Genomic DNA, 114,027 nt, shown 5'->3' on the forward strand with positions numbered 1-114,027 from the left:
GGTGATTCCAAAATGGCGGTTCATGGATGCGTGAAGTTGTGTCTCACCATGCTGCCATTGGATATCTAAACGAGCCAGTTGGTCACCATCCATTTGATGTGTAATGTAAGCGTCTTTCAGATCTGCTCTGGCCGTGATGTTCACGCTATCAAGAGGGTGGATAAAATCATCAAAAATGAAGGTACGGATATCTCCGGGTAGCTGATGACGGTTCTTCTCCCAACGCAGAGATTTCAAACCTGAAAGTTCGCCTTCCTGGACGCTCGGCATATGTTGATTGTAGAGCGGAATATGACGGCGATTGAAACCAACATACAGAGGCTGATTCACGCGTTCTGCTAGTTCGTATAGCTTTTCCACCTCAGCAGCGCTGTCTGCCAAAGGTTTGTCAACAAATGTCGGAATGCCTTGTTCTAAAAAGAAAGATGCGATTTGAGGGTGAATGCTCGTCGCTGCATGAATCATTACTGCATCCACACCCATGCCAACCAACTGTTGGTAGTCCTGGCAGGTTTCTGCGATTCGATACTGTTGAGCGAGCGCGTTGAGTGCGTTTGCATTGCGGGTACAAAATACCAACTCAACATTTGGAAGCTGAGTGATAACAGGAAGGTAAGCTTTTTTAGCAATGTCGCCCAAGCCAATGATGCCAATTTTCATTTGGTTCTACTTTGTTTGTTAGCAAGACCAATATTATAACTGGAACAAGAACGATTTTTGGGAGCGAAATGCTATAAAAAAGCCTGACTCACGTTAATGTGTCAGGCTTTTAGGTATTTGTTTTCGACTAAGACGTTCTGCAAGTCTTAAAGATATCTAGAGCGCCGTCGTAGGCATTGGTTTCCACATCCATAATGCCCAACAATGAGTGGAAGACATTATCGTGTGAGTGCGTTGCGGTTTGCTGCGCTTCTTGTGCCAAGCAATCGGTGTTGACGTGTTTTGCTTGTTTAAAGCCTGGTGACATCCAAAGCATCATAGGAACACGCTTTTGGAAATCCGGTGCTAAACCATAAGGCATGCCATGTAAGAACAACCCGTTTTCGCCCAGAGACTCGCCGTGGTCAGAGACGTAGATCATCGCCGTGTTGTATTTATCTTCCAACGTTTTCAGTTTCGCAATGGTTTGATCCAAGACGAAGTCTGTATAGCGGATCGTGTTGTCATAAGTATTGACGATTTGTTCAACACTACAGTTTTCGATGTCTGCACGAGGGCAGTCTGGTTGGAAGAAGGCTTTGTCTTTTGGATAGCGTTGGAAATACGTTGGACCATGACTACCAATGAGATGCAGCGCAACAAGGCGGTTACCTTTCATGCTTGCGATTTGATCATCTAGGTTATTTAGCAATGCGATGTCATAGCAAGTGCTGCCGTTGCACTGTTCATTTTTCTGGCTGCGGTCCACATCCATCTTATTGATCTTATGCGCGACGCCTTTATCTCCGCCGTCATTGTCTTTCCACATCAAATCAATGCCAGCACGTTGCATTATATCCAAAGCATTGTCTTGGTTATCTGCTGTACCACGATCGAAGTCGCTACGAGGCAGTTGCGAAAACATACAAGGAACGGAAACCGCTGTTGCTGTACCGCAAGAGGAAACGTCTTGGAACGAGATGACGTCTAACTTGCTGGTGTATGGGTTGGTCTGTCGTTCATAGCCGTTGATTTGATAATTCTGAGTTCGTGCCGTTTCACCTAATACAAAGACAAGCAGCGTCGGCTTCTCTTTTGCTTGCTCTAGTGCAAGGTGGGATTGTTTCGCATCCGTACCAATCTCACGATAGGGCTCTGGCGTCGTTAAGTAGTTTTCTTTTACATAGCTAGAGATCGCGTACACGTATTGAGTCGGGATGATGACTTTTTTTAGGTAACTATTGTTGCGACCAACCGACGCATAGTCTTGATAATAAAGCCCTGCGATGATTGCGATAACAACCAGCGATGCCAGCATAGATACTATTTTGGTTAGCGCAAAGCGAAGCCATTGATCTTTGAGTGGTTTGAACTTCAGTTTGAAAACAAGTAAAGCGGGGATGACACCCATGATGACAGTCCAAATGACCGAATAGGTACTCAGGTAAGAGCTGGCTTCACTGGTGTCTGTCTCTACGATATTGGTGATCATGTCTGTGTCAAACAGGGTGCCGTAGTTGTAGCTTGCGTAACTCACCATGCCCGACGTGATAAGCAGGAAAATGAAGAATGGCTTGCCGATCCAGGGCCAACTGAACAGGTTAAATAAGAAGTTCAGCGCAGCAAAGAAGAAGATAGGAATCGTTATGATGAAACCTATTTTAACTTGGTCCAATCCTGAAAAAATATGAACGAGCTCTTTGTAGATAGGAATATTCACTACGAGAGCGAAATACAATGCAAGCAAAAGCGTGAAGGTAATATAAGAGATACCTTTAGCTGGGGATTCAATTGTCTTCATAAGTGACATTCTTCGGTTGGTCTAAAGTAAAATCGACGCCCAAACAAAAAGGGCGAGAAAAAGCGCAACAAAAACTGCTGCGGAGCCAATGTCTTTGGCTCTTCCACTGAGTTCATGCCAGTCATCGCTGACACGATCGACAACCGCTTCGATGGCGGAATTAATCAATTCAACAATCACGACCAACAGAAGGCTGCTGATCATCATGATGCGTTCTAAGGTGGTGACAGGAAGCAAGAATGCGCAGATAGAAAGTACGAGAGTGAGTACTAGTTCCTGTCTGAAAGCGGCTTCATGAGTCCATGCTGCTTTCAATCCTTGAAGTGAATAGCCGGTTGCGTCCAATATTCGGCGAATGCCTGTTTTACCTGGTTTCAAAATGAGGGCCTTATACGACTAAGCCAAAAAAAGAGAGGGCAATGAGGGATCAAGCCCCTTAAAGAAAAGGCATCTAATTACGGTTGGAGAGTAGAATAGTGATCGTGAAACATTTGTGAAATTCACAGCTATAAACTCAATTATTTATGCAATTGATGAGAATTTATACTTTATGATTCAAGGTCGTATACTGTGTAGCCTTTGTTCGCTAGGCATTTACGAAGAACCAATGCTTGAGTTTTGGTTGAATCACTAGCACCACCAACAGCACCGGCGCCTGCTCCGACAGCTGTGCCCGCAACCGCACCCACAGCAGCCCCGCCAATGCCATCTTCTAATGCGCCAGCAACGGCACCGACCAATGCTCCAGTAACGGCTCCATTTTGTGCTTCCGTTTTAGCGGCTTCACCTTTATCTACTTTTTCTGCGTAACCTTGGCAGTAAGTAAAATCTTGTTCGTATTGGGCTTGGTCAACATTGGTCATATCGACAACAGGTTCTTGGTTGTAAGCACAAGCAGCAAGTGTGGAAGAAAGGGTGACGAGAAGAAGAGGTTTATACATTGCGTTGATCCATTATTGCTGTGAATTTATGGATTAAATGTACACTGTTTTATTGTGGTGCTCTGTCGGCCAATTGTATTGAAGTGTCGCCTTTTGTAATGGCGTTTACGGGAGTATTGATAAGTTTATGAATTTACTTGGGAAAGCAGATTGTAAAACACGCACCGCCGTACGGGCTGTGTGAGACATAGACTTCGCCGTTCTGCAATTCAACGATCTGTTTGACGATGGCAAGCCCCAAACCGAAGCCACTGGTGCTCTTGTTACGTGATTTGTCAGCACTATAAAACGCGTCAAACAAATGAGGCCAGTCTTTCTCTTCGACACCACAGCCGTCGTCGTGTATGCGAATACAAGACTTCTCAGGCGTCTCTACAATCTCTAGCACGATTTGGTTTTGTGCATAACGCATTGCATTGCGAAGTAGGTTATCTAAGGCACGTTTAAGCAGTTTCGGGTCAGCATCAATGACCGTCTGTTGAGAACTTGTGTCGTCAATCGAGATTGAAAGTTGGGTGTCACGTTGCCACTTGGGTAAAAACGATTTAGCAAAGCTTGATAAGGTGACAGAGGAAGTTTGAATCTCGGCATTTGGTCGCTCCATTTTTGCATAGTAGAGCAGCTCTTCGACCATATTTTCCATTTCATCAATGTCTTCTACGATGCTCTTTATGTATTTCTCTTGTTGTTTGTTAAGTGTCGAGTCAGCTAAGAGATCCGCTTGCCATTGTAGCCGAAAAATCGGTGTACGTAGTTCATGCGCGACAGCATTGGTAAGCATCTTGTTGGTCGTGATCAGGCGAGACACTTTCTCTGCCATATGGTTAAAGCTTTTGTTCAGAGTACCCACGGATTTGGCACTAGACGTATCAGCTCGAGCATTAAAATCACCAGAGGCAAAATCTACAGTGACCTTCTCAAGTGCTCGAACACGGCGGCTTAGGAACCAAATCAATAAGACACAGTAAAGCGCGAAACCAGCTAGAAAGAAAAGCCAAACAATGTTGTCATCAAAGTTAATGGCTTGAATGATAGGGCTGTTGGGGTTTTCGCTCAGTTTAAAAATTGGGGATCCAGGTTCAAAGCGAAACCATAAATCTCTCTCATTATCGAAGGCCGTATTAACGAAAGGATCTTCATCAAAAACTTTCTCAACTTCAGGAGGGAGGCTCGTCATCTCTTGCGCTATCAGCAACATGTGGCTTGATGTCGCAAACTTCTCTAGCTGCTGAATAGTGTAATCTTCTCCTTTATCTTGGTAAATAGGGTAGATCAATTCATGGAAAGCTTGTGCCTCGTGTTCTTCAAGTAAGTAGTCATAGTCCGTATTTAATTGATAAACAATGACTTCATATCCAACCAAACTGGCGACGAAAAGAATGATCAGACCTAAAAAACTTTCCAGATAAATTCGTTTCATTACGCGTTCCAAGCATCAGGCATAAAGAGGTAGCCTTTACCACGGACAGTAATGATTTTTTGTGGGGGAGTTGTGCTATCGCTAAGCTTTTTCCTTAACGTTACAATTCGGTTGTCAATCGTACGGTCAGTGCCATCGTATTCGATTCCACGCAACGTTTTGGTAAGCCACTCGCGAGAAAGGGTTTGTTCAGGATGGCTAGCGAGTACCCAAAGTAAATCGAATTCACCATCGGTGAGTGCAATCGGCTCATGATTTAGATTACAAGCTTTGCGTAATCGGTTTAGGCATAACACACCGATTTCAAGGCAGGTATCGGAGTCTGAAGCTGTGGTTTCCTTGCGGCGTAACAACATACGAATACGAGCAAGCAGGACACGCGGTTTAATCGGCTTAGTTACGAAATCATCGGCACCAATTTCAAGCGCAGCAACATGGTCAAAATCATCATCACTTGCGGTAAGCATCAGCACTTTGCCTTTGTAGCATTCGCGGATCTGGCGGCAAACACTCAATCCATCTTGCCCAGGTAACATCAAATCTAAAAGAACGAGATCTGGCTGGCTTTCAAGAATTGCCTCGGGTGCGTCGGTCCCATTGTCGAAACAACTGACTTCAAAGCCCTGCTCTGCAAAGTATTCGCTCAGCATAGCCTGCAATTTAGGGTCATCTTCCACGATAATAAGGGATTGCTTAGTGTCTAGTACGTTCATAGCAGTGATGCATCTTGTAGGAATTATCCCTGAAACTTAAACAAATTTGTCAGGGATTTCAATAAACGCATTTGCATTGATGACTTGTTATCCTAAAAGTTTTTTACCTTGTTAGTATGGTGACTTCTACGTTTAAGGCTAAACACATTCTTAAAAACGTATCTAGCCTAGGAACAACTCTAAGGTTTTCGATCTTGCTGATATGGCTCGCTGATGTATCACAAAATGACGCTAAGTCTTCTTGGCTCATATTAATTCTATTTCTTTTACTTCTTAGTTCGTTGATCAATTGGCAAGTTGAGCTTGATGTAAGATCACTTGAAGAGGGAAGCGCATTTACGTTATTAGGCTGCATGGGATTGTGATCAGAAAGTATTTAATGCAATTAGTAGAAATGGTACTGAGATTTTCGTCCATTTATATGTAATTTATGACAAGCTATTGTGTGAATGAATGACATAAAATTAAAAATAATTAGCTCTCTTATCAAATAGTATAAGAAGAATTATGAGGTGGGAACTTTTAAATTATAAAATAATGATGAATATTTCCTATTTCCATTGGTTATATGAGATTTAGTAAATGCATTTATTATTTAGAGAAAAATTCAAACATAAGTATAGTGTCCCAGTTTTATTCTTAGCTTCTTTTTTACCACTGAAAAGTAATGCATCAGTTGAAAAAATTGAAATACCGACTTTGCATCAAAGTGGAGTTGTTAACGTTGGGCAAAGTATTACGGGAAGCGTTAATGGAAGCATGGGATTGAACCTTTATTCTGCAACGGGGGAGAGGAACAATTACTATTGGATTGACGCTACAAGTAACGAACGATTGATGGATGGTATCTTGTATACACCGAAACAAGTTGATGCTGGGAGAAGCATTTCTCTATGTTTAGACTCGTTGTGTTCTGCTTCCGTTTATGTGAACTCTCCTGATCGGTTAAGAACTGCTAATGATTTTATTGATTATCGAGACTGGTGGTCTGTGAGTCAAACAGTTCAAGATAATGTTGTACTGAGTGCAGATAGCGATATCGGCATTACAGTGGATTTTTCATATATCGGACCTACTGGGGATGACGAAGAAGGTTCAAAAGTTGGTATTGGCTTATGGTTGAGTCTGATACAAGATAAAGTTGATAAAAAAGTTATAGCAACTCAGGTAAGTGAGGGCACCAATACTCCGGATCTAAGTGGGAAAAAGGTAGACGTTCAAGCATATTACGAATTGAAGAGCCTTAATTTGGCTCCAGTAAATGTGGTAGAGATATGTGAGGATGTTTACTTTGATGTAGGTAGCACAACTTGGAATGCGTGTACTACTAGGATTGTTGCTGAATCTGATTGTGATCCGTACTGCCGTCCACCTACTAAACAACAGTTTGATGTTCTTTTCCCTTCGACATCGTTCAAACATGAAGAGGATGTTTGGAATGCAGATAAAACTGCGAAAAAAACTTACACAGCAGCCCCGTCTTTTGAAGGAGATGAGCATCTTCTAAATTCATATTGTAAAGCACTAGGTGGCAAGATAAGTGCACTTTCTGCGGCCGATATGCAAACCCTTGTCAATGAAGATATGGATGAGATTGATGCGACTTGGCCTGGAGAAACAGGGTACTGGTCAAGCAATCACATCGAATCCGGTTTCGCTGTCACTGGTGGGTGGGGAGAAGTCACTATGCTAAGTGATGATCTTTCCGTTCAAAAAGCACCTCGCTCTTTCTATAAAGGATATTATATCTGTAAGAAAAATACGGATTAATATTTATTGTTAGCACTATTGCTTTATTTTTACAAGAAATGCTAGCAATAGTTTGTTCTATTTAATAAGTGTTGGTTAGCGAGATGTTTTACTTTTTAAATTCTTGCTAACCAATTTTAATCTGTTTCATTTAACATAGGAAACTGAGCTTCTTAATTATAACTCATCAGAAGATTTAAAAACCTATTAATTAATGAAATAAGGTAACGAACAAACGGAAAGGTATTATTAAAAAGTTTTCATTTATTTTGTTTTATATATTAGTGGGTTCAATACCCCAGAAAGCACTATCCGGAACGTCAGCATCAGCGCTAGACAATTTAGGTAATCTAGAAATAGTCTCCGAAAGCTTCTCTATAACGCGACAAAGCATGGGTACATCTGGGCAGTATGTACTTTTTTCCTATGTTGATGGTGAGTTGGCGACGAACTTTGATAAACAAGGGAACTCTCAAGATATCTACTGGCAAGCTGAGAATGGTGTCAAACTGAGTAGCAAAGTTTACTTAACCAGTAACACTATTGAAACCAATAAAGTACGATTTTGTATTGATAACAACTTGAAGGTTCAGTGTTCTGAGTATGTGAGCAGTCCTGTAAGTACTAGACAGATCATTGAGAATACAGGCGGTATTGAAATCGATTTTGTTGACAGTGATAACCTTATGGTGGGTGTACAACCAGAGTCCTACTCTCAGTCTATTGATGGGGCGGGAGTGTTTTCGTTCATTTACCAAGAGCACTTGGATCAAAATGAACGCGTACTAGACAATACGATTAGTTATTTTGTCGATGAACAAACATTGATAGGCAAAGCTGTTACTAACGAAACAAGCTCTATTAAAGCTTGTGCTGTGGGTGGTTTTTCAATTGGTAATCCGACTCTTGTAAGTGATTGTTCTCCTTCGTATCAAGTTGATGATGGGGTAGGTGAGACAGCCTTGTGTCTTTACGAGCATGCACACTATAAAGGGCGAAGTCTTTGCTACTCCACCAAAGATATAAACAAACCTTTGAAACTTCCTGCTGACTTTAACGACATCACGTCATCTTTCACTATTCGTAATGGGTATCGTGCGACTTTAGTTTCTGACTATGAATTTGGTCGAAAAACTAAATATAGGACTTATTACAAGGATGAAAGAATCGTTAAGCATCTGAATGATAAGACATCTCTGATATTGATTGAACCTGATGATAGTCTTGCCTGTTTTTACGAAAATGATGGCTTTACAGGTAAGCGTTTATGCGTTGCACCAAAGAAAGCGGTATACGACTTGAGTGATAATTACATCTACACGTTTTCCGCGATGACAATATCTCCACGTCTAACTCGTGGCTACAAAATCAAGTTGGGTAAAAAACGCGGTAAACACCATTACTATGGTTGTTACCGATGGACACGAATCTGGCATTCTTCAAGTCACTACAATGATAAAGCTGCAAGGATCTGGGTGAAGTAGTTGTAATTCGTCACACAATGTGAAGACACATTTCAGGACGGGTCAGTCAAAACAAAAAAGCTCCGAGATTACTCGGAGCTTTTTTAATTGCCTAAAGGTGACTAACTAGCCTGTGGAGCAGGTTGCTGGTTGGTAACCTCGGTTTGTTCTTGTTGTACTTCCTTGGCAAGGATTTCATCTTGTTTGCGTTGATGCTCCATAATTTGTTCGTAGTTTTGCTTAAGGTATTGGAGTGTTTTAACCGCCGCGATGAAGAACACTGGCACGATCAATACGATGATCAGTACAGGGAACGCTTTAAGGATATTCAAGTCAGCATTAATCAGTAAGAAGATGATTGGTAGTGCTGTTAGCAATAAGCACCAGAACAGACGAAACATTGGGTTTACGTTTGCTTCTTCATCTAGCTGTTTAGTTGCGATGCCTGCTAGTGAATACGAGGTGCCATCTAGTGTTGTTACTGTAAACAGAATCATCGTGACTAGGTAGATAGCAGTTAGCAACATTGGAATAGATGTTGAGTCAAATACTTGCTTCACCAACTCAGGTGGCTGACCTTCTCCAATCAGTTTGACACCATCAACGACGCCGTTGTTTACAAGATCCATTGAGAAGGTGCCACATACACCGAAGATAACAGCAGAGCCCATTGTGCCGCCAATCACTAGGATTAGAACCACGTCTTTTAGCTTCTGACCTTGGATGATCTTAGTGATGAAGACACCTACACCCGGTGAGTAAGAAATCCAGTTCGCTAGGAAAAATACCGTCCAGTATTGAGGGAACAACGTTGTGCCATATGGATCTGTGTTGGTGCTCATGCGGATGTATTCAGTCAACATGATACCAATGCCATTGGTTAAGTTGTTCATGATCAGAGCTGATGGCCCGATGATGAAGATGATACCAACAAACGCTGCACAGATATAAATGGTTGCACTAGATAGGCGGGCCATGCCTTTCTCAATGCCGATGTAAGAGCTGAGAGAGAAGATCACTGACAATCCAAGGATAACGCCAATACCCAACATTAAATTGTCTGGAATGCCTGTTAAGCTCGCTAGGTTAGAGGAAATCATCGGGATGCCCAAACCTAATGTTAATGCGGTTGCGGCAAGCGTTGTGATGATGAACAGTAGGTCAATAAACTTCTGAGCCCAAACTGGAAGGCGATCATTAAAAAGTGAGTTGATAACACCACTTAGGCTCATGCGTCGGCTTTTCTTTAGGTAGAATACGACGGCGAATGGGACGGCTACAATTAGGTAGATAAACCAGCCTGCAGCGCCCCAGTGGAACATGTTGTAAGCCGTAGCGTATTCCATTGCCATGGCTTTATCTGTAATACCGAACTGAGGGTCCATGAAGTAGTATACCGCTTCAATAAAGCCCCAGTACATGGTGCTTGCGCCCATGCCCGCAGACAATGCCATTGCGAACAGTTGGAATTTCGTAAACTTAGGTTTGGTGTCGCCCATACGAATATCGCCATATTTAGAAAAGGCGAGGAACAATAGGGCACCTGTTGCGAAAAGTGTGTACCAAAGGAAACCAGAACCGAAGTTAATGACGGTAAAATCTAGCATGCCGCTCATGGTGCTTTTTACGGCTTCTGGGTATACCACTGCAAGAATACCTAGAAGCAGTACAAATCCAAAACTGCCAAAAGTAAGTTTCCAGTCGATTTCTGAAGTATTCAATTTCATTGTGACTTTCCAATATTGTCTATTAATGAGAATACTCGGACGGCCTTGTTTATTGTCACTGACACTCAGGGCGTCTGCCTTTCTCCCGTTCCCATACGAGTAATTAGAAAGGCAGACAGTGTAGGGTTAGAGGGATGTCAGTCTTTTGCTGTCTCTGTATTAATTGTTTTTGTCTTGAAGCTGCGGTTTATTCGAACACGTACGATGCCACAGACATTTCTTTCACTTTGTCCCAATCCATTTCAACACCTAAGCCGTTGCCTTCAGGAGCACGGACATAACCTTCTTTGTCGGTGCGGATAACGGTTTTCGACGCTAGCTCAAAGTCTTCGTAAGGGTAGAATTGTTCAAAGAATTTACAGTTGTTATGCGCAAGAGCGACGTGCAGGTTTGCGGCTTGCGTTAGCGTGTAACCCATTGATTGGATCTCTAGGTTCTTAGAGAAGCCCTCTGCAATGTGGAAGCATTTGTTTAGAGGCGTAATACCACCACAAACCGTCGCGTCTTGGCGAATGTCAGACCACATCTCTTGTGATAAGGCATAGGTCACTTCTTGCAGTGTTAACAAGCAGTTACCATGGCTAGAAATCTCAAGGTCGGTATTTTTAACTAGGCGTTTATAAGTGTTGTAGTCGTAATCAGAAACCGGTGCTTCTAACCACTCCCAGTGGTAGCTTTCTAGACGTTTTGCCATTGCCATTGCTTGTTCTGGCGTGTAGAAGGTTGCCGTATCAAGCATGAATCGAATGCCAGTTTTCCCGTAACGAGCCTGAACTGCGTCAACAAGGGCAACGTCCTTTTCGTACACGCAGTAGCAGTGAAGCTTGATTGCTTTAAAGCCGTGTGCAATACAGTCGTCTAGGTACGGGAAGTACTCTTCTACGGTGTCGAACATTGGCGTCGATGCATAAGACAACATTTTGTTTCGAGCGCCACCTAAAAGCATGTAAAGAGGCATGCCCGCTTTTTTGCCTTTGATGTCCCATGCTGCGATATCAATTGGCGCTTTAGCTGGCAGACCACCCCAAGTACAACGCGCCATTAACCAGTTGTAGAGCTCTTGAGTTGCCAATGGATTTTTACCCAGTAAACCTGGAACTATGGTGCGTTGAGATTCGATAATGCAACGGTCAAAATCATTCTCTGTATAGCTGATTGTTGCGCCTAACCCCTCTGTACCATCGTTACAAATTAGACGGACGATGTTATTGGTGTATAACAAAGGTTCTTGGTTATCTGCCCATTGTACAGGTGCTGCATCGCGGTCTGCTACAGCGTAAAGTTCTACACGTTCAATTTTTAGATCGGTCATTTTTCAGTCCTTACAGGCGTGAGCCATTTTTAATCATGGTGGCGCGAATCTCCGCGACATTTAGGTCACGAATCGCCGTATTTGTATCAATCGCTTGTGCAGCAGCAATGCCCGCTGCATGACCAAGCTCAAAGCATTGCGCGGTGACGCGAGCAGAAGCAAGGGCTTCGTGTTCGGCGCTCAAGCATCGACCAGCAACAATGATATTTTCACCAACCACTGGCACTAGCGTGTGGAATGGGATGTCGTAGTAATCGTTAATTAGCCAGTGCAGTTTTGGTTTGTCGCCGGAGTGCAATTCGATAGGCCAAGGGGTACGGCAAATACCGTCTTCACGCTTGCGACAGTTAACAACGTCTTCATTAGTTAGCGTTTCGATACCAACAATAGAACGCGTTTGACGAATGCCAACTTCTACACCGGTGTCGACAACGAATGCCTGTTCACAACCAGGAACAAAGTTGTTCAAGAAACGGGCGTATTCACGAACTTGGCGACGACCAAACACTTCAGCTTCTGTGAAATCTTCAGGGTCAATAACGTTCAGCATGCGTCCATCTTGACCTGCAAGTCGTGTCGCATTGACCATCAGTTCATTCGCTCGTGTGGTCGGAAAAATCCAAATCTTATGACGTGGCAACTGGTATTCGCCGCTTTCGTTGGCTGCGAGAATGTTTTCGGTGACTTTCGGAGGGCAGATCGTGTCGTTGCCGTAGTAGTCAAGGTAAGTGTCCATATCGACACCGCCAAAACGGAAGAACATGGTTGGGTTTTGAATACGACCATTGTCGCCAAAGTAATAATCCATACCCGCACGAGCTACCACAGCAGCATCACCAGAAGCATCGATGATCTGTTGACTTAAGATGATACTTTGACCTGCGTTTGATTCGATGACCACGCCTTTAAATGCATCGCCTTCCATGATCACGCCAGTGACTGACGTATGGAATAGAGTTTTGACATTTGCTTGCTCTAGGAAATCATCAGCAACTTCACGCCACATCAAAGGATCGTGCGTCACTGTGTACGTTTTACCGTAGCGCTGTGGAGCAGTGACACCACCTTTGTTTTCTAATGCTTGACGAAAACGTTCTGTAAAACCGAATACTACTTGTTCTGGTTGTGCATTTTCATCGTCCGATGCCATGTACATACCGCAAATAGTGCCAGATAAGCCCGCGACGGCAGCACCACCGCAAAAACCGTATTTCTCAATTAGCCAAGTGTTCTTACCTAGACGACCAGCCGTTTCAGCTGCGGCAACACCAGCAGGACCTCCGCCAATGACTAACACTTCTACTTCAGCCAAAACAGGTAGGTCAGGAGTGTGTTCATAACGACGGATAATGTTCCAAGATTTCATTCTTACCTCACTAATAGATGACTGATGTTCATCTGATATATCAGTTGTGTGTTTTTAATATATTCGGATTTCTTTTTTTGGTACAATGGCAAAACTTCTTATCGTGAGATTGCTCACTAAAAGATTGATCAATGGAATAGGAACGAGAATGACCGTAAATTCAGTCAATAAGACAGAAGTTGCATACAGCAAACTTGAAAAAATGATCATCTTCCGCGAATTAGAACCAGGGAGTATGGTCAGTGAAAAACAGTTGGCAGAAGAATTAGAACTTGGGCGAACGCCAGTTCGAGAAGCGTTACAAAGATTGGCTTATGAATGTATGGTTGAGATCCACCCGCGACGTGGAATTCAAATCCCAGCAATCTCTGTCGAGAGCCAACTAAAGATCTTAGAAGTCCGTCGCGACATTGAAGCCTTATGTGTCAACTACGCTGCCTCGCGAGCAAGTGTTGAAGAGAAACAGCAGATGTTAATGTTGGCTGAGCAGTTAGAAGCTTGTGCAGAAAACAAAGATGATCTGCTTTACGCGTCTTTACTTAAAGAAATCCATACCTTGCTCGTCAAAGCTGCATGTAATGAGTATCTACAGCTAGCAATGGCACCACTACAAGGCTTATCCCGCCGCTTTTGGTTTGCATTTAAAAACCAAGACTCAGATTTGGTTGAAGCATCTTCTCTTCATGCTGCAGTTTTACGTGCTGTCAGCCATACTGATGGCGAGGAAGCGGTCGCGGCATCACATCGTCTCAATGACTACCTAACTGATGTGGCTTATCGAACGATTAAACCGAGGAAATAATGCCGTTTTGGGTCCGTTTGATTACAGCAACAAAAAAAGCGGCATTGAGCCGCTTTTTGAATTTCTTTGTCTTAGAATCGCAGAGATTAAGGTTGTTGCTTAGTTGGTGCTAGTGCAATTTCACGGATACAAACGTTTTGTGGTTGCTGATAAGCAAATACAACTGCACGTGCGATGTCATCAGCAGCTAGCACGCCGCCCATATCTTCTTTCCACGCACCGTAACCATCTTTGATTTCTTGCGATGTAGTGTGAGAAAGCAGTTCAGTTTCTACTGCGCCTGGTGCGATTGTTGTTACGCGAACGTTTGATGCTGCTACTTCTTCACGAACGTTTTCAGAAATTGCGTGAACCGCGAATTTAGTACCACAGTAAGCCGCATGGTCTGGGAACGTCTTTTTACCTGCGATTGAGCTGATGTTGATGATAGTACCGCTGTTACGCGCTTTCATTGGTGCTAGCACAGACTGCATGCCGTTTAGCAAACCAAGTACGTTCACGTCGAACATACGTTTCCACTCTGATGCATCTTGTGTGTCAATTTGACCTAGTAGCATCACGCCTGCGTTGTTTACTAGTGCATCAGCAGGGCCAAATTTCTCTTCTGCTTTAGCAATTGCCGCTTCAAACGAAGCTTTTTCAGTAACGTCTACTTTTTCACATAGCGTGTTTGGCAGGTTTAGTGCTTCTAAGCGCTCTACACGACGAGCAAGAAGAAGAAGTGGGTGACCTTCATCGCTTAGACGGCGTGCGATAGCTTCACCAATACCAGAACTTGCACCTGTGATTACAATCAGTTTTTTCATCTTTTGTTTCCTTCATCTCTTCTTTTGAGAATAGTTTTTGTATGAGAGCAGCTTTTAATCAAGAACACCTGTTTCGCTGCAATGTGGGTATATTAAGGAAATGGTGTTTGTTGATATATATCGCTTTAGGTAAAACACTGTTGCCATATAACAACAATTGGTGGTAACTTTATGAAAATTAGGCAATAAAAAAGGCGCACTAGTGCACCTTAGTTTGTGTATTTAGTGATTAAGTTGGTTGCTCTTGGGTACAAACGACGCTATTGTCGCTACCAAAGCCATTAGGCACGTATGCGTCTGCTTGCGGATCGTTTTCCCATTCAGCTTCGTCAAATAGATAACGGAACTGGATATTTTGTTCCTTCGGCAAGCGCGTTTTAAATTTAAATTGGCCACTTTTCTTCACGAGCTTCATTGGTTCTGGTTGCCAGTTGTTGAAATCGCCTGCAATTTGAATCGACTCCCACTGATTTTTGTCTAGCTCGAACGTGACTTCGACTTCATCTTTTGTTTTAAAGAATCTCTTTTTAAGCATTAATCTTTCCTTGTTTGTACAAAAACTGATCTAACTATTACTCAGGTTTCATAGTGATTTCAAGTTTTATTGGAATCGTAGTCGGTAACGAAAGTAAGAATCTTCTGGTTTATGAGGGTGTTACTCATCGGATAACTTGTATGAAAGAGTGGATTCTGTATGATGAGTATTCACCATATTTTAAAGAAGTTGTATGTTGAGTTTTAATCGTACATTAATGATGACAATGCTTTGCTTGTTGGCCATGCTGCTAACTGGTTTTGCGTCAAGTGTACGTGCGGCTACGGCACCGATTGAACATCATACGTTACAAACGGCTTCTGATGACTTTCATCATCCATTAGGTACTGAACGAACGGATTGTGTTGAGTCTCATCAAGATGTGCATGTCTTAGAGAAAGGACAGCAACCACATACCAGTTGTACCTCTTCATGCCTCGTTAAAATTCCCACGAACCTTTTGCAAGATGAACAGATACAACTCCCTCATCGTCTTGCTTTGATCGACAAAGCGCTCACACCGAAAGCGGTGCTCGTTATTTATAAGCCTTACCGTCCTCCAATTGTTTGATTCCCGCCTCAATCATTGACCAGCCCAACTGGCGTTTTATTTATTAATGAGAATGGCACAGGTGTGCCTAAAGGAATCAAACATGAAAAAGCTACTCGCGCTATGCAGCACCCTTTTATTGGCATTTACTGCCCACGCAGCACAATTTGAAGAAGGTAAGCACTACAAGGTCTTAGATGTAGACAAGGCCAGCAAACCGACAGTAACGGAATTCTTCTCTTTTTATTGCCCCCATTGTTACAAGTTTGAAGCAGTGATTGACAACATGAAGCCAGCATTACCGAAAGATGCAAGTTTTGAGAAAGTTCATGTTGCTTTTATGGGCAGCGATATGGCCGTTCCAATGGCTAAGTCATACGCAACAATGGTGTCTTTGGGCGTAGAGAAGACGATGGTACCGGCGATGTTTGCTCAAATTCATCAAAAGCGCCAAGCGCCAAAAGATGAAGGTGAACTCAAGCAGATTTTCGTTGATAACGGCGTCGATGCGAAGAAGTTTGATGCGGCTTACAACAGCTTTGCCGTTAACTCAATGCAGAAGGGCTTTGATAAGCAGTTCAAACAAAGCACATTAACGGGTGTTCCAGGTGTATTGGTCAACGATAAGTACATCGTTATCCCTAATGAGATTCGTACTTATGATGAATACAACGAGTTAGTTAATTACCTACTGACACTATAGTTTTTGAGAAAAATAAAAATGGCGACCATCGAGGTCGCCATTTTTTATGTTCATTTTGCGTTAGCGAAGCACAGCCGTACAAGCTGCGGTTGGCATATCAGTCATAAAGATCGCATTTGGATAAAACAAGCTAGCAACAGTGACGGCAACGTTACAAGGCTGAGCGATGGTGGTTTTCACTACGTTGTTAAGAACCACTCCGGTGGTATTCACCGTATTGACCGCAGCCTGTTGTGCTTGATAAGACACGCAACCTGCTGTTGCATTGATCACTGCGGTACTAAAAAGAAGTTTACGAAAAAACATATTCATATCCTTTGTGAATGCTTTTGAGATACTTATATGACCATCCATTCATAATTAAAACAAAACGGTGTTCAAAATTACGCACACTTCACGAAATGAACATTGTTTTATATAACTTGATGAGTTTTGTGATCTGGTAGGTGGACAGACCAGTTTAAGCAATTAAAACCAACCCATGCATAAGTACCACACCTGTCGTGAGCTTGCCTCGCATCATCTGATACCCTTTTGGCTCTGCCTCTTTTTCTACTCTTCGAATCAGCTTTTCTGCGTACCAAACGGCAATGTAGCCAGCAGCCAATAACAGAGTCGCGATGACATAATGCTTGTTGCCTTGTAGCAGCGCTCCCCAAGCAAGCAATACGAATAAGTTACTTAGCACTAAGGAATTTCGACTCAATCGATGGTAGAAATGATCAATGGCGTTTCCCCAAAGTACCCCGGAAAGAAAACTCAAAATCACCGCACTGTAAGCAATAAAAAACTGCTCCCCTGATAAGTTAAACAAAGTCCTTTCTGTAACGATGAGAACCAAGCTGAACAGAAAGGGCAGCAGTCCTAAATAACCCAATTGCAGCATTGTCTTACGTGTGGTCGTCATGGCAGCCTTCCTTAAAGTTGCTGTTCAATCATGTTAGTAAGCGTAGTACTTGTTGGAGAGGTTGAACTTGGGAAGGTCGCAACGACTTTACCTTCTTTGTTGATCAAGAACTTGTAGAAGTTCCACTTCGGAGTAATGCCCGCTTGAGTACTGATCTCGGCGAATACTGGGTTTGCATCCTCGCCAAGAACAGAGGTTCGCGCCATCATAGGGAAGGTAACGCCGTAGTCGAGATAGCAAATTTTAGCGGTTTTTTCTTCACTGCCACGATCTTGACGAAAGTCGTTACTAGGAAAGCCCACAACGGCAAAGTTTTGATCTTTGTAAGTCTGATGCAACTGCTCTAATTGCTCGAATTGAGGGGTAAAGCCGCACTGGCTCGCGGTGTTCACGACCAGTAGCGTTTTGCCTTTGAAGGCGTCACAAAGCTCTATTTCTTCCGTTGAATTTAAAAGTCTTTGCTTTCCTTGCAAGATATCTGGACAGCTCGATGCAAAAGCCAAAGAGCTGATGGAGAGTAGTGTTGCGGTAAGTGCGCTGCGAGTGATTCCCTTCATGATGTTGATTCCTTTTGTTTTTACTAAGTATAACTACTCGCAAAGGAATCAAATCGATCAAAAAAGCCGCTGAGTTCAGCGGCTTTCGACTAGAGCAAATGCGTGTTGATTACGCTAGCTTCAAATCAAATTGATTACGGTACGCAACCATGTCTTCGATGGTGAGTACTGGCATGTTGTGTAAACGACCAAACGCGACGATCTCTGGTGCTTTTGCCATGGTGCCATCTGGGTTTGTCACCTCGCAAAGCACGCCTGCAGGCTGCAAACCGGCCATTTGCATCAGATCGATAGTGCCTTCTGTGTGACCACGACGAGTCATGACGCCTCCAGGGCGAGCACGCAAAGGGAATACATGACCAGGGCGAGCTAAGTCATCTGGTTTTGCATTTGGGTTTGCTGCTGTTTTGATAGTTGTTACACGGTCAGCGGCAGAAACGCCAGTTGTTACGCCTTGCTTCGCTTCAATAGAAACCGTGAAAGCCGTTTGGTTTGCGCTGTTGTTGTTCACAACCATTGGTGGCAGTTCCAATTTGTCTGCTTGAGCGTCTGTCAGGCATAGGCACACAATGCCGCTGCACTCGCGGATCATCAGAGCCATTTGCTCATTAGTCAGGTGCTCTACGGAATAAATGATGTCGCCTTCGTTTTCACGATCTTCATCGTCGAGAAGAAGCACGCCACGGCCTTCTTTTAATGCGATAAGTGCTTTTTCAACGCGAGTAATTGGGTCGCCAAATTCGGCAAGTAGTGATGACTGATTCATGGTTAACTCCTAAATATCACCAGAATCAGGGCGGTATGAGAGATCGTCACATTTTACGCATGCACTGAGCCACCAACGGTAAGATGGCACAAACCCACGCAATAAAAAATGCGATCCAAAAAGAAGTGCACCAGTGTTCATCAACACAGAACGTTGAGGAAACCGCTGATGTTTTCTTATTCTCTTTCATCCGGACTATAACCGTCGGCTCTGGCATCTCACCAGATCTGCTGACCTCGACGAATCGAGCGCTCGCGGGCTCACTCAAAAGAGTATACCGCCGGTGGGGAATTTCGCCCCGCCCTGAGAACATTGAATCCAACCAATATGGTTAGAAGTAAAAAACTCCGACACTCAAATGAGTGGTCGGAGTAGAGATAGTACTGCGAACGCCTTGGCTTGAAAAGTAGATTGCAACTACTTGATGGAAAAGTGCGCTATCTGCTGAAGTGATCAGTTTTGATAAAGTGATCAATCTGCGCAGGTACATAGGTGTTGTAGATAAGGCTAGTGTGAGTCTGTTTCGTCTCTATATGATCTTGCATGCCTTCTAAACGTGTTTCATCAACGGTAACTGTGCCATCAGACATGGTGTTGTCTTTATGCATGAGAATAGGCCTTGCGCCAATGCCCATTGTGCCTGCGATGCTGCCGAGCTTTTGTGGGAAAGTCCAAACATCTTCGTGCTTGTTAAGGCCGTGATACGGTGAGTTACCAAGCATCGCACCGAATCCCAAATCTTGAATGCGAGTGACGATAGATGCGCCTTTCAGTGGCGAGCCAATTGCGATAACGTGGGACACCAGACTTGTCGATGGCTTTCTGTTCGCGAGGTATCGTTTAATCATCAAACCACCTAGGCTATGACCCACCAACACATTTACAGTGAGTGGGTTGAGCGCCTTGTCGATCGAATCAAACAGCGATTCTTCGTTAATTGAAACCGTGTTGTAACTCAACACTTGGGTCTCGTAGCCCAGTTTTCTCAGCTTTTGGCTAAGAGGCTGCATGACCAGCCCATGCATATAAAGACCATGTAAGATGATGATTTTCATAATACCTCCTAGATTTATGACGTTGATTTTATCCTACTAGATTCTCCACAAGACTACTGTCAGCGAATTAGCAAATCTTGCACTTCTTTTTGTAACAAATGGCGATCTAACATGGTTGGTTGCAATAGCTCACCAATATTGACTTCGATACGAGACCAAAAGCGAGTAGGGCGCTTCGTTAATGCATGTCCATTTCTGTGGCTGAAGAAAGAGCCCCACAAGCCTTTTAAGGCCATTGGAATCACTGGAACTGGTGTACGTTTTAGAATCTTCTCAACACCTGATCGGAACTCGCCCAGTTCGCCATTTGAGGTCAAACGACCTTCAGGGAAGATACAAACTACCTCGTCGTTATTAAGAGCTTGCTCAATCTGTTTGAAAGCTCTTTTGTAAGTCTCTGCGCATTTGCGTGGCGAGCAGATTGGGATAACACCGGCATGACGAAAAACATATTTAAGAACAGGCAGTTCACTGATTGACTTGTCCATCACAAATCGAACTGGGCGGGTTGATGTACCCATTAGAATCAAAGCGTCCACATAGCTCACATGGTTTGCCACAATCAGCGCAGCGCCTTGTTCTGGGATATGCTGACGACCGGTTACCGAAACTCGGTACAGACAGTGGCTTAGCAAGTAGCTAATAAAGCGCTGAGTAAACTCAGGTACTTGACGGTAAACGTAGATAGCCACGATGAAGTTACCGACGGCCAAAATGGCAAATAGCTCAACAATAGAGAACTCTAAAACACTTAACACCAAGATAGAAACAGCAGCGGAAGCGACCATAAACAGTGCGTTCATGATGTTGTTTGCTGCAATAGATTGAGCGCATTCGTCTTCTTCTGAGCGCGATTGGATAAACGCATAAAGGGGAACAATAAACACACCTCCGCTCACACCAACTAAGAATAAGTCGATCATTACTCTAATATGCGAAGGCTGAGCAACAAAGCTTTGTACATCGTAATAGTGACTTGGGAAAGATTCGATTGCAGGTACTGCCCATAGTAGGTCGGCACTGAAAATCGTTAAGCCCAAAATACCAAATGGCAGAATACCCAGTTCAACTTGATTGAAAGACAGCTTTTCACATAACCATGAGCCTGTCGCGATACCAACTGAGAAAAGAGCCAACAACAGAGAAACCACAGTACTGTCTGCAAATAGGTGTTCACGAGCAAAATTTGGGAATTGAGTCAGGTAAGTCGCACCCATAAACCAGAACCAACTAATCGCTAGAATCGACATCCAAATACCGCGTTGTTTTTGTGCCAGTTTGAGTGTTTTCTTCAAACCAGTAACAGGTTCGAATTTTACTTGGTCACTTTTCTTACTTGGCAGAGAAGGGATGTTTGCGCTGCTTAAAAAGCCCAGTAGTGACAGCGTAATCACAATGCAAGAGGCGATAAGCATACCATTTGGAATCGCAAGCAATAGACCTGCGCTTAATGTACCAATCAGGATAGAAAGGAAAGTCCCAATCTCAACCCAAGCATTGCCTTTCACTAGCTCATCAGATTTTAGCGCTTGAGGAAGTAGAGCGTATTTCACAGGGCCGAAGTAAGCCGATTGAGTACCAGTCATGAAGAGTAGAACCAGCATTAGAATGGCACTTTGCATCATGATAGCCGTCGCTGCACAGCTCATGATCACTAATTCAATCAGTTTTAAGCGGCGGATTAACTTGGCTTTATCCATGTTGTCGGCAATCGCACCGGCGTGGGCAGAAAACAGAAAGAAGGGAAGAATAAATAAGCCAGCCGCAAGGTTAACAAAAAGATCGACCGACATCGGTAGTGAGTCAATTTGGCTGTAGGTCACCATCAACAAGAGAACATTCTTGTAGATATTGTCGTTCAGTGCACCAAGGCACTGAGTCACGAAATAGGGGAAGAATCGTTTAGTGAGAAACATGCTGGCTCCGTAATTGCAAAATCGTGTTGAGATGGGAGCACTTTAAAGGCTTGGCTTTGGGAAGCCAGTGTGAAGAAAAGAGTTACGTTATGAGAAACCAAAAGTAACACTTTGCGATACTTTTTATTTCATTAATTTGTGATATTGCACGGGTTGGTGCTTATATACGTTACGAGATGAGCTTAGTGTCGAAACCAGACGCTGAGCATTCTCAATGTGACAAACAGAATAAAACCAGAGAGTCCAATAAAGCCTAATGTCACCAAATAAAAGAACAGGCGCACCAAGCGAGCTTTCATTCGTTTGAAAAAACCGAGGCTCGGCGTAAGTTCAGGAACATGCTGAAAGCTTGAGATCATCACCCAAGCGGCAAGCGCCCACAACGCCGTTACGCCACTCGGAATAAGATAAGACTCCTTAACCACATCAGAAAGTTGCAGGAGTGTGGCAATGAATACCGCAAAACCACCAAACGCGATGAGCATGAATAAAGGGAGAATAGGTCTCGTCTTGACCGATAGGCTTTTGAGTTTATCGAGCATCAGGTAGTACCTATTTGCGTTCCCAAGGGTTAAACAGCGGGAATGTCCAACGACGCATCGCAATCACCAGAGAGGTTCCGTGCTTCTCGTCCATATCCAGTGAATCGTCGCTCTGACAGATCTGATAAAACTCATCAATGACCTTTTGTAGCTTTTGCTGCATCTTCTTGTTGGTTGGCAAGCTCATTAAGCCCGTTGCCATCACTAGCTTTTCATCCTCAGCAGAGAAATAGCTCTGGAAGAAAGCTTCTTGAACTTGTTGCTGGAAGAAACGCTGAATAGGGCCACCTGTGTGCCACTTGAAAGTCGGGGAGATACACAGACGAATCTTGTTACCTGGCAGCAAGTCGATGATATTGAGACGGTCGAGTTGGGCGAGCTTTTGTATCAGCTCTAACTCATCAAAGGTGTATTGCTCGATGATTTGTTCGAAGCGATAACCATTGACCACACAAACCGCAACCAACAATAAGCCTTTATCTTCAACCAGCTGTTTTTCTTGTTCTAGCGTGAGCGACTCCAACCCTTTGTTGTGCGCTGCTGCCAGTTTAAATAGCTCTGCCATTTCTAACCCAATCAGCTGACAGATACGCTCCAAGCGGTCGAGGCTGATTTGACTGCCTTCTGCCAATAAGCGTTTTACCGAGCCTTCGCTCAGTTCCAAGTGCTGCGCGACATCGATATAGTGTAAGCCAGATTGCTTGAGTTGGCGTTTGAGCTCTTTAATTAGGTCGTGACTTTCCGACATATTAACCTTCTACTTCTTGGCGCAACTGCTCTAGGTAAGACTGCATAAACGCTTTACGCTTCAAACCTTCTTCATATGCTGCTTTGGTGTTCATCGTCTCGACTATTTTAAACAATTTGGTTTGGAAATGATCGATGGTGAATCGTTTATCTTCCAATTCTCGATGCTCTGCAAACATGTCCTGTTCGTTATATAAGGCAGCATCAAATAACGTGCTCACTTGAATACAGCGTGTCACACCAATTGCACCAAGCGCGTCTAAGCGGTCTGCGTCTTGGACGACCTGAGCTTCCAACATATTTGGTGTAATGTTGGCGCTAAAGCTGTGAGATTCGATCGCGTGGGCGATAGCGTCATGGTACTGAGCAGGGTAGTCGATGCTTTCTAGAAACGAAATCGCTTTGGTCGCCGCAATCGTTGAGCTTTGTTTGCGGTTCGGGTGATCTTTTGGATAAGTAAAGCAATCGTGCAGATACGCAGCAGGTAATACAACGGCTAAATCTGCGCCTTCTTGTTCTGCTAGCTGACGAGCGGTTTTGACTACGCGTTGTACGTGACTGAGGTCGTGAGCGGCATCAGTTTGCATCTCTTGCTGCATAAACTGTAGGAACTGGGGCTCAAATTGGCTGAGCTCTGCTAGGTTGAGTTGAGACATGGATTTCTTCTAAAAAAATAAAGGCTTAGACAGAGTATGCCTAAGCCTTTATTAAATTGCCAAATGAGACGTTGTTATTGAGATGTTGCGAAGAAAGCCTTGTTGTTTTACAGGGTGCGAGTGAATCGGAACGTTTGTACTTTTTGTTCTGCTCCGTCGATGTAAGCGTAGCTATCGATGGTCCAAACGTTTGGACCTGCAAAACCTAGCTCGACACGCACATCACCCGTCGGAATACCTTGGTAAATGACGTCGTTAATGTTCATCGGGTAGAAGTTGTAGCGATGGTTTTGTGATTGTTGTTCACCAGCAAAAGCAACCGATACATCTTTTGCTTCATTGGTCAGCGTCAATTGGTAGCCTGCTTGTGGATCGAACGTGAACGCGGCATTAAGGTCAACACCTTGCGAGTTGGTCACCTTAACATTTGCTTCTGTTGTTTTTGCTAACGAGCCGTGTGCCGACAGACCTTCTAAACCTTTGAAGTTGCGATTGTGGTTCTGGATATTTACGTTCCAATCACCTACAAAGTTATCGATCTCTTGCCACTGTTGCGGGGCATTGGTTGCTGCTGTGTTCTGACCACCGTTAATACCACTAATCGCGTCATTGCGGCTGTCGTGGCGAATGTTGTCACGGTTATTGTGAATATCCGCGCCCGCACCTGCGACACCACCGGCGACACCACCCGCAACTGCGCCTTTCACGGCAAGCTCAGCATCCCCCGTCAAAGCGCCCATCGTCAGACCTAAAAGTGCACCACCTGCAGCGCCTTGTTTTGTTAATGCGTTTGGATCATCTTCTCCCGGAGTCACGCATCCTGCAAGTAGGGGAAGAGATAGCGCTGCGACCAATGTAGTTTTGTTGAAAATGTTCATGTATTTCACTCCGAGATGTTTGGTTCGAAGCTATTATTGAACGCTGTTTGATTAGGAATCTACTTATCTCGCTGATAACCGACAGTTATCACGCAAAAGTTTTGTTTGCTATAAGGCTCAAAATTTTTCTGTTTGGCTCGATTTGATGGAGGAAAAGAAAAGGGTCAACATTGCTGCTGACCCTAGGTTTTATTTTATTCTTTATTTTATAAGCACTAATTTTGACGTTGTTAGTGTTAAATCTGTGTTTGGGCGATTTGCAGCATTTTAGTATAAAGCTCAACTAACTCCCTAACTTTAGTGTTTGTTACGAAGGAGTGCAAATATTTATTACGCAAATTGTCTATATTATGAAATTTAATTTGAATGCAATTCACAAAATTTCACATTCAAAAACACATTCAAACCATGAAATGTCTCAAGTTTGAGCCCACCATAATTAGGATCTATCTTTCATGATCCAGATCAGTATTGATATCTCTTTAGAGGGATAGCATTCACGCGAAAATTGATAATTATAAATTGAGTCCGAGATATGCAGGATTTATATGAGCTAGAACGTAAGTTGGTGGAATACGGCGCAGATATGAAAGGCTTAAAGGTTGTACCTGCCATTGTTGATGAAGATGGCAAGGTTGTTTATTTAGGGAATACACCTTCGTTGCTAAGGAATGTCATTAGTTGCCGTAGACACCTAACACAGCGCGTGAAGAAATAAAAAAAAGGGTCTGATTCAATCAGACCCTTTTTTTGTTTAAAAGCTCAGTGATTAGCGTTTGTAAGTCACTTGCTCTTGCTCACCAAGGTGAATGTGTGTTGTCGCAGGCTGTGTTTCTGCAATCACTTTACCGTGACGAACAGAGTAACGAACTGGCACCTGACGACGTACTGCGTCAAAACCATTTTCTGCAGGAAGAATCAGTAAACTACCTGGCTTACCTGTTTCAATGCCGTGCTTGTCTTGAATGTTCAGTGTACGTGCTGAATTCGTGCTGATCAGATCCAGTGAGTTATTGATTTGGTCGTAACCCATCACCTGACACACGTGCAGACCCATATGCAGCACTTGTAGCATGTTTGCAGTGCCTAGTGGGTACCAAGGATCGAAGACATCATCGTGACCAAAACACACGTTGATGTTTGCATTCAGCATTTCTTTCACACGAGTCACACCACGACGTTTCGGGTAATCATCGAAGCGGCCTTGAAGGTGGATGTTCACCAATGGGTTTGCAACGAAGTTGATGCCAGACATGCGTAGCAGACGGAACAGGCGAGATGCGTAAGCACCGTTGTAAGAGCCCATAGCCGTTGTATGGCTTGCGGTTACCTTGTGGCCCATGTTGAACTTGTGCGCTAGCGCTGCAAGCGTTTCAACAAAGCGTGATTGCTCATCATCGATCTCATCACAGTGTACGTCGATCAAACGGTCGTATTTCTGTGCCAGTTCGAAAACGTAGTGTAGAGATTCAATACCGTACTCACGAGTGAATTCAAAGTGAGGAATCGCACCAATAACGTCAGCACCCAACTGAACCGCTTCTTCTAACAGTTCTTTGCCGTTCGGGTAAGACAAAATACCTTCTTGCGGAAACGCAACGATTTGAATGTCTACCCACTCTTTCATTTCTTCACGGACTTCTACCATCGCTTTTAGGGCAATTAGGGTAGGGTCAGAAACGTCAACGTGAGTACGAACGTGCTGTACGCCGTTTGCAATTTGCCACTTAAGCGTTTGCTTCGCGCGTGATTTCACATCTTCAATCGACAACATCTCTTTGCGCTCAGCCCAACGCTCAATGCCTTCGAAAAGCGTACCTGAAATGTTCCAGCTTGGCTCACCTGCTGTTTGCGTTGTGTCTAGGTGAATGTGAGGCTCACAGAATGGAGCGACAGCCATGCCGCCCTCTGCATCAAGCACTTCACCTGTGTAATTTAGCTCTACATTATTGTCTTCAATACGCTTGAATTGACCATCCTCAATCAAAATTTGCTGGAGACCTTCCTGTCCCTTTAGCGTTGCGTTCTTGATCAATAGTGTTGTCATGATGGTTCCTTACGCTGGCTGCTGTGCCAGTGTCTTTTTATTAAGAATAGGATTTAGAATCAGGTAGCTGATTGTGCCGCCTAGTACCGCATTCACAGGCACGATACCCGGAAGGAAGTGACCTGCTGCAACACCAATCGCCACAGCGATAATGCCAGCCCAGTTAACCGTTTGGAACTCTGCTGCTGCGAAATTTGTGTAACGTTTACGGTTCATGAAGAAATCCGCAATGATTACGCCACCAATTGGTGGAATTGCAACCGATAGGAAGGTTAACCAGCCTACAAAGTTATTGTACAACCATAGTGCACACAATGTACCTACTAAACCGTTCGCCATTGAGATGTATTTACTTGGCAAACCAGTGATGTTGGAGAAGCCCAGGCCTGAGGCGTAAAGCGCGTTGTCGTTAGTTGTCCAGATGTTCAGGCCAAGTACGATGATGGCTGGGATAAGAAGGCCTTGTGCAATCATTACTTCCGAAATGTCTGATTGACCCGTTACCGCTGCACCAGCTGCGCCGAAGATGAACATCAGTGAGTTACCGATAAAGAACGCCACCATGGTGACCATCACTGCGCCTTTTGGCTTTTTGCCGAATCGAACGAAGTCTGCGGTTAACGTACCCGCACTGACAAATGAGCCTACGACCATAGCAAGAGCGACAGAGAAATCGATTGGCTGCGAAGGTTGTACTTTTTGAAGTTCTGCTACGCCACCAACGCTATTTACTGCTTCCACTACCGAGTAACCGCCTAGTAGGGCAATTGCTGGTACGGCAATCGCCGATAACACCATAAGTGCAGAGATACCAAAGTAAACCGTTGCGGTCATGAGTAGACCAGAAATGATGATAAGCGTGTTTGTATCGATGCCTGTTGCCTTGTTCACTGGAATCGCAAACATCGCTACGCCAACACCAAACCAACCAACTTGTGTGCCGCCAAGAAGTGCGGAAGGAAGCCAAGAGCCTTTAGAGCCAAAAGAGAAACGAGCAAGGAGGTGAGTAGAGAGGCCAGTAGAAGCGCCGATGTAACCGAGGAAGGAAGTGTAAATACCGAGGATTAGGTTACCAATGAGAACAGCGAGGAAGAAATCATCAAAAGAAAGGCCAGTACCGAGCGAGCCGCCCGTCCACATACTTGCGGAGAAGAAAGTGAGTCCCAACATAACCATGGTTAATGATGCCACGCCTTTTCTGGCAGTGTTAGGAACCGGTCCGAGACTGTAGTTATTGTCTGCAGCCATTTTTACCTCCGCATAAAAATTAAAACTAATTATAGATCCCAATTTCTGGGCAAACGGCGCGTATTATCGTGATGTAAATCTCATAGTCAATGAGTTTTTTGTCATTTAAACGTTTACTTTACGCTTTCATGATTTTAAGTCCTTTATAAACATAAGGTTATGATTTATTTATGGAATGAAAAAAATTCCAATTTCTACAATCTACGGTGGGTAAATATGTAATGAAATCGGTATCATTTGGTTCGTGGTGGTATTTAAGTTGATTTTATATGTTTGTTTATGAATGTATGAAATGTTGGGTTTTTGGCATCAAAAGCAACCGTTTTCTTTTGGTGGGCGTTCTACTTTGTTCATAAATCAAACTTAAATTATAGAAGCTGAATGTAATTATGATGCCTTAGTGTTTAAATGCTGCTGAGTTGATTGTTTTAAGTGGTTTTTGTTTGTGTTTTCTTTCATGTAATCGGTTGTATTTTTTTGTTGGCTGCGCGTTGGTCAATAGTGGAATGGTGAAATAGCGATTTTCTGATACAAAAGAAGTTAAAAAGTAATGGAAACGAACTGGGTTGATGAGCATTTATGCCCGCCTAGAAAGTATTTTCTATGAGAGATAGTTGAGTTCTGAAAGGCTGGAGCGGAAGTGAAGGTGAATGTACAAAGTACAGATAAAAAAATAGCCAACCGCAAAGAGTGCGATTGGCTTATATACTTGTGAACAAATTGAGTTCACTAACAACGTCAGTTGGCTAGGTGACCCTCGGCTTAAGAAGGGTCAGTCATACTAATGCAGTTAGTGTGCCAACTTTATAACCGCCTAAAAATCGCGGTTTCTGTGACATAGGTTGCCTAAAATCCCTCACTTATTGCAAAATGCAATTTCGTTTTGCAATTTGTAATTATAATGCTAATGATGAATTAATTAACTAGAGCAATCGTTTTTACAACATTACTAGGCTTGCTGTTCCTAAAAAAGCGAAGAAGCCGACCACATCTGTCACGGTAGTCAAAATGACGGAACCAGCTAAAGCAGGATCGAGTTTCAATTTATCCAGAACAATAGGGATCAAAACACCAAATAGGGCTGCCGTTATGATATTTACGATGATAGCTAATGCGATGGTGCCGCCCAGTACGGTTGATTGGAACCATAAACCCGCCAGCCCACCGATGATCAGCGCCCAAAGTAAGCCGTTCAAAGAACCAATACCAAGCTCGTTTTTCAAGAGTGCAAAACGGTTACCCGGAGTGATCTGGTTTAACGCCATAGCGCGAATCATAAGAGTAAGTGTCTGACTGCCCGCGATACCACCCATAGAGGCAACGATTGGCATGAGAACGGCGAGAGCAACCACTTGTGAAATTACGTCTTCAAACAACCCGATAGTGACAGAGGCTAAAATAGCGGTTAGCAAGTTGATGCCCAGCCAAACCCCACGCTTTTGAGAGCTTTTTAATACCGGAGCAAATAAGTCATCGCCTTCATCCATACCCGTACCAGCCATTAAACGCGCTTCGTATATTTCACGCTGCGTGCTTAATGCGAATTGCCAATCCACTTCACCTATTAAGGTTTGGTCGGTATCCGTTACTGGCAACGCTGGCAGGGGGCTATGCTCCAACGCTTCTACGGCCTCAGACAATTCCATTTTACTGTCGAGTACTGTGACGGTTTCTATCGCTAAGGTTTTAAGGCGAACGTCTTCCTCACTACGCAAGATTTCATAGTAGTTCACCGCGCCACGAAACTGTTTCTTACGGTTGATGAGATACACCTGCTGCGGTGTGTCGTAACTGTAACGCTCCATTAGGCGTCGAGCTTTGCCAACCGTGATATTAAAAGGGAGAGTGATGATCTTACGCTCAGCCCAGCGGCCAAGTTCTTCGTCTTCGTATTCGTTGGCTTGATCGTAGAGGTCGAGTTCATCTTTCTCAATCAACTCTAACGCTTCATTGATAAACTCTTCAGGCAGAGAATCCGCCCATTCGATCAGAGATAAGTTATCTAGCTTGGCTAAGGTAAGCTTTAGCTCAACTTCAGAAAGTGCTTCGATGATCGAAAGACGTACTTCTGCACGCATTTCTGTTAGTACATCGATGTGCAACTCCATAGGTAATGCGCGCCACAATCTCACACGATCATCGATCGGAAAGGCTTCGAGAATCAGCGCAACCGCACCGGGTTCGAGGCCGCATTCGATAGAATCATTGAGAGCGGTGATTTGCTCCGCTTCTTCTGCTTGGACAATTTGTTCAATTAGAGTGGAAAGGTCTTGAAACTTACTCAACGAGCACCCCGACAGTCAGATTATTCTTATAGGCAGCGGATCAAGGTACTCGAAAGTAGCAGAAAAACAATAGCCTATTCGTCAATAATCTGTAGGTAAGGTGAGACCAGTTGGCGAATGTTTACTTTTGCGCCAATACGAGCGGCGAGCAAGTACATACCACCGATTTTTCTGTGCAGGAATAGTGCATCCGCTGGTGGGGTGTGCCAGTACTCTTGTTCCATGCTTAGAATGGTGCCGGCTTCTCGGAGTTTCTGAGCTAGGCCACTGGCTTTGAAGTCGTAAGGTTCATCAACCAACATGGGTTCACACGCCATTTTAACTAAGTCGAGAATTGCTTGGCGCTGTGCTGGCAGGATGGTTTGGCTGAAGAAGCCAATCTGTTCAAGCGCGCCATTCAAGCCTTGTTCGTCATTATTCACGACAGATGCAAAGGCTTGGCGGTAGCCAGTACTAAATTGTTCGCTGTATTCGCGAGTCGCCCCAAAGTCTAGCAAGCCGATTTGACGAGTGTTTTCGATATATAAGTAGTTAGCAAAGTTTGGGTCGGTTTGTACCATCTTGAATTCGAACAGTTCTCTGAACAGTAATTCGAGTAGGCTATGCATGACAAAATCTCGCGTACTCTGATCATAATGTTCGATTTGCTCAATCGGGCTACCATCAATGAATTCCATCGCGAGAACGGAATCGGAGCAACTTTCAGTATGGATCTTTGGCACAACAAAATGAGGGTGCTCTTTCAAAGCATCATGATAACGAATGGCAAATTGCGCTTCTCGTGCGTAATCGGCTTCATCATGCAGTTGATTTTTCGCTTCTTCGAGCAGTCCTTTGTAGTCGACGGACTCCGGAATCAACCCAACGACTTTGAGTAGTGTACCGACATTATCGACGTCGCTATCGATACTTTTTCTTATGCCTGGATATTGCACTTTGACGGCTAGATTATCACCTGCATCGCTGTAGGCCTGATGGACTTGCCCGATTGAAGCGCTGGCAATAGGTTTGAAGTTAAAGGAGAGGAACTCGGTTTTCCAGTTGGCGCCAAGCGAACCTTCCATAACACCGTTCAGTTGCTTCGCTGGCATTGGGTCTGCGTTGGAGCGAAGACGGGAGAGAATATCTGCGAGTTCAGGTTCAAGTACATCACCAGCATCCATTGACAGCATTTGACCGAGCTTCATTGCAGCACCACGCAGATGGGCGAGCTGGTCGGTTAAGCGCGCAATGTTCTGCGGCGTCAGCAATAGGTCTTTAGCTTTTGGTTTGTTGCCTTTGGCAATCTGCTTGGTGCCTTCTGCAATTACGTTACCTGCGACACGGGTAGCAAGTGAAGCGAACTTGCTGAATCTTGAGATGCGATGTGTGGGTAGGCTTCTTTCCTTTGCCGACATGAATCTTCTCCGTTGTTTACTAACCAATTGTTATACGGGAAAAGTACGTGCTTGGATACAAATGAAAAGAAAACCGCCAGCGGAACTGGCGGTTTGTGAGTTTAGATAGAGTAGAAGAAGTACAGTTGAGACTTCATTCGGATGATGATCCCGCGAATCACATCTAAGAAGGCCATGAAGCCTATCGGTTTTTCACCGCTGACCCATGCGAGGCCAACAGAGCCCACAGGGATGTCGTAGCCTTCTGGCTCATCAATCTTAAGGCGAACAAAGTGGTGTTTGTTCTGCAAGTTCTTACCGGTTGTCACACGAACAGAGTCATCGAAGCCCATTAGGTTACCTTGTGATTCACCTGTTGCCTCAACAATGCCCTCGACAGTCGCTGAGAAGATCTTACCTGGATAAACCGAAGAGGAGAATTCCGCAGGTTGACCCGGTTTGATGTTACGAATCGCTTGGTGGTTCACTCGCATCAGTACGTACTTCTCGTTGGTGTACATATTAATACGCGGCATCGCCGATACACGCTGACCCTCACGGAGGATAAAGTTTGTCACAAAGCCATCGCTTGGTGCGTGCACTTTGGTGCTGTTTAAGTCCCATTGTGCTTTTGCAATTTGCTCATTGGCTTGGCGTAATTCTGCTTGCTTAGTCTCAACCGCTAACTCCGCTTTATGAATCGCCAACTTTGCACGTGAGATATCGACTTGTTTCTTCTTTATTTGAGATTCAAGCGTCAACACGTTATGGCGAGCCATATCGACAGTGCTCGATTGTTTATCAATATCGCTTTCCGTGATGGTGTTTTGCACCACTCGGTTTTGCTCAACATAACGATCGAGCATCTTTTTCTGCAATTTGTGGTCAACTTTCGCTGCTTCCAACTGACTCTTTGATGTTTCTAAATCTTGAACAAGCGCTTCATGGTTCGCTTCTTCTATGGCGATGTCACCTTTCGCTGTTGCCAGAGCCACTTTGGCAGAGTCCGCCGATACACGTGCTTGATTCAGTGCGATTTCATATTGCGTTGGGTCGAGTTCGTAAATGAGCTGACCTTTCTCAACTTGTTGATTTGGCTTGATGTATATGTGGTCAACTTTGCCCTTCACGTTAGTTGAATCTGGGCGCAATTGAACATGAGGAGATTGCACCACTGAACCGCCGGACAAATCCATCGGAGTGAAGTTAATCAAGCCCACCCATACGAACATCAGCCAACCCAAACCGCCAAGGTAAGCGAACGATTTGGTCGCTTTGTTCCAAGGCATACCGACTAAACGGAGCAGATAGATGAAGAGTGCCCATACCGCTAAACCTTCTAACATTATGCCTCCTCTTGTGGCTGTGTTTCTGTTTGCGGTTTACTTTTCCATGTATCACGCAGATTGATGATGGCTTTTTCCATATCAACGAATGCAAAGATCACGGCTAGCACCCATACCCAGTGCCAGACAAATCCTATCCAGGTGAGGGCAGTGATAAGCCCTATCTGATGATGGTCCTTGCTGTGCGCCTTATTAATAGGCAACTCATGGATTTTCCAAAAGCCGTAACACGCGCCTGCAACACTCGCGATTAAAACGACGGCAGCGACAACATGTAACGCAGTATCTGCGCCTGTTCCGACAAATGGGACACTCAGTAAACTCATTAAACACTCCTCTATCAAACTGTTGGCTTATTTTGAGCAGGAATTGAAATGGATGAGTCTTTGTGACACATTCAATCACTACAAGATGAATTTTGATGTGATTGGTTATGAAAACAGTTCGATTCATTCGCGCGATGGGCATTTTAAACATGCATAACCTTGCGTTATCTAAATACAATTTGACGTCTGATGAGCTTGGGATTCCGTCTTCAGTCTTCCATAACCCTATGACCTTGATTCCGTTGAAAGCGGTCAGTGAATGGTATCAACGGATTGAAAGGATGAGTGGTGATCCAGACGTAATATTGAATGTCAGCCGAGATATCGATTTGCAAAAACTTGGACCTGTTGGGCGTTGGTTGTTTTCTGGTAATGATCTAGCCAGCACGATTCGACGTGTGAACTATGGCGTGAGTAACCTTCAGTCTGGGGCGTTCTTTGCTGGAGCACAATCGGGCAAGATCATTAAGTGGACGTACGACAATCCCTTTATTGATACCAATATAAAGGTTCACGATAGTATTCGTAGCGCCATTTTTATGATTAAAATTCTTCGAGAATTTCTAGGTAAAGATTATAAACCGCTTCGCGTATTGGTTTCTGGTTCAAGGAAGAATCATTATTTGTATAAAGATTATTTCGGGTGCGATATCGATTGGAGCCAACCCAAGACAGAAATATGGATTAACGGTGATGACCGTCTTGCTTCTCGGCAGGTAACTCATCGTGAAGACAACCGTTTAGCGATGAGCTTTTCCGACTTGGATGACTTGCTCAATATGCCCGATCCAGAAGATGAACTGAAAGTGATATATGAAGTGGTGCACTACAGCAGTCATTACGGGTTACCAACGTTAGAGCGAGTGTCTTCTCTACTTGGTTTATCTGATCAGCAGTTTCAACGCCGTTTGCACAAATTAGGGCTCAACTTCTCGACGGTATCAGGCTATGTATTGAGTAATGTAGCGGCAGGGTTATTGAGCAAACGCGTGAGTATTGATGATATTTCTGTACGCCTTGGTTATACCAATGTGGCGAGTTTCAATCGCATGTTCAAAAAACATCGTGGGCTGACGCCAAAGCAGTACGCGGCGCGCCTAGAAAAATAGAGTGACAAATCATGTATTAACAAAAAGCCCTCTAGGTTGAGGGCTTTGGTTCTTCTATGTTGTTAAGCGCTTATTCTTCTGGACGCCAGCTGAGTGCGCTCGCAACGGCACCAATAGCCACCACGTCTTTTTGTTGATCGCTAAGCTCGGGAAGCATTTGCACTGCGATTGTACCGTTGGTTTGTACCGCAGCAATTTCTTGTGTGCCTTGCTTGAAGCTGTAACCCAATGGAATATCTACCGCCATCATTGAATCAGGGCTTGTGTGCACGGTTTCTACGTTGAAATGCGTGTTGCCAACGCGAACGCTGCCAGTCTCTTTCTTTTCTAGACTGATATCGATCAGTGCCGATTTTGGCTTCATTGCAAACTCACCGACTTTGACACCGTCTTGGGTGATTTGGCACGTGTAAGGGTCGTTTCCACCAAAATCAACACCCATGTAGTTCACTGACATACCGCCACCTGTGCAGCTCAGTAACCAGGTTTCGCCGCTGTCTACGCGAGTCACTTCTGCACCCATTGCGCCTTCTTTGAACGAGATGCGATTGAACCAGCTTGAGTTCGAAGCACTGCGCGAGTATTTACCTTTGTACTTACCGGCAAAATCAAATCGACCATCGGCTCCGAATCCCCAAAAATCGCCGTCGGTTTTTACCAACATTTCTGGTTGCGCTTTTACTGCATCAGTACGATCCATGACGGCAAGGCCACCACAGCCAACAAGGATTAGGGGAGCAAGTAGAGTAAGTTTCTTCATGTTTTTCATCGTTTATAGCTTCGTTACGTCTAAAGTTTGGTCGGTGAATTGGATGTTCTGAATGTCGTATAGCTCGTCAGTGCCTGTGCTAGGACACTCAATAGTTACATTCTTCGCTTTGATAACGATACATTCCGCCAGTTTGTGTGGCACGATGTAGGTGTTGATGCCTCCTTCACCGTAAATACTGTTATCTTTGTTGTTGCCTTCGAAGGTGTTGTCTTGATCGTTACCGATGACATTGATTGCTTGGTCGCCCACGATCTTTACCTTTGTGAGCCACTGAGATTTGTAGGTGTATGCTTCTACCAAACCGTCTTTGTTTGGTGCCATACGGAAGGTAGGCACTGTGCCTGGATTCGTCTTCTCCGTGTAGAGTTTGACGCCAGCAGAGTCGATGTTCGCGGTGTATTGCAAATATCCGTGGAATAAGCCGCTAATCCAATCAACCGCTTGCGGGTCTTGGCTTTGCATTTCCTCACGCGTTAAAGCTTGGTAGCCGTCTAGGCCTTGCCCGTTTGCTTTTGCTACACCCATGTAAGCTTCAAAAGCAGCAGCAAAATATTCATGAGAGTAAGAAGGGCCGGTTTGCTTAACATGTTCCGGGTCGAAGTCGTCCGACTCCCAATCTTCCCAGTCTCTTTGTGTAGGACGCCACACGGTGGGCTTGCCAGCTTGCATATCGGAATAGATACTCAGTGCATGTGCTTGAATGCCGTTTTGCAGTGACGAAGTCGACGCGTTAGGCGCAATGCCTTGCGCTTGAACCAAATGTAGAATCTCTTCAAAAGCAGCGTCTCGGTCAGCATGCTCACCCAGATTAGCGCAGTAATCGGCAAAGTTGCTCATGTAATGGCAATCGCCTTCAACGGTCAATTCGCGATACATTAAAGATTGACTGTTCATCAACCAGTTTGGTGTGTCTGCGCTGTTCATTAAGGTTGTTGCAATCGAATCGACAAGTGAATCTAAGTCCTCTTCGCTAAGTGCCATCATGTCTTCCACAAACTTCTCTAAAGAACTGGTATCAAAAGTGTGCGTTAGACCTGAATCAGCAATTGCGTGGTTCAACTTGCCTTGACGAATAAGCTCACTGACGAAAATTTTTGTCAGCATCTCATCATTTTGATCGTCGTTTTTAGTCAACATCAATGTCGCGTCACGTGCTGCTAGTGTCTTAGCGATGCGAGATTTGTCGGTACCGTATTTAGAATTCGGTTGGGTTGTGAGTAGGTGCTGGATAATTTTTGCGGCACGAAAGATTTTTTCATTGTTCACACCATCGTCAACCGCAACAATATGAAATGCATCATCATTGTTGGCTTCAGAAAGCGAGATTTTTACATAGTGGGTGAAGCCAGCATCAGCAGCTACCTTCAACTCAGTAGGAAACGCTGTAGAAACGACATTAGGGATGATAACGGTGCTCAATACTGGGGCTGGTGGCGTAGTCGTTGTCGATGTTTTCGAGCTGGAGTCACTACCACCGCAAGCCGTAAGGCTTACCGCGCACAATATTGCCAAAGGGGATAATTGAGCGAATTTCATTTTTTGTATTACTCACTGACTGAAGGTTCGCCCGAGAATCTATGAGTAACAGGAATTTCTGTCTATATGGGCAAATGAAGTCATAACTGTTGGGAATGAATTCTTGTAAGGTTTTTAATTCGACTAATCTAAAATAATAATGGATTTATATGTTAAATATGCATTAATTTTTAGCTTAAAAATCTTTTTAATCATAATTGTGTGGTTGGTAATTCCATTTCTGGTTTTATTAGCTGTGCGTGTTTTTATAAATGTATGGTTTGTAAGTGTTTGTAAGGCATTTCTTGTAGGAAAAAGTGTCAATAGAGTGGGTTGCACCCTACAAATCGGACGATATACTTCTTCTGTTTTATAGATGGAGTGAATAAATCATGGTTAGCAATAAAATCTTGCTCGTAGAGGATGACTCTGAGATCGCTCGACTAACCAAGATGTATCTAGAAGCAGAAGGCTATCTTGTCACTATTGTTGATGATGGCTTGAATGCGTTAGACAGCATCAAAGCGTTTAAACCTGATTTAGTCTTACTCGATCTTATGCTTCCCGGTAAAGACGGCGCGATGATTTGCCAAGAAGCGCGCGATTTTTATCAGGGCGTTATTATTGTGTTGACGGCAACTGATGATGAAATGAGTGAAGTTAGCTTGCTCAAATTCGGTGCTGACGATTACTTAACCAAGCCGATTAAAGGCAATATCCTTCTCGCTCGCATTGAAGCTGCTCTGCGTCGGTATCGTCGTCAAGTGGACATGGTTGAAACCGTGGAATTAAGCCGTTACGGAATTGACTTGTGTACTCGCCGTTCTAAAGCTTTTTATTTGGAACAAGATATAGACTTAACTGACTCTGAGTTTGAAATACTCGAACTGTTAATGCTTAACGTTGATAAACCTGTCTCGCGGGAATCTTGTTGTCGATTAGCAAGAGGCATCGAGTATTGCATTACTGATCGTTCGATTGATATGCGAATCTCTTCCTTAAGAAAGAAGTTTTCCAAAGCCCATATTCATACTGCCACCATTAAAACTGTCCGTAACCGAGGTTACATGCTGACGGGTAAATAACGATGTTCTCGACGTTTACTCGTTTATACGTAGGCATCATTTCTGGGTTAGCTCTGACGATCACTTTGTTTATTTTTATGGGCGAAGAGTTCATGCGTAAAACGGAAGTGGGGATATTTCTCGAAGACGGTGCTTACTTTGTTGAACAGTACATAGAGCAACGTGGGACAGAAGACTCGCTTTACAAAAATCTCACCGAAAACGGAAAACAAGATTTCTTTATCTTCGACCTGACTTTGCTTCATGATTGGGATGGCTCAGCACCGTGCCACCATTGCGAATTGTTGTATCACTTACAAGGTATTCCCGTTTATTTGGTTGATGATACGTTGTACGCCGCCGTTTTTCCTCTGCCCAACACATCAGAAAGCTTAGTCTTTAAAGAGAAAGGTGATTTTTTCAGTCCCGATATAGATTGGGACGAGGATTCAGAGATCATCTTCGTCGTAACATTGATTATCGCCGTGATTCTTAGCTTAGGCGTGATGGTTTATATTCCGGTTCGAAAGTTGGAAAATCAGATTCGTCATTTAACTGCGACTCAACAACAGTTTGGCGCGGGAGAACTGAGTAAGCGCGTTGAGCTTAAGGATTTCTCCGCTCCAATACGCGAATTGGCTTGTGGTTTTAATACCATGGCGGAAGACATTGAAAGACAGGTTCGACAGAGTGTGATTTTCACTCAAGCTATTCCTCATGAAGTGCGTACACCATTAAGCCGTATTCAGCTCGCGACCGATTTAGCACGACGTTGTGAGGGGGCGCAGCAAGCTGAATTGCATGATGATATTGAACGGTATGTCGACGTAGTCAACCATCTCACCTCCGATATTGTGATGTTATCTCGATTGAATTCGAATAATCATTTGATGAACGAAACGTATGAGTTGGTGCACTTACCTCAATGGCTAAAACATCGACTGCACTATCATGATTTAGGGGCAGTGCTGTCGTTGGCTGAAGAAGCAAAAGAAGACCCTATGATTGGTTTGCAACCGACGCTAGGAAATTTGGTTATTGATAACTTGCTGCAAAACGCCAAGCGATATGGTGACGGTAAAGTGACTGTGACGCTGAGACAGGTTGATCATTTTTGGATAGTTGATATTGAAGATGATGGACCTGGTATACCAGAAGAGAAAAGAGAGGAAATATTTTTGCCGTTTTCTCGATTGGATAAAAGCCGTAACGCTGATATCAAAGGATTCGGGTTGGGCCTCGCGATAACAACCAGCGCCGCGAGGCTGCTCCACTGGGATCTTTCTGTTGGAGAAAGTCATTTAGGTGGCGCGCGATTTACCGTGCTTATTCCGACCAGCGATTAGGGTAGGCTTGGCGGTAATCGGGCGATTGAATACCCTCATATAAATCGTTACACGGCTCAAGTGGGCCTACAACCGTTCGGTACGGTAATACGCCAGCCCAAACGGGAATATCCATGTCTTCTGAATCGTCGTTGACGCCAAAATTGCTTATTTTTACCGATGCTTCGGTCAGTGGAATACGCAGTAGCATGGTGGCTTTGAGTTCTTTCTCATTACTCAAACGAACTTCTTCGGTTCTCCCCGGAGCGATCTGTTCGATAAAGTGATTCAGTAACCTGTCTTTCTCTTGGTTATTCTCCACCATCTCAAATTGCCCAAAGACCACGGCACTACGATAATGCGCGCTATGGTGAAACGCACTTCGAGCTAATACCCAACCATCAAACAAAGTAAAGGTAAGGCACGTTTGCACTCCTTGTTTGAGTGAGCGTAACAATCGACTGTTGTTGGCACCATGGATATAAACGTAATCATCGACACGCCATGCCAACATGGGGATGACTACAGGGCCAGACTCGTTTGTTATTGCAATATGAGCGATCAGGCTTTCATCTATGATGGCGTGCAGTTTGCTAACATCAGAGACGGCTTTATGTACGCCTTTCTTAATTTCCGTTCTATTAGTATTGGATAACATTTTCTCTCCTTATTTGCTCACATGGACGAGCACTTGCTCCTCAATCTCTGATTGCAATGTAGCGTTTAACTGGTAACTTAAAGATAACCAGTTTTAACTAATGGATGGATCCAGTTTGTCTTTGATTGATATCGGTGACCTGCATTTAAAAGAAAGTGATGGAACGCGTCAGCAAGCGTTGTTTTTTGCAATCCGCGAGAAGATTGTTCAAGGGTTGTGGGCGAAGAATGGGAAATTACCCTCTACACGAAAGCTATCACAAGAGCTTAACCTTAGTCGGAATACCGTAATTTCAGCCTACGAGCAGTTAGTGGCGGAAGGGTACTTGAACAGTCAGAAAGGTTCGGGTTTTTATGTTGCCGTCGAACTGCCGGAGCAGTATCTACCTGAACCTAGTTCAATCAAGACGGACTCTTCACCGAAAAACAACTTTGACATCAACCGCGCATTTGCACCGGGTGTGCCTGATTTGGAAGCGTTTCCGATGGCGCAATGGCAAAAGTTACTTGCTCGCCATCTCTCCCGATCCTGTTTGCTCGGCAATCAAGATATTCAGGGCAGTTGGGTATTACGCTGTGCTTTAGCTGACTACCTTGCATCAAGCCGCTCAGTGAATTGCTCCCCAGAGCGCATCATTATTACCTCTGGGGCTCAGCAAGCGTTGTCGATTGCGACGATGGTTGTTCTCAAGCAAAGTGATAAGGTTCTGATGGAGCAACCGGGCTACGCACAAATGCGTAAGTTGATTCAATTTCAGCAGTATCAATTTGAGCCTTTGTTCGTACGAGAGAAACTAGGTTTTGATGTGGAAGCGGTGACCACAAGTGATGCCAATGCGCTGTATATCACCCCAAGCAATCAATATCCGATGGGCACCACACTCAATACCGAGCAAAGAGGAAAGATCATCAACTGGGCAGTTGAGCAATCACGTTGGATCATCGAGGACGATTATGACAGCGAATTCCAGTTTGCTCATCGCCCCTATACCAGCCTACAAGGGCTAGCGGCTCAAATGGGTCGAGATGATCGCGTGTTGTATGTGGGTTCTTTCAGTAAAGTGATGTTTAACGGCCTGCGGCTTGGCTACCTTGTGGTTCCTGAACGTTTAGTGGAACAATGTTTGGTGGTTAAAGATGCGTTAAGTGGTGATTCACCTACGCACGCACAAGAAGCGTTGGCAGATTTTATCACTGAAGGTGGGTTATTGCGTCATATCCGAAAAATGCGCCGACTGTACAAAATTAAGCATGAACAAATGTGTTTGGCGGTTGAAAAGCACTTTGGCGATAGAGTTGCGGTGATCAGTCAGGCTGCTGGTCTCCATATTACTTTAAAGTGGCAGCAGGGAATTGATGAACATGAATGGACGCAGCGCGCTCAGTTAAAAGGTATTGTGCTGCGTCCGATGAGTTTTTATGAGCATTCAGGTTTTAAAACGCGAGATTGGCAAGGCGCTGTACTAGGCTATGGCAATGTCGCGTTAGTAGATATTGATGCGTTGGTTGAGCAACTCTCTCAGTTGTTTGAATAAGGAGTAGGGTCTTATTCAGTTACCCGTCTAGTGTGCTTTTTTCGCCATTGCCTCCACGGTAAAGAGAGCACGGCAAAAATAGTAACGGCGTAGAGCATAGACCAACCCAAACAAATGAATACTGCTGTACACAGTACAAGAGAAATTCCCGCGAGGATCTTTCCCCAACCTTGTAGCAATTTGTAAGCAGCAAGCATTGCCAATAGATAGACCAGAACAAAAATACCATTCGCGAGTTTGAGGAAAAACTCCAGATCTAAACCAGATAGTGACCCAATAACGCACGAAACTAGCAAAATAACCCCAACAACGAGAGTGGCATTTGCTGGAACGCCTCGAACCGACACTCTCGCGATAGCGCTGGTTGGCTTGTGTTCTCTTGCTTGCGCCCATACCATTCGAGAAAGGCTTTGCGTATAAAGGTTTACGCTGGCAAAGCATGCAGAAAAGCCAACCACGCTGATTATCCATTTAGCGTTTTCACCAAATAGGTGGGCGCTCAGCCAAGGGATCGATGCACTATCGAATTGGGCATTGCCGTAAGCACCAAATTTTAGAATGACGACCGAACATGCCCAGTAAGTGATTCCTGCAACAAAACAACCAACGATGATGGCAATCGGGAAGTCCCGTTGTGGGTTCTTAAACTCTTCGCCCATATGAGCAAAAGCTTCTATTCCAACAAAACACCAGAACATCACGCCCAAAGCCGCTGCAATCGACCAAGTTGAATCCATCGTAATGACAGGCATGGTTAAATCGGCAGAACCAACATCGCCTTTCCACAGAAATGCACCGACCAGAGCAAAAATGCTCAGTGCGATAATGGTTTGTAAGCGACCTGATGATTTAGTGCCGAGCAAGTTGACCACCATTAACAGAGCAACCGTGAGAATTTGAGCGAAAAGGTGATTACTAATGGACTCTGGTAACAGTTGTTGTAAAAAGCCTGCAGCAAGTGCGACAGCAGCAGGAACACCAACAGGAATGACGCTAACAAATAACCACGCTACGCTGCTTTCTAGCTTACTATTAAAGGCTTTACGGACGAAAAATGCTGTACCACCAGCACTTGGATAGCGTTTGCCTAACTGAGCGAAGGTAAGCGCGATAGGGCAAATGGCAATGAATAAAATAATCCAAGCCCAAAGTGAGAAGTGACCTGCAATGCCAGCGGCAATCGCTGGGATCATAAATAGACCCGTGCCCATTAAGGTAGTTGAGAGCTGACCGATTCCGGATATCAGCGTAATGTCTTTTTTGAGTTGTTCCATAACGACCTCTGAACGTCTAGGTAATGCGAGCCACAAGCATATCTAAATTCTGCACAGCAAAATGATGTTGTCGACCGTCAAAATGACGGTTGTTTTGCCGATAAACCGCAAATTGTCGGTTTTCAATAAGTTGTAATTGAGTAGAATGGCAAAATTAAGGAAAGCTTGGTGATGTTATGGACAAATTTGATCATCAGATCATAGACCTATTACGGCAGAACGCCCGTCTCTCTATTACTGAAATCTCAGAGCAAGTTAGCCTGTCACGTTCAGCTGTGACAGCTCGGATCAAAAAGCTTGAAAATGACCAAGTCATCCTTGGCTATCATGCCGATATTGCGATATCTAAAGAGTCGACGATTTGTGCTTACATGGCACTCAAATTTGATACCTCCGCTTCTAGCCATCATTGCGACAATTACGCTAATGACCTGTATAAAATCGATGGTGTTAAATGGTGTCACGCTATTAGTGGTGAAACCGATATGATGCTGTTTGTCGAAGTGCCTAATATCGCGCGTCTCAACGAGATTCGAGATTATATCCAAAGCTATCCAGAGCTTCGTAACGTGATGACACATACCGTGTTAACGGAGTTTTTCAATACCACAGGGAGTAAGTTTGTAAAATGAACGAAAAAGACATCGTCCTCAATTTCTGGAACGTAATGGCAAGCAATGACTTCTATGCGGCGGCAGAGTGTTTGTCAGCTGACTGCGCCGTGATTTGGCCATTAACTAAAGAAGTGATTCGAGGTAGAAAAAACTTTGCAGAGCTCAATTCAGCTTATCCTGCGGACGGGAAATGGACCTTTACTATCGAACGCATCGTGGCTGATGCTGATCAAGTCGTTACCGATGTGATCGTTAGCGATGGTGTACGTTCGGATAGGGTAATTACTTTTCATACTGTCCGTGATGGCCTGATTTGCAAACAAGTGGAATACTGGCCGGAAGATTACGCCGCGGCAGATTGGCGTGCTCAATGGGTTGAGCGTGCTGAATAACATCAACCTGAATCTACTGCGCTCTTTACATGTCCTACTTGAAGAGTGCCATGTGAGCAGAACTGCTGAGCGTTTGTACATCACCCAATCGGCGGTAAGCCGTCAATTAGCGCAGTTACGTGAATTGTGCGGCGATCCTTTATTGGTTCGACAGGGTAACCAACTGATTCCAACACCAAGAGCATTGCTTCTAAAAGAGAAGTTAGATGACTTGTTAGCGGAATTCGACCATCTTCTCGATGACAAGCCTTTTGAACCTGAGGATTGGAAAGCGGAGTTAGTATTTGCATCTAGTGATTATGTCGCCCAATACGTCCTCCCTGATATTGCCTCTCATCTGAGTGGCTTTGCTCCTCAGTTAGATATGGCGTACCGACTGTGGCAGCCAGATTTTCTAGATAAGCTTCATGAAACTGGTATTCATATCGCGTCTTCCATGTATCCAGAGAAGCCTCAGGGTGTATCTAGTGTGAAGATTGGTGAAGACTCATCAGTTTGTTTGATGAAAGCTTCTCATCCGTTAGCAAAGCAAGACAGTATCAGTGTTGAAGATTTAATTTCTTACTCCCACATTAAAGTTACGGGGGGTGGGGACAAAGATTCGTACACCGACTTAGCATTAAGAGAACTAGGGCAAACACGTCATATTACGTTCAAGGTGCCTTTCTTCTCTGCTGCCATCAATCGCTTAGTTTCTAGTGAACATCTGATGGTGGTTCCAGAGCATATTGCGGTCAATCTTGCGAAGCATTGGGACTTAGCCCATAAAGCACTGCCTCTCGAAACGCCTATTCATCAGTATTGGTTAATGTGGCATCCAAAATACGATACCGATCCAGCGCATAAATGGGTGCGCGAAGAGATTCGTTTGGTCATGCAGATCTCAGAGTATTCCATCCGATAATAAATGCCTTATTAGGTTATGATTTGAAATCATGATTAGTATGAAAAACTTTGATTTCTAATTATACCTGTTCCGTTGATAGATTAGCGCCAAAGAGGGGAGATTCTTATGTCACTAACAGTTTGGTTATCACTTTTTACCGTGTGTTTATTAGGGGCAATGTCGCCAGGTCCAAGCTTAGCGATTGTTGCTAAGCACTCGTTAGCTGGTGGCCGCGTGAATGGTTTGGCTACCGCATGGGCGCACGCGTTTGGTATTGGTATTTATGCGTTCATTACCTTGATAGGTTTGGCAGTGGTACTTCAACAAAGCCCATTGCTATTTAAGACGATCAGTTTGGCGGGTGCTGCTTACTTGGCGTATCTCGGTTTCAATGCTTTACGTTCAAAAGGTGGTGTAGCAGCGAAGCTCGAATCCGGTGAAGAGACGACAGTTTTACAATCGGCGCGAGAAGGCTTTCTTATTTCGATTCTAAGCCCGAAAATTGCGCTGTTCTTCATCGCATTGTTCAGTCAATTTGTGGCGCTAGGTAACGATCTAAGTAACCAAATGATCATCGTCGCGACCCCGTTTGTTGTCGATGGTTTGTGGTACACCTTCATCACATTGGTTCTGTCGAACTCGCGCGTTGTGGACCGTATTCGCTCAAAGGCAGTATTGATTGACCGATTATCCGGCATCGTTTTAATGCTATTAGCGGTGCGAGTGGTTGTGACGATTTAACCAAGTCGAACGCATTGTATAAAAAGCAAAAAGGCTACCGCGATGGTAGCCTTTTTTTGTATATGGCAGACAAAAAAACATCCTAACTCTTAACGAGATAGGATGTCAGCAAAGAAGGTTGCTCAGGAACATAGGGGGGGAGTGTGGAACCTTCAGAAGCGTTAGCGACGAACTTCTTCAAACTCGCCTTCAATCGCGTCGGATTTGCCCGTATTGAATTCATACTCTTCATGCATTTCTTGTTGCATTTGCTTCACGCGCTTTTCAATACGTTTACCAGTAATCAGGGCTGCGATGGTCAATGGAATCGCCATGATTAGGCTAAATACCAAAGTAAAAAAGCCAGTAATCAGTGCTAGTGCAGTAACGATAATTCGATTCATAATCATGACCTCTCTTTCAATCTATGGGTTCATATTAGTGCTCTGAACATGAACGAAACATGAATATAGCGTTCAAGTTGGTTAATTAATGTCTGAGGAATGTCAAAGAGTCTTAAAAACGAAAAAACGCCTGAGGTCATCAGGCGTATAAACGGGGAAGAGCTATTAGTAATGCGCGGGGCGCTTATTATTAAAAACAAATGCTGCGGTGCTACTCGTTACCTATTGTGGTTAACGTTGTGGAGCAAGGTTTCACCTTATCGAGGGAATGTTTGGTAACGAACACCCATCATTTGTTCCATACAGTGCACAACTTGGCAGCTGTAACCGAATTCGTTGTCGTACCAGATGTACAATACACAACGCTTGTCTTGTGCGATGGTCGCTTGTCCGTCCACCACTCCTGCGTGACGAGATCCAACTAGGTCGCTTGATACGATTTCTGTCGAATCTGTGTAATCTATTTGAGCAGAAAGCTCTGAGTTTAACGCCATTTCACGCAGGTAGTCGTTCAGTGAATCACGGTCTACATCTTCACCTAAGTTTAGGTTTGCAACAGCCATTGATACATTTGGAGTAGGGACGCGAATCGAGTTTCCAGATAACTTACCAGCTAGTTCAGGCAGTGCTTTTGCGACGGCTTTCGCAGCACCTGTTGAAGTGAGAACCATGTTCAAAGAGGCACTGCGACCACGACGATCGCCAGAGTGGAAGTTGTCGATGAGGTTTTGGTCGTTGGTATAAGAGTGTACCGTTTCAATATGACCCGAAAGAACACCATACTTGTCATTTAACGCTTTAAGGACCGGTGTAATGGCGTTGGTTGTACAACTCGCCGCAGAGATGATGGTGTCATCTTCTTGAATCACAGATTCATTCACACCAAATACGACGTTCTTGATTTCACCTTTACCTGGCGCAGTAAGCAGCACCTTTTCTGCCCCGCTACATGCTAGGTGTTGGCTTAGTCCCTCTGCATCACGCCAAACACCGGTGTTATCAACAACAAGTGCATCGTTAATACCGTAAACCGAGTAGTCCACATCACTTGGGTTGTTTGCGTATATGATTTGAATGTAGTTGCCGTTGATGATGAGGGCTTTGCGCTCTTCATCGATAACGATGCTGCCATTGAATTGACCGTGTACAGAGTCACGGCGCAATAGGCTCGCACGTTTTTCAAGGTCGCCTTTTTTACCGCCACGAACCACAATCGCACGCAAACGAAGTGGGTAACCTGGGCCGCTCTTTTCAATCAAGAGGCGAGTCAATAGGCGACCAATGCGACCGAAACCATAAAGAACCACATCACGAGCCGCTAAAGAAGAATCAGCATCACGGGCACCGTGCAAAGCTGTGTGCAAGAAGTCGTTTAGGGCAGAGGTGTCTTCGTGATCTTTCCAGTACATACCAGCAAGCTGACCAACATCTACGCGGCAAGATGAAATGCTCATTTCGCACAACGCTTGAATGATTGGCATGGTTTGTTCAAGAGATAGAGGACTTCCAGTGTAACGTCTTGCAATGCGGTGAGTTTTGAGAATGTCGATGGTGGTGGCGTTGATAAGTGTCTTACCAAAAAGAACTACTTCAATTCCTTTTTGACGATATAGCTTACCAATAAGAGGGGAAATAGATTCAGCAATCGTTTGGCTTGTTTGCCAGTCTTGGAGATATTTCTCTGGACTCATTGTTGTTTCGGACCTTTCACGTTTTGGGGGCTGACCTTACTTTCAGCTATTACCTCAACGGTAGAGCGTGAAGTGAGGGTGTTATGTAATTGGGTTGTAATAATTATGTGTGCGGATTGTACGGGTGGAGGTCTTATTCTGCTAGGAAAAATAAATCCAGCTTAAAGTGTGGCAAATCGTCTTTTGATTAGTTGATTAATGTGACTAAGGCAGGGTTTTATGGGGATTGACTTTTTACAAATATAAAACTTAATTCGTGACTATAAAGGATCATCTCAAATAGAAAGGTTGCAACAATGATAGTTACCATTTGAAATTTGTGATGTTTGTATTCTTTAACACGAAAATGGTAAACGTTTTATCAACTTTTTAATGACCGTCTAGGGTTCACCAATGGTCTATGTCGATTTAACCGAATCTGTTTAAAAATGATGCTGCAAAATTTTGCAAGCAGTCACACTTTTTGTTCGGTTAACCTTGGTGCAACAAAGGGCGCTAAGTGTTGTTTTTACCTATTTGAGCAGATAAGCGAAGCAAAAGCGCCAATAAAACCCTTCGCATAAGTTCATATTCAATCTATGAAAGTAGTCTAGTATTAATTCGAGGGCCTTTTCTTAACTCGGGCGAACGGATGATAAAACTTTCTATAAAATTACGTTTAGCTCTACTCGCACTGTTACCTGCGGTGGTTATTTCTGTGTTCGCCGTTCACCAATTTTCTATTAACTCTCAACGAGTCGCCAGACTCAACCAAACCGTCAGTAATATCCAAGGCTTGAAGTTGATTTCTGAAGCATCCCACTTTGTGTATGAGATGGAGAAAGAACGTCATCAATATGGAGAAGAGCAACCTCTTCCGATCGAAGTCAAAGTTCAACGAGACAAAGCCCTCGCGATTTACGACAAGTTCATGCAAAACAGTCACACAGTGGAATATTCCAATGATTTAAAGCAAGCCATGCTAGATGTGATCTCCGGCGACATAAAGGACAGTGTGGATGCAGGAGATTGGTCATTTCGACTCTTACAGGAGATGTCTGAGGCATTGGTTCAGCATTACCATCTATTTGACAGTGACGAAGCGCATTGGATGCAAGACTTCATTGCTTACCTCGCACAGCTTTCTTATTGGACGCAAAAAGAGGCGTGGCTGACCTATCGCTTGGTGTTAGAGCCGGAGAGTAAGCCCAATCAAGGCATGTTTTTCCAATCAATTGAGCGGCAGCAGCAAAGTTTGGAAGGGTTCATAAAGCTGGGGGCTTCAAATGAGCAAGTTGAGAAACTACTGGGCCTGTACACATCGCCGCGCTATCTTTCTAGCATTGAAGCTCGTGGGCGTTTGATGGTAGGTGAGTTATCGCAATCGGACTATGTAACTTACCTTAGAGACCTTGACCACCGCGTACAACGCTTACAAGTAATGACGGCAGGGTTCACTCAACAAGTCGAGAGTGCATTGTTAGTACAAGTCAGTTCGCAAAAACAAAGCATCACGCTGATGACGTCGGGAGTCATGGTCATCATCGTCTTATTGTGTTGGCTGGGGTTTGGTACTTGGTATCGAGTGCACAGCAAACTGGACTCTATCATTCACTCTCTCAACACGCTCATCCATGAACACGTTAAAGGGGAGAAAGTGGCCGTTGATGGTAATGATGAGTTCACCATTTTCGCGCAGCAAGTCAATCGTATGATGGAAGAGCAAAACCGACAGACAGAAGAGATTCTAAAAACCAAAGAGTCAGCTATCTCGGCTAACAGAGCAAAGTCAGTTTTCCTTGCCAGCATGTCCCATGAAATACGAACCCCATTGAATGGCATTATTGGGATGACGGAGATTCTGTCCCAAAGTGACCTTTCAGTTCATCAGAAAGAAGTCTTAACCGATATCGATACTTCGTCTCATACGTTGCTGACTCTTCTGAACGACATTCTCGATTTATCGAAAATTGAATCTGGTCACTTACAGCTTTCCTTAATCGAGACTGACATTCGCGAGGTCGTTTATCAGTCAATGATTTTGTTTCAATCTAAAGCAACGTCCAAGCAACTGGAACTAAACATTAACCTGGATGAACGTATTCCTCCGCGCATTATGGTCGACGATCACCGCATCAAACAGATCATCATGAACCTAGTCTCGAATGCGGTGAAGTTTACTCATGAAGGGCACATTTCTGTCGACGTTGATTACCAAGAATCGACGACGCAAAAGAGCGTTTTCTTAACGTTTAGAGTGACAGATACAGGGATAGGCATTGAGCGAGACAAACTGAATACCATCTTCGAACCTTTTACCCAAGAAGATGAAGGCATCTCGCGTCAGTTTGGTGGTACTGGATTAGGCTTAGCGATTTGTCGTCAATTGGTTGCCATGATGGGTGGCAAATTAACCGCGACATCATCGAAAGGGATAGGAACCCATTTCGAATTCTCAATCGAGGTAGAAGTGCTACCAATTGTTGGTTGGCGTTCAGAATTAATTCGAACGGGCATACTCATCACAGACCAATACCCTTACACCGACCAAATCGTTAAAGAATGCCGTTTAGCAGGAATACAACTTTCAGAGGTTAAGCGCATTTATGATTTGACCTTTTCTTCAAGAGAAGCCGAAGTCATTTTTTACTGCCATGATGGTAAAAGTACGTTGGACTCGGCCATCGATGAACTAGAGAAATATGTCGATGTGAGTCGAATCATTGTTTGTCAGCATCATCTCACTACGACCTATACCAACTCAGAGCGCATTCATGCGGTGTTGACTCAACCCTTCCTTGGTAATCGCTTCAGGCATGCCATTGATGAGCTTGCTCAAGTCGAACAGAATAATAAAAGTTACGATGTCACGGCGTCGGCTGTCATTCATAACATTAACCAATCTCGAACTCATCGCCGGATTTTGATTGCAGAAGACAATTTGATGAACCAAAAGATTGCCAGTTTCTTTCTTGATAAAGCGGGCTACGATTATTTAATTGCCAGTAATGGACAAGAAGCATTAGAAGCCATTACAAAAGGAGAGCAATTTGATGCGATCCTGATGGATTGCATGATGCCTGTGATGGATGGCTTAACCGCCACAAAAGAGATACGTCGTTGGGAAAAAGAAGTGGGCAGCGATAAGATCACCATTATCGCTTTGACCGCGAGCGTACTAGAGGAAGACATTCAGAACTGCTTTGCGGCGGGGATGGATGCATACTTACCGAAACCTTACAAATCGAACCAACTATTTGAGTTGTTTAATGAACTAAAGCTTGCTTAAATCGCTCTGATGGGCCCTATGGCTACCGAACGATAATGAAAAGGAAGTAACATGTTCAAACTTGCTGTTATTGGAACTAACTGGATCTCCCAACAATTTGTTGAAGCGGCCATTCAAAGTAAAGAATTTTGCCTACAAGCGGTGTATTCACGTGATATTGATAAGGCACGTTCGTTTGGTGAACCTTATAGCGCAGCGTCTTATTACGATAGTTTAGAATCCTTAAGTAAAGACTCAGATATCGATGCGGTCTACATTGCTAGTCCTAACTCTTTTCATGCGCCTCAAGCTATTCAAATGCTAAACGCTGGTAAGCATGTCATTTGTGAAAAGCCCATGGCGTCTAACTATCCTTTGGCACAAGCCATGTTTAAGACTGCAGAAGCAAATGGCGTGGTGCTGTTCGAGGCCTTCATGTCGCCATACACACCAAACTTCCAAGTGTTGAAAGACAGCTTACCGACGATTGCCCCTATTCGTCATGCAACGATTAGCTACTGCCAATACTCCTCTCGTTACCAGAAATACCTAAACGGTGAAAACCCAAATACCTTCAACCCAGAGTTCTCTAATGGCTCAATCATGGACATTGGTTATTACTGTGTTGGTTCTGCGATTGAACTGTTTGGTGAGCCGAATAGTGTTCAAGCAAGTGCTCACATCTTATCATCAGGCGTAGATGGTTGTGGCAGCGTAACACTGGCGTACGATGGCTTTAATGTGAACCTACTACACTCTAAGGTGAGTGATTCACTCATTCCAAGTGAATTTCAAGGTGAGCGAGGTAGTGTGATTGTCGATATGATTGCGACAGGTCGTGGTGTTGAACGCATTCCGCGCGGTGAAGATAAAGAAGTCCTAACGCTGCCGCAAGAAGAGAACCACATGTTCTATGAAGCTCAAGCCTTTGCTAAACAACTTAAACTGGGTGTGATGGATGATCAAATGAAGCAGCGTTCATTGACCGTTGCAAAAGTACTGACCGAAGTAAGAAGGCAAACTGGTGTGGTTTTCCCTGCTGATAAAATGTCTTTACTTAGTTGAGGTTAGTTCGTTCAACTTCTCGTTTTTAAAACAACAAAGCCCTCGCCGTTGAAGTGAGGGCTTTGTTTTTCAGCGTTACTCGAAAGCGTCGTTACATTGAGACTTGTTGAGCTGAGAGCTTATTAATGGTTTTTTGGTACGTAATATAAGCCGCGATTCCAGCCATAAGGTTACCAATACAAGCGCCAATCAGTAGACCTTGAATGCCTCCCACCTGAGCCCCTACCCATAGACACGGTAGGAAGAACAAAAACAGGCGCAGGGCTGAGATGGTTAGTGCGGTATAAGATTTCCCCAGTGCGTTACAAATCGACACCATCAACATGCACACCCCAAGTGAACCTAAACTGATCGGGACAATCATCAAGTGCATGTGCAAGACTTGTTCTACTTGAGTATCACTTGTCATAAGTAAGGCGAGTGGGTTAGCTGCGGCAAAGGTTACTAGCGCAATCAACAACTGGAAACCAAGGATGAACTTAACGGCAATAGACACCAATGCACGAATGTCGGTGTAGTTTTTCGCTCCTAATAAGCGTCCGACCATCGGCGGCATTGACATGGTTAACGCCAATACCGATACAATCGCAAAAAATTCATAGCGCGAGCCCAAAGCCCAAGATGCAACTGCCGCCGTACCAAAGCCTGCAAGTAGCTTGGTCGCTAACATAGATGATAGAGGTGGTAGAAGCTGGCTGATCATCGCTGGGCCCATGATATTACCGATGGACGTGATGCTCTTAACCACATTCAAATCCTGCCACTGGAAGGTTGCCCAATGGTTTTTTTGAACACGAGGAGCGACGACCAATATACCGAAACCAAAGGCGATGACGGTGGCAATTGCTGCGCCGTTAATCCCCAAATCAAACGTGAAGATAAACAACGGATCGAGCACTAAGTTCACGCCGCTGGTGACCATCATCATGGTGCCAGGTAGCATGGTGTTGCCATTTGCGCGGCAGATACTGTAGTAGAAATACAGCACCGCACCTACCCAAGAACTCAACAGCCACCAAGGCCAGTAACTGTCGATAATTGGCATTACGGTATCAGGTGCGCTCAACAGTGAGAGAATAGGGTAGCGCAACAACCAAATGAGTAAGCCGAATACTGCTACGCCCACCGATCCGATCATTAAAACCAGACCGCCTAATTGCTTTGCATAGCGGGTATCGTTTGCGCCTAATGCTTTTGAAATTACAGCGGTTGTTGCAATGCCAAGGCCGACTTGAATACCGATAACCACCATTTGAAGTGGTAGAGTAAAGCCCTGTGCAGCGAGAGGCAGCACACCTAGTTGGCCTATGAAGGCGCTGTCGACTAGCTGAAAGCTCATCAACGACAACACACCAAAGAGCATTGGCCATGTCATAGTAAACAGTTGTTTTGCTAGCGTCGGTTGTGCGGTAGAAGAAGTTAAAGGCATAGGAACGTTGAATGTTTTTGGAACTGAAGTTGATTTTATTGTACACAGTGTACAACAAAGAGACAAAAAGAAACCCCGAGCAAGTTATCCCTGCTCGGGGTTGAATTCTGAAACTAATTCGACTTATTTTTTGCCGCTAGTTTGCTTGTCTTCTTCAGTCAGTTCGCGGATACGACGGCTGATGTCACGACGTGCTTTAGAGATTTCTGCACTCTTGATGATGTGATCGTCAACGCGGTCTTCGTAATCAGCTTTCATGTTTTTGATGATCGCTACGATTTCGTCGTGAGTCATTTCAGGTTTGATGTAGTCTAGTAGGTTCTCTAGAAGGTCTACACGCTTACGGTTATCACGAACTTTTTTCTCGTTATCAAGCAGCTCACGTTTTAGTTTGTTTTTACGACGAGCTTGGTTCACGATTTCAAATACGCTACTCATGGTTCCCTTTCCTAATTTGTGAATATCTGAATCGATTAAAGCACAACATCTCGTGGCATAACAGTCTTTAGATCAAACGTGGCGTAGGGTTGAACATTTATCCACCAATTCTGATGTGTTGTTAACACTCGTTACTGAAAAGCTTGGATTATCGTTCACTGAAATGCCCCAACTCGTTGTCATAGGAGTTTTGACGCTATATTATCAGCTTCATTAAAGACAATATGATGAAGCTCGAAATGAACTCTGGTAATACTGCGGAGCAAGTCGAAAGCCAAGAAATAGAATCAACCACCGACTCATTGGCAGATAAACTTAAAGCGGCTTACGTTACAGCAAGAACACAACTCGAAATCACAGAAGTCGAACTCAACCGTTCGAAGATAATGATGGTTGATGAGAATGGAAAGATGACCAAAGTGTCGATCTTATCAGAGCATTAAGACCTACCCCGAATCGCAAAGGGTGTCAGGTCCATGCGCTATGCTTTAGCCTGATACCCAAATTCAAATGCAAAAATAATAAGGAAATGCATTATGAAAGTTGAGCTAACGGCAATTGAAGCACGAGTAATTGGTTGCTTGATCGAAAAAGAAGTGACTACCCCCGACCAATACCCTCTCAGCCTTAACGCGCTAACGAATGCGTGCAATCAAAAAAGTAACCGCGAGCCGGTTATGTCTTTATCTGAAGCTGACGTTTTAGATGCAGTGGATGCGCTCATTGAGCGTCGACTTGTAAGTGATGAAAGCAGTTTTAACAGTCGAGTGAGTAAGTATCAGCATCGATTCTGTAATACAGAGTTCGGCGATTTACAGCTTAGCGTACAAGAGAAAGGCATCGTGTGTTGCATGCTGTTACGCGGTGCTCAAACGCCGGGTGAGATCCGTACGCGAACAAACCGCCTTGCTACTTTCAATGATGTTAAAGAAGTTGAAAACGCACTTGAGCTTTTAGCTGGTGAAGAAAGAGGCCCGCTTGTTGTAAAACTTCCTCGTGAGGCAGGTAAACGTGAGTCTCGTTACATGCACCTATTCTGTGGTGAAGTTGACATGAGCGAACTGGCCGTAGCGTCATCTGCTCCTTCTTCTGCCGGTGCCGAGCGCGTTGTTCAGCTAGAACAAGAAGTAGTGCAACTTCGTGAAGAATTAGAAGCACTAAAAGAACAGGTTGCGTCGCTGCTTTCATGAGTGACATTGCCGAGCAAAGCTGGAGTGTGTATCTGATCCGAAACAACCGCGATGCACTGTATTGTGGTGTGACGAATGATGTACAGCGACGCTTTAAACAGCATCAAACGGGAAAAGGTGCGAAAGCACTGAAAGGGAAGGGGCCACTGACTTTGGAGTGGTCATCTTGTTTTGAAAGTAAAAGTGTTGCGATGAAAGCGGAATATTTCATCAAACAACTGACCAAAACAAAGAAAGAGCAATTGGTAGAAGAAGTCGCGAAGATCAACGTCGATGACAATCAAATGCTTTCTTTTCAAATGCGGTAAGTCAAACGTGCACGGAAAAACAAGAGCAAAAATAACGCCATTCAAACGCGATGTTGAATGAGTCAGAAATGCAAAACTGTGCTGCTAATCCAAGGTTTGATACCTCAAGCAAACACTTCTTTTTCAAAAAGACAAACCGCCTTCAAATGGCGGTTTATTTTTGACGGGGGTGGGTATCATTTCCGTCGGTAGTAACACATAATACGGTAATGCCCCGCAAGGCTTAATAGAAACATTTATAGAGACTCAAGCATCTGAAGTTACTTGGGTATACAAGCGGGCTTTTATGGATATGTGCAAATAGGGTAAAGGATGACTCGGCTAGGTAATAAAATAGAGCAGCGACATGCTCCATAAAAAACTATAAGAGCAACACATGAAAAAAGCGGTACTACTTTCTCTGATTTCTATGATCGGTTTTTCACCGATTTCACATGCGACACAAGTGCTTAATGGCTATTGGGCATACCAAGATTTTCTTGATGAGTTTCCTGAGCAAAGAAAGCTGACCAATGCCTTAGCAGAAGCCGTTCGCGAACGTCCTGTGCCATTCTCTAAAACCAGAACACGTCCACTTAAAATATCCGTCGTATATCCGGGTCAACAAGTGTCAGATTACTGGGTACGAAACATTGCTGCTTTTGAAAAGCGTTTAGATAAGTTGAATATTAACTATCAAATTAACCAAGTGTTTACGCGTCCGAATGCCGATATAAAGCAACAGAGTTTGTCTTTAATGGAAGCATTAAAAAGTAAATCTGATTACTTAATCTTCACTCTGGATACCACCAGACATCGTAAATTTGTTGAACATGTATTGGATTCAACAAATACCAAGCTGATTTTACAAAATATCACTACGCCAGTACGAGAGTGGGACAAACATCAGCCGTTTTTATATGTTGGGTTTGACCATGCAGAAGGCAGTCGAGAATTAGCAACGGAATTCGGAAAGTACTTCCCAAAACACACTTATTACAGCGTGCTTTATTTTTCTGAGGGTTACATTAGTGACGTAAGAGGTGATACTTTTATTCACCAAGTTAACCGTGATAATAACTTTGAGCTACAATCAGCCTACTATACAAAAGCAACAAAGCAGTCTGGTTATGATGCTGCGAAAGCGAGTTTAGCCAAATACCCAGATGTTGATTTTATTTATGCTTGCTCTACTGATGTGGCGTTGGGTGCGGTTGATGCACTTTCTGAATTGGGAAGAGAAGACATTATGATTAACGGATGGGGTGGGGGCTCTGCCGAGTTAGACGCCATCCAAAAAGGCGATCTCGACATTACTGTCATGCGTATGAATGACGACACCGGGATTGCGATGGCAGAAGCCATTAAGTGGGACTTGGAAGGAAAGCCGGTACCTACCGTGTATTCCGGTGATTTTGAAATTGTCACGAAAGCGGATTCACCGGAAAGAATCGAAGCGCTTAAGAAGCGTGCATTTAGATACTCAGATAATTGATGACAATACGTTCAAACGCCAAAAAGCGTCGCTCTCTTGCGACGCTCATTACAAAGATCATCATTCTTGTTCTCGCCCCGATCATTCTCGGGATTTTTATTCAGAGCTATTACTTCTCTAAACAGATCATTTGGCAAGAAGTAGACAGGACCAAGCAACAAACTTCTGCTCTGATACACAACATTTTCGATAGCCATTTCGCGGCGATTCAAATCCATCACGATAGCAATACAAAAAGTGAAGTGATTCGTAATTTTTACGTTGACAGAAATACAGATGCGTTGAATTACTTCTTCCTCAGTATTGACCAAAGCGATCCTGCTCATACACCAGAATTTCGTTTTCTGACTGACCATAGAGGCATCATTTGGGATGATGGCAACGCACACTTTTATGGCGTGAACGATCTTATCCTTGATAGTCTCGCCAATCGCGTCACGTTCAGTAATAACTGGTATTACGTTAATGTGATGACCTCGATTGGTTCTCGACATATGTTGCTTCGCCGTGTACCTGTAATAGCCCCGCCGACCGGAGAGGTCTTGGGTTTCTCCTTTAATGTTGTTGTGTTAGATAACAATTTCGCACTAATGGAAAAACTCAAAAGCGAGAGTAACGTGGATAATGTCGTAATGGTTGCCAACAATGTCCCGCTAGCAAACTCTCTCATAGGGGATGAAGCATACAGTGTTGCAGACGTATTGCAGCGTAAAGGATCACAAAAGAAACTCGATAAGCTGCTCGTCATAGAAACTCCGATTGAAGTTAATGCGGTGACGACAGAATTGTGTTTGCTCACGGTGCAAGATAATCACAGTGTCGTGACGCTGCAAATCCAGCACCTTTTAGCCATGCTGGCTTCGATTGTTGGCATGATTATGATTGCGTTGCTGACCAAGGAGTGGATTGAGAGTAAAGTCTCGGCTCAACTGGAATCATTGATGTCTTATACGCGTTCCGCGCGTGAGGAAAAAGGGTTTGAACGATTTAACGGTTCAAATATTGAAGAGTTTGATCATATAGGATCAACGCTGGAAAGCACCTTTGAAGAGCTAGAAGCGCAGAAGAAGTCTTTCCGAGATCTGTTTAATTTTGCGTTATCGCCAATCATGGTTTGGTCGGAAGAAAGTATCTTGATTCAGATGAACCCAGCAGCACGCAAAGAGTTGGTGATAGATGACGATCATGAAACCATGCATCCGGTCTTCCAAGGTTTCAAAGAGAAACTGACCCCACACCTGAAAATGGCTGCTCAAGGAGCGACATTGACAGGGGTTAACGTACCTATTGGCAACAAGATATACCGTTGGAATTTATCGCCAATTCGTGTTGATGGTGATATCAGCGGTATTATCGTTCAGGGTCAAGATATCACGACCCTCATCGAAGCCGAAAAGCAGAGTAACATTGCAAGGCGTGAGGCAGAAAAGTCCGCGCAAGCTCGTGCTGATTTTCTCGCAAAGATGAGCCATGAAATTCGAACGCCAATTAACGGTATTTTGGGTGTCGCACAGTTATTAAAAGACACGGTGGAAACCGAAGAACAGAAGAATCAAATCGATGTGCTTTGCCATAGTGGTGAGCATTTATTGGCAGTTTTGAATGATATCTTAGACTTTTCCAAGATTGAGCAAGGTAAGTTCAATATTCAAAAGCACCCGTTTTCGTTTAATGACACCATTCGCACGCTAGACAACATCTATCGTCCAATTTGCAATAACAAGAGCGTTGAACTCATCATTGAGAACAAGCTCGATCAAGATGTCGAAATCTTTACTGATCAAGTTCGACTCAATCAGATTTTGTTTAACTTAGTCAGCAATGCGGTGAAGTTCACGCCATCCGGAAGCGTTCATCTAAAAGCAGAGTTAGAGCAATTTTATGGCGCAGAGAACAGTGTCTTGGTTGTTGAGATCATTGATACAGGGATTGGTATTGAATCGGATAAGCTTGACCAAATGTTCGAACCTTTCGTTCAAGAAGAGGCAACAACCACTCGTGAATACGGCGGCAGTGGCCTAGGTTTGACCATCGTGAAGAACCTTGTCGACATGCTAGAAGGTGACGTTCAAGTTCGTAGTAGTAAAGGGTATGGCACCACATTTGTCGTCACGCTACCTGTGAAAGACCGAGCGCGTGTACTTCGTCCTTTGGATGCCAGTCAGCGTGTGAAACCAGAAGCCTTGTTTGATGAAAGCTTAAAAGTCTTGCTGGTGGAAGACAATCATACCAATGCCTTTATCCTTCAAGCATTTTGTAAGAAATACAAAATGCAGGTGGATTGGTCGAAAGACGGTTTAGAGGCAATGGAATATCTATCTGACAATAATTACGATTTGATATTGATGGATAATCAACTGCCGCACCTTGGTGGTATCGAAACGACGCACGAGATACGCCAGAATTTACGGCTGGGCACGCCTATTTACGCTTGTACTGCAGATACTGCAAAAGAAACCAGTGACGCATTTATGGCAGCAGGGGCGAACTATGTGCTGCTCAAACCGATCAAAGAGAACGCATTGCATGAGGCATTTGTCGATTTCAAGCAGCGATTCTTAGTAGAAAGAACGTAATTAAAAACCGAAACAGAGGGGCGTAGTGGCCCCCCTTATCGTTGACACTATTGATTCGTTATATTGTCGCTGCAGAAAAGGATTGTTCAAGCAACTCTGTTTTGAGTTCTTCCGTCATATTCAAAGGCTCCGCAAATTGCACTCCAATAATCCAACCCTTGGCAAGTTTCTTAATGTTTGCAACGGAGCAGCGATTGTCATCATCAATATAACCATTTAGAGGTGAGTCTATCGTGATCCTATCACCTACTAAGAACTCTGGTTCTATCATGGTTGAGATCCCACAACCGGATAACGAGAAATCAATCAAGCAGCCTTCGTATTTATTGTTCATATGGTCGATAGCGCAACCCAGCTGTAGCTTGTAGCGTTCATGTTCTCGCACGGGCTTGGTCGCGAATGTGGCGGGAATACGAATAAACAACAACGGAGATGGACGTAGAATATTCATCAGAACGCTGGTTTTAAAAGCAATCACGTGTCCCAAATCCGTATCTGAAACACCTCGAATGACCACATCGACATTGTTGAGCTTACGGAGTGCTTGTTCTTCCAGTAGTCGTGTTGGAATATCGAGAATGATATAAGCGTTTTCTTTCAATCCAATATAAGTCGCAGCGTAAGTGTATTTTTCTTCCGAGCTGAACTCGAAGTTAACCCAGAGGCGCATTCCTGTTTTTAAAAATCGATATAATTCGTCTTTGCTGTGAGTTGAAGGCATAACATCTGACGTTGTAATTTATTATGCCCAACAGGTTATCAAAACGCCGTTTTGGCTTTCAATAGTCGGAGACAAAAGTCGTGCAATTTTATTCTTATCTGTGAACGGGGGGCTGATATTTTTGGCCAGGGTCTTGTTTCATTAAAACATTGCTTGCCACGATGCTGCCACACGTAACCAAAAAGAGTGCGCACCAAGTTAAGATATCTGGTCTTTCATTGAAAACCGGTATCGCCAGCAAGGTTGCGAGCACCGGGGTTAAGGAACCAAAGGCTGCACTCGCTTCTGCCCCAATGTTTTTTACGGCATAGAGGAAGGTGAAAGAGGCAACTAACCCAGCGCCAACACCTTGCAGCAAGACATGTCCAAAGAGTTCACTCCATGGCCATTTGTTTAAGGGAGTGATGGCGAGGTAACTGTCTGTCCAACCAAAACCGATGGCGACGATAAGCATCGCAAACGAGATGATCGATACAAACCCAGCGCAAACCTGTGCACTCAAATTTGCTACACGAGCACTGATAGTAAACGTGGCCCACATCAAACTACCCAGCAAAAACAAAAAATGCCCTTTAAGTTGGGGCCAATTGTATTCACTTCCCAAGTTGGACAATAAAAAAACAGCTATACCAAACAACACCGCCGACAGACCAATAATTCGATGCCGGCTGAGTGGTTGTTGAAAGCAAATTACCGCGATAGCAGATACAAATAAAGGCAAGGTTCCTGGGACGAGAGCACTGCCATGCGCGACAGGGGCAAACTGCATTGCAGTGCCAACAATCAACAAGTAAGGCAAGCCACTACCAAGAAGGATACCGAGGAGGTATTTGTGGGGGACCGCGCGCACGTGATCCATCGATTTGATGACGAATGGAAATAAGACTAAGGCCGGGACGAGAAATCGGGTGAGAGCAATGTCTGCTGGCTCAAGATTAGAAATCGCCCCGCCTTTGAGGGACAGAAAAAAACCAGCCCAAAGAAAAAGGGTGGTGAGCATCGCGGCGTATCCTAAAGCCATCATGTGTCCAATACTTTGTGAATAATGTGTTAATTATCGGATGAAAGTGACGATTAATGGTGGCAAACTATAGTGCTATATCGCTCGATATTGATGATTTTAATCTCAATGAAAGCTTTTGTTAGTGAAATTTGGCATGGATGATGAAATGGATAAAATAGATCGCCAATTACTTCATTTGATTCAACAAGACGCGACGATGACGACGAGTGAGCTTGCAGATAAAGTCGGACTCTCTGCTTCACCTTGTGCAAGAAGGATCAAACGGCTAGAGCAGGAGGGGGTCATTAGCGGTTATAGGGCAATGATTTCACGTGATAAAGCGGGCATCGCGATGACGGTGTTTGTTGAGGTCAGTTTGAATAATCACCAAGCAACCTCTATTGATGACTTTGAACAAGCCATCGGTGATATGGAAGAGGTCATCTCTTGTCATGTTGTTTCTGGGGCATACGACTATCTGCTCGAAGTCGTAAGCAAAGATCTGATGGGTTATGAGTCGTTTACTCGAAAATTACAGCGATTGGAAAATGTAAAAGACATCCACACGCACTTAGCCATTCGACAAGTGAAGGGTAATGGTAATCTTCCTATTTATACTCAGACTTAAGTTGATACTAAATCATAAAATGATTTCGAAAGGTAAGTACACATGAAGTGGTTAGATAGGCTGCGTATCGCTCATTATCACCGTAAACGATATAAGCAATTTGGTGACGACAAGGCAAAAACATTAGGTTGGCAGGACAAGTTTAGCCAAGTAAGTCGCTTTGAAGCCTTGTGTCATGATTTACCGCTCAATGGTACGAGCCTTCTAGATATCGGGTGTGGTTATGCTGATTTACTTGAATATTTAGAGCAAAAAGATATCTGCTTATCTGGCTATATCGGAATTGACCAGCAGAAGCAGTTCATTTCTGTGGCTAGGCAAAGAGTCTTCAAAACACACGCGGATTACATACGAGGAGACTTTTCCAAACTTGTGCTGCCGAGTGCGGACTATGTCTTGGCTTCTGGCTCTTTGAATTATCAATCAGCTAATCCAAATCATACTGTCGAGATGATTGAGAAGATGTATCGGGGGGCGAAGATAGCCTGTGCGTTTAACTTATTGGATGAGGCAAAGTTACCGAGTATGCAGATGCTTGAATCGCACAACAAAGAGGGAATACTGCGTTATTGCCGACTGTTATGTAAGGACAGTTATTTGGTTGAAGGGTATTCCGAGCACGATTTCACTATTGTGATGCCAAAACATTAAATCGCCTTTCGTTTAGCGAGCAATAAAAAACGGAGTCAGTTGCCTGACTCCGCTTGGTGATTCTTTTAAGCCTTATTGGTATTTGTATTTTGAGATCTCACAGTTACCTGTGTGTCTATCAACCTTAAATGAGAACGCGGCTGAATGGTATTCCCTCCCATCGCTCCAAATTGTCTCTCCGAAGATTTTACAAAGGTCCAAGTCACTGATTGAACCGAACTGTTTAACGTGCCTAACTACTGACAAAAACTTGGCTTTGGTAGCATTAGGACAATCCCTGTTACTTAATCGATTGATAACCATTTTTGTAGCATCATCTCCAGCCAAATGTGACTTTATATTAAATTTTGTTAATGGGTAAATTACCCAAAAACTGGTCGTAAGTAAAGCGTTATTGTGACAGATGTCTCTATAAATTGACCTGTTTGATTATTAATTGCTCAATTTGAAAGGGGGAACAATCCCAATATGAACAGAATCATTCAGAGCTGTTTCGTGCATAATTAATAGCGTCGATTTCCATGCCATATTGATTGGCAAGTGTGAGGTACTTTCCTGCCAAAATTCGGAAGTCATTTTGCATTTCTAATGTATTGGTCAGATACCAGTTCGCCGTGATCTCGTTCGACTTAGCGCCTTCCTTCTGGCAATAAAAGACAATGCGTTTCCAATTTTCAGCGATGGTTTGAGAGCGATGCATCAGGGCGTTTATAGCGCGTGACATTTCGATGAAATCCTCTCGTTGTTCCTCTGACTCCAACAATTGCTTTTTCAAGCGGTTTTTATTGGAAGGCGTACGCCAAAGTTTGCTTAACTCATCCGTTGAAAATGTTTGTGAGTACATCTGACTATCGTTGTATTCTTTTAGGCTCTCATTAAACAAGCGAGCATGTTCATTGTAATTGGACTCTAAACGACTGAATTGGGTAAGATTGTCATTCCACGAAGCGTGGTCACATTGAATATTGGCGAATGCTGGAAGTGGAGCTAGGAGCAATATCCATTTGAGCTTGTTCATCATTGTTGTCACGTAAGTTATGCATCTGCTATCAGTATAGATGCTGTATGGGCGCCGTTGATATAAAGAAGAAAAGGAATAGGACATGAAGAAAGCACTGATTGCACTGGTCATTTTATTGCTGCTTGGAGGCGCTGGGGCAGGGTACTACTTCTTCTTTATGCAAAAAGACGAGCCTGTCGCTGAAGCGCCGTTTAAGCCTGAAAAAGAGGTGGGTCCAAAAGAGGAACCAAAACCTATCATGGATTTAGAAGTGCCTGCTCCAGAGGTCACCGAATACTATGTCACAGAACGCCGCATCAACGTGTATAACAAACCCGATAACCAATCATTGATTGTTGATGCCCTATATAAGGGTGAGAAAGTATCGGTGCTGGAGAAAGCTGATGGTTGGTTTCGCCTCTCGGATTACATTGTTTATGAAGAGGGAGGGGAAGAAACGGCAGAATGGGTCGATGCGAAAGGGCTATCGGATTCACAACCGGTGATTAAAGAACAAGAGCGCTTGGAAATATTGGATAACTACTTACAAAAGTCCGATGATTTGAAAGTACACTTAGATATATTCCGTAATAAAACGCAGCAATTGCTTGATGACGAAACGTGTGCGCCTAGTGACTTCGAAGAGCTTGGAGGATGGGTTCGCTCTGTGACGTATAAAAAGCGCAATGTGTATTTCATATATTGCGGCGGGCTAGAACAAGAAAACAAAATCTATTTAGATGTCGATAAAGGTGAAATATTTTATCGATGAATGTCTGTTGAACGCTGGTGGATGTTGTTTTCCAAGGTTGGAAACAGAGATTTATAACTTTTTAGTTGTTAACTATAAGCAATAGGAATACTATCTGCGAGCTGAGTTGAAGAACTCGGCTCGTTTTGTTTTAAGTGAGCTATCATGCCTTGGATTTACGTTAGAAAACTGTTTTTGCTGCTACTTGCAATGGTGCTATCGCCAATGCAAGCTTCTGCTGCGCAGTTAGAGCATAAATCGCATTTACCTCACTTCTCTAAGTTACAACCTTTTACGGTTGCTAACTCCGCAACGAACTCTCCGGTTGATATTTCCGAGCTGACAGAAGAGTCTACTCAGTCTCCTGTTTCAGAGGGACATGCCAGCCAAGATTCATTCGCTATTTTTAACTCTCAACGTTGGACATCGCACCTACGCGAGAATATCGACGACGAACATGTTGATTTCGTTGGTGATCTAACCAGTCCTTTTTACGCCGATGCTGGTTATGCTTATAGCCTAATGGACATCAGTTGGCGTCAAAACCAATCTACCTTTCACCATTTTGTTAGTGACCATCGCATTGCTGGTTGGAAAGACACCAATGCCATGTACGTCGCTCTCAATAGTCAGTTTTCAGCTTAAACACCATCACTCTGCACATCTTGTGCGTTCTTAACACGACAACATTTTTACAGGGCGAGTGATTGTTCTGCGCATTCCATACCTGCTTTTAGTTGGGTAATCGTTTTGTCGTGTCTTGAATTTAACTATTTGAATATTCACTGATTAGTGAATGGATGATGTTTACATGAAGAAAACACCGAAACCACAGAAAACCAGAAAAGTGCTGAACCATTACTCAGCATGGAAATATGTCGTATTAATTACGACCGTTATCATCTTAACTTTGAGCGCAATCCCAACTTGGTTTGGCGAGCAGCCGTCTATTCAGGTTACGTTTGCTGACCAAAACAACAGTGCGATGTCAGTGGTTCAATTGGATCAGCTATTAAAGTCGCATCACATTCCTGCGTCGAAGATCATTGAGAAAGATGGCCAAACCACAATCGTTTTCGATGGAGAAGATGCACAAAGTAAAGCGCGTGCTCTGTTAAACGAACAACTAAACAAAGACGACAGCATTACGTTCTCTTACGTATCGGTTGCACCAGAGTGGCTAAATGAAATGGGCTTTAGCCCAATCAAGCTAGGTTTGGATTTGCGTGGTGGTGTGCAATTCCTGCTGAACGTCGATGTAAATAAAGCATTCGAAGAACAACGTGACGCATTAGTAGACGAGATCAAAGCAAGCCTTCGTGAAGAGCGTGTTCGTGGTGTTCAGGTTCGCGCCGAAGCGGGCAACCACATTGCGGTAAACAGTGAAAACGAGGAAGGCTTGAAAGCAGCAAGCCAATTCCTTCGCCAAAACTACCCTGGCTGGACGATGACAAGCACAGACCGAGGCTTTGAACTTCAACCAAGTGAACAAAACATCCAAGAGTTCCAAACGACTACGTTGCAACAAAACTTGAAGATCATGCGCGGTCGTATAGAAGAACTCGGTATTACCGAGGCGATGGTTCAACGTCAAGGTAAAGAGAGTATTCGTATCGAACTTCCTGGTGTTCAAGATCCTGCCCAAGCGAAAAACGTTATCGGTGCAACAGCGAGTCTTGCTTTCTATGAAGTGAAAGATGCAAGCCAAGCACGAAGCAGCCAAGATCTTGTTCTAAAAGACAACGACGGCCGTACCGTTATTCTTGCTAAACGTCCTGTCCTTACTGGTGAGCACATTGTAAACGCACGTGCCGGCGTGGATAAAATGGGCATGTCAGAAGTAAACATCTCTCTAGACCACGCGGGTGGTAAGAAGATGAGTGACTTCTCCGCGACTCACATTGGTAAGCCTATGGCGACCGTGTACCGTGAGTACAAGACAAATGAACGCGGCATGACAGAGCGCAGTGAACGCGTCATCAGTGTTGCAACGATTCAATCTCAACTTGGTAGCCAATTCCGCATCACAGGTGCTGGCAGCATGGATGAAGCGCAACAACTAGCTTTGCTTCTGCGTGCAGGCTCTCTAACTGCCCCAGTAACGATTGTTGAAGAGCGCACAATTGGTGCTTCTCTTGGTGCAGAAAACATTCAAAACGGCTTTGCTGCGCTTGCGCTAGGTATGGGCTTAACGCTCACCTTTATGGCGCTTTGGTACCGTCGTTTAGGTTGGGTTGCAAACGTAGCACTTTGTGCAAATATGCTTTGCTTGCTTGGCTTAATCGCGCTGCTTCCAGGCGCGGTACTTACATTGCCTGGTATTGCCGGTTTGGTATTGACCGTAGGCATGGCAGTGGATACCAACGTAATTATCTTTGAACGTATTAAGGACAAAATGCGAGAGGGTCGCAGCTTCGCTCAAGCGATTGACCTCGGTTTTGACAGTGCATTTGCAACCATCCTTGATGCCAACATCACCACCATGATCACAGCAGTGATTCTATACGCGATCGGTAACGGTCCAATTCAGGGCTTTGCTTTAACACTAGGCTTGGGTCTGATGACCAGTATGTTTACTGGCGTATTCGCTTCTCGTGCAATGATTAATTTAATTTGGGGCCGTGATGGCCGTCGTGATGTAAGGGTTTAAATCATGGTTGAAATGCTAAAACAAAATATCCGCAAGATTCGTTACTTCACAACGTTTGTTTCTGTTGTTCTAACGGTCATTGCGCTGGTCGCCCTTGGTATGAAGGGACTAAACTTTGGTCTTGATTTCACTGGTGGTATGGTTACCGAAGTGAAAGTCGATAAACAACTAACGAACCACGATTTATTGAATGCACTGCAACCTAAGTTGGGTGACTCGACATCAGTAACTCGTTCTGGTGAAGATGGTCGTTGGGTGATTCGCTATTCAGCACCAACAGAGGGGCAAACTTTACCAAGTGTGGCAGAGACGCTTAAGCCGATCTCACATGAAGTGAAAGTTGTAAGTAACAGTATCGTAGGGGCTCAAGTAGGTCAGGATTTGTTCGATCAAGGTGGTTTAGCGCTACTGGTTTCAGTACTGACAATTCTTGGTTACTTGTGTTTCCGCTTTGAGTGGCGTTTAGCAAGTGGTTCATTGTTCGCTCTCGCGCACGACGTTATTCTCGTTCTGGGTTTCTTTGCTATTACCCAAATGGAATTCAATTTAACGGTGTTCGCAGCGATTCTCGCTATTCTCGGTTACTCGTTGAATGACTCGATTATCATTGCAGACCGAATTCGTGAGTTACTGGTTGCTAAGCAAAGTTGGAAAACGGAACAAATTAACGATGAAGCGGTACTGGCGACGTTCTCCCGTACTATGGTGACGTCTGGTACAACGCTTATCACTGTTGGAGCACTATGGATAATGGGGGGCTCAGCTCTTGCTGGTTTCTCAACAGCAATGTTTATCGGCGTACTATCGGGTACGTGGTCATCTATCTCGATTGGTACGGTGCTTCCGGAATGGTTGAAGCTAGAACCAAAACACTACCTACCAGTAGAGATCGACACTGCACCATAATGTTTGGTGTGTAAACCAATCAGAATAGATATTTGGTCATCATTGCTGGTTAAAATCGCTGATAGCTACGTTATAGATTTTGTAGGTAGGTTAACTAGTTAGCTGCAATCTATGCCTTGCTCTAAGCGATTTTTCTTGCGCGATGATGTGACCATCTACTTACCCTGATTGGTATAGGTAAAAGTGCTTGCGCCACTCAACTTGAGTGGCGCTTTTTTATCTAGAGAAACGAGAAACGAGAAACGAGAAACGAGAAACGAGAAACGAGAAACGAGAAACGAGAAACGAGAAATAAAATAAAAGAAGGTGTTACTTAACGCGCATTAGGCGATGCTTCACTGAACCAAGATCGAACTCTATGATTTGGGAACGCTTCATCGATTCAACTTTGGTGAGCATGGCATCTTGATAACCTTTCTTCTTCATCCACTGTAATGGTTCCGAAAAGCTGTCCTCATTCACCACATAAGACTCGCCTTTGTGCTCTCCCGTATAGACGTTTACTACCCACACGCGAGCCTGAAAATCGAGCGCCTCACGAATGGTCTGTTTGAACTTATCTAAGATGTGTGTCATTGCTTGCTGAATTAGCTCAATAACAACCAAACACCGACACCCATCATCAAAGTGCCTGCAATTCGGTTCATCAAGCGCACGTTTTTTGATTGGCCTAGTAAACGTTTAAGTCCTTTGCCACCAGTAGCGTAAAGAGACATACAGATGAACTCAAATAGCAAAATAATAGAGACGAGAACAACAAGTTGAGGCGTGAGTGCTGCACTTTGATCGATAAACGGAGGGAGAAGTGAAATCATGAACGCCCACCCCTTTGGGTTTGCGATGGCTGTAATAAACCCTTGAAGTACCAAATCCCAGTTACCACTAGTCGGGACATCAATACTATCAACATTGATTGCGAGCTTACCTCGTGAACGCCACATTTCAATTCCCAGATAGAGCAGGTAGCTAGCGCCAATCAGTTTGAGCGCAGTAAACAGCCATGGGTAGTTGAGCATGATTGCGGCAATACCAAGTACTGCAGAGACAGAAACCAGCGCCACCCCAACTAATTCTCCTGCCATCATCCACAGGGTTCTTCGGTAGCCGATGCTCATGCCTAACGTGAGCGCGAGTGTCATACACATGCCAGGCGTGATAGAAACAAAGAAAAAGGTGGGGATAAACATGGTCAGCAAAGCGGTATTCATATTAGTGATTATTGTATTATTAGCTAGTCAGGCAACAAAGATAGTGCAAAGTGCTCTTCGATGCCATAGATAAAAGTCGTTACCTTCTTGGACATCCATCTACCTTTCAACTATTTAATAAAAATAAAATAGTAATTAAATGATTGCGACATATTAGTGCTTGCATGCACCAAATAGTGACATTTATAAAAAGTCGTTTTTTAAATAAGCCTATATTAAGGAAAGGATTTCAGAGTTTTTATTTATTTTACGTTGATTTAATTGTCATTAAAGGTTTGATGCTAATTAAAGTTTTAATGCAAGGTGACATCTAAATAAATGATATATTTAATATTTGTAAGGTCATCTGTTGGAACTATTACTCCAATGATTTAATTAATAATTATTAGTTTAGAAACCAAAGATGATCTTTCACTCTTTGTAAATGCAATAAACATAAAAATTCGTATAAGTGACTGAAATAAAAATGGTTTTAATCATTGTTGATTAAGTTGTCTATAGTTTAAGTCTTTTTAAATCAATCCCTTAAGTGTATTTAACCTTTCGATAACATTTCATTGCTAGTGAGATCTAAATCAATCTTATGCAAATGAATGAGTTTTTTATTTGAAATGTAATATTTCTAGGTTAACTTAAAATAAAAGGCAGCAGAGGATTTGTTGCCACAAGAATAAATTTATATGTCAGTTGGCGAAATATTTCGCCAGTGTCTTAATTCGCTTTTTTAATGCCGTTAAGAATGGAGTCTTCAATGAAGAAAGTCGCTTTGATCACTGGATCAAAAGGCGGAATTGGTTCTGCTATTTCCTCTCAATTAGTTAATGATGGTTACCGAGTAATTGCTACTTACTTTACTGGTAACTATGAGTGTGCGTTGGAATGGTTTAATGAAAAAGGGTTCAATAAAGATCAGGTACGTCTTTTTGAACTAGATGTAACTAACACCGCTCAATGTGCTGAAAAACTAGCACTTTTACTTGAGGAAGAAGGAACCGTTGATGTCGTCGTCAATAATGCAGGAATCACACGCGATGGCGTGTTTAAAAAGATGACTGCACAAGCTTGGAACGACGTCATTAATACCAACCTAAATAGCTTGTTCAACGTAACACAGCCGCTTTTTGCAACTATGTGCGAAAAAGGTGGTGGTCGTATTATTAACATATCTTCTGTTAATGGCCTGAAAGGCCAGTTTGGTCAAGCAAACTATTCAGCGGCTAAGGCTGGCATGATTGGTTTTTCTAAAGCATTGGCATATGAGGGGGCTCGCTCCGGCGTAACGGTAAACGTTATTGCTCCGGGTTACACAGGGACACCAATGGTTGAACAAATGAAACCGGAAGTGCTGGAGTCTATCACCAACCAGATCCCAATGAAGCGTTTAGCAACGCCTGAAGAAATTGCATCATCCGTAAGCTTCTTAGTGAGTGATGCCGGCGCTTACATCACCGGTGAAACACTGTCGGTGAACGGCGGCCTATACATGAGCTAAGGAGAAGATGATGGAAAAAGTATTTGTTATTGCAGCGAAACGTACACCGATTGGCGCGTTTGGCGGAAGCTTAAAAAACACGTCAGCGGGCAATCTAGCGGCGGTTGCAATTAAAGGTGCGCTTGAGGCGGCATCACTAACGGGCGATAAAGTTGATGAAGTGATCGTTGGTAACGTTATCGCAGCAGGGCAAGGTATGGGCGTTGGTCGTCAAGCCGCGATGTTTGCCGGTATTCCCGAGTCTGTGCCAGCTTATGGCGTGAACATGGTTTGCGGCAGTGGTATGAAAACTGTCATGGATGGCGTTTCTCATATTCGCAGTGGCGATGCACAAGTGGTTGTGGCTGCAGGTGTCGAGGTAATGTCACAAATCCCATTCATCGTGCCTAGCGTTGTACGTGATGGCAATAAGATGGGCAACATGGAGTTGAAAGATCTCCTCATTGCTGACGGTTTGACTGACGTTTACAACCAATACCACATGGGTGTTACCGCCGAAAATGTTGCGAAAGAGGTTGGTTTGACGCGCCAACAGCAAGACGAATATGCGCTAGCGAGCCAACAAAAGGCTGTCGCTGCGATTGAAGCGGGTAAGTTCAAAGACGAAATTGTACCGGTCGAAGTTAAACAACGTCGTGAAACCGTCGTGTTTGATACGGATGAATACCCTAAAGCAAACGCAACACTGGAAGGCTTGAGTAAACTGCGCCCAGCTTTTGACCGTGAAGGTACGGTAACAGCAGGTAATGCTTCCGGCATTAATGACGGTGCTAGTGCCATTATCCTTGCTTCTGAGAGTGCAGTTCAGGAACTCGGCTTAACGCCAATCGCTGAAATCGTAAGTTATGCGCAGTCTGGTCTGGATCCAAAAATTATGGGTCTTGGTCCGGTTGAATCGGTAAACAAAGCGTTGAACAAAGCCGACCTGAAAACCAGCGATATTGACGTTTATGAGTTGAATGAAGCCTTTGCTGCACAAGCTTTGGGTGTGATTCATAAATTGGCAGAAACCAACCAAGTTCCCGTGAGCTCAATTCAAGACAAAGCCAACTTTAATGGTGGTGCAATCGCATTGGGCCACCCTCTAGGTGCATCAGGTAACCGCATTTTGGTTACGTTAGTACACGAACTTCACAAACAAGACGGTCAGTACGGTGTTGCTTCACTTTGTGTAGGCGGCGGTATGGGCACGGCTGTGGTTGTAAAAGCAGTTAAGTAGTTATTTAAACGGATATTTTAATTCTTTCTCTAGGAGATAAACCATGTACACTGATTTCTTCAAAACTTTTAGCGATCAAACTGAAAAGAACCTTGAACCATACTTGAAGTTCAACAAACTAGTGACAAAGAACGTAGAAGTGCTTACAGAGCTTCAACTGAATGCAATCCGCACATATAGCGAAGTTGGCCTAAACCAAATGAAAGCAGCGTCAGAAATCAAAGACGTTACTTCTCTAACGGCGTTTAACAGCCAGCAACTAAGCGTGCTTACAAAGCTTTCTCAACAAATGATGGATGACAGCAACAAGTTGCAATCTATCGCAAAAGAATTCAAAGAAGACGTTGAACAAATGACTTCGGAAAATCTAAAGACTGTTACTCCTGCGTAATACGTCCACTTTTCGCCGCCCGAGTTCTTGGGCGGCGTTATTCTTTCCGAATATAGGAGTAAGACTATGTTTCAGCACTTCTTTTCGGACTATCTTGTTAAGCTTCAAGAAACCAATCATCAGTGGTGGCATGATTTCGAAGTCAACAAGGCAGTCGTGAATTCTCCTTTGAATAAGGCCATGCAAGAAGTGAACTTCGAAGACACGGCTAAACTGTTCGAACAAGCCGCCAATCAACCAGCTGCGATTTTAAAACTCCAAGCTGAGTGGTGGGAGCAACAACTGCAAATATGGCAGAACGTGGCGTTAGCTGGTAACCAGGCACAAATCATCGAAGCAGAGAAGGGCGATAAGCGTTTCTCTAACGAAGCTTGGCAAAACGAAGCGATGTACAGCTTCATCAAACAATCCTACCTATTGTTTAGTAAAACTTATCTCGACACTCTGGATTCTATTGAAGGGTTGGATGAGAAGACGAAAGAACGCATTACCTTCTTCTCTCGCCAAGCCATCAATGCACTCTCTCCTTCAAACTTTATCGCGACTAACCCAGAGCTGCTTAAACTGACGTTAGAGCAAAATGGTGAAAACCTCCTAACGGGTTTGGAAAAGCTGAAAGAGGACGTAGAGTCAAGCGCAGACATTCTGAAAGTACGAATGACAAACAACAATGCTTTCCGTGTTGGTGATGATGTGGCGACAACCGCAGGTGATGTTGTGTTTCAAAATGAGTTGTTTGAGCTCATTCAATACCGTCCTTTGACAGAAAAAATCAATGCAACGCCACTGCTTATCGTCCCGCCGTTTATCAACAAATACTACATCCTTGATCTAACGGCAAAGAACTCTATGGTTCGTTGGTTGTTAGAGCAAGGCCACAGCGTGTTTATGATGTCCTGGCGCAACCCAGGTAAAGAGCAAGCTCAAGTTGAGTTTGGTGACTACGTGACGGAAGGCGTCGCCAAAGCAGTTACGGCCATCGAAGACGTAACGGGCCAAGAGCAGATAAATGCGGCTGGTTACTGTATTGGTGGTACGGTCTTGGCCAGTACCGTGGCGTACTATGCTGCGAAACGTATGAAGAAACGCATTAAATCTGCAAGCTTCTTTACCACTCTACTGGACTTCTCTCAGCCGGGCGAAGTAGGGGCGTACATCAACGATACCATCATCAGTGCAATTGAGACGCAAAACAACGCGAAAGGTTACATGGATGGCCGCTCACTCAGCGTTACCTTCAGCCTATTACGCGAGAACAGTCTGTACTGGAACTACTATGTGGACAATTACCTCAAAGGCAACAGCCCTGTAGACTTCGATCTTCTGTACTGGAACAGCGACAGCACCAATGTGAGCGCTGCTTCCCACAACTTCTTATTGCGTGAACTCTATCTAGAGAACAAGCTTGTTCAAGACAAGGGCGTGAAGATCGGTGGCGTCTGGATCGATCTGAATAAGATTAAGATCCCGAGCTACTTTGTATCGACCAAAGAAGACCATATCGCATTGTGGCAAGGAACCTATCGTGGTGCACTCAATACTGGCGGCAATAAGACCTTTGTGTTGGGTGAGTCTGGTCATATCGCGGGGATCGTTAACCATCCTGCTAAAAATAAGTATGGCTACTGGTTAAACGACAACCTTGATGATTCTGCTGATGAATGGTTTAACAATGCTAACCATCAGGAGGGTTCTTGGTGGACACACTGGCATCAATGGTTAATGCAGTTCAACCCAGAAGAGCAGGTCGAACCGTTCCCAGTTGGTTCTGAGCAAAATCCGGCTATTGATGAAGCTCCGGGTCAATACGTTCGACAAGTTCTGCCTATTAAAGAGTCCTAAACTGCTCCTCACAGCAGTATTATTTGGCGGCCTATAGGGTCGCCTTTTTTATCTGTGTTACTTCTCTTAGATCACTTCTAATTCGTTAACCCCAAATAGCCTTAGATTGAACCGTAGGAAAGGTGATTAGTTTGGGTGGGTTGTATATGGAGAGCAATAACCAAAGCGTACTCTTTGCCTGTTAGAAAGAAAAAACGCCAAGCAGTTGCTTGGCGTTTTCCGTCAACAAAATAGGCAAAAATGTCGACTCGCTAGAGGCTAATTACACCTCTTTATCCTTACCTAGTGAAAGTAGCCATAGAGAGACTGCTGCTACCCCCACAAAGCCGGAAAGAATAATCACGGGCATTGCGCTATATCCAAGGAAATGCCAGATAAAGGATTCTAGATTGCTCATTGTCTGTGTTTCTCCTTATTGCCAGCCTTCAACACCGTGCATGTCAGGCAGTTTGTGTGCGATACCTTTGTGGCAATCTACACACGTTTTTTCGCCTGAAGCAAGCGCAGTTGAGTGTTGTTCTGCTGCACGTTTACCCTGTTGTGAGTAGTCCATGAAATCGAACTCATGACAGTTACGACACTCAAGAGAGTCGTTCTTCTTCATTCGTGCCCATTCACGTTCTGCTAAGTGCTCGCGACGTGCTTGGAATTTCTCTGGTGTATCGATGGTCTTCGTCACGTAGTGAGCAAACAACTCTTTTGACGCTTGAACTTTACGGACGATCTTATCTGTCCATTCATGTGGTACGTGACAGTCTGAACAGATAGCACGAACGCCAGAACGGTTAGAGTAGTGGATTGTCTCTTGGATTTCAGCAACGATTGGTGCGTGACAGCCAGAACAGAATTCCTCTGTGTTGGTTGCTTCCATACCTGTGTTGAATGCCCCCCAAAAGAGAAGACCACCGGCAAAGCCAAGAAATAAAACAACACCAGCGGCAGCTTTACTTGGGCGTGATAGCCTCTTCCAAAACGCTTTAAGTATTTTCATAAGTAACCTCTTAGTACTCGCGTTTCAATTACTGAAGCGAATCGACTGCCTTAAACTCGTTTTCCACTAGCGGAGTAGCACTGGTTTGTGGAACGTGACATTGCAAACAGAAGTAGCGACGTGGAGACATGTCTGCTAATACCGCGTCTTCTCGGTTAACGTAGTGCGTTACACTGATTTTGGTAGCGCCTGCGTCTTTAGCGTTTTTCCAGCTGTGACATGCTAGACATTTGTTTGCGTTCAAAGACACCTCGTAGTTACGAATGTTATGTGGGATCAGCGGTGGCTGATAAACAAAGCTGTCTTCAACGATTTGATCTTTTGGAAAATCTTTAAAGTCATCCGCAGGACGTGTGTCTTCAAGCTGTGCAGTGCCGCGTAGCGAGTCTAGACCGCCTGTGCCGCCAGGGTTGTCCAGTTCAGCTTGCGCTACGCCTGTCAACAAAGCACCTACAGATAAAAGTGCGACAAGTAATTTTTTCATCATTTCATCTCCGCCTTTAAGGCTAAAATTCTTTTCTAGGCCGCCGCGCTGGCGGCCTGTGCATTCGTTATTTGACGGTTAAGCAATCTTAGTGATTTTGACTGGACACTTTTTAAAGTCTGTCTGTTTAGACAATGGGTCCGTCGCATCAAGGATCAGCTTGTTGATCAAAATACGAGCATCAAAGAACGGTACGAATACCAAGCCTTTTGGCGGACGGTTACGGCCGCGAGTTTCTACACGAACGCGTACTTCACCACGTTTGTTTGCCATCAGAACTTCTTCCCCGCGGCGAACGTTGCGAGCTTTAGCGTCGTCAGGGTGCATGTAACACACCGCATCTGGAACTGCTTTGTATAGCTCTGGAACACGGCGCGTCATTGTACCTGTATGCCAATGTTCAAGAACTCGGCCTGTACATAGCCACATATCGAACTCTTCGTTAGGCACTTCTGGTGGCGCTTCGTATGGTGCAGAGATGATCTTCGCTTTGCCATCTGCATTACCGTAGAAGTCCCAACCTGAACCTGCTTTCGCGTACGGGTCAGAGCCTTCTTTAAAGCGCCATTGTGTTTCTTTGCCATCAACAACCGGCCAGCGTAGACCACGTACTGTGTGGTAAACATCGTATGGTGCTAAGTCGTGACCGTGACCACGACCAAACGTCGCGTACTCTTCGAACAGACCTTTCTGTACGTAGTAACCGAAGTGGTGAGCGTCATCGTTCATCTCACGCGCTTCTTCGATAGGGAACTTGTCCACTTGACCATTCTTGAACAGCATGTCGTACATGGTTTTGCCACGGTATTCCGGTGCTTTAGCAAGTAACTCTTCTGGCCACACTTCTTCCATCTTGAAGCGTTTCGAGAATTCCATTACTTGCCATAGGTCAGACTTCGCATCACCAATCGTACCAACTTGTTGGTACCATGCTTGAGTACGACGCTCAGCATTACCGTATGCGCCTTCTTTCTCAATCCACATCGCGGTAGGAAGGATAAGGTCTCCAGCTTGCGCGGTTGCGGTTGGGTATGGGTCAGATACGACGATGAAGTTTTCTGGGTTACGGTAACCAGGAAGACGCTCAGCGTTGATGTTCGGACCAGCTTGCATGTTGTTGTTACATTGAACCCAGTAACAGTTTAGAACGCCGTCATGCAACATACGGTCTTGCAGTACTGCGTGGAACCCCGGTTTCGGTGGGATAGTGCCTTCCGGTAGCTTCCAGATATTTTCTGCAATCTTACGGTGTTTAGGGTTAGCAACGACCATATCTGCTGGTAAGCGGTGAGCAAATGTACCAACTTCACGAGCCGTACCACACGCTGATGGTTGACCTGTTAGTGAGAATGGGCTGTTACCCGGAGTCGCAATCTTGCCGGTTAGTAGGTGGATGTTGTAAACCAAGTTGTTCATCCATACGCCGCGAGTATGTTGGTTCATACCCATCGTCCATAGAGACATCACTTTTGTGTTTGGATCCGCGTATTGCTTTGCAAGCTCAATCAGTTTTTCTTTTTCAACGCCAGAGATCTCTGACGCTTTCTCAACCGTATATGGTGCTACAGACTTTTTGTATTCTTCGAATGAGATAGAAGTTAGCTTGCCAGAGTTCGGATTCTTCGCTGCCTTTTGTAGTGGGTCGTCGTCACGTAGACCGTAACCAATATCAGTGTCAGCTTGGGTGAAGTTAGTATGCTTGTTTACAAAATCCCAGTTCACTGCATCATTTTCGATGATGTAGTTTGCGATGAAGTTAGCAATCGCTAGGTCAGACTGAGGATTGAAAATGTAGCCATGATCTGCCAACTCAAATGAACGGTGGTAGTAAGTAGAAAGCACGTTCACTTTAACGTGAGGGTGGCTTAGGCGACGGTCAGTAATACGCGTCCAAAGTACAGGGTGCATTTCTGCCATGTTTGAACCCCAAAGAACGAATGCGTCTGCGTTCTCGAAGTCATCGTAACAACCCATTGGCTCATCGATACCAAATGCACGCATGAAGCCAACTACAGCAGATGCCATACAGTGACGCGCGTTAGGGTCGATATTGTTAGAGCGGAAACCTGCTTTCATCATTTTTGCAGCAGCGTAACCTTCCATTACTGTCCATTGGCCAGAACCGAACATCCCCACGCTGGTTGGGCCTTTTTTCTCTAGAGATGCTTTCCATTTCTCTGCCATGATGTCGAAAGCAGCGTCCCAAGAGATCGGTGCGAAATCACCGTTCTTATCGTATTTACCATCTTTCATACGCAGCATTGGCGTAGTCAGACGATCTTGGCCGTACATGATTTTTGAAAGGAAGTAACCTTTGATACAGTTCAGGCCTTTGTTTACCGGCGCTTCAGGGTCACCCTGTGTTGCTACTACTTTACCGTTTTGAGTACCAACAAGAACAGAACAGCCTGTACCACAGAAACGACAAGGCGCTTTGTCCCATGTGATTTTGGTTTGATCAGAGCTTGCAATCAGGTTAGTTGCAGAAGCTGGTAGTGTAATACCTGCGACAGCAGCAGCTGATGCAGCCGCGTTTGCTTTCACAAACGCACGTCTTGTCATTTTCATACTTCACCCTCAATTTGGGAATGTTGTGTTCCAGTGTCTTTTTCGTCCGTTTCTTCTAGCCCAGTTTCGATTTGGTGATAAACCAAAACCGTGCTCAAGACATTCGGTAAATTATTAATCGCATCGATAGTGTCTGTGATGAAACCTTGGTTCTCTGTTTCAAGCACAACGATGATTTTGCCTTCAGGACTGTCGCCGTAGATTTCCGCATTTTCATATGTTTCGATCTGGGTTTTCGTCTCTGCTAAATGTTCAGGCAGAACATGCACTACCAGACTTGAAATATGCACTTCGTTTAGTGACATACGTCTCTCTCGTTTTATTGCCTTTCACCGACCACTGACGGTTCAGGCTGTTATATTGCTCACATTGATGGATGAAGTAGGGCACACTGAAACGCATGCGCCGCAGCCGTTACACTCATCAAGGTCTAAATTTGGTTGTGCCACCTTGCCCAGTTCCAATTTGAACCGGATTGCCATTGGGTCACACATGTCCCCGCAGCTTCGGCACTCGACATTTTGCTTAGCTAAACAACTATCGGTGATGCTCGCTTTTGCCTGCCATGGCTGTTCTGTTTCTGCTAAGAACAAGGGTTCAGGACAAACATTGGCGCATTGATAACAAAAAGTGCATTCATCGATAGAAAAGTTGACCGCAGGAAATCCACCGTCGCTTTTGATTATAATTTTGGTTTCACATGCCTCGACGCATTTACCGCAACGAGTGCAGTCGTCTGTAAACTGCGTTGGCTTCGCTATCCAAGGAAGACGTAAGGAATTATCCAACTGCGTTTTTCTAGCAAAAAGTCTTCTTCGAGAAAGGTCTACCACTTAGTCACCTCAAAATTTGAAACCCAAACTAAGCATAGTCCACAATTTCATTAATAAACTGTCATTTAAGTACACGAAATTGTAGTTTTTGACATATATCTATAAATACCTCTTAGGGGGTAATTCGAATGCAATATTGTTTTGGATCAATAAATTCCGACGCAGGTGATCACATATTGATAAAGTTGAAAGATAATACGTGTTGTAGAAAGGCAAACATGGTTATCAAATGAGCGGAGTTCAGAGTTGTTTAAAAATGTGAAAAAGTCAGTAACACGTACAATTGCATCTGCCATGATGTTGATTTTACTTCTTTCTGTAGCGACTACTGGCTTTGCTATTTTCACTTTAGCATCAAGTTTGAACGATGCGGAGGCAGTCAACGTTGCTGGTTCAATGCGAATGCAGAGTTATCGGTTAGCTCATGATATTCAAAGTGAATCTGTTGATTATTCTTCACACATTGATTTATTTGAAGCGTCAATCTATTCACATTCTATGAGAGCGCTTCAACATTGGACGGTGCCCGAAGACATCACAAAAGACTATTACCGGTTGATTCTGCGTTGGCACGAACTTAAATCGGTATTAAAGAGCCAAGATCGGACTCAATACTTGGTTTTAGTCGCTGGTTTTGTTCAACAAATTGATGCCTTTGTTTTTAAGCTGCAAAACTATTCTGAGCAAAAACTCATCAACCTAGCATGGATTGGCGGGCTGGGGCTTGGCGGGGTTCTGTGTGCAAGCATGTTTGTTGTGCATTTTATTCGGTTAGAAGTGGTAAGGCCGTTACGCGCTTTGGTTGCGGCAAGTGAGCAAATTAAAAACCGCTCATTTGATGTGTCGCTTAACATCTCAAGCGACAATGAGATGGGAATTTTAACCCGAACATTCAATCGGATGGCGATGGATTTGGGTAAGTTATATCGAGGGTTAGAGCAAGCGGTTGACGAAAAAACTCGCAAGTTACAACACGCAAATCAGTCGCTCCAAGTACTCTACGATTCATCTAAAGAGCTGACGGCTTCTCGTATCCATCAAGAAAATTTTCAAGCTATTTTACAACATATTGCAAGTTTGGAAGGAATTCGTGCAGTTAAGCTCGAAATTGATCAAATTGGCGAGCCAAATTGGATACTGACCGAAGGAGAAGAGTGTCGACACGGTTGTGATACCGATTGCCACAGTGAGACATTAACGTTGGATGGTGAGCACCTCGGTTACTTACATTGGAAAGCTGGTTTACCGTGCCCGAATGAAACCCTGATCGACAACTTTGTTCAAATCTTATCACGTGCGGTATATTACAACCGTGCGCAACGACAAGCCGAGCAGCTGTTATTGATGGAAGAGCGTGCAACTATTGCTCGTGAGTTACATGACTCTTTGGCTCAGGCTTTGTCTTATCTAAAAATACAAGTATCGCTGCTCAAACGCAGTGTGAAAAATATTCCAGATGAAAAAGCGATCTCTCAAACGAATCAAGTGATCGCTGAGCTCGATACTGGCTTGTCAGCTGCCTATACCCAATTACGTGAGCTTTTGACCACCTTCCGTCTTACGATTAAAGAGGGCAGTTTTGGTCAAGCGCTTCAAGAAATGGTGGCGACGTTAGACGAACAAACAGCAGCGGAAATTTCTTTGAATAATAAGCTTTCATCAACGGAATTAGACGCGCATCAACAGGTGCATCTACTACAGTTGATCAGAGAAGCGACAATAAATGCGATAAAACACGCTCAAGCTAAGAATATTAAGATCCAATGTCTTGATTCTGATGGGAAAGTCACAGTGACTGTAGCTGATGATGGTATAGGCTTTGAGCAACAAGACGAAAAATTAAATCATTACGGTATGAGCATCATGCAAGAACGTGCAGCAAGATTGCACGCAGACCTCAGTGTAGAGGCGGCAAAGAACGATGGTTGTATCGTGAGACTAGAATTCCAACATAGTAAGGAAGTAAACATTGACAGTGTGTAAAGTAATGCTGGTGGACGATCACCCACTCATGAGACGTGGTATTCATCAGTTGCTAAGTTTTGAGTCAGACTTTGAAGTTATCGCAGAGGCCAGTAGTGGTGCGGATGCGGTCGCAAAAGCTCACGAACTCGAGCTGGATTTGGTGCTTCTGGATCTGAATATGAAAGGCATGTCCGGGTTGGACACGCTTAAAGCACTTCGTGCCGATGGTTGTGAAGCTCGCATTGTAATCCTGACGGTTTCTGATAGCCCTGCGGATATTGAAGCGATTGTGCGTAGCGGAGCAGACGGATACTTACTAAAAGATACCGAGCCAGATGAATTAGTTGAGCTACTAAAACAAGCACATGAAGGTGACAAGGCCTACAGCCAAGCGGTTGCGAAATACTTGAACGAGCGTTCAGGACAAGAGGATGTGTTTGACTCGCTGACCGATCGCGAGACGCAGATCCTGCAAGAGGTAGCACGTGGCTTCCGTAATAAACAGATCGCAGATCGCCTGTTTATCTCTGAGTCGACGGTAAAAGTACACATGAAGAGTCTACTCAAAAAGCTGAAAGTACCTTCACGTACTGCAGCAACCGTGCTTTACCTAGAGCGCTTTGGTGAAATTAAGTAACTTACTCTGAGTGCTTTAGATGCAAAAACCGCCCAAATTTAGGCGGTTTTTTTATTTGTCTGGGCGAATAGAGTACAAATCGCTGTTGTATTTACCGCACTCTAAATAGTAATGATGTGCCGCTTTCTTATCTTCCGCGACCACTCTCATACTGTGTATTTTCCCCTGTTCAAAGTAACGAATTTCGTACTCTACAATCGTATCAAGTTGCTCAGCAGCAGCCATGCTACGCCTCCATAAACTATCCTGTTGTTATTGATGCAATTTATATGCCATTTAAGGAACGCCGTCTCGTTCATGTTTTGGTCGATAATTGCGCACTAACTCACTTTTTTGCGGATAGTTGTGATAAAAAAGTTAATTTCAAACTCTATATACTACGAGGGTGGCAAAAAGACTTTGCCATACTGACGAAAGTTTGCCGCAATACTAAGTGATTTAGGGTGAGTATAGAACTTAATCAATAAAAAAGGGAATATGGATCGGTGATGAAATTTAAAAGTTTATCCAATAAAGCGGTTCGATATGGATTTGTATTGATATCTATTGTGTTGTTAGCTGGATGTGCAAAAAAGTTTTTATACAGCAATATAGACTGGGTTGTGATTGAATATTTAGACGATTACGTTTCTCTTGATGGAGAGCAAGAGTCGTTGCTTGAAGAGCGTATTTTATTACTGGCCGATTGGCATAAAGAGGAAGAATTACCTTTATATATCGATCACTTAAAACAATTAGAGTCACTGAATAAAGACAACGTGACGCTAGAGTCATTGCAAGCGAACCGAGATCAAATGCGAGACCACTACCAACGTCTTGTCTCGAAAGCCGCGCCGGACCTCTTCTCGCTGAGTATGCAGTTAGACACTAAGCAAGAATCGGAGTTTGTCGACAGTGTAAAAGAGCGTTACAAAGAAAGAGATGAAAAATACGCAGGGAAAACGGAACAAGAGCTGCGAGAAATTGTCTTAGAGAATACAGAAGAGTGGATGGAAGAGTGGCTTGGTAAATTATCTAACCAGCAAAAAGTGCGCGCGAAACAACTTTCTAAAGAGGTGATTATAAATAGTCCGTTATGGCGAGATTACCGCTCATCAATAATTCAGGAGTTAGAGTACCTTTTCGAAAATAAAACCAACACTGTTGTTTACCAGCAGGTATTCATGAAGCTCTTATTCGAGCCGGAAAGTTATTATAGTGATCAATTGAGGGACAATATTGATCGTAATATCGAACTGACGGATCAATTCACTCTAGATATATCCCAATCGATGAGTGATAAACAATGGCGACATTTTCATGGCAAAATTCGTGAATGGCGTGAGCTTGCTGAAGAACTACTGAATTAATACTCGATAAAACAATCTGTTAGTGTGAGTGCTGGTAGGGCATACCAGCACTTTCTGATGAAAAACTGATTCAAAGCAAATTCTTATTGTGGCATGAGCGTAACATGGCTTGTCGAACCATGTTGGATAGGATCCTCGCACACCCATGTATCCCTTGTGCGGGCCTTCACCCAAAACAATGAGAATAATTATGAAGCATTTAGTTGAAAGATTTCTTCGCTACGTCACGTTCGATACTCAATCAAATCCCCACGAGAGCGCCTGCCCAAGTACTGGCGGCCAGTTAGTTTTTGCTCAGCATTTAAAGAAAGAGATGCAGGAACTCGGATTGAGCAACGTAACCTTAAGTGATAACGGTTACCTAATGGCAAAATTACCGTCGAATGTTGATTACGCTGTGCCTGCTATCGGTTTTATTGCTCATATGGATACCGCGCCTGATGCTTCAGGCAAAAACGTAAATCCCCAGTTTATTGAAGATTACCAAGGCGGTGATATCGCTCTTGGTCTAGGTGATGAAGTGCTTTCTCCGGTGCAGTATCCAGATCTGCATGAACTTCATGGCCACAACCTAATTACCACTGACGGCACAACGTTGCTTGGCGCTGACAACAAAGCGGGTATTGCAGAGATTCTATCTGCTGTTGCCATGTTGATCGAAAACCCAGAAATCCCACACGGTGATATTTGTATCGGCTTTACTCCCGATGAAGAGATTGGTCGCGGTGCTGATTTGTTCGATGTAGAAAAGTTTGGCGCGCAATGGGCATACACTATCGACGGTGGCCCTCAAGGAGAATTGGAATACGAAAACTTCAACGCAACCAGTGCAGACGTTATTTTCCATGGCGTAAGTGTTCATCCAGGCACTGCTAAAGGTAAACTGGTTAACGCGATGAACTTGGCTGCGAAATTCCAAGTGCAGATGCCAGAAGATCAAACGCCAGAAACGACAGAAGGCTACGAAGGTTTCTTTCATCTTAAATCTGGTGAACTTGGTGTCGCCCGCAGTGAGCTAGGTTACATCATCCGTGATTTCGATCGTGAAGGACTTGAAAGCCGTAAAGCCTTTATGCAGAAGCTAGTCGATGACATGAACGCGGGGCTGAAGCATGGCTCGGTTGATTTGAAGTTAACTGACAGCTATTACAACATGCGAGAGATGGTAGAGCCTTACCCTCACATTATCGAACTCGCTAAATTAGCGATGGAAGAGTGCGATGTAGAGCCACTTATTAAACCGATACGCGGTGGTACAGACGGTGCGCGCCTATCATTTATGGGCTTACCTTGTCCGAACATCTTTACCGGCGGTTATAACTTCCATGGCATTCATGAATTTATCTCGGTAGAAATGATGGAGAAATCAGTACAAGTCATTGTGAAAATTGCTGAACTTACCGCGAAGAAGCATAGCTAAGTGTCACGCTAGATACAAAAAGCCCAGACAGTGTCTGGGCTTTCTTATTTTTTGGCGTCTTAATCAGAATTAGCGAACATCTTTTTCTTCAATGTCGCTTATTGGTAACCAGTTTACTTCAACGCCTGCTTGGTCAAACATATCTTGGCTCACTTGAATCTTGTCACCCCATCGAGACAAAAAGTCTTCTGATTGTTCTGGACAGCTTACTCGAGCGATCCCGGTTTGGATGATCTTTGCTGCGCAGTTTGGACAAGGGAAGTGGGTTACCCAAATATCACAACCGTCTAAATCGCGTTTAGAGAACAGAATCGCATTCTCTTCTGCGTGTAGTGTTTTGAGGTATTTTAGCTCACGTTCATCTGTATCAACGCTGTCAGACACGCCATGTGGGTAGCCGTTGAAGCCTACCGAAACAATGCGGTTCTGTTTAGTGATTACCGCACCGACCTGTGTAGATGGGTCTTTACTCCAAGACGCCACTAACTCAGCCATTTGGTAAAAACGTTTCTCCCATTTAGAAATCATACTCATCCTCGGTCGAAAGCTTTGAATTAATTGCATGATAACCCATTCTGTTTAAAAAAATAGTCAAATCATGCTTCCTCTCAACGAAGTTTTCACTTTATTAACTCATATAACAATGATTGCGTAAAAAAATGGCAATGATGAAGTGAGTTACCAAGATGATTTTCATGTTAAACCACGAACATGATCGCAACATTTTTAGCGCCATTATTACTATGTTTGCGAGTCGTTTCATCAGCTTACACTTTGAAACACATTCCCTTATTTCTCTTGAAGTTTTCGGACAAAGCTCCCTGTAAGGTTAGGGTATTGTCAATTGAATCCTGTTCTATAAAGACGGTATATACATGCAAAAGAAACCACTCGTCGCATTAATGGCGGCAACAGCTATCCTCGCGGGATGCGGAGAAGCAAACAATGCCCAGAAGGGGAGCCAAGCTCCTCTTGTTGTGACTCAGGATGTCACAATTATCGACTACCAGCCGAGTAAATCTTACATCGGCCGCATTGAAGCAGTAGAAGATACGAATATTACGGCACAAGTCTCCGGCTACCTCGAAGCTCGCCATTTTGACGAAGGTCAAATGGTCGAAAAAGGGGCGCTGTTGTACTCCATAGAGCCTTCTTCTTTCGAAGCTCAAGTGGCGAGTGCTAAAGCAGCACTAGCTCAAGCGAAAGCAGCATTGAAAAAAGCGGAGCTTGATCACCAACGCGGCAAAAACTTGCTTCCTCGTGGCAGTATTTCGCAATCCGAGTTTGATGCATTAACGGCAACGTTACTTGGTGCTCGTGCTGAATTGGAAGCCGCAAATGCGCAGCTTAAACTGGCGGAAGTTAACCTTTCTTACACGCAAATCCGAGCGCCATTTAGCGGTCGCATCAGTGACAGTAAAGTAAGTACGGGTGACCTACTTTCTCCATCTTCTGGCATCCTAACGACACTGGTTAGCTTAGACCCAGTACATACTTCATTCAGCGTGAGCGAACGTGAGCGTTTAACGCTTGGAATGGATCGTATCAAAGGTGATGGGAGTGCTGAGTCGAGTGGGGTAGAGGTTCAACTTGAACTTGAAAACGGCGAGTACTTCGAGCATCTCGGTCAGTTGGACTTCTTGGGTAACCGTATCAATACTCAGACGGGTACGATTGCTATGCGTGCTTTGGTGCCAAACCCAGAACAGAAATTACTTCCTGGTCAGCATATTAAAGTGAACTTGCGTGATAAAAACGCGAAAGACGTGATCGTTGTACCACGTCGTGCGGTTCAAACTGACCTCGAAGGTGACTTCGTTATGGTGACGGCAGAAGGTAATGTTGCTGAACGTCGCAATGTGAAGCTTGGTCCACAAGTCGAGCAGGGCATCATCATTAATGAAGGTCTAGAACAGGACGATACGGTCATTACACAAGGTCTGCAACGTGTGCGTAACGGCGTAGAAGTGCGCATTCAAGCACCTGCTGAAGACAAGCAGTAGGAGGCGGAATGTTAAGTCGTTTCTTTATACAAAGACCAAAGTTTGCACTGGTAATTTCGATCATTTTGACGTTGGCAGGTGCCATCTCTTTAGCGATCCTACCCGTTGCTGAATATCCTAAAATCAGTCCGCCATCGGTGAGCGTGACGGCGTTTTACACTGGCGCGAGTGCCGAAGTGGTTGAACAGGCGATAGCCGACCCCATAGAGACCTCCGTCAATGGCGTAGAAAACATGATTTACATGTCTTCGAAAAGCGCGAATGACGGTTCGTACAGCCTAAATGTCACCTTTGATGTAGGCACAGACCCAGACATGGCTCAGGTTAACGTGCAAAACCGAGTGTCACAGATTGAGTCCAAGTTGCCTCAAGAAGTGCGTATGGTCGGTGTCACGGTGAAAAAGCGTTCTCCGGACCTGTTGATGGTTCTGAACTTCTACTCGCCAGATGGTAAGTATGATGACAAGTTCCTTATCAACTACATCAACCTGAACGTGAAAGACCAGTTAGCGCGTGTTAAAGGCATCAGTGAAGTTAACGTTATCGGTGGCGGTGAATACGCAATGCGTGTTTGGTTGGATCCAGAGAAGATGGCCAACCTCAACCTAACCACGAGCGACGTATACGCGGCGTTAGCTGAACAAAACGTTCAAGTTGCTGCAGGACGTGTTGGCGCTGCGCCTTACAATAATCCGCAAGAAGTTCAGTTTAACCTAGTGACCAAAGGTCGTTTGGAAAGCGTGAGTGAGTTCGAAGACGTGGTTCTTCGTGCCAATTCAGACGGTTCAACGGTGTACCTGAAAGACGTTGCTCGTGTTGAACTTGGTAAAAAGTTCTACGACGGTAACGGTAAGTTCCGTGGTCAAGACGCTTCTATCGTGGCGCTGTCTTTGCAATCGGATGCCAATGCACTGGAAAGTGGTAAGGCGGTCATGGACTTGCTGGATCGCCTAAGTACGAACTTCCCTGAAGGTATGGCTTACGAAACCAGTTACGATACAACCGTATTTGTTGCCGAATCGATTAAGGGTGTTGTCAAAACGCTGATTGAAGCAATCTTGCTGGTAATCGCAGTGACTTATCTGTTCTTGGGGAGTGCGCGTGCAACCTTAATTCCAGTGGTGGCCATTCCGGTGTCGCTTATTGGTACCTTTGCCATCATGCAGGCCACAGGCTTCACCATAAACACAGTAACGCTGTTTGGTTTGATTCTCGCTATCGGTATCGTTGTAGATGATGCGATTCTGGTTATCGAAAACGTGGATACCACGATGGCGAAAGACCCGAGTATTTCACCGCGTAAAGCAACCTTGATCGCAATGAAAGAGGTGACGGGTCCAATTGTTACGTCGACTTTGGTTCTATTAGCAGTATTCCTTCCAGTTGCCATGCTTCCGGGTATCACTGGCATTATGTATCGTCAGTTTGCACTGACCATCTGTATTTCAGTTGTTATTTCCTCGATTAACGCACTAACACTGTCTCCAGCGTTATGTTCGTTGGTATTGAAACAGGGTGGTGGCAACACGGCAAACTGGTTCCAAGCGTTTAACCGTGGTCTTGAGCGAGTGACTGCGCGCTATGGTCAAATTGCGGGCTTCCTAGTGAAGAAGTCGATCCTACTGATCACCTTCTTCTTTGTTGCGGTTGCTGCAGTAACCTTCTTTGCGAAAACGACGTCAACGGCGTTTGTACCCCAAGAAGATAAGGGCATCTTGCTGGTTAACGTGCAACTTCCAGATTCCGCTTCGCTTTCTCGTACTGAGGAAGTGACAAATGATCTGATGAAGATGGTGGAACAGGAACCGGGCGTGGATGGTGTTACCGTTGCGAATGGTTACTCATTCATGACAGGTGCCGCAGCATCAAACGGTGCGTCTCTGTTTATCAAACTGCATGATTGGGATACGCGAAATGGTTTAGATGGAGAGCACTCTGCCAATGCGATCGCGAACCGTATTAACGGTCGAGCTGCAATGGAGCTTCCTCAAGCTATCGTCTTTGCCATGGGACCACCTGCGGTTCCGGGTATGGGGGCGGCATCTGGTTTTGAATTCGTACTTGAAGATACGCTAGGCCGCAGCCGTACAGACCTATCAATGGTTATGGGCGAGATGATTCAGGCTGCTAACCAAGCGCCTGAAATTGCGTACACTTTCAGTACGTTCCGTGCCAACGTTCCGCATTACTACGTCGACATTGACCGTGAAAAAGCCCAACAGTTAGGCATCCCACTGTCGTCTATTTTCCAAACTCTACAAGGTAACCTTGGTTCACTTTACGTGAATGACTTTACCATGTTCGGTAAGAACTTCCGCGTAACCATGCAGGCAGACAGTGAACACCGCAGCAGCATGGAAGATTTAGAGCGTTTCCACGTTCGTTCTTCTGGTGGTGATATGGTGCCATTGAGTACGCTAGTGAGTTATGAGCAAGTGTTTGAACCGGATGTAGCATGGCGATACAACATGTACCGCAGTGCCATTATCCAAGGTCAGCCAGCTCCGGGTTACTCAAGTGGTGATGCCATTGCAGCAATGGAACGCGTTGCGGCGGAAGTTCTGCCACAAGGTTACACTTACGAATGGACGGGCATGGCCTACCAAGAGGTGCTAGCGGGTAACCAAGCGATTTATGCGTTTGCGTTGGCGTTGATCTTCATTTATTTGTTCATGGTAGCGCAATACGAAAGTTGGACGATTCCACTTGCAATTATCCTAGTGGTGCCAGTAGCGACGTTGGGGTCCTTCCTCGCATTGAACCTAACAGGCACACCTCTCAACTTGTACGCGCAGATAGGTCTCGTCCTACTCATAGCGCTCGCGGCGAAGAATGCAATCCTTATTGTAGAATTCGCCAAGCAGGAGCGTGAAGAGAAAGATGTGGATATCGATAGTGCGGCTGTTCAAGGTGGTAAACTGCGTTTCCGTGCGGTGAACATGACTTCTTGGTCGTTCATCTTGGGTATCTTCCCGCTGATCTTTGCGGCGGGTGCAGGTCACGTGAGTCAGAACTCGTTGGGTATCTCGTTGATAGGGGGGCTACTCTGCGTGCTGCTAGCAGGTACTTTCTTGATACCAGGCTTCTACGCATTGGTACAGAGAAAGCGTGAGAAAATCCATGGCGGAAGTACCAAGCTTGTTCCTCTTGATGATGAATAAACGCTGAGTTCACTCTGATAATAAAAAGCCCGATGCATGTGAGTGCCTCGGGCTTTTTGTTGACGTTGATAGTGAAAAGGCATCAGTTGCCAAGCTCTTGGCACTTGCTCCAATCTTCGACGTTTTCATATGGGCTCAAATCTTGTGATGCTAGGTCGAAGTTATTGAGCACTTTAAACATCCCTATACTCTCACTAGGATGAAGGCAGAGCGAAACTGGCGTATTCACAGAATGCTTAAGTGATTGTCGCTGTCTATACGTCGCGTGTCTTAAATTTAGCGACGGCATCGTCCATATCATGAGCTTGTGCAGAAACCGAGTTCACCTCGTGTAAACATTCTTGGGCTGACTGCATGTTATTTTCGGAAATTACATTCAGTTCGGTGATCGAATCACTGACTTGGTTCATCACAATGCCTTGCTCTTCAATAGCTGATGCAATGCGCTCCGAGTTGCCTTGAATCGCGTTCATGTCGGCAATGATTTGTTGTAAGCTTGAATCCAATTGTCCTGATGCCGATAGGGTTTGTTGCCCTTGGTCATTACATTGATCAATATCTGAAACCACCATCGACATTTGTGATTGAATGTCTGACACCACGCGAGTAATCTCCTCTGTCGATTGATGTGTGCGGCTTGCCAATGCACGAACCTCATCTGCAACGACCGCAAAACCGCGTCCTTGTTCGCCAGCACGCGCCGCTTCAATTGCCGCGTTGAGAGCAAGTAGATTAGTTTGTTCTGCAATGTCTTGGATGATGTTGACTGCACCACCAATTTTCGCAACGTGTTCGTTCAAAGAACCAATCGATTGTTGGCTATTAGACAGAATGCCCGTTAACTGGCCGACATTCGTTACTGTAGTCTCGACGACAGTACGACCTTGTTCTGCGTTGCTTGCGGCTTGATGGACGCCCTCTACAGCGACGGATGTGCTTTCTGAAATCTCTCCAATTGTCGCCACCATTTGCTGTACGGCGGTTGCCATAGAAGAGGTGTGGTCAGCTTGTGCGTGGAATTGCTCCATCACACCTTCAAGTTCGCGGTGCATATTGTCTGTGCTAGCAGATAACTGTGCGGACTTTTCTTGGGTGCCATGGATTAAGTGTTCTAGTTTATCTAATAGATCATTTAAGTGGTGACTAATGTCTACCAGTTCATCTTTGCCTTTTAGCTCAGAACGTAAACCCATATTGTTGCTTTCACTGATGTTTTTTATCGTGGCTAATAAGCTGCTGACTCGTAAGTTAATAGACCGAGATATCTGCATAATAAGGGCAAATATCACCACCAAAACCAGCACAGTGATGCTTTGCTTCACGATAGCATTCTGAGTATCGCGTTCTTGAGCCGCATTGGTCAGTGCTGAAGAGAACGTCTTAAATTGTTCTTCCACAGTATGAGAGAGGGCACGAGTCTCGCCCAATAAACCTTTATTGTAAGCAACGCCTATGGTTCGTTTCTGAGCGGAAAGCTGATGCGCACTCTCAATCAATGCTGGTACATATAAGCCTTGTAATAGGCTCTCATTAACTTCGCCTGCTTTTACGAGTTCATCGAATTGAGTCAAAGCGATCACTTGTTCGTGATTAGCGGTTATCTTGGCTTCAGACAGCGCTTGCTGAAACGGTGCAAGCAACCCACTTTGGTTATCCAATCCGAAACGTTCATAGGCCGCTACAAGTTTTTGAAAGCCAGCTTGATAAGATAATAGGTCTTGTTTGAATTGGTGGCTAGAAGGGAGGTCATAACGGCTAAGAATGCCTGCCAATTCTTGTTCGGTACTAAGGAACTTATCAACGTTTCCGTCAAACTTACCAAGGTATTTGTTGTTGCCGCGTAATAAAAAGTCCTTTTCGTTACGGCGAAGGTTGAGTAATCGGATTTCCAAATCTCCGACGAGTTTAATCGCGTGGTTGAGCTCTTGGCTTTGGTTAGCAAAGTGTGACGAGGTGGCCAACAGGGTGACGATACCCAAAATGGCGATCACTCCTAGGGAGTAGAGCTTGTGCCTGATAGTCATAAAGCTTGTCCTGAATAGTTGACTAAAGTAAGGAGCCCCAAAAGGTTCCCAATGGTTAGCTCTGACGTTTTTAGTACAGCACTCTTTGGCGTTGCTGTTTTTTTGTCGCTTGCTTGTTTTTACTATCAAGTCTGCGACGTTGCGAAGCGCGTGTTGGTTTGGTTTTAATACGCTTCTTATCCGTCCGGCTAGCAGATTGGATTAACGCTTGTAATCGGTTTAATGCGTCTTCTTTGTTCTGCTCTTGCGTCCGAAATTGTTGTGCTTTGATGATGATCACTCCCTCTTTGGTGATCCGGCTATCTGACAGCGCAAGTAACCGCTCTTTATAGAAATCCGGCAACGTGGAATGACGTACATCAAAGCGCAAATGTATCGCGGACGATACCTTATTAACGTTTTGCCCACCATTTCCTTGAGCGCGGATGGGGGATAATTGGATTTCCCAGTCTTGAATTGTGACGGAGTTCGAAATTTTGAGCATGTTTACTAAATGCCAATATGGTTTGTTGCAATGGCTGATAAATTACCACTAGAGATGTATAAATAGAAGAATTGACATGAACACGATAGATTTAAGCCCCTACAAAGGTCTGATTTTCGATATGGATGGCACATTGATTGATACCATGCCAGCGCACTTGGCCGCTTGGCAAGCAACAGCCGATCGATTTGACTTCCCATTTCATCAAGACTGGTTACACAGCTTAGGTGGAATGCCAAGCTTCAAAATTGTAGGTGAAGTGAACCGTGAGCATGGTTTGTCTCTCGATCCTGAAACTGTCTCTCGTTTCAAGATGGAAACCTTTGCAGAGATTGAACTGCATGGCGAAATCATTTCCTGCACCAATACGGTTCTTGACCAATACTTTGGCGAAAAGAAGATCGCGGTTGGGACTGGCAGTCAACGTGACAGTGCGCTGCGATTACTGACGAAAGCAGGCATCTTGAAGAAGCTAAACGCAGTCGTGACGGCTACTGACGTAGAAAATCACAAACCTTTCCCAGACACTTTTCTGATGGCAGCAAAACAGCTTGGCTTAAACGCGAAAGAGTGTGTGGTATTTGAAGATACCGAGCTTGGCAAAAAAGCCGCTCATGCCGCGGACATGGATTGCGTCATGGTGGAAGGGGATAAACTGGTATTTTACCCGAAAGCTTAATACAGCTAATCACTTTCAGATTACTTGGGTATAGCTTTATCTGATAGAAAAAACGCCGCGATAATCGCGGCGTTTTTGTTTTAATTTTTATTTTCTGTTTTCGAAATTTAACCCAGATAAATAAAAACTGTATTGTGAAGATAGTCAAAATATCAATCTGATAATAAAGTAATATACTCAGACTCTCTATAATTGTTATTTTTAATTATTACAATCCTTAAAAGGATGCATTATGAAGATCTCACAAAAGGTTTTTGTTGTTTCAGAAAATCCTGAGTGGTCTGAGTTGGTTATTTCGGGTCTTTCACACAGTTTTAAAGCTTATACATTTTTTATTGAAACTTCTGTCAATAAACTTTGGGGATTGAGTGAAAATGATCTGGTTATTTATGATCGTTCTACGCTAGGAAATCCATCTCTTCATTTAATTTCTCCAATTACACGTGGAGGGGCTTGGATACTTGTGAATGCAAATCAACAAGACTTAGAAGGTGTTAAGGGGCTGATTTCTTTGGGGTGGTGTGGCTTGCTTGAGTCAGATATGACGTTAGAACTTCTCCATAAAGCCACAAGGATGGTTACCTCTGGTCAGCTTTGGTTTAGTCGAGAGGCAATGTCTTATTCCTTGAGAAACATCGTAAGAGGGCAATCAAATACTGGCCTGTCCATGGAAGTTCTTGGTACGAAATATGAGTTGTCGGGGAAAGAGCAAAAAGTATTCTTATATTTAGTTCAAGGTTATTCTAATAAGGAGATTGCGGTTCAAATGAACGTAAGTTTAAGCACAGTTAAAACTCATGTATCACATATTTTATGTAAAACAGGGAAGCAGAGTCGTAATCAGCTTGGTGCTTTAATGATGGAGTAATTGTTGTTTTTATTGTTCTAAATCAATTTTATTTTTTTATGATACTTTCCTCATTCTTTATTTCATTATTGCTGGTCAGATGACCGATAGGAAAAAAGTTAATAAGGCGTACATTTATCTCGTCTACTTAATTCAACTTTTGGTCTAAACCGCAGGAATAAATGTAAAGGAGAACAATCATGAAACGTTTAGCAGGTTTTGCAGCAATGGCGTTACTTTTATCGGCTGGTGCCGTTGCGAACCCTTGGGTCGTTGGGTCTGACGAAGGTCGTGCAGACTTTTATGTCAAGTTCAAAGGTGAAGTGCCTAAGCGTTGTGAAATGATGACTTACGGCAATTTGGACGTCATTAATTTCGACTTGACCAAATCATCTGACACCAAAGAATTTGGCTTTAAAACATGGTGCAACTCATACGGTACTAAAGGCATTGTCCAAGTTGACCCGTTCGGTTTTACCAACAGTAATGAAGATGAAATTCCAATGGAGTACAGCTTCAATGGTGAAACTAAGCTAAAAGACAAAGGGATTGACACTACCGTTGCTCGTATCCATCAAGTTGTTGAAATTAGTAACAACCTAGATAAAACGATGACTGATGAGCACAAGCTTTCAATTACCTCTAAACCTCAAGCTGGTGCGCGTTGGGGTGAATACAGCGGCGCGATGTATGTGACTCTATTCCACATGTAGAAAGGAATGTGCTGAGGGAGGCTCTGCCCATCCCTCAGCCATTATGTTGTATGAAAACACTTCGAATATTATTTCTTATCTTGATTTACATGCCAGCCCAAGTGTTGGCTTTTGAGCTTTTTCCTATGGTGCAATTTCTTTCCGATTCAGGGAAAGAGACGACGGTATTTTTTAAGGTAACCAATACCTCTCTTGCTCCTCTGCCTATCGAAGTGACTGGTGTTAAGCGATTGGTCGAATTCAACAATGAAGAGTCGCTTCTTGAAACCGGTGACTTGATGATCTTTCCACCGCAAGTTCTTATTCAACCGGGGAAATCTCAGACCATTAAAGTGCAATATATTGGTGCACCTAAGGGTGTGGCAGAATCCTATCGCTTGATCGTGAGCCAATTGCCACTCAAAGCGAATGAAGTTGAGAAAGATGCCATACAGATGTTGTTCCGAATCGGAGCGCTTGTATTTGTGTCTCCACAAGATGCGCAAGACCATTATTCTAGCGAAATCATTGTGTCCAATGGCAAGAAGCCGAACCTGAAAATTAGCAATACAGGTTCAAGTGTTATTGAGCTAAACAAACACACTTATTCGGTTGATTGGCAAGGTCAGACTAAGCGTTGGGACTGGGAACAATTAGAACCGGTTCTGCCGATGCAATATCTCGTACCAAATCAGAAAGTTCTGGTGAACGTCGAGTCACTTCTTGTGAACTAACGACCCCCCAGTTTTCATAACGTCACTGATATACACGGAAGGTTACAATGTGGCGCGCATTCGTCGTATCGATCGCTGTCCTTATTTCTGGGGCTGTATGGGGAAGCTCTTACAGCCTCTCTTTGCCCCTAGTATATGAGCAAAATCAGCTTGGCGATCTCCCTGTTGAAATACACGGTATGGCTCTAGAACGCGTATCTGTTGATGTGCTTCAAAATTTGCTTGGGCCGCGAGTGAGCCCAGAATGGTGGCAGCAGTTTTTTGGCTCAGAATCATCAACATTCGTTGATGTCGCAACGCTCGCTGAGCGTGGTATAGAAGCCACTCTCAACACTGAATCATTGTTTATTGACGTCCGCCTCTCTGCGCAAATCCTTAGCGAGCAAGATATAAATCTATCGTCTAGTTACCCCGATTTTGTTCCCTCCGAAAGTGGCTCGCTAAGCTGGTTAAATAGTTTTAGTTTTGCCTATAACAATTATTGGCAAGAGAGCGTTGAGACTTGGGACACTTCGCTGGATTGGCTGTCACAAGGCAACATCGGTGGTGCTAATGGTGTTAACTTTCTTTTCGCCAATTACCTCGAAGCGGATAACGAAACAACAAATTTTTCCCGAGGTGAGTGGATTGCTTTTTATGACAAACCTAACCTACCAATGCGCACATCTGTCGGCGATGTGATCAGCGGTGAGTCCGGGCATATTTATGGAATGTCACTGGGCGGTTTTTCTGTTGAGAGTCGATATGCAGACTTGCAGCCGGATCGTGAGACAAGCCCAGAGAGCAGCCAGCAGCTTGTCCTGCTTGAATCTGCCGAAGTGGAAGTTTATGTCAACGGTGAGCGAATTTCTGGTGGGCGATTAGAGCCGGGGCGCTACAACCTTAAGAATCTGATTTTAGATAACGGTGCGAATGATATTACGGTTGTCGTTAACTATGTTTCTGGTAAGCAGGAAGTATTACGCTTTACTCAATTTTATAACGCTAAGCTGTTGAAAAAAGGTCTGATTGATTACTCTTTTTCCGTTGGGCAACCAATCATCTATGACAATCGTCAAGTTGAGTATCAAGACGAATGGGTGGCAACAGGCTATATCGAATATGGTGTTACCGATTGGTTGACGACAGGAGTCAACGGTTTGTATGCCCAAGAAGGGGCAATTTGGGGTGCATTGACGACATTTAAGAGTGCAGTCGGTAATGTCACCGCGCGTTATTCATTCAGCTCTGCAAGTTCAGACGAAGATGGGTGGATAACATCTCTTGACTACGAGAACAGTATTTTTGGCAGTGGCGAAAGCCAGTCGCCGAACTTACGTTTTGCAATTGAAAAATCGGATGACTTTCAAAGTAAGCCTTGGCAAGAGTCTCAAGAGGGTAACTCATATACGCAGTATCTCGCGAATTATTTTTGGCAAATCAATAGTGAGTTAGATCTGACCTTAACGGGGCGTGTCACGCAACTTCCGCCGGATGACGATGAGTTGAGAGGTTCTGTGTTGCTCAATTGGCGGCATGGTGGTTTTACCGTAGGGGCTGGTACCGAATACGAAGAATCCGAGCGTTATAACGAACCGGATACGCGGTTCTTGTTTACCTTTGAATACAATTGGTATTCGGATGAGCATGGAAATCGTATAGGTCTCTCTTACAACAGTGAGAATGAACGAAGCCGAGCGTATTTTAGTAATGAAGGTTTGAACTATGTCGGTGATTACGGAGTGAGAATTGAAGCGGAGCGGGATGAGTTTCGTGATACCCAACGAGCTCAACTTAGCTACACCGCAAATCGATTCAGAGCCGAGTCTGAAGTGAGCCGTGATGTGGTGATAAAAGAAGATACCGAGCAATACCAAGCTTCAGTGCGCTTAGCGACAGCAATTGGTATGGTTGACGGCGACTGGGGGTGGGGGCGTGCAACCAGTGGGCCATTTGTCGTTGCAGAGGTACACTCAACACTGGGGGAAGCGACAGCGAATCTAGATGTAGACTCCCAAGGAAGGCCGACAGCGATAGCAACCCAAAGCATTGATGGTCTGGTCTCTATCTCGCAACCTTATGCTCGTTATGCGATGGATTATAACGTGATGGGTTCTCCCGTTGGTTATGACTGGGGGGATGGCAAACTTGAGCTAATGCCTGCGGCGGCAACTGGATATTTGTTGACGATAGGTTCCGATGCGTCATACACCGCGAGTGGTTATTTGAAGCGTCTTAGCGGTGAACCTATCGAGTACCGACAAGGGCGTGTGTTGGTTGATGATGAACAAATTGAGTTTTTCACCAACAAACAAGGGCGTTTCTTCATTCAAGGACTGAGTCCCGGTAAATACTTGGTTCAACTTTACGGTTTGAGCACCCAGCCAATCATTATCACGATTCCGGAATCTGATTCGAGCTTGATTAATTTGGGCGAAATCAAAGTGGTGCTGAGTAATGACAAGTAATCAAGTGCATTGTACTGCTAAGGAAAGGGTGAATAGGATGAACACGATAAGTTGCAGTGATGTCTTAACAATCGCAGGAATGTTGCTTGTGACCGCTTTTACTTCATCAGTGGTGGCAAGTGATACCAATGAAGCTCAGTGTGAGGGTTCGTTTCAAGTGAGTATCAATGATGTGTCGTATAAACTGAAAGTGGCGCAACCTGACACCCTGTGGTTTCAAGGTAAAGTCGAATTAGATAACCGCTTGGTCAACTGTGTAAGTGGTATTGCCATCAAACCATCAAATGGTTGGCAGCAGGTTGTTACAGGGCCTCAAGGTAAGGTGAATTCGACAGTTTTGAACGCACAAAGAAAAAGCTTAAATAGAAGTTCTCAAGGTGATTTTTTGTTACCAAACCGTGGTGGCAAACAGGTCGATTTTTGGGTGCAAGTTCCAGAGGGTAAAATCATGCAGCCTGGGAACTATCGAGCTGATTTTGAACTGTCTCTGTTTGGTAAGCAAGTGGACGCAGTCGTCAAAAATGCCAGCCTTGATTACACCATAAAGCCTTTCGTTCGTGCGAGGATTGAAGCTAAGTCTAGCTCTCGCATTTCCGTATCGGGAGCGAGAATCACCGTGGATATGGGGAACCTGACTAACCAAAATCATAGAGCGTTGGATATTATTGTGATTAGCAATGCATCGGTTAAACTCGAGCTCAATTCATTGAATAACGGCCATCTTGTTAATACTAGGAAACCCACTCACAAGGTCCCTTATACCACTTCGTTGCAAGGGCAGAATATCGACTTAGATAGCCCTATATTTTTAAATACTCGACGTGGTAATCAAACTCGATTCAACATGGCTTTTGAAAACAAAGCCGTACCCGGAGCCACCGCTGGGCAGTATGAAGATGAGATGACGGTAAGTTTGATTGCATACTGACTACAATTGGATGTTGAGTTCATAAGCTAAGCCAATAAAACAAAAACGCCGCGATTATCGCGGCGTTTTTTAGTTTATGGAGAGGTTATTGGATATCCAATAGCTCCACGTCGAAAATCAAGACGCTTGCTGGTGGGATTGGGCCTGAGCCACTTTTCCCGTAACCTAGTGTACTTGGCACGAACAGGCGGATTTTTTCGCCAACAACCATGTACTGTAAACCTTCTTGCCAACCCTTGATCACTTGGTTAAGGCCAAATGAGATCGGCTCGCCACGATTTACTGAGCTATCGAATACCGTACCGTCGATAAGTGTACCGTGATAGTGTACTTTTACTTTGCTGTTCGCTGTTGGGTGGACTTCACCAGTACCTTTTTCTAGTACTAAGTACTGTAGGCCACTTTCTGTTGTAATGACGCCTTCGGCTTTGCTGTTTTCTAGCAAGAACGCTTGGCCTTTTGCAAAGTTTTCATCTGCGACTTTATGGTTTGTCCAAGTGCGGTAAATAAAAAAGCCAGCTAGGATGAAAATGATAAGAGGAAACAGAAATTTAGACACAATTGCTCCTTGTCTTATTTTGGTTGTTTTAGCAGATAGTTGATGGTGTCTGCCATTGCTTCAACGGTTTCATGACCACCAGTGATCACTTGGTATTTGCCGTTTACGATAAAGGCAGGTACTGAGTTAATCTGACCACGAGTTGTGATTTCTTCTGCCTTTGTAATGAACTTAAACAGCTCAGCTTGTTGAGCTTCGTCCAATTGGTATGGGCTAATTAAATTACGAGATTCAAATACTTTCTCTACTGCTGCTTGACGCTCATCAGTCGTCGCTTCTGACCCCATTTGGACTGCTGCAAACAATTCTTCCATGAATGCTTTGTCTGGTGTGCCATCTAATTGCATAACCGCTGTGTAGAAGATGATGGCACTGATTTGCGCGCTTTCATTGAACGTCACATGCATTTTTTGCACTTTCTGTTCAGTGAGTGATTCGATTTGAGGAACAAAGGTTTCCATTGTACGGCAGTGACCACAGTTGAGAGAGAAGACTTCCGTCAGTGGGGCTAGGTCATATTCCGTCAATGATGTTGGCAGTACTTCGTATTGTTTACCTTGTTGTGGCTGAGAATTGCCGTTATCACAAGCAGCAAGCGCCGCTACTGCGGCAAAAAGGACAACGCCTTTAGAAATGGTTTTAAACATGGGTGACGCTCTAGATTGTAAAGTTATCGATAGTTTATCGGTTAACGTTATCAACGAAAACCATTAAAACGGCTTGTTACACTAAAGTGAGACAATCGAAGAAAGTTTAGTCAAAACATAGTTATGGCGCGTGGTTTGTTGCCCTAAATCGTGTTAGCGGATGTTAGCTCATAAAATTTGGTCGCAACTTAGTGATGTGCATATGATGGGATAGGCGGTTAAACCTTTGGAAACACCGATAAATTGTCGAGTAAAAGAAAAAATTGGCACGATAGGTGCTTGGAAAATAGATTAGAAAAACGAAAGCACTAAAGTTTGGACATTTTGAGCCGACACAGTGAGCAGGAATTCATTCTACGTTGGTAACAGTATGAAGCATTGGTTTTTAGTTGCATGCGGTATGTTAGCCGGATGCACCAGCATGGATCCTAACATGGTCCCAGGGGGGAACATTCTTGATACCGCCCCTCGAACAAATTCAGAGCTAAGACATCCAGAGTGGGGTTACGCACCTACTTCTTATGTTTCTGCACCGAGACAGACTACACAAGCGACGAGTTCGATGGGAAAAAAGCCACAGGGCGTGATGTCACTGGAGATGTTTTTAAATAGGCATCAAATCGCCCACGAAACCATCAGTGGCGAGCATCTTATGATTCGGTTGAAAGAGCAGGTTCATTTCCAAACTGGCTCAGCGAAGCTCTCTTCGCAATCTCAAGATTGGATTCGTAACCTAGGTCATTATTTATCAGGCAGAACGGATGTCGATGTCGTGATTGATGGCCATGCGGACAGTACAGGTGCTGCAAGTTTCAACGACAGTTTGTCAGAAAAGCGAGCTCGTGAAGTCGAGAAGCAATTGTTGGCGACGAGTTTACCGCGCCAGCGCGTGTTTTCTCGTGGCTTTGGAGAATACGTACCACAATGCAGCAACGCGACGTCAACTGGTAAAGCTTGTAACCGTCGAGTAGAACTAATGTTGATTGTGGATCAGTAAACAGAATAATGTTTTCGCATCAAAGAAAAGAGGCACCAATAGGTGCCTCTTCTACATCCGCCAATGTTCTTAGGGGGAACTAGGCAAATTCTTTTTCAATGTATGTCACGATGTCTGAAGATTCGTAAAGCCATTGTGTCTCGCCATCTTTTTCAATACGAAGACACGGTACTTTAACGCGACCGCCACCTTGCTCCAGTGCTTCACGATGTACTGAGTCATTTTTTGCGTCACGCAATTCGATGTTTACTGACTGGCGTTTCATCGCTCGACGAACTTTTACGCAAAAAGGACAGGCTTCAAATTGGTATAGCGCGTAATGTGTGGCTTTTTCGTCAACACTTTTTTGAGCTTCTTCGCTACGCTTAACGCCGCGAGGAGAGAATACAGCATTGAGAAGTAAAATGATTTTTCCCAAAATCCAACGGATAAACGTCATAATGATCCCTTGATGTTCAATGGATGAGTGTCCTTTACGAGCATGCAACGAGCTCAATAGTTAAGAAATCGTTGCATGTATGTAGGGCGTAGTCTAGCAGGTGTCGGGTTTTGACAAAACCATGTTTTTTATGAGGAAAAGAGTTGCCTTAACCAACCAAATAATCCATTCGATTTGGCTGGGGTTGCTTCTTTACCAAGGTAGAAGCTCTGCATTAAGTCGGTACGGAAAGCATCGAGATCCATACGTTTAATTACGAGTTCGTGCTGAAGGCTTTCTTGAGTTTGTTCTGCATGATCATGAGCAAGACTAAAATCCATGTTTAAGTAGCCTTGCGTATACAGCCATAGGTGAGTGATGAGTATTAAGTCTTCTGCAGACTGATTAGTAAACTTGTCTGCGTGCTCATCGCCTAATGTATCACTCAGCGCTTTCTGCATATGTTGAGAAGACGTGGAATGCTGCTCGTACAGTGCGCTGGCTTCAATATGAGACTTGGTCAAAAGTCCAAGTAAATGCAGGGCAGGCGCCGTTTCAGGCTTGTTTTCACATACTCTAATGAACAATGGGGCTTGTTCTTTAGTCCAACGTCGTCTCGCGGCTTTATGCTCGTTGACGAAAGGGATGTTTTTGAACCCCATTTCTTGGATCAGTTCATTAAGAGGCGTCATTACTTTGTAATTCCTTCACCGTCACTTCGACGTGTTGTTCGTTTATATCAACGAAAATTGAGGTGCCGGTAATCATAACAGAAAGGCTAGTGCCGCGGTCAAGGTGTTGTGAAATCAAGTCGATAGCGTCGTAATCCAAACTTGCCACATCAACAGGAAGCATGCCAAATTTGCCTGCCATCTTGTCCCACCAAACGGATGCTTTTGTGTTGTAGGTATACACTTTTACACGTTTTGCTAAGCGGGTTGCTTTCTTGATGCGGTCCGGTTCTGGCTCACCAATTTCGATCCAGTGCGTGATGCTCTGATCGTCTTCCACCCGCCACAAATCCGGTTCTTCAGTTGTTGAAAGACCTTTCGTGAACTCTAAATCATCTTTTGCATTAAGACAGAAAGCCAAAATACGCGCGAGCATGCGTTGTGGTTTCTCTGAAGGATGAAGGGCGATGGTTAGGTTCTTAGAGTCGTAGTGGTCGTTGTTCATATCGGAGATTGCGATACGAAACTTGTAAATTGTCGGTTTTAAAGCCATAAGGGGTATCAATAAATTAAGGGCAAAAAAATAGCCAGCTTAGAGCTGGCTACCATATCAAAATCTTAAAGGATTAAACTAGAGTGATTTTCTCAGCTTGTGGACCTTTTTGACCTTGAGTGATTTCGAATTCTACTTTCTGGCCTTCAACAAGAGTACGGAAGCCGTCACCTTGGATTGCAGAGAAGTGAGCGAAAACGTCAGGACCGTTTTCTTGTTGGATGAAGCCGAAGCCTTTAGTTTCGTTGAACCACTTAACTGTACCAGTAGCTTTGTTAGACATGTCTATTTCCTAAATATCTAATTTATGTAAATCTTCGCCTAATACGGCGCTTATAGCGTGGAAAAATAAATTGCTATTGCGTACCACAGGACGGGGGAATTACGAGTAATCCAACGAAATGTGAAAACAAAGAACTTTCTTTCTAGCCGTGAGAGAGTCTAGGTTAAATACAGGCAGAGTCAACATATATTGGTGCTTATAGGGCAAATATTTGTATTTAGTCACTTTTTAACCACTATATTTTTGATGAAATTTCAAATAAATGACGTTGTTGTGAAGTTTTTGAAGAATAAAATGAATTTAATTCTACAAATTTGACTATTTTCGAAAATTATTGTCCAATCTGGTTCGACCATTGCGGAGGACTTATGGCAACGAAAAAACCGACTCCTCAGCTGAATGAATGTCATCAAGATACCGAATTCGGCCGAGGCGAAATCAAAGATAACGCACTAAAAGCAGTAGTAACCAGCCAACTATTCAAAACTCGAGTAGTAAAAGCAAAGAAAGGGAAAGGCAGTTTTAACAGAAAAGCGAAACATAGAGGCAAAGAGCCCTATTCAAAGTTTTCACTACAGTGGATTTTGAATAGGGCTTTTTTCATGGCTGAAGAATCGATGTTGGCTAGCGTTCAATTTTTGGCGAGTAGATAGAGTAAGCGGTGATTTGTCCAGCAACGATGGCCGAGAACATAAATAGGGCAGAAAGACCAATACTTGGTATTGGTAGAATTGATTGTTCAAACACAGATTGACTTGCGCTAACCAATACGCGACTGCCTGGAACCAAAATGATGATGCCTTGGACAATGTAAATGGACCCCGTTAACTCCATCTTTTTCGCTATCCATGTACCGTACAACGTGATCAACACGGTTGTTACCCATGTGCCTACCACCCAACCACTTTCAAATCCAAGGTAGAAAGGTCCCCACATCCCGAGCATAGCAACGGGTAAGCCCAATAGAATATCGATCAGACGGGCATTAAAAATCACACCCAAACAAGCAGAGATTAAAAATAAGCCGCTGATGTGCATCCAAATCGGGATCTCGTTGGTATACGCGATGGACTGGGCTTGCCCCCAAATCGCCTCGCCAATATTGAGACCCATAGTGATGCCGACAAACAGTTTGATCAATGTGAGTGCGCATTGTCCGAGTAAACTCGTTCCGGAAACCAAATCATTAAATGCTAAACATTCAAGTGAGTTGGCGATAGATAGTCCCGGCACAAATAAGACAATAGTCGCGATGCACAATGCCCAAACGGGTATAGGTAAACCTGTGCTGGAAAGATAGGCAACGATGATGCCTGTAAATAGGGCGGCGATGAACTCGACGGCTATTGCTCGTCGAGCCCGACAGACCTGCTGACAGCCCCACACCATAAAACCGAGTAAAAATGCAAAACCAACCGCTTCTAATGTGCTACCAACTAACATTAAATACGCTGGCGGTATGCCCATGTTCGCAAGCGCAATGACCCAAGGCGGATAGCCCGCAGGTTCAGGAACGGGGTCGCTACTCGGTTGGTTGATCCGAATAATGGTGTTCGCTAACAAGCTTAGATTAATAGAGGCAGGTTTTAGGCGCTTAAGAACCACAGCGTTGTTGTCATCGGGAAATTGATAGTTGATCGCAGTCGGTGTCGCTTGGATCATCACATCGACGCCATGCTTTTGAGCATAGTGTTGAGTGTACTTTTCTACCTTGTATGGTGCGCAACCACTGCGGTGCAATGTATCGCCAATTTCGACGATTTTGTTAATTCTATATTGAGAAGGCATAGCGAAAGCGAAAAATTCGGGTCACAAAAAAATTGCGCGTAAGTTAACAAAAACCACAGTTATCGAGCGAATAATCATTACATTTTTTATGTTTTTTTGTGGGCTATGTCAGGTGTTTTCGCTGCTGCATAAAAATTCTAAGCAAACGTTTGAGTTCTACCATACTATTCTCGATATAAAATTCATCATAAGGGCTTATCAATTGGCAGTAACGAATAGTTAAAAAGTATCATTTTTGAGAAAATATGTATTAATTTAGATTCATATCAATAAGGTGTTCTACCAGTTTGATAAGTCTCTGCTATATCTTAGGTTCGATTGAAGTCTTAGATGAGATGAACCTAAGGTTGGCGAAAGTTTGTATGTACCTCATACGTTATAGTTCTTATGGTTGGAAAAGCACAAAGCTGCTCTTTTTAACGCTGGTGATGACGGTGTTGTACAGTGCTGCTTGTTATAGCCATGATTCGCAGCAAGATACACTTGTTGTCGCCAATTCTAAAGCGTGGAAACCTTTTTCTTACCTAACGCCAGATGGTGAACCTCAAGGCATTCTTATCGACTTTTGGAAAGAATTTGCAGCTCGAAATCATCTACACGTAGAATTTCTACTCTTAGACTGGGAAGCATCTTTACAAGCTGTGAAAGAGGGCAAGGCTGATATTCATGCCGGGTTGATTTATTCACGAGAGAGGGATACCTATTTAGACTTTGGCTCGGTGATCATGCCAATTGATACCCAACTGTATATCAACAAGGACATACTGGGCCTTGAAATCAATGCGGTGCTTAAGGGCGACTCGGCAATGGAAGTGGGCATCGTAAAAGGTGGCTACGAAGAGTTCTTTGTACGGCAAAGATACCCAAAAGCAACACTCACCCTTTATGCAAATAATGATGCGATGCTGCGTGCCGCGGCAGAGAAGAAAATTTTCCTATTCGTAGCTGATATGCAAGTCACTAATTTTTACATGGCAACCGTGCCGGAGGGCCTGACATTCGTTCCTGCGTTGCATCTTTATAGTAAAGACTTAAGAATTGCAGCAGGTGTTGGCAGCCCTATGTCCATTGCAAAAATTTCACATGCCTTTGAACGAGTGCTAGAAACGGATAAAGATCGCATCTTAAGCCGCTGGATACATGTGAAAACCGTATACCCCACTTACCTTGTCCCCGTTGCCGTTTTTGCTCTTATCATCGCTGCAATGTTTCATATCTTTTCATTAAAACGAACTGTCGAGCTACGGACTCGGCAGTTAACGCTCGCCAACCAACAATTATTCGAGTTGACCCTGACTGATCCTTTGACAAAGCTCTACAACCGCCGTCATTTGATAGAGCAACTTTCTACGCTGAGCGCCATTCGCAGCAACTTGACTGTGATGGTGTTTGATATCGATGACTTTAAGTCGATTAACGACCAGTTTGGTCACCTAGTTGGGGACAAAGCGATCGTCGCGGTTGCGAATACCGCGCAATCCGTTATTGATGAGCGCATGACGCTTGCTCGTATTGGTGGTGAAGAATTCGCTTTGGTGACAGCAGCACTCTCCGCGGAAGAAGCAGAAGTGCTTGCTAGGGAAATTTGTGCTCGGATAAACGATTTTCCCATATTGCTAGATGGAAAAACTATGCACGTTAGTGTCAGCCTAGGATGCGCTTTCTATCCAACATTCGATGCAAAATTAAGTTTACAAGACGCAGATCAACTTATGTATTGCGGTAAGGCCAATGGTAAGAACCGCGCTGTTTTTCAGATCATTAATAGAACTAACGTTGAGCCGTTACTTCGTAAGGTTCAGTAAAACTTTGAACCACCTCTCGCTACCCCCTCCATCTTGCTTGCTATACTGATTTGAACCTACTGTTTTCATTGTTATTTTTTTAGTAAATCATTGTTTTTCTCACATTGAGGTATGTCATGTATAAAGCCTTATTATCTCTACTGTGTGTTACTGCTTCATGTTCTTTGCATGCGGAAAGTGCCTCCGACATTGTTAAAAAGTCAGATCAAGCAATGCGAGGCGACTCGAGCTACAGCGAATCAACAATGGAGATTGTTCGGCCTGATTGGACACGTTCAATGACAATGAAAAGTTGGACTAAAGGAACGGATTTATCGCTCGTATTAGTGACAGCACCGGCCAAGGACAAAGGAAGTGCCTCGTTGAAACGCCAGCGCGAAATGTGGAATTGGGTGCCGAGTATTGAACGCGTCATCAAAATTGCGCCATCTATGTTGAGCCAGTCGTGGATGGGCTCAGACTTCACCAACGATGACTTGATCAACCAGTCTTCCATTGTGGTCGATTATCAGCATCAATTGAAAGGCGAGGATACATTTGATGGCGACAAGGTTTGGGTGATAGATGCGGTTGCTAAGCCCGATGCTCCCGTGGTTTGGAGCAAAGTAACGTTGTGGATTTCCAAATCGACCTATCTGCAGCGCAAAGTGGAATTCTACGATGAGTTTGATGAGAGAGTGAACGTGATGACGACTTATGATGTGAAAGAGCTCGGCGGGAGAAAATTGGCGACCAGAATGGAAATGCAGCCGCTTGATAAGCCAGAAAACAAAACCGTACTCATTACTCACCAAGCGCAGTTTGATTTTGATATCGATGACAGTTTTTTCTCTCAGCAACAGATGAAATCGCTGCGCGACTAAGTTTGGGTGAGCGAACGGCTAAAAGAAGAAACGGATAATCAAATATCAACGGAAGGAAGCGAATCAATGCTTGTGAAACTGGCTTGGCGAAACCTCTGGCGACAAAAGCGCAGGACACTACTGACGGCGTCTGCGTTGGCATTGGTGCTGTTTCTTTCGCTTATTACGCGAGCGTTTCAAGAAGGGAGTTACACGTCCAATATCAAAAATGCCGCCAAGTTTTATACCGGGTTGATTCAACTGCAAAACCCCGAGTTTGGTGACTCTTCCAGCATTGATGATGTCTTACCGCAAACCAACACCTTCATTTCAGCGGCGAAAAACAATCCCAATATTGATGTGGTATTACCTCGGGTAGAGTCTTTTGCTTTAGCCGCAAAAGACGAACGCTCAAAAGGCGTGATGGTACTAGGCGTTGAGCCTGAAGCTGAAGACCAGTACTCCAATATCAGCGACAAGTTGATTGAGGGAAGCTACATCCAATCGGGGCAAAAATCAGTGCTAGTTGGTGGTGGTTTAGCGAATTATTTACAACTCAAGGTTGGTGATGAATTAGTACTTTACGGTGCCGGTTATCGAGGACAGACCGCGGCAGGTTTGTATCAAATCTCGGGCATTCTTCATTTTCCTTTGCAGCAGCTTGATTCTCAGTTGGTGTACATGCCGCTCGATACTGCGCAAAACCTGTATTCATTGGATGACCAAGTCACCGCATGGGTTTTATATACTGAGAGTCTAAGAGATCTACCTGATACCGTTGAACAGCTTAAAGCCGAGTATGGCGATAACGTAGCCGTGAAAGATTGGAAAGAGCTGTTGCCTGAAATGGCACAGCAAATCGCCTTAGATAAAGCGGGCGGCATTTTCTTGATTTATATTCTCTACGGCATTGTTGGTTTTGGCTTGTTCGCGACAATCTTAATGACGACATTAGAACGCCAACGTGAGTTCGCTGTTATGTTGGCAACCGGAATGTTGCGCTCCAAACTCGTTCTTCTGCTCACGATAGAGTCTCTGTTTATGTCCGTCATTGGCATCATTATTGGGCTTATCGTGAGTGCTCCTGTGTTGGGGTATTTCTTTTTTAATCCAATCGAAATTACTGGCGATGCTGCCAAGTTGATGCGCGAAAGTGGTTTTGAGCCTATTGTGCCCGTCTCGCTCGACCCACATTTACTGCTCAATCAAATCGCCGTCGTGCTGTTCATTCTCTTGTTGTGTTTGCTTTACCCAATGGCTCGTATGCTTCGAATGCCCATTGCTGCAGGGTTAAAAGGAGGTGCTCATGCTGGTTAAGTTGGCGTGGCGTAACTTGTGGCGCAACAAGTTGAGAACCTCAATTATGCTCGGAGCCATGGTATTTGGCCTGATGGGCGTGGTTGCCATGATGGGGTTCATGAATGGCTTGGTCGATAGCATGATCAAGAACGCCATCTCTTGGCAAACCAGTCATTTGCAGATCCAGCAAAAGTCCTACTTGGTTAATCCTGAGCTAAAAGATGTGATTCCCGATGCGGATAAGATAAGCAAAGTGTTGGCCAGTAACCGAGAAGTGAAAGCCATCTCTGAGCGATTTCTAGCAGATGGCATGATAGCGTCGGCGCGCAGTACACGTGGTATTCGCATCAACGGCGTTAATATCGAGCAAGAGCAAAACATCACGCCACTCTCGAAACATATTGTCGACGGGGAATGGCTGAGTGAAGAAGGCAGAAATCCGATTTTGGTTTCGAGCAAGATAGCCGAACGATTGAAGCTACGCGTTGGCTCCAAAGTCGTACTCACTTTGTCTGATGTGAACGGGGAGGTCGCAGGCGCGGCATTTCGTGTTCGAGGTATATTCAAAACACCATCGACAGGATTTGATGACGGGAATGTTTACGTCCGAAAAACGGATCTTGAAAAGGTAGCGGGGCTGAGTGGCACGCACGAAATCGCGATACTCCTTACTTCTAATAACTACACTGAGCTCAAGCAGTTACTGGCGTTCACTCACTCTATTTTGCCGCCGGAAAGTAAAGACTTGCTCAGTGTGAGACCTTGGCAGGAGATCCAACCTTTGCTCTCAACCATGATGAGCACGATGGATATTTCTAACCAAGTGATGCTGGTGGTGTTTGTGCTGGCGATGACCCTTGGCATCATCAATATTATGCTGATGTCGGTGTTTGAACGCACGCGAGAGTTCGGTGTGTTAATGGCTGTCGGGATGCAAAAACACAAGATACGCTTGTTGATCGTTTTCGAAACCTTGTTCCTCGGATTAAGCGGTTGTGCGCTTGGGTTACTCGGGAGTGCAATTATGCTTAAGGTACTAAGTGTTACCGGATTGTCGCTGGCTGGTATGGCGGAAGGGCTAGGGGCTTATGGCGTGGATACCTTGCTTTATCCACGGGTATCAATAGCGGAATATCAAATGATCATTATCGCGATTTTTGTTGCCAGCCTTATCGCAGCCCTGTATCCCGCACGACAAATTTTGAAGCATCGACCTGTGGATGCCATGGCGGAGAAAAGCTAATGACCATCAAACTAGAAAACCTAACTAAGATTTACAACGCCGATGGTGATTACCCTGTGCACGCAGTGCAGTCGGTAGACTTAGAGATTAAGCAGGGTGAATTTGTTGCGATCATGGGACCATCCGGTTCGGGTAAAACGACGTTGCTGAACATGATTGGCGGTATTGATGCCCCAAGCTCTGGCAAGGTGGAAATCGATGGTTGCATGATTTCATCGATGTCAGAAAAAGAGCTGATTGCCTATCGTCGCGATAATATAGGCTTCATCTTCCAAGACTACAGTTTGTTACCAGTGTTAACCGCGCTTGAGAATGTGGAATTCGTCATGCAGCTGCAAGGTAAAACTGAGCGAGAGTGCCGTGAACGTGCGACGTCCTTACTTGAACAAGTGGGATTGGCGGAACAGATGAATAAGGTGCCTGGTAAAATGTCTGGTGGGCAGCAACAACGTGTTGCGGTTGCTCGTGCTTTAGCGCCGAAGCCTCGTTTTGTCATGGCGGACGAACCTACTGCCAATCTAGACGCCAAAAGCACCGCGGAGCTGCTCGACATTATGGAGCAACTTAGCGAACAAGAGGGAACGACGTTTATCTTCTCGACCCACGATCCGCGAGTGATAAAACGTGCTCACCGAATTATCGTGTTTGAAGACGGTCGTTTGGCGCGTGATTTCAGCAATATTGATAATCGCGCAGAGAGGTCGCATGCATAGAGCTGTTTCCCATTTGTCTGCGACTTGCACTAAAGCTATCCGATTGAATACTTACTTGCCCAGAACAAAAGTAAATGCAGTGTTTATTAAGGCGTTAAGTCTTTCATTGCTTAGTCTTCAGGCTGGTCCTGCCTTGTCTGCTGTTCCCGGGTTAGAGCCTCAAAAGTCATGGGATTTGGATGGTTACATCAAATACATGGCAACCTACAGTATTCCTGATGGCACTGATAATACGTTCGATAACTTGATACACAATCGACTTAACTTTGAATACCGTTTTTCCTCTAGCTGGCGTGTGAATGTTGGGCTACGAAATCGAGCACTTTGGGGCGATTCTACCGACTTTCCTGGCTATGCCGATTTGGTCGCGTTGGATTCTGGTTACATGGATTTAAGCAAAAACTGGCATGAAGATGATGTGGTCATTAACAGTCAGCTTGATCGTCTATATCTCACTTGGCAGCAAGATGACTGGGGAGCGCAACTAGGGCGCTTTCGTATCAATTGGTCGATGAATACGATATGGAATCCAAACGATATCTACAATGCGTATTCGATTTACGATTTTGACTATGAAGAGCGGGCAGGCACGGATGCGGTCATGCTGAGCAGAAAGCTGAGCTTTGCCGACGGCGTAGATTTGGTGTTTTCACCAGCTCGTCAGTCAGGGCAAGACAGTGCCTCACTGCGTTATTTCGCCAATCAATCGGGATGGGATTATCAGTTTATTGCAGGGCGAGCTCGGATGGATTACTTACTCGGTGCTGGTTTTGCAACGGATGTGTTTGATGCGGGTTTTCGTGGAGAGCTCACGTGGTTTGATCCCATTGATCCAGAATTTGAGGGTGAACCGACCAGAAAAACCACAGTTGCCAGTATTGAATCGGATTACAGCTTTGGCGGCAAACGCAGCTGGATGGGGCGTGCGGCGTGGTTATTTATCTCTGAGCCGCAAGATGCATCAAGCGCATTGGCGTATTTGAACCTTCCTCTCGATGCAAAAACGTTGAGCTTTACACGAAATACATGGTATGCCGAAGTGAGCTTTGACTTAACGCCTTTAAACCGCGTCACGCTCTCAACCAGTTACTACGACGATCATTCCTATTTCCTTGGGATATCGAGTAACTACTCTCTCGCTAATGACTGGCAGTTGCTCACGGTAGTCCAAAACTTTAACGGTAGCAGTGGCAGTTTGTTTGGCGAAGTACCTGCGACTTTGTTGTTTGCTAATATTAAATACAGTTTTTAAATATATGTTTTAAAAGTGAATTTATTTAACTGTTAGTAAGTGAAACTCTTCTATCAACTCTGATGTAAATACGATACTGAATGCTGCTCCATAAATACCAGCCCGCTCACGCTTTGACAGTTGAGTGCAGGGTTGATATGAAATTAAATGCAATTTCTTGGTAAAGATAAAAAGCCTTGTCTACACTCAACGTAAAACGAATGTTATTCGTTGGGTGGCATATTAATTGAGCCACGGAGGAAAGTAGCCAAAGAGTTACACAAATAAAGTTGGCTTGATAAGGACGGGGAAATGAACAACGAGTGTTTTGCTAGGTCCCGAGGTGTCACGGATGAGATGCCAATGAAAGAAACGCTTTCTGCAGGTAAAGATCCTTACGTGCATTATCTAAAAGACATCGTGGGGATTGATTTACTCTCTCGAGAAGATGAACTGCATTACGCCAAGCTTAATCGTGCGGGTGATAAAGAAGCGCGCGAGGTCATGATTGAGTCTAACTTACGTTTGGTGGTGAAAATTGCAAAAAGCTACTTAAAACGTACTGGTAACAATTTCACGTTGCTTGACCTAATTGAAGAGGGCAACATCGGCTTGATCAAAGCCATCGATAAGTTTGATCCAGAACCAGGCTTCCGCTTTTCGACCTATGCTGTTTGGTGGATTCGCGAAAATATCGAAGCGGCATTGATGAATAATGGCCGTACGGTTCGACTCCCTGTTCATGTTTGCAAAGAGATAAACAGCTTAGCATCCAAAAAACACGACGCGAGTAAAAGCATGAGTAAAGACATCTCCATTGCAGAGCTATCTAACTGTTCTGGGGTTAAAGTCGAGCGAGTTGATGAGTTGGTTGCTTTGAGTGGCTTTATTGATGTTTCTACCACGGTTGATTTGCAACATGCGCCATTCGTTCTTGACCATTGTGAAAGTAAATATACGCCAGACCCTGAGCAAGACTGTGAAGATGAGTGTTTTACTCAAGCGTTAGAGCACGTGGTCAATACATTGCCGATAAAGTTACAACAAGTCTTAATCCATCGTTTCGGTTTGTTTGAACACAGCGTTAAGACTCTTTCTGAAGTGGGTGGTTTGCTAAATATCTCGAACGAACGAGTGCGCCAAATGCAAATAGAAGCGGTTGAGCGTATTCAGAAGCGTTTGAAATTTGATGGGTGGGTGTAGTGAGATTGCTAATCTCAGAAGAACGGTACGTAGGCCAGCGAGTTAGCTGGCTTTTTTCATTGTTCAGTGGACAGCAACAGCAGTTGTAATTGCGTTTTAGCGGTTTGTTCTCGAGTCCATACACTTAATACTCTTTTAAGGGCTGCTCGATAAACTCTATTTTTAAGCAAAAAAGCCAAGGTGGCTGTGTCTTTGCTCATGACATGACTTTGGGTTTCAACGAGCTGCGCTTTGTTTTCAATTTCAATACGTTGAAGATTGAAATCAGGCAAGAAAGCACTTTCATACCAAACGTCAATAATCTCTCGGATCTCGAGTTCCTCCTCCGGAATATCACAATCCTGAAAATCATGGCTGTCTGGAATCGCTGATAAATAAACGGCATCGAGTTTGTCAGCAACGAATGTGTACATTTCATCCCTTATCTTACGTCTTGTTCATGCGAATCATCTCTTTGGTCTATATGTTTGTCAATTGCATTCATTAAGTAATGCTGGATTTGTGAATAAGCGCCACAGTCTTAACTTAAGCTGTTTAAGTATTTGTCTGTTAAGCCAAAATACTTCAAGTTCCCATCCGGCTCCAACACTAAACTCATATTTGATGTGGCAATTAATCCAGGATCATTAGTGGAGAAAATCACTGTTTTGTTAAGCAGTTTGTCGGTGAACAAACGGTTGAAGTATTGAGCGTTCTCTTGCTCGGCACCGTTAAAGGGTTCGTCAATGATGATCAGCGATTGTTCGCAACTTCCAAGCCCCAGCGCGAGGCGCAATTTCTGTTGAATACCGTTAGGTAAATTCTTGCATTTATCTACGCTTAGCTGAGTGTTCAATCCTTCTGGCAACCACGCATCGAGTTCGAAAAAGCTCACCATCTCTTGCATCTTTTCTTTAGGGATGAGTCCATTATGCAAGATGAAGTTAGTCTCCAGAGAACCTTCAAAAATATGCAAATTAAACGGGATGTAGTTAATCGAGGTTCGATAGCGATAACTGTTGAACTGTTCGATGTTGTAGCCGTCTACTGACACTGCGCCTTGGTATCTATCCTCTAAACCCGCAAGAATGGAAATTAGCGTGGTTTTACCGCAACCTGTTGGTCCACAAATCACCACCTTCGCGCCTGGGGCAATTTTAAACCCGAGATTGGTTAAGCCTGTTGCTGCGCCAGTGTAGCGATGGCTCACACCGCTGCCGACAATGCTGCCTTGGAAGAGGCGAATAGGTGGGCTTTTCTCCAATGTTAGCTTATCGTCATTCATAGCCATCAGGTTGTTGATTTGCGCAGAAGACGCCTTGATCGATTGGAACTTAGAAATGGAGTTGTAGATGCCCATAATTGGACCTAACGCCTTCCAGACTAAAATTACGGTTGCAAGCATGGCGCCTGCGTCTGACGTGCCATCCATGACACCGATAACCGCGGTCACGATACTTGCGGTACCAATCACTTGAATCAAGCTGCCACCTGCGGCTTGAACCTTACTGTTGGTCACCGCAACGTTCTCTGTATCGTTGGTGCTTTGCATGTGTGAAGCGCTGAAGCGAGATTGAATAACGCGCAACAGTGGCAAGCCTTGGATGGTTTTGATGCCGCGAAGAATCTCATTCCATTGGTAAGAAACCATGGCGTTGGCGCGAGAGCTCTTTGACGTGGCTTGTGAATAGATGTAACGAGAATAAACACAGAACACCAACATCAGAATCAAACCCGCCATGACGACCAGTGCAGCGGTTCCTGACATGATGGCAATCGCGATAATGAACACGATAACAAACGGCATGTCGAAGTAGCTCAAGGTCGACTCTGCCGTTACCAATCGGCGAAATGTGTCGATGTCTTTTAAACGCGCCAACTGAGAAGACACGCCGGCGGTGGATGTCATCGCATAAGGGAGCCATAACAGCTTGGAAATAACTGCTTGAGAAATGTGCACCGCCAAATCCTTACCTGACGTGGCAATGATGTTGACTCGCATCTTCTTAAAAAAGTATTCCGAGAACCCAACAATCACCGCAAACAAGGTGAGCCAATAGAGCGTGGCTTGGGAGCTAGACGTCAATGCGAAGTTGTACACACTCATAATAAAGAAGGGTTGGAGTGCGCCCAAGATACTGATCACGAAGCTGAGGATAATCAGACTTTTGAGTTCATTGTTGTAGCGATAAAACGCGTATTTAATCCAGTTACTTCGGTCTTG

The 114,027-nt window shown here is 44.3% G+C and carries 112 protein-coding genes and 1 riboswitch (2 of these 113 cut by a window edge); of the genes, 52 read left to right on the forward strand and 60 right to left on the reverse strand.

All coding sequences use genetic code 11. From position 1 onward, the window contains the following. The 6 genes from ATB76_RS02065 to ATB76_RS02090 form a co-directional block, all read right to left on the reverse strand. On the reverse strand, positions 1-660 hold the 5' portion of the coding sequence (locus tag ATB76_RS02065) for a Gfo/Idh/MocA family oxidoreductase (protein WP_061034501.1). 273 nt of this gene lie to the left of the window's left edge; the window shows 660 of its 933 coding nt (coding positions 1-660); it begins with the start codon at positions 658-660; its stop codon lies off the left edge, out of view. A 127-nt stretch (positions 661-787) separates the two neighbouring features. Beyond that, on the reverse strand, positions 788-2,440 hold the full coding sequence (locus ATB76_RS02070; protein WP_061034502.1) for a phosphoethanolamine--lipid A transferase: 1,653 nt from the start codon (positions 2,438-2,440) through the stop codon (positions 788-790). A 21-nt stretch (positions 2,441-2,461) separates the two neighbouring features. Next, a complete protein-coding gene (locus tag ATB76_RS02075) occupies positions 2,462-2,818 on the reverse strand; it encodes a diacylglycerol kinase (RefSeq protein ID WP_038867306.1) in 357 nt (118 codons plus the stop codon). Positions 2,819-2,988: 170 nt separating this feature from the next. Next, complete coding sequence (locus ATB76_RS02080; protein WP_038877700.1) at positions 2,989-3,381, reverse strand: glycine zipper family protein; 393 nt, start codon at positions 3,379-3,381, stop codon at positions 2,989-2,991. Positions 3,382-3,514: 133 nt separating this feature from the next. Beyond that, positions 3,515-4,801 (reverse strand): ATP-binding protein, encoded by a 1,287-nt coding sequence (locus tag ATB76_RS02085; RefSeq protein ID WP_042600178.1) that lies wholly within the window; start codon positions 4,799-4,801, stop codon positions 3,515-3,517. Next, positions 4,801-5,514 (reverse strand): response regulator, encoded by a 714-nt coding sequence (locus ATB76_RS02090; RefSeq protein ID WP_038867310.1) that lies wholly within the window; start codon positions 5,512-5,514, stop codon positions 4,801-4,803. The genes ATB76_RS02085 and ATB76_RS02090 overlap by 1 nt, the downstream gene beginning before the upstream one ends. 582 nt (positions 5,515-6,096) lie before the next feature. Here ATB76_RS02090 and ATB76_RS02095 point away from each other — a divergent pair. Beyond that, on the forward strand, positions 6,097-7,284 hold the full coding sequence (locus ATB76_RS02095; RefSeq protein WP_042600179.1) for a hypothetical protein: 1,188 nt from the start codon (positions 6,097-6,099) through the stop codon (positions 7,282-7,284). A 371-nt stretch (positions 7,285-7,655) separates the two neighbouring features. Further along, positions 7,656-8,747: a hypothetical protein gene (locus ATB76_RS02100; RefSeq protein WP_061034503.1), complete on the forward strand. Its 1,092-nt coding sequence runs from the start codon at positions 7,656-7,658 to the stop codon at positions 8,745-8,747. Positions 8,748-8,848: 101 nt separating this feature from the next. On the opposite strand, the gene ATB76_RS02105 is transcribed toward ATB76_RS02100, so the two are convergent. The 3 genes from ATB76_RS02105 to ATB76_RS02115 form a co-directional block, all read right to left on the reverse strand. Continuing rightward, entirely contained in the window at positions 8,849-10,453 is a 1,605-nt protein-coding gene (locus ATB76_RS02105) for a BCCT family transporter (protein ID WP_061034504.1), read from the reverse strand. Positions 10,454-10,640: 187 nt separating this feature from the next. Further along, a complete protein-coding gene (locus ATB76_RS02110) occupies positions 10,641-11,765 on the reverse strand; it encodes a mandelate racemase/muconate lactonizing enzyme family protein (protein ID WP_061034505.1) in 1,125 nt (374 codons plus the stop codon). 10 nt (positions 11,766-11,775) lie between these two features. Then, positions 11,776-13,131 carry an FAD-dependent oxidoreductase gene (locus ATB76_RS02115; RefSeq protein WP_061034506.1) on the reverse strand — a complete coding sequence of 452 codons (1,356 nt, stop codon included), beginning with the start codon at positions 13,129-13,131 and terminating at the stop codon, positions 11,776-11,778. Between the two features lie 148 nt (positions 13,132-13,279). On the opposite strand from ATB76_RS02115, the gene ATB76_RS02120 reads away from it, so the two are divergent. Next, positions 13,280-13,933 carry a GntR family transcriptional regulator gene (locus ATB76_RS02120; protein WP_038877687.1) on the forward strand — a complete coding sequence of 218 codons (654 nt, stop codon included), beginning with the start codon at positions 13,280-13,282 and terminating at the stop codon, positions 13,931-13,933. Between the two features lie 86 nt (positions 13,934-14,019). Here the strand turns inward: ATB76_RS02120 and ATB76_RS02125 are convergent, their stop codons facing one another. Further along, complete coding sequence (locus tag ATB76_RS02125) at positions 14,020-14,739, reverse strand: SDR family oxidoreductase (RefSeq protein WP_005442483.1); 720 nt, start codon at positions 14,737-14,739, stop codon at positions 14,020-14,022. 229 nt (positions 14,740-14,968) lie between these two features. After that, positions 14,969-15,274 (reverse strand): isoamylase early set domain-containing protein, encoded by a 306-nt coding sequence (locus tag ATB76_RS02130; RefSeq protein WP_045423704.1) that lies wholly within the window; start codon positions 15,272-15,274, stop codon positions 14,969-14,971. Between the two features lie 193 nt (positions 15,275-15,467). Between ATB76_RS02130 and ATB76_RS02135 the strand changes: the two genes are divergently transcribed. Continuing rightward, positions 15,468-15,845: a hypothetical protein gene (locus ATB76_RS02135; RefSeq protein ID WP_038867315.1), complete on the forward strand. Its 378-nt coding sequence runs from the start codon at positions 15,468-15,470 to the stop codon at positions 15,843-15,845. An 82-nt stretch (positions 15,846-15,927) separates the two neighbouring features. Next, on the forward strand, positions 15,928-16,527 hold the full coding sequence (locus ATB76_RS02140) for a thiol:disulfide interchange protein DsbA/DsbL (RefSeq protein WP_061034507.1): 600 nt from the start codon (positions 15,928-15,930) through the stop codon (positions 16,525-16,527). Between the two features lie 60 nt (positions 16,528-16,587). Here the strand turns inward: ATB76_RS02140 and ATB76_RS02145 are convergent, their stop codons facing one another. The 10 genes from ATB76_RS02145 to ATB76_RS02190 form a co-directional block, all read right to left on the reverse strand. Continuing rightward, on the reverse strand, positions 16,588-16,833 hold the full coding sequence (locus ATB76_RS02145) for a hypothetical protein (RefSeq protein ID WP_005433479.1): 246 nt from the start codon (positions 16,831-16,833) through the stop codon (positions 16,588-16,590). A 154-nt stretch (positions 16,834-16,987) separates the two neighbouring features. Next, entirely contained in the window at positions 16,988-17,434 is a 447-nt protein-coding gene (locus tag ATB76_RS02150) for a DUF3429 domain-containing protein (protein ID WP_061034508.1), read from the reverse strand. An 11-nt stretch (positions 17,435-17,445) separates the two neighbouring features. Continuing rightward, positions 17,446-17,991, reverse strand: coding sequence for a glutathione peroxidase (locus tag ATB76_RS02155; protein ID WP_041053583.1), 546 nt, complete (start codon positions 17,989-17,991; stop codon positions 17,446-17,448). 109 nt (positions 17,992-18,100) lie between these two features. Next, the gene (gene ribB, locus ATB76_RS02160) at positions 18,101-18,757 is read right to left on the reverse strand and encodes a 3,4-dihydroxy-2-butanone-4-phosphate synthase (RefSeq protein WP_061034509.1); all 657 of its coding nucleotides are present in this window, start codon (positions 18,755-18,757) and stop codon (positions 18,101-18,103) included. A 174-nt stretch (positions 18,758-18,931) separates the two neighbouring features. Continuing rightward, positions 18,932-19,072: riboswitch (FMN riboswitch) on the reverse strand. A gap of 122 nt (positions 19,073-19,194) precedes the next feature. Then, entirely contained in the window at positions 19,195-19,812 is a 618-nt protein-coding gene (locus tag ATB76_RS02165) for a cob(I)alamin adenolsyltransferase/cobinamide ATP-dependent adenolsyltransferase (RefSeq protein ID WP_045423696.1), read from the reverse strand. A 59-nt stretch (positions 19,813-19,871) separates the two neighbouring features. Next, positions 19,872-21,728, reverse strand: coding sequence for an MFS transporter (locus ATB76_RS02170; RefSeq protein ID WP_061034510.1), 1,857 nt, complete (start codon positions 21,726-21,728; stop codon positions 19,872-19,874). 182 nt (positions 21,729-21,910) lie between these two features. Next, positions 21,911-22,270, reverse strand: a complete 360-nt coding sequence (locus ATB76_RS02175; protein WP_038867321.1) for a hypothetical protein — start codon at positions 22,268-22,270, stop codon at positions 21,911-21,913. 10 nt (positions 22,271-22,280) lie between these two features. Then, on the reverse strand, positions 22,281-23,018 hold the full coding sequence (locus ATB76_RS02180; RefSeq protein WP_061034511.1) for a helix-turn-helix transcriptional regulator: 738 nt from the start codon (positions 23,016-23,018) through the stop codon (positions 22,281-22,283). A 1-nt stretch (position 23,019) separates the two neighbouring features. Beyond that, entirely contained in the window at positions 23,020-23,673 is a 654-nt protein-coding gene (locus ATB76_RS02185; RefSeq protein ID WP_061034512.1) for an HD domain-containing protein, read from the reverse strand. A gap of 107 nt (positions 23,674-23,780) precedes the next feature. Further along, positions 23,781-24,551, reverse strand: coding sequence for a hypothetical protein (locus ATB76_RS02190; protein ID WP_042600191.1), 771 nt, complete (start codon positions 24,549-24,551; stop codon positions 23,781-23,783). A gap of 535 nt (positions 24,552-25,086) precedes the next feature. Here ATB76_RS02190 and ATB76_RS02195 point away from each other — a divergent pair. Further along, the gene (locus ATB76_RS02195) at positions 25,087-25,269 is read left to right on the forward strand and encodes a hypothetical protein (RefSeq protein ID WP_009704791.1); all 183 of its coding nucleotides are present in this window, start codon (positions 25,087-25,089) and stop codon (positions 25,267-25,269) included. 51 nt (positions 25,270-25,320) lie between these two features. On the opposite strand, the gene ATB76_RS02200 is transcribed toward ATB76_RS02195, so the two are convergent. The 6 genes from ATB76_RS02200 to ATB76_RS02230 form a co-directional block, all read right to left on the reverse strand. Further along, the gene (locus ATB76_RS02200; protein WP_038877668.1) at positions 25,321-26,598 is read right to left on the reverse strand and encodes a cytosine deaminase; all 1,278 of its coding nucleotides are present in this window, start codon (positions 26,596-26,598) and stop codon (positions 25,321-25,323) included. Between the two features lie 9 nt (positions 26,599-26,607). Next, a complete protein-coding gene (gene codB / locus ATB76_RS02205) occupies positions 26,608-27,846 on the reverse strand; it encodes a cytosine permease (protein ID WP_042600193.1) in 1,239 nt (412 codons plus the stop codon). Between the two features lie 938 nt (positions 27,847-28,784). Further along, on the reverse strand, positions 28,785-30,131 hold the full coding sequence (locus ATB76_RS02215) for a magnesium transporter (protein WP_038867331.1): 1,347 nt from the start codon (positions 30,129-30,131) through the stop codon (positions 28,785-28,787). A gap of 74 nt (positions 30,132-30,205) precedes the next feature. Beyond that, a complete protein-coding gene (locus ATB76_RS02220) occupies positions 30,206-31,528 on the reverse strand; it encodes an AarF/ABC1/UbiB kinase family protein (RefSeq protein WP_061034513.1) in 1,323 nt (440 codons plus the stop codon). A gap of 101 nt (positions 31,529-31,629) precedes the next feature. Next, a complete protein-coding gene (locus ATB76_RS02225; RefSeq protein WP_061034514.1) occupies positions 31,630-32,853 on the reverse strand; it encodes a biotin/lipoyl-binding protein in 1,224 nt (407 codons plus the stop codon). Further along, positions 32,853-33,179 (reverse strand): MFS transporter, encoded by a 327-nt coding sequence (locus ATB76_RS02230; RefSeq protein WP_005433326.1) that lies wholly within the window; start codon positions 33,177-33,179, stop codon positions 32,853-32,855. The genes ATB76_RS02225 and ATB76_RS02230 overlap by 1 nt, the downstream gene beginning before the upstream one ends. 107 nt (positions 33,180-33,286) lie before the next feature. On the opposite strand from ATB76_RS02230, the gene ATB76_RS02235 reads away from it, so the two are divergent. Beyond that, entirely contained in the window at positions 33,287-34,288 is a 1,002-nt protein-coding gene (locus tag ATB76_RS02235; protein ID WP_061034515.1) for an AraC family transcriptional regulator, read from the forward strand. A gap of 70 nt (positions 34,289-34,358) precedes the next feature. On the opposite strand, the gene ATB76_RS02240 is transcribed toward ATB76_RS02235, so the two are convergent. Together ATB76_RS02240 and ATB76_RS02245 are read right to left on the reverse strand one after the other, a co-directional pair. Further along, positions 34,359-35,048: a hypothetical protein gene (locus tag ATB76_RS02240; protein ID WP_061034755.1), complete on the reverse strand. Its 690-nt coding sequence runs from the start codon at positions 35,046-35,048 to the stop codon at positions 34,359-34,361. A 12-nt stretch (positions 35,049-35,060) separates the two neighbouring features. Beyond that, positions 35,061-36,596: a hypothetical protein gene (locus ATB76_RS02245; protein ID WP_061034516.1), complete on the reverse strand. Its 1,536-nt coding sequence runs from the start codon at positions 36,594-36,596 to the stop codon at positions 35,061-35,063. Between the two features lie 371 nt (positions 36,597-36,967). On the opposite strand from ATB76_RS02245, the gene ATB76_RS02250 reads away from it, so the two are divergent. Next, a complete protein-coding gene (locus ATB76_RS02250) occupies positions 36,968-37,660 on the forward strand; it encodes a response regulator transcription factor (RefSeq protein WP_038867340.1) in 693 nt (230 codons plus the stop codon). 2 nt (positions 37,661-37,662) lie between these two features. Continuing rightward, a complete protein-coding gene (locus ATB76_RS02255) occupies positions 37,663-38,985 on the forward strand; it encodes an ATP-binding protein (RefSeq protein WP_061034517.1) in 1,323 nt (440 codons plus the stop codon). Here ATB76_RS02255 and ATB76_RS02260 read toward each other — a convergent pair. Then, positions 38,966-39,622: a pyridoxamine 5'-phosphate oxidase family protein gene (locus ATB76_RS02260; RefSeq protein WP_038867344.1), complete on the reverse strand. Its 657-nt coding sequence runs from the start codon at positions 39,620-39,622 to the stop codon at positions 38,966-38,968. The two genes, ATB76_RS02255 and ATB76_RS02260, sit on opposite strands and share 20 nt — an antisense overlap. Before the next feature lie 100 nt (positions 39,623-39,722). On the opposite strand from ATB76_RS02260, the gene ATB76_RS02265 reads away from it, so the two are divergent. Continuing rightward, positions 39,723-41,156, forward strand: a complete 1,434-nt coding sequence (locus ATB76_RS02265; RefSeq protein WP_061034518.1) for a PLP-dependent aminotransferase family protein — start codon at positions 39,723-39,725, stop codon at positions 41,154-41,156. A gap of 11 nt (positions 41,157-41,167) precedes the next feature. On the opposite strand, the gene yjeH is transcribed toward ATB76_RS02265, so the two are convergent. Then, positions 41,168-42,430 carry an L-methionine/branched-chain amino acid transporter gene (yjeH, locus tag ATB76_RS02270; RefSeq protein WP_038877647.1) on the reverse strand — a complete coding sequence of 421 codons (1,263 nt, stop codon included), beginning with the start codon at positions 42,428-42,430 and terminating at the stop codon, positions 41,168-41,170. 176 nt (positions 42,431-42,606) lie between these two features. Here yjeH and ATB76_RS02275 point away from each other — a divergent pair, with 176 nt between their 5' ends. The 4 genes from ATB76_RS02275 (at position 42,607) to ATB76_RS02290 (ending at position 45,063) form a co-directional block, all read left to right on the forward strand. Beyond that, positions 42,607-43,062, forward strand: coding sequence for an Lrp/AsnC family transcriptional regulator (locus ATB76_RS02275; RefSeq protein ID WP_038877644.1), 456 nt, complete (start codon positions 42,607-42,609; stop codon positions 43,060-43,062). Continuing rightward, positions 43,059-43,436: a nuclear transport factor 2 family protein gene (locus tag ATB76_RS02280; protein ID WP_038877641.1), complete on the forward strand. Its 378-nt coding sequence runs from the start codon at positions 43,059-43,061 to the stop codon at positions 43,434-43,436. Before ATB76_RS02275 ends, ATB76_RS02280 begins: the two co-directional genes overlap by 4 nt. Further along, positions 43,426-44,340, forward strand: coding sequence for a LysR family transcriptional regulator (locus ATB76_RS02285; protein WP_061034519.1), 915 nt, complete (start codon positions 43,426-43,428; stop codon positions 44,338-44,340). Before ATB76_RS02280 ends, ATB76_RS02285 begins: the two co-directional genes overlap by 11 nt. A gap of 108 nt (positions 44,341-44,448) precedes the next feature. Continuing rightward, a complete protein-coding gene (locus tag ATB76_RS02290; protein WP_061034520.1) occupies positions 44,449-45,063 on the forward strand; it encodes a LysE family translocator in 615 nt (204 codons plus the stop codon). Positions 45,064-45,224: 161 nt separating this feature from the next. On the opposite strand, the gene ATB76_RS02295 is transcribed toward ATB76_RS02290, so the two are convergent. Together ATB76_RS02295 and ATB76_RS02300 are read right to left on the reverse strand one after the other, a co-directional pair. Continuing rightward, positions 45,225-45,446 (reverse strand): hypothetical protein, encoded by a 222-nt coding sequence (locus tag ATB76_RS02295; protein ID WP_005442428.1) that lies wholly within the window; start codon positions 45,444-45,446, stop codon positions 45,225-45,227. Positions 45,447-45,703: 257 nt separating this feature from the next. Further along, a complete protein-coding gene (locus tag ATB76_RS02300) occupies positions 45,704-47,137 on the reverse strand; it encodes a glyceraldehyde-3-phosphate dehydrogenase (protein WP_039974968.1) in 1,434 nt (477 codons plus the stop codon). A 631-nt stretch (positions 47,138-47,768) separates the two neighbouring features. Between ATB76_RS02300 and ATB76_RS02305 the strand changes: the two genes are divergently transcribed. After that, positions 47,769-50,405 carry an ATP-binding protein gene (locus ATB76_RS02305; protein ID WP_061034521.1) on the forward strand — a complete coding sequence of 879 codons (2,637 nt, stop codon included), beginning with the start codon at positions 47,769-47,771 and terminating at the stop codon, positions 50,403-50,405. A gap of 51 nt (positions 50,406-50,456) precedes the next feature. Next, a complete protein-coding gene (locus ATB76_RS02310; protein ID WP_042600204.1) occupies positions 50,457-51,449 on the forward strand; it encodes a Gfo/Idh/MocA family oxidoreductase in 993 nt (330 codons plus the stop codon). A 91-nt stretch (positions 51,450-51,540) separates the two neighbouring features. On the opposite strand, the gene ATB76_RS02315 is transcribed toward ATB76_RS02310, so the two are convergent. Beyond that, positions 51,541-52,878: an MATE family efflux transporter gene (locus tag ATB76_RS02315; RefSeq protein WP_042600205.1), complete on the reverse strand. Its 1,338-nt coding sequence runs from the start codon at positions 52,876-52,878 to the stop codon at positions 51,541-51,543. Positions 52,879-53,001: 123 nt separating this feature from the next. Further along, a complete protein-coding gene (locus ATB76_RS02320; RefSeq protein ID WP_005373603.1) occupies positions 53,002-53,316 on the reverse strand; it encodes a DUF496 family protein in 315 nt (104 codons plus the stop codon). A gap of 227 nt (positions 53,317-53,543) precedes the next feature. Between ATB76_RS02320 and ATB76_RS02325 the strand changes: the two genes are divergently transcribed. The 5 genes from ATB76_RS02325 to luxQ all read left to right on the forward strand — a co-directional run bounded on the left by ATB76_RS02325 (position 53,544) and on the right by luxQ (position 58,864). After that, positions 53,544-53,759 (forward strand): hypothetical protein, encoded by a 216-nt coding sequence (locus ATB76_RS02325; protein WP_042600206.1) that lies wholly within the window; start codon positions 53,544-53,546, stop codon positions 53,757-53,759. A gap of 93 nt (positions 53,760-53,852) precedes the next feature. Continuing rightward, positions 53,853-54,506 (forward strand): YceH family protein, encoded by a 654-nt coding sequence (locus ATB76_RS02330; protein WP_061034522.1) that lies wholly within the window; start codon positions 53,853-53,855, stop codon positions 54,504-54,506. After that, the gene (locus tag ATB76_RS02335) at positions 54,503-54,814 is read left to right on the forward strand and encodes a GIY-YIG nuclease family protein (RefSeq protein WP_042600208.1); all 312 of its coding nucleotides are present in this window, start codon (positions 54,503-54,505) and stop codon (positions 54,812-54,814) included. Before ATB76_RS02330 ends, ATB76_RS02335 begins: the two co-directional genes overlap by 4 nt. A gap of 376 nt (positions 54,815-55,190) precedes the next feature. Beyond that, positions 55,191-56,288, forward strand: a complete 1,098-nt coding sequence (locus tag ATB76_RS02340; protein ID WP_038867368.1) for an autoinducer 2-binding periplasmic protein LuxP — start codon at positions 55,191-55,193, stop codon at positions 56,286-56,288. Then, positions 56,288-58,864, forward strand: a complete 2,577-nt coding sequence (gene luxQ, locus ATB76_RS02345; RefSeq protein WP_042600209.1) for a quorum-sensing autoinducer 2 sensor kinase/phosphatase LuxQ — start codon at positions 56,288-56,290, stop codon at positions 58,862-58,864. The genes ATB76_RS02340 and luxQ overlap by 1 nt, the downstream gene beginning before the upstream one ends. Before the next feature lie 58 nt (positions 58,865-58,922). On the opposite strand, the gene ATB76_RS02350 is transcribed toward luxQ, so the two are convergent. Both ATB76_RS02350 and ATB76_RS02355 read right to left on the reverse strand, forming a co-directional pair. Further along, positions 58,923-59,585: a flagellar brake protein gene (locus ATB76_RS02350; protein WP_042600210.1), complete on the reverse strand. Its 663-nt coding sequence runs from the start codon at positions 59,583-59,585 to the stop codon at positions 58,923-58,925. A 94-nt stretch (positions 59,586-59,679) separates the two neighbouring features. Further along, on the reverse strand, positions 59,680-60,606 hold the full coding sequence (locus ATB76_RS02355; protein ID WP_042600222.1) for a DMT family transporter: 927 nt from the start codon (positions 60,604-60,606) through the stop codon (positions 59,680-59,682). A 148-nt stretch (positions 60,607-60,754) separates the two neighbouring features. On the opposite strand from ATB76_RS02355, the gene ATB76_RS02360 reads away from it, so the two are divergent. Together ATB76_RS02360 and ATB76_RS02365 are read left to right on the forward strand one after the other, a co-directional pair. Continuing rightward, the gene (locus ATB76_RS02360) at positions 60,755-61,216 is read left to right on the forward strand and encodes an Lrp/AsnC family transcriptional regulator (protein WP_038867482.1); all 462 of its coding nucleotides are present in this window, start codon (positions 60,755-60,757) and stop codon (positions 61,214-61,216) included. 42 nt (positions 61,217-61,258) lie between these two features. Further along, the gene (locus ATB76_RS02365; RefSeq protein WP_061034523.1) at positions 61,259-61,867 is read left to right on the forward strand and encodes a class I SAM-dependent methyltransferase; all 609 of its coding nucleotides are present in this window, start codon (positions 61,259-61,261) and stop codon (positions 61,865-61,867) included. A 72-nt stretch (positions 61,868-61,939) separates the two neighbouring features. Here the strand turns inward: ATB76_RS02365 and ATB76_RS28870 are convergent, their stop codons facing one another. Beyond that, positions 61,940-62,170, reverse strand: coding sequence for a hypothetical protein (locus tag ATB76_RS28870; protein WP_080774283.1), 231 nt, complete (start codon positions 62,168-62,170; stop codon positions 61,940-61,942). A 175-nt stretch (positions 62,171-62,345) separates the two neighbouring features. Then, positions 62,346-62,999 carry an ATPase gene (locus ATB76_RS02370; RefSeq protein ID WP_240538017.1) on the reverse strand — a complete coding sequence of 218 codons (654 nt, stop codon included), beginning with the start codon at positions 62,997-62,999 and terminating at the stop codon, positions 62,346-62,348. Here ATB76_RS02370 and ATB76_RS02375 point away from each other — a divergent pair. From ATB76_RS02375 to secF, 4 genes are all read left to right on the forward strand, one after another. Then, positions 62,971-63,639, forward strand: coding sequence for an SH3 domain-containing protein (locus ATB76_RS02375; protein ID WP_038867378.1), 669 nt, complete (start codon positions 62,971-62,973; stop codon positions 63,637-63,639). The two genes, ATB76_RS02370 and ATB76_RS02375, sit on opposite strands and share 29 nt — an antisense overlap. A 144-nt stretch (positions 63,640-63,783) precedes the next feature. Next, on the forward strand, positions 63,784-64,263 hold the full coding sequence (locus tag ATB76_RS02380) for a hypothetical protein (protein WP_038877615.1): 480 nt from the start codon (positions 63,784-63,786) through the stop codon (positions 64,261-64,263). Between the two features lie 166 nt (positions 64,264-64,429). Next, the gene (gene secD / locus ATB76_RS02385) at positions 64,430-66,268 is read left to right on the forward strand and encodes a protein translocase subunit SecD (protein WP_038867483.1); all 1,839 of its coding nucleotides are present in this window, start codon (positions 64,430-64,432) and stop codon (positions 66,266-66,268) included. Between the two features lie 3 nt (positions 66,269-66,271). Further along, positions 66,272-67,174, forward strand: coding sequence for a protein translocase subunit SecF (gene secF, locus ATB76_RS02390; RefSeq protein ID WP_061034525.1), 903 nt, complete (start codon positions 66,272-66,274; stop codon positions 67,172-67,174). A 309-nt stretch (positions 67,175-67,483) separates the two neighbouring features. Here the strand turns inward: secF and ATB76_RS02395 are convergent, their stop codons facing one another. Next, entirely contained in the window at positions 67,484-67,750 is a 267-nt protein-coding gene (locus tag ATB76_RS02395) for a hypothetical protein (RefSeq protein ID WP_039974909.1), read from the reverse strand. An 11-nt stretch (positions 67,751-67,761) separates the two neighbouring features. Further along, positions 67,762-68,382, reverse strand: coding sequence for a LysE family translocator (locus ATB76_RS02400; RefSeq protein ID WP_038867386.1), 621 nt, complete (start codon positions 68,380-68,382; stop codon positions 67,762-67,764). Between the two features lie 751 nt (positions 68,383-69,133). Here ATB76_RS02400 and ATB76_RS02405 point away from each other — a divergent pair. The 4 genes from ATB76_RS02405 to phaC all read left to right on the forward strand — a co-directional run bounded on the left by ATB76_RS02405 (position 69,134) and on the right by phaC (position 73,326). Next, positions 69,134-69,874, forward strand: coding sequence for an SDR family oxidoreductase (locus ATB76_RS02405; protein WP_038867388.1), 741 nt, complete (start codon positions 69,134-69,136; stop codon positions 69,872-69,874). Positions 69,875-69,884: 10 nt separating this feature from the next. Beyond that, positions 69,885-71,093 (forward strand): acetyl-CoA C-acetyltransferase, encoded by a 1,209-nt coding sequence (locus tag ATB76_RS02410; RefSeq protein WP_038867390.1) that lies wholly within the window; start codon positions 69,885-69,887, stop codon positions 71,091-71,093. A gap of 43 nt (positions 71,094-71,136) precedes the next feature. Further along, positions 71,137-71,484 (forward strand): phasin family protein, encoded by a 348-nt coding sequence (locus tag ATB76_RS02415; RefSeq protein WP_038867394.1) that lies wholly within the window; start codon positions 71,137-71,139, stop codon positions 71,482-71,484. A gap of 66 nt (positions 71,485-71,550) precedes the next feature. Next, on the forward strand, positions 71,551-73,326 hold the full coding sequence (gene phaC, locus ATB76_RS02420) for a class I poly(R)-hydroxyalkanoic acid synthase (RefSeq protein ID WP_038867396.1): 1,776 nt from the start codon (positions 71,551-71,553) through the stop codon (positions 73,324-73,326). A 262-nt stretch (positions 73,327-73,588) separates the two neighbouring features. Here the strand turns inward: phaC and ATB76_RS27045 are convergent, their stop codons facing one another. The 6 genes from ATB76_RS27045 to napF all read right to left on the reverse strand — a co-directional run bounded on the left by ATB76_RS27045 (position 73,589) and on the right by napF (position 78,202). Further along, positions 73,589-73,723 (reverse strand): TIGR02808 family protein, encoded by a 135-nt coding sequence (locus ATB76_RS27045; protein ID WP_009704753.1) that lies wholly within the window; start codon positions 73,721-73,723, stop codon positions 73,589-73,591. Between the two features lie 15 nt (positions 73,724-73,738). Continuing rightward, positions 73,739-74,317 (reverse strand): NapC/NirT family cytochrome c, encoded by a 579-nt coding sequence (locus ATB76_RS02425; protein WP_038867399.1) that lies wholly within the window; start codon positions 74,315-74,317, stop codon positions 73,739-73,741. Positions 74,318-74,345: 28 nt separating this feature from the next. Then, on the reverse strand, positions 74,346-74,801 hold the full coding sequence (locus ATB76_RS02430; protein ID WP_061034756.1) for a nitrate reductase cytochrome c-type subunit: 456 nt from the start codon (positions 74,799-74,801) through the stop codon (positions 74,346-74,348). Between the two features lie 78 nt (positions 74,802-74,879). Further along, positions 74,880-77,369 (reverse strand): periplasmic nitrate reductase subunit alpha, encoded by a 2,490-nt coding sequence (napA, locus tag ATB76_RS02435; RefSeq protein WP_038867401.1) that lies wholly within the window; start codon positions 77,367-77,369, stop codon positions 74,880-74,882. Further along, positions 77,366-77,674, reverse strand: a complete 309-nt coding sequence (locus ATB76_RS02440; protein ID WP_038877602.1) for a chaperone NapD — start codon at positions 77,672-77,674, stop codon at positions 77,366-77,368. Before ATB76_RS02440 ends, napA begins: the two co-directional genes overlap by 4 nt. Before the next feature lie 42 nt (positions 77,675-77,716). Further along, positions 77,717-78,202, reverse strand: coding sequence for a ferredoxin-type protein NapF (napF, locus tag ATB76_RS27050; RefSeq protein WP_080774391.1), 486 nt, complete (start codon positions 78,200-78,202; stop codon positions 77,717-77,719). 246 nt (positions 78,203-78,448) lie between these two features. Between napF and narQ the strand changes: the two genes are divergently transcribed. Together narQ and ATB76_RS02450 are read left to right on the forward strand one after the other, a co-directional pair. Further along, the gene (gene narQ, locus ATB76_RS02445; RefSeq protein ID WP_061034526.1) at positions 78,449-80,185 is read left to right on the forward strand and encodes a nitrate/nitrite two-component system sensor histidine kinase NarQ; all 1,737 of its coding nucleotides are present in this window, start codon (positions 78,449-78,451) and stop codon (positions 80,183-80,185) included. Then, positions 80,172-80,804 (forward strand): response regulator, encoded by a 633-nt coding sequence (locus ATB76_RS02450; protein ID WP_227740525.1) that lies wholly within the window; start codon positions 80,172-80,174, stop codon positions 80,802-80,804. The genes narQ and ATB76_RS02450 overlap by 14 nt, the downstream gene beginning before the upstream one ends. A 51-nt stretch (positions 80,805-80,855) precedes the next feature. On the opposite strand, the gene ATB76_RS02455 is transcribed toward ATB76_RS02450, so the two are convergent. Continuing rightward, the gene (locus tag ATB76_RS02455; RefSeq protein WP_038867409.1) at positions 80,856-81,029 is read right to left on the reverse strand and encodes a hypothetical protein; all 174 of its coding nucleotides are present in this window, start codon (positions 81,027-81,029) and stop codon (positions 80,856-80,858) included. Between the two features lie 263 nt (positions 81,030-81,292). On the opposite strand from ATB76_RS02455, the gene ATB76_RS02460 reads away from it, so the two are divergent. Together ATB76_RS02460 and pepT are read left to right on the forward strand one after the other, a co-directional pair. Beyond that, entirely contained in the window at positions 81,293-82,153 is an 861-nt protein-coding gene (locus ATB76_RS02460) for a DUF6279 family lipoprotein (protein WP_038877598.1), read from the forward strand. A 190-nt stretch (positions 82,154-82,343) separates the two neighbouring features. Then, complete coding sequence (gene pepT, locus ATB76_RS02465; protein WP_042603276.1) at positions 82,344-83,573, forward strand: peptidase T; 1,230 nt, start codon at positions 82,344-82,346, stop codon at positions 83,571-83,573. A 69-nt stretch (positions 83,574-83,642) separates the two neighbouring features. Here pepT and ATB76_RS02470 read toward each other — a convergent pair whose 3' ends face one another. Further along, positions 83,643-84,101: a cytidine/deoxycytidylate deaminase family protein gene (locus ATB76_RS02470; RefSeq protein ID WP_038867415.1), complete on the reverse strand. Its 459-nt coding sequence runs from the start codon at positions 84,099-84,101 to the stop codon at positions 83,643-83,645. Positions 84,102-84,448: 347 nt separating this feature from the next. Here ATB76_RS02470 and vmeY point away from each other — a divergent pair, with 347 nt between their 5' ends. Both vmeY and vmeZ read left to right on the forward strand, forming a co-directional pair. Beyond that, positions 84,449-85,576 (forward strand): multidrug efflux RND transporter periplasmic adaptor subunit VmeY, encoded by a 1,128-nt coding sequence (vmeY, locus tag ATB76_RS02475; protein WP_038867417.1) that lies wholly within the window; start codon positions 84,449-84,451, stop codon positions 85,574-85,576. Between the two features lie 8 nt (positions 85,577-85,584). Next, positions 85,585-88,737 (forward strand): multidrug efflux RND transporter permease subunit VmeZ, encoded by a 3,153-nt coding sequence (gene vmeZ, locus ATB76_RS02480; protein ID WP_039978065.1) that lies wholly within the window; start codon positions 85,585-85,587, stop codon positions 88,735-88,737. Between the two features lie 254 nt (positions 88,738-88,991). Here the strand turns inward: vmeZ and ATB76_RS02485 are convergent, their stop codons facing one another. After that, positions 88,992-90,761 carry a methyl-accepting chemotaxis protein gene (locus ATB76_RS02485; protein ID WP_061034527.1) on the reverse strand — a complete coding sequence of 590 codons (1,770 nt, stop codon included), beginning with the start codon at positions 90,759-90,761 and terminating at the stop codon, positions 88,992-88,994. A gap of 70 nt (positions 90,762-90,831) precedes the next feature. Next, on the reverse strand, positions 90,832-91,245 hold the full coding sequence (gene arfB / locus ATB76_RS02490; protein WP_038867424.1) for an alternative ribosome rescue aminoacyl-tRNA hydrolase ArfB: 414 nt from the start codon (positions 91,243-91,245) through the stop codon (positions 90,832-90,834). 76 nt (positions 91,246-91,321) lie between these two features. Between arfB and ATB76_RS02495 the strand changes: the two genes are divergently transcribed. From ATB76_RS02495 to ATB76_RS02520, 6 genes are all read left to right on the forward strand, one after another. Beyond that, positions 91,322-91,924, forward strand: a complete 603-nt coding sequence (locus ATB76_RS02495) for a beta-phosphoglucomutase family hydrolase (protein ID WP_061034528.1) — start codon at positions 91,322-91,324, stop codon at positions 91,922-91,924. Between the two features lie 232 nt (positions 91,925-92,156). Next, positions 92,157-92,792 carry a response regulator transcription factor gene (locus tag ATB76_RS02500; RefSeq protein ID WP_061034529.1) on the forward strand — a complete coding sequence of 212 codons (636 nt, stop codon included), beginning with the start codon at positions 92,157-92,159 and terminating at the stop codon, positions 92,790-92,792. A 179-nt stretch (positions 92,793-92,971) separates the two neighbouring features. Next, entirely contained in the window at positions 92,972-93,484 is a 513-nt protein-coding gene (locus tag ATB76_RS02505; protein ID WP_039978069.1) for a hypothetical protein, read from the forward strand. A gap of 50 nt (positions 93,485-93,534) precedes the next feature. Next, entirely contained in the window at positions 93,535-94,197 is a 663-nt protein-coding gene (locus ATB76_RS02510) for a fimbria/pilus periplasmic chaperone (protein ID WP_038881816.1), read from the forward strand. Between the two features lie 47 nt (positions 94,198-94,244). Further along, positions 94,245-96,644, forward strand: coding sequence for a fimbria/pilus outer membrane usher protein (locus tag ATB76_RS02515; RefSeq protein WP_061034530.1), 2,400 nt, complete (start codon positions 94,245-94,247; stop codon positions 96,642-96,644). Continuing rightward, positions 96,634-97,572: a hypothetical protein gene (locus ATB76_RS02520; protein ID WP_240538018.1), complete on the forward strand. Its 939-nt coding sequence runs from the start codon at positions 96,634-96,636 to the stop codon at positions 97,570-97,572. Before ATB76_RS02515 ends, ATB76_RS02520 begins: the two co-directional genes overlap by 11 nt. A gap of 85 nt (positions 97,573-97,657) precedes the next feature. Here the strand turns inward: ATB76_RS02520 and ATB76_RS02525 are convergent, their stop codons facing one another. Further along, complete coding sequence (locus ATB76_RS02525) at positions 97,658-98,131, reverse strand: FKBP-type peptidyl-prolyl cis-trans isomerase (protein WP_038881814.1); 474 nt, start codon at positions 98,129-98,131, stop codon at positions 97,658-97,660. Positions 98,132-98,145: 14 nt separating this feature from the next. Next, positions 98,146-98,778 carry a thiol:disulfide interchange protein DsbA/DsbL gene (locus tag ATB76_RS02530; protein ID WP_038881813.1) on the reverse strand — a complete coding sequence of 211 codons (633 nt, stop codon included), beginning with the start codon at positions 98,776-98,778 and terminating at the stop codon, positions 98,146-98,148. Positions 98,779-99,148: 370 nt separating this feature from the next. On the opposite strand from ATB76_RS02530, the gene ATB76_RS02535 reads away from it, so the two are divergent. Further along, complete coding sequence (locus ATB76_RS02535; RefSeq protein ID WP_038881812.1) at positions 99,149-99,775, forward strand: OmpA family protein; 627 nt, start codon at positions 99,149-99,151, stop codon at positions 99,773-99,775. Positions 99,776-99,854: 79 nt separating this feature from the next. Here ATB76_RS02535 and ATB76_RS02540 read toward each other — a convergent pair whose 3' ends face one another. The 4 genes from ATB76_RS02540 to ATB76_RS02555 form a co-directional block, all read right to left on the reverse strand. Next, on the reverse strand, positions 99,855-100,214 hold the full coding sequence (locus tag ATB76_RS02540; protein ID WP_038867434.1) for a glutaredoxin: 360 nt from the start codon (positions 100,212-100,214) through the stop codon (positions 99,855-99,857). A 128-nt stretch (positions 100,215-100,342) separates the two neighbouring features. Further along, a complete protein-coding gene (locus ATB76_RS02545) occupies positions 100,343-100,885 on the reverse strand; it encodes a hypothetical protein (RefSeq protein ID WP_038867435.1) in 543 nt (180 codons plus the stop codon). Then, positions 100,872-101,417 carry a YaeQ family protein gene (locus ATB76_RS02550; RefSeq protein ID WP_038867436.1) on the reverse strand — a complete coding sequence of 182 codons (546 nt, stop codon included), beginning with the start codon at positions 101,415-101,417 and terminating at the stop codon, positions 100,872-100,874. The genes ATB76_RS02545 and ATB76_RS02550 overlap by 14 nt, the downstream gene beginning before the upstream one ends. A 73-nt stretch (positions 101,418-101,490) precedes the next feature. After that, the gene (locus ATB76_RS02555) at positions 101,491-101,700 is read right to left on the reverse strand and encodes a cold-shock protein (protein ID WP_005433440.1); all 210 of its coding nucleotides are present in this window, start codon (positions 101,698-101,700) and stop codon (positions 101,491-101,493) included. Positions 101,701-102,068: 368 nt separating this feature from the next. Here ATB76_RS02555 and ATB76_RS02560 point away from each other — a divergent pair, with 368 nt between their 5' ends. Beyond that, the gene (locus tag ATB76_RS02560) at positions 102,069-102,353 is read left to right on the forward strand and encodes a ribosome alternative rescue factor ArfA (protein ID WP_038867438.1); all 285 of its coding nucleotides are present in this window, start codon (positions 102,069-102,071) and stop codon (positions 102,351-102,353) included. Here the strand turns inward: ATB76_RS02560 and ATB76_RS02565 are convergent. Next, a complete protein-coding gene (locus ATB76_RS02565) occupies positions 102,325-103,488 on the reverse strand; it encodes a threonine/serine exporter family protein (RefSeq protein ID WP_038867439.1) in 1,164 nt (387 codons plus the stop codon). The two genes, ATB76_RS02560 and ATB76_RS02565, sit on opposite strands and share 29 nt — an antisense overlap. 362 nt (positions 103,489-103,850) lie before the next feature. On the opposite strand from ATB76_RS02565, the gene ATB76_RS02570 reads away from it, so the two are divergent. The 7 genes from ATB76_RS02570 (at position 103,851) to ATB76_RS02600 (ending at position 111,824) form a co-directional block, all read left to right on the forward strand. After that, complete coding sequence (locus tag ATB76_RS02570) at positions 103,851-105,293, forward strand: sensor domain-containing diguanylate cyclase (RefSeq protein WP_038867440.1); 1,443 nt, start codon at positions 103,851-103,853, stop codon at positions 105,291-105,293. 116 nt (positions 105,294-105,409) lie between these two features. Continuing rightward, positions 105,410-106,156 (forward strand): outer membrane lipoprotein-sorting protein, encoded by a 747-nt coding sequence (locus tag ATB76_RS02575; RefSeq protein WP_039978080.1) that lies wholly within the window; start codon positions 105,410-105,412, stop codon positions 106,154-106,156. Between the two features lie 66 nt (positions 106,157-106,222). Next, positions 106,223-107,452 carry an FtsX-like permease family protein gene (locus tag ATB76_RS02580; protein WP_061034532.1) on the forward strand — a complete coding sequence of 410 codons (1,230 nt, stop codon included), beginning with the start codon at positions 106,223-106,225 and terminating at the stop codon, positions 107,450-107,452. Then, positions 107,442-108,677: an FtsX-like permease family protein gene (locus tag ATB76_RS02585; protein ID WP_061034533.1), complete on the forward strand. Its 1,236-nt coding sequence runs from the start codon at positions 107,442-107,444 to the stop codon at positions 108,675-108,677. Before ATB76_RS02580 ends, ATB76_RS02585 begins: the two co-directional genes overlap by 11 nt. After that, complete coding sequence (locus ATB76_RS02590) at positions 108,677-109,390, forward strand: ABC transporter ATP-binding protein (RefSeq protein WP_009704729.1); 714 nt, start codon at positions 108,677-108,679, stop codon at positions 109,388-109,390. The genes ATB76_RS02585 and ATB76_RS02590 overlap by 1 nt, the downstream gene beginning before the upstream one ends. Continuing rightward, positions 109,383-110,642 carry a hypothetical protein gene (locus ATB76_RS02595; RefSeq protein WP_042603268.1) on the forward strand — a complete coding sequence of 420 codons (1,260 nt, stop codon included), beginning with the start codon at positions 109,383-109,385 and terminating at the stop codon, positions 110,640-110,642. Before ATB76_RS02590 ends, ATB76_RS02595 begins: the two co-directional genes overlap by 8 nt. 291 nt (positions 110,643-110,933) lie before the next feature. Further along, positions 110,934-111,824, forward strand: a complete 891-nt coding sequence (locus tag ATB76_RS02600; RefSeq protein ID WP_061034534.1) for a sigma-70 family RNA polymerase sigma factor — start codon at positions 110,934-110,936, stop codon at positions 111,822-111,824. Positions 111,825-111,880: 56 nt separating this feature from the next. Here the strand turns inward: ATB76_RS02600 and ATB76_RS02605 are convergent, their stop codons facing one another. Together ATB76_RS02605 and ATB76_RS02610 are read right to left on the reverse strand one after the other, a co-directional pair. Beyond that, on the reverse strand, positions 111,881-112,237 hold the full coding sequence (locus tag ATB76_RS02605) for a hypothetical protein (protein WP_038867489.1): 357 nt from the start codon (positions 112,235-112,237) through the stop codon (positions 111,881-111,883). Positions 112,238-112,344: 107 nt separating this feature from the next. After that, on the reverse strand, positions 112,345-114,027 hold the 3' portion of the coding sequence (locus ATB76_RS02610; protein ID WP_061034535.1) for an ATP-binding cassette domain-containing protein. 456 nt of this gene lie beyond the right edge of the window; the window shows 1,683 of its 2,139 coding nt (coding positions 457-2,139); its start codon lies off the right edge, out of view; its stop codon occupies positions 112,345-112,347.

It is taken from the genome of Vibrio sp. MOR3 (assembly GCF_001557775.1).
Taxonomy (GTDB): Bacteria; Pseudomonadota; Gammaproteobacteria; order Enterobacterales; family Vibrionaceae; genus Vibrio; species Vibrio jasicida.

Excerpts from the sequence above, each read along its gene's own strand:
- ATB76_RS02070 (WP_061034502.1), bottom strand. The coding sequence starts at position 2,440 with ATGAAGACAATTGAATCCCCAGCTAAAGGTATCTCTTATATTACCTTC.
- ATB76_RS02080 (WP_038877700.1), bottom strand. The coding sequence starts at position 3,381 with ATGTATAAACCTCTTCTTCTCGTCACCCTTTCTTCCACACTTGCTGCT.
- ATB76_RS02085 (WP_042600178.1), bottom strand. The coding sequence starts at position 4,801 with ATGAAACGAATTTATCTGGAAAGTTTTTTAGGTCTGATCATTCTTTTC.
- ATB76_RS02090 (WP_038867310.1), bottom strand. The coding sequence starts at position 5,514 with ATGAACGTACTAGACACTAAGCAATCCCTTATTATCGTGGAAGATGAC.
- ATB76_RS02095 (WP_042600179.1), top strand. The coding sequence starts at position 6,097 with ATGCATTTATTATTTAGAGAAAAATTCAAACATAAGTATAGTGTCCCA.
- ATB76_RS02100 (WP_061034503.1), top strand. The coding sequence starts at position 7,656 with ATGGGTACATCTGGGCAGTATGTACTTTTTTCCTATGTTGATGGTGAG.
- ATB76_RS02105 (WP_061034504.1), bottom strand. The coding sequence starts at position 10,453 with ATGAAATTGAATACTTCAGAAATCGACTGGAAACTTACTTTTGGCAGT.
- ATB76_RS02110 (WP_061034505.1), bottom strand. The coding sequence starts at position 11,765 with ATGACCGATCTAAAAATTGAACGTGTAGAACTTTACGCTGTAGCAGAC.
- ATB76_RS02115 (WP_061034506.1), bottom strand. The coding sequence starts at position 13,131 with ATGAAATCTTGGAACATTATCCGTCGTTATGAACACACTCCTGACCTA.
- ATB76_RS02120 (WP_038877687.1), top strand. The coding sequence starts at position 13,280 with ATGACCGTAAATTCAGTCAATAAGACAGAAGTTGCATACAGCAAACTT.
- ATB76_RS02125 (WP_005442483.1), bottom strand. The coding sequence starts at position 14,739 with ATGAAAAAACTGATTGTAATCACAGGTGCAAGTTCTGGTATTGGTGAA.
- ATB76_RS02130 (WP_045423704.1), bottom strand. The coding sequence starts at position 15,274 with ATGCTTAAAAAGAGATTCTTTAAAACAAAAGATGAAGTCGAAGTCACG.
- ATB76_RS02135 (WP_038867315.1), top strand. The coding sequence starts at position 15,468 with ATGTTGAGTTTTAATCGTACATTAATGATGACAATGCTTTGCTTGTTG.
- ATB76_RS02140 (WP_061034507.1), top strand. The coding sequence starts at position 15,928 with ATGAAAAAGCTACTCGCGCTATGCAGCACCCTTTTATTGGCATTTACT.
- ATB76_RS02145 (WP_005433479.1), bottom strand. The coding sequence starts at position 16,833 with ATGTTTTTTCGTAAACTTCTTTTTAGTACCGCAGTGATCAATGCAACA.
- ATB76_RS02150 (WP_061034508.1), bottom strand. The coding sequence starts at position 17,434 with ATGACGACCACACGTAAGACAATGCTGCAATTGGGTTATTTAGGACTG.
- ATB76_RS02155 (WP_041053583.1), bottom strand. The coding sequence starts at position 17,991 with ATGAAGGGAATCACTCGCAGCGCACTTACCGCAACACTACTCTCCATC.
- ribB (WP_061034509.1), bottom strand. The coding sequence starts at position 18,757 with ATGAATCAGTCATCACTACTTGCCGAATTTGGCGACCCAATTACTCGC.
- ATB76_RS02165 (WP_045423696.1), bottom strand. The coding sequence starts at position 19,812 with ATGAAAATCATCATCTTACATGGTCTTTATATGCATGGGCTGGTCATG.
- ATB76_RS02170 (WP_061034510.1), bottom strand. The coding sequence starts at position 21,728 with ATGTTTCTCACTAAACGATTCTTCCCCTATTTCGTGACTCAGTGCCTT.
- ATB76_RS02175 (WP_038867321.1), bottom strand. The coding sequence starts at position 22,270 with ATGCTCGATAAACTCAAAAGCCTATCGGTCAAGACGAGACCTATTCTC.
- ATB76_RS02180 (WP_061034511.1), bottom strand. The coding sequence starts at position 23,018 with ATGTCGGAAAGTCACGACCTAATTAAAGAGCTCAAACGCCAACTCAAG.
- ATB76_RS02185 (WP_061034512.1), bottom strand. The coding sequence starts at position 23,673 with ATGTCTCAACTCAACCTAGCAGAGCTCAGCCAATTTGAGCCCCAGTTC.
- ATB76_RS02190 (WP_042600191.1), bottom strand. The coding sequence starts at position 24,551 with ATGAACATTTTCAACAAAACTACATTGGTCGCAGCGCTATCTCTTCCC.
- ATB76_RS02195 (WP_009704791.1), top strand. The coding sequence starts at position 25,087 with ATGCAGGATTTATATGAGCTAGAACGTAAGTTGGTGGAATACGGCGCA.
- ATB76_RS02200 (WP_038877668.1), bottom strand. The coding sequence starts at position 26,598 with ATGACAACACTATTGATCAAGAACGCAACGCTAAAGGGACAGGAAGGT.
- codB (WP_042600193.1), bottom strand. The coding sequence starts at position 27,846 with ATGGCTGCAGACAATAACTACAGTCTCGGACCGGTTCCTAACACTGCC.
- ATB76_RS02220 (WP_061034513.1), bottom strand. The coding sequence starts at position 31,528 with ATGTCGGCAAAGGAAAGAAGCCTACCCACACATCGCATCTCAAGATTC.
- ATB76_RS02225 (WP_061034514.1), bottom strand. The coding sequence starts at position 32,853 with ATGTTAGAAGGTTTAGCGGTATGGGCACTCTTCATCTATCTGCTCCGT.
- ATB76_RS02230 (WP_005433326.1), bottom strand. The coding sequence starts at position 33,179 with ATGAGTTTACTGAGTGTCCCATTTGTCGGAACAGGCGCAGATACTGCG.
- ATB76_RS02235 (WP_061034515.1), top strand. The coding sequence starts at position 33,287 with ATGAAAACAGTTCGATTCATTCGCGCGATGGGCATTTTAAACATGCAT.
- ATB76_RS02240 (WP_061034755.1), bottom strand. The coding sequence starts at position 35,048 with ATGAAGAAACTTACTCTACTTGCTCCCCTAATCCTTGTTGGCTGTGGT.
- ATB76_RS02245 (WP_061034516.1), bottom strand. The coding sequence starts at position 36,596 with ATGAAATTCGCTCAATTATCCCCTTTGGCAATATTGTGCGCGGTAAGC.
- ATB76_RS02250 (WP_038867340.1), top strand. The coding sequence starts at position 36,968 with ATGGTTAGCAATAAAATCTTGCTCGTAGAGGATGACTCTGAGATCGCT.
- ATB76_RS02255 (WP_061034517.1), top strand. The coding sequence starts at position 37,663 with ATGTTCTCGACGTTTACTCGTTTATACGTAGGCATCATTTCTGGGTTA.
- ATB76_RS02260 (WP_038867344.1), bottom strand. The coding sequence starts at position 39,622 with ATGTTATCCAATACTAATAGAACGGAAATTAAGAAAGGCGTACATAAA.
- ATB76_RS02265 (WP_061034518.1), top strand. The coding sequence starts at position 39,723 with ATGGATGGATCCAGTTTGTCTTTGATTGATATCGGTGACCTGCATTTA.
- yjeH (WP_038877647.1), bottom strand. The coding sequence starts at position 42,430 with ATGGAACAACTCAAAAAAGACATTACGCTGATATCCGGAATCGGTCAG.
- ATB76_RS02275 (WP_038877644.1), top strand. The coding sequence starts at position 42,607 with ATGGACAAATTTGATCATCAGATCATAGACCTATTACGGCAGAACGCC.
- ATB76_RS02280 (WP_038877641.1), top strand. The coding sequence starts at position 43,059 with ATGAACGAAAAAGACATCGTCCTCAATTTCTGGAACGTAATGGCAAGC.
- ATB76_RS02290 (WP_061034520.1), top strand. The coding sequence starts at position 44,449 with ATGTCACTAACAGTTTGGTTATCACTTTTTACCGTGTGTTTATTAGGG.
- ATB76_RS02295 (WP_005442428.1), bottom strand. The coding sequence starts at position 45,446 with ATGAATCGAATTATCGTTACTGCACTAGCACTGATTACTGGCTTTTTT.
- ATB76_RS02300 (WP_039974968.1), bottom strand. The coding sequence starts at position 47,137 with ATGAGTCCAGAGAAATATCTCCAAGACTGGCAAACAAGCCAAACGATT.
- ATB76_RS02305 (WP_061034521.1), top strand. The coding sequence starts at position 47,769 with ATGATAAAACTTTCTATAAAATTACGTTTAGCTCTACTCGCACTGTTA.
- ATB76_RS02310 (WP_042600204.1), top strand. The coding sequence starts at position 50,457 with ATGTTCAAACTTGCTGTTATTGGAACTAACTGGATCTCCCAACAATTT.
- ATB76_RS02315 (WP_042600205.1), bottom strand. The coding sequence starts at position 52,878 with ATGCCTTTAACTTCTTCTACCGCACAACCGACGCTAGCAAAACAACTG.
- ATB76_RS02320 (WP_005373603.1), bottom strand. The coding sequence starts at position 53,316 with ATGAGTAGCGTATTTGAAATCGTGAACCAAGCTCGTCGTAAAAACAAA.
- ATB76_RS02325 (WP_042600206.1), top strand. The coding sequence starts at position 53,544 with ATGAAGCTCGAAATGAACTCTGGTAATACTGCGGAGCAAGTCGAAAGC.
- ATB76_RS02330 (WP_061034522.1), top strand. The coding sequence starts at position 53,853 with ATGAAAGTTGAGCTAACGGCAATTGAAGCACGAGTAATTGGTTGCTTG.
- ATB76_RS02335 (WP_042600208.1), top strand. The coding sequence starts at position 54,503 with ATGAGTGACATTGCCGAGCAAAGCTGGAGTGTGTATCTGATCCGAAAC.
- ATB76_RS02340 (WP_038867368.1), top strand. The coding sequence starts at position 55,191 with ATGAAAAAAGCGGTACTACTTTCTCTGATTTCTATGATCGGTTTTTCA.
- luxQ (WP_042600209.1), top strand. The coding sequence starts at position 56,288 with ATGACAATACGTTCAAACGCCAAAAAGCGTCGCTCTCTTGCGACGCTC.
- ATB76_RS02350 (WP_042600210.1), bottom strand. The coding sequence starts at position 59,585 with ATGCCTTCAACTCACAGCAAAGACGAATTATATCGATTTTTAAAAACA.
- ATB76_RS02355 (WP_042600222.1), bottom strand. The coding sequence starts at position 60,606 with ATGGCTTTAGGATACGCCGCGATGCTCACCACCCTTTTTCTTTGGGCT.
- ATB76_RS02360 (WP_038867482.1), top strand. The coding sequence starts at position 60,755 with ATGGATAAAATAGATCGCCAATTACTTCATTTGATTCAACAAGACGCG.
- ATB76_RS02365 (WP_061034523.1), top strand. The coding sequence starts at position 61,259 with ATGAAGTGGTTAGATAGGCTGCGTATCGCTCATTATCACCGTAAACGA.
- ATB76_RS28870 (WP_080774283.1), bottom strand. The coding sequence starts at position 62,170 with ATGGTTATCAATCGATTAAGTAACAGGGATTGTCCTAATGCTACCAAA.
- ATB76_RS02375 (WP_038867378.1), top strand. The coding sequence starts at position 62,971 with ATGAAGAAAGCACTGATTGCACTGGTCATTTTATTGCTGCTTGGAGGC.
- ATB76_RS02370 (WP_240538017.1), bottom strand. The coding sequence starts at position 62,999 with ATGACCAGTGCAATCAGTGCTTTCTTCATGTCCTATTCCTTTTCTTCT.
- ATB76_RS02380 (WP_038877615.1), top strand. The coding sequence starts at position 63,784 with ATGCCTTGGATTTACGTTAGAAAACTGTTTTTGCTGCTACTTGCAATG.
- secD (WP_038867483.1), top strand. The coding sequence starts at position 64,430 with ATGAAGAAAACACCGAAACCACAGAAAACCAGAAAAGTGCTGAACCAT.
- secF (WP_061034525.1), top strand. The coding sequence starts at position 66,272 with ATGGTTGAAATGCTAAAACAAAATATCCGCAAGATTCGTTACTTCACA.
- ATB76_RS02395 (WP_039974909.1), bottom strand. The coding sequence starts at position 67,750 with ATGACACACATCTTAGATAAGTTCAAACAGACCATTCGTGAGGCGCTC.
- ATB76_RS02400 (WP_038867386.1), bottom strand. The coding sequence starts at position 68,382 with ATGAATACCGCTTTGCTGACCATGTTTATCCCCACCTTTTTCTTTGTT.
- ATB76_RS02405 (WP_038867388.1), top strand. The coding sequence starts at position 69,134 with ATGAAGAAAGTCGCTTTGATCACTGGATCAAAAGGCGGAATTGGTTCT.
- ATB76_RS02410 (WP_038867390.1), top strand. The coding sequence starts at position 69,885 with ATGGAAAAAGTATTTGTTATTGCAGCGAAACGTACACCGATTGGCGCG.
- ATB76_RS02415 (WP_038867394.1), top strand. The coding sequence starts at position 71,137 with ATGTACACTGATTTCTTCAAAACTTTTAGCGATCAAACTGAAAAGAAC.
- phaC (WP_038867396.1), top strand. The coding sequence starts at position 71,551 with ATGTTTCAGCACTTCTTTTCGGACTATCTTGTTAAGCTTCAAGAAACC.
- ATB76_RS27045 (WP_009704753.1), bottom strand. The coding sequence starts at position 73,723 with ATGAGCAATCTAGAATCCTTTATCTGGCATTTCCTTGGATATAGCGCA.
- ATB76_RS02425 (WP_038867399.1), bottom strand. The coding sequence starts at position 74,317 with ATGAAAATACTTAAAGCGTTTTGGAAGAGGCTATCACGCCCAAGTAAA.
- ATB76_RS02430 (WP_061034756.1), bottom strand. The coding sequence starts at position 74,801 with ATGAAAAAATTACTTGTCGCACTTTTATCTGTAGGTGCTTTGTTGACA.
- napA (WP_038867401.1), bottom strand. The coding sequence starts at position 77,369 with ATGAAAATGACAAGACGTGCGTTTGTGAAAGCAAACGCGGCTGCATCA.
- ATB76_RS02440 (WP_038877602.1), bottom strand. The coding sequence starts at position 77,674 with ATGTCACTAAACGAAGTGCATATTTCAAGTCTGGTAGTGCATGTTCTG.
- ATB76_RS02455 (WP_038867409.1), bottom strand. The coding sequence starts at position 81,029 with ATGGCTGCTGCTGAGCAACTTGATACGATTGTAGAGTACGAAATTCGT.
- ATB76_RS02460 (WP_038877598.1), top strand. The coding sequence starts at position 81,293 with ATGAAATTTAAAAGTTTATCCAATAAAGCGGTTCGATATGGATTTGTA.
- pepT (WP_042603276.1), top strand. The coding sequence starts at position 82,344 with ATGAAGCATTTAGTTGAAAGATTTCTTCGCTACGTCACGTTCGATACT.
- ATB76_RS02470 (WP_038867415.1), bottom strand. The coding sequence starts at position 84,101 with ATGATTTCTAAATGGGAGAAACGTTTTTACCAAATGGCTGAGTTAGTG.
- vmeY (WP_038867417.1), top strand. The coding sequence starts at position 84,449 with ATGCAAAAGAAACCACTCGTCGCATTAATGGCGGCAACAGCTATCCTC.
- vmeZ (WP_039978065.1), top strand. The coding sequence starts at position 85,585 with ATGTTAAGTCGTTTCTTTATACAAAGACCAAAGTTTGCACTGGTAATT.
- ATB76_RS02485 (WP_061034527.1), bottom strand. The coding sequence starts at position 90,761 with ATGACTATCAGGCACAAGCTCTACTCCCTAGGAGTGATCGCCATTTTG.
- arfB (WP_038867424.1), bottom strand. The coding sequence starts at position 91,245 with ATGCTCAAAATTTCGAACTCCGTCACAATTCAAGACTGGGAAATCCAA.
- ATB76_RS02495 (WP_061034528.1), top strand. The coding sequence starts at position 91,322 with ATGAACACGATAGATTTAAGCCCCTACAAAGGTCTGATTTTCGATATG.
- ATB76_RS02500 (WP_061034529.1), top strand. The coding sequence starts at position 92,157 with ATGAAGATCTCACAAAAGGTTTTTGTTGTTTCAGAAAATCCTGAGTGG.
- ATB76_RS02505 (WP_039978069.1), top strand. The coding sequence starts at position 92,972 with ATGAAACGTTTAGCAGGTTTTGCAGCAATGGCGTTACTTTTATCGGCT.
- ATB76_RS02510 (WP_038881816.1), top strand. The coding sequence starts at position 93,535 with ATGAAAACACTTCGAATATTATTTCTTATCTTGATTTACATGCCAGCC.
- ATB76_RS02515 (WP_061034530.1), top strand. The coding sequence starts at position 94,245 with ATGTGGCGCGCATTCGTCGTATCGATCGCTGTCCTTATTTCTGGGGCT.
- ATB76_RS02520 (WP_240538018.1), top strand. The coding sequence starts at position 96,634 with ATGACAAGTAATCAAGTGCATTGTACTGCTAAGGAAAGGGTGAATAGG.
- ATB76_RS02530 (WP_038881813.1), bottom strand. The coding sequence starts at position 98,778 with ATGTTTAAAACCATTTCTAAAGGCGTTGTCCTTTTTGCCGCAGTAGCG.
- ATB76_RS02535 (WP_038881812.1), top strand. The coding sequence starts at position 99,149 with ATGAAGCATTGGTTTTTAGTTGCATGCGGTATGTTAGCCGGATGCACC.
- ATB76_RS02540 (WP_038867434.1), bottom strand. The coding sequence starts at position 100,214 with ATGACGTTTATCCGTTGGATTTTGGGAAAAATCATTTTACTTCTCAAT.
- ATB76_RS02545 (WP_038867435.1), bottom strand. The coding sequence starts at position 100,885 with ATGACGCCTCTTAATGAACTGATCCAAGAAATGGGGTTCAAAAACATC.
- ATB76_RS02550 (WP_038867436.1), bottom strand. The coding sequence starts at position 101,417 with ATGGCTTTAAAACCGACAATTTACAAGTTTCGTATCGCAATCTCCGAT.
- ATB76_RS02555 (WP_005433440.1), bottom strand. The coding sequence starts at position 101,700 with ATGTCTAACAAAGCTACTGGTACAGTTAAGTGGTTCAACGAAACTAAA.
- ATB76_RS02560 (WP_038867438.1), top strand. The coding sequence starts at position 102,069 with ATGGCAACGAAAAAACCGACTCCTCAGCTGAATGAATGTCATCAAGAT.
- ATB76_RS02565 (WP_038867439.1), bottom strand. The coding sequence starts at position 103,488 with ATGCCTTCTCAATATAGAATTAACAAAATCGTCGAAATTGGCGATACA.
- ATB76_RS02570 (WP_038867440.1), top strand. The coding sequence starts at position 103,851 with ATGTACCTCATACGTTATAGTTCTTATGGTTGGAAAAGCACAAAGCTG.
- ATB76_RS02575 (WP_039978080.1), top strand. The coding sequence starts at position 105,410 with ATGTATAAAGCCTTATTATCTCTACTGTGTGTTACTGCTTCATGTTCT.
- ATB76_RS02580 (WP_061034532.1), top strand. The coding sequence starts at position 106,223 with ATGCTTGTGAAACTGGCTTGGCGAAACCTCTGGCGACAAAAGCGCAGG.
- ATB76_RS02585 (WP_061034533.1), top strand. The coding sequence starts at position 107,442 with ATGCTGGTTAAGTTGGCGTGGCGTAACTTGTGGCGCAACAAGTTGAGA.
- ATB76_RS02590 (WP_009704729.1), top strand. The coding sequence starts at position 108,677 with ATGACCATCAAACTAGAAAACCTAACTAAGATTTACAACGCCGATGGT.
- ATB76_RS02595 (WP_042603268.1), top strand. The coding sequence starts at position 109,383 with ATGCATAGAGCTGTTTCCCATTTGTCTGCGACTTGCACTAAAGCTATC.
- ATB76_RS02600 (WP_061034534.1), top strand. The coding sequence starts at position 110,934 with ATGAACAACGAGTGTTTTGCTAGGTCCCGAGGTGTCACGGATGAGATG.
- ATB76_RS02605 (WP_038867489.1), bottom strand. The coding sequence starts at position 112,237 with ATGTACACATTCGTTGCTGACAAACTCGATGCCGTTTATTTATCAGCG.